This is a genomic window from Flavobacterium sp. KS-LB2 (genome assembly GCF_036895565.1).
In the GTDB taxonomy this organism is placed as follows: domain Bacteria; phylum Bacteroidota; class Bacteroidia; order Flavobacteriales; family Flavobacteriaceae; genus Flavobacterium.
Genome location: NZ_CP145904.1, coordinates 2,652,885 through 2,768,227, shown reverse-complemented (window position 1 = coordinate 2,768,227; position 115,343 = coordinate 2,652,885). Strand labels below are relative to the sequence as shown.

105 protein-coding genes, 1 tRNA gene and 1 pseudogene (2 of these 107 cut by a window edge) are annotated in these 115,343 nt (G+C 34.2%); 72 read left to right on the top strand and 35 right to left on the bottom strand.

What is annotated here, in order from left to right:
* The 17 genes from V5J73_RS11840 to V5J73_RS11760 form a co-directional block, all read left to right on the top strand.
* Positions 1-231 carry the end of a lipopolysaccharide biosynthesis protein gene (locus tag V5J73_RS11840; protein ID WP_338646137.1) on the top strand. Its footprint begins 1,215 nt before the window's first position, so only the last 231 of its 1,446 coding nucleotides appear in the window; the start codon falls outside the window, past its left edge; it ends in the stop codon at positions 229-231.
* A 35-nt stretch (positions 232-266) separates the two neighbouring features.
* The gene (gene asnB / locus V5J73_RS11835) at positions 267-2,078 is read left to right on the top strand and encodes an asparagine synthase (glutamine-hydrolyzing) (protein WP_338646135.1); all 1,812 of its coding nucleotides are present in this window, start codon (positions 267-269) and stop codon (positions 2,076-2,078) included.
* Entirely contained in the window at positions 2,078-3,307 is a 1,230-nt protein-coding gene (locus V5J73_RS11830; protein WP_338646133.1) for an EpsG family protein, read from the top strand. Before asnB (V5J73_RS11835) ends, V5J73_RS11830 begins: the two co-directional genes overlap by 1 nt.
* A 125-nt stretch (positions 3,308-3,432) precedes the next feature.
* A complete protein-coding gene (locus tag V5J73_RS11825; RefSeq protein ID WP_338646132.1) occupies positions 3,433-4,521 on the top strand; it encodes a glycosyltransferase in 1,089 nt (362 codons plus the stop codon).
* A gap of 19 nt (positions 4,522-4,540) precedes the next feature.
* Positions 4,541-5,695: a glycosyltransferase gene (locus V5J73_RS11820; RefSeq protein WP_338646130.1), complete on the top strand. Its 1,155-nt coding sequence runs from the start codon at positions 4,541-4,543 to the stop codon at positions 5,693-5,695.
* Between the two features lie 65 nt (positions 5,696-5,760).
* The gene (locus tag V5J73_RS11815) at positions 5,761-6,603 is read left to right on the top strand and encodes a glycosyltransferase family 2 protein (RefSeq protein ID WP_338646128.1); all 843 of its coding nucleotides are present in this window, start codon (positions 5,761-5,763) and stop codon (positions 6,601-6,603) included.
* Positions 6,604-6,671: 68 nt separating this feature from the next.
* Complete coding sequence (locus tag V5J73_RS11810; protein ID WP_338646126.1) at positions 6,672-7,592, top strand: glycosyltransferase; 921 nt, start codon at positions 6,672-6,674, stop codon at positions 7,590-7,592.
* A gap of 2 nt (positions 7,593-7,594) precedes the next feature.
* A complete protein-coding gene (locus V5J73_RS11805; RefSeq protein ID WP_338646125.1) occupies positions 7,595-8,203 on the top strand; it encodes a sugar transferase in 609 nt (202 codons plus the stop codon).
* A gap of 4 nt (positions 8,204-8,207) precedes the next feature.
* Positions 8,208-8,855: an acetyltransferase gene (locus V5J73_RS11800; RefSeq protein WP_338646124.1), complete on the top strand. Its 648-nt coding sequence runs from the start codon at positions 8,208-8,210 to the stop codon at positions 8,853-8,855.
* A gap of 27 nt (positions 8,856-8,882) precedes the next feature.
* Positions 8,883-9,440 carry a sugar transferase gene (locus V5J73_RS11795; RefSeq protein ID WP_338646122.1) on the top strand — a complete coding sequence of 186 codons (558 nt, stop codon included), beginning with the start codon at positions 8,883-8,885 and terminating at the stop codon, positions 9,438-9,440.
* The gene (locus tag V5J73_RS11790) at positions 9,437-10,579 is read left to right on the top strand and encodes a DegT/DnrJ/EryC1/StrS family aminotransferase (RefSeq protein WP_338646120.1); all 1,143 of its coding nucleotides are present in this window, start codon (positions 9,437-9,439) and stop codon (positions 10,577-10,579) included. The genes V5J73_RS11795 and V5J73_RS11790 overlap by 4 nt, the downstream gene beginning before the upstream one ends.
* 46 nt (positions 10,580-10,625) lie before the next feature.
* Complete coding sequence (gene rfbC, locus V5J73_RS11785; protein WP_338646118.1) at positions 10,626-11,174, top strand: dTDP-4-dehydrorhamnose 3,5-epimerase; 549 nt, start codon at positions 10,626-10,628, stop codon at positions 11,172-11,174.
* Between the two features lie 75 nt (positions 11,175-11,249).
* Positions 11,250-12,104: a dTDP-4-dehydrorhamnose reductase gene (gene rfbD, locus V5J73_RS11780; RefSeq protein WP_338646115.1), complete on the top strand. Its 855-nt coding sequence runs from the start codon at positions 11,250-11,252 to the stop codon at positions 12,102-12,104.
* Between the two features lie 83 nt (positions 12,105-12,187).
* Positions 12,188-13,234, top strand: coding sequence for a dTDP-glucose 4,6-dehydratase (rfbB, locus tag V5J73_RS11775; RefSeq protein ID WP_338646112.1), 1,047 nt, complete (start codon positions 12,188-12,190; stop codon positions 13,232-13,234).
* 289 nt (positions 13,235-13,523) lie between these two features.
* A complete protein-coding gene (locus V5J73_RS11770; RefSeq protein WP_338646110.1) occupies positions 13,524-13,874 on the top strand; it encodes a four helix bundle protein in 351 nt (116 codons plus the stop codon).
* A 48-nt stretch (positions 13,875-13,922) separates the two neighbouring features.
* Entirely contained in the window at positions 13,923-14,792 is an 870-nt protein-coding gene (gene rfbA / locus V5J73_RS11765; protein WP_338646108.1) for a glucose-1-phosphate thymidylyltransferase RfbA, read from the top strand.
* 451 nt (positions 14,793-15,243) lie between these two features.
* A complete protein-coding gene (locus tag V5J73_RS11760) occupies positions 15,244-17,211 on the top strand; it encodes a polysaccharide biosynthesis protein (RefSeq protein WP_338646107.1) in 1,968 nt (655 codons plus the stop codon).
* A gap of 71 nt (positions 17,212-17,282) precedes the next feature.
* Here the strand turns inward: V5J73_RS11760 and V5J73_RS11755 are convergent, their stop codons facing one another.
* Positions 17,283-18,020 carry a tyrosine-protein phosphatase gene (locus tag V5J73_RS11755; RefSeq protein WP_338646105.1) on the bottom strand — a complete coding sequence of 246 codons (738 nt, stop codon included), beginning with the start codon at positions 18,018-18,020 and terminating at the stop codon, positions 17,283-17,285.
* A gap of 593 nt (positions 18,021-18,613) precedes the next feature.
* Between V5J73_RS11755 and V5J73_RS11750 the strand changes: the two genes are divergently transcribed.
* Positions 18,614-19,003 (top strand): hypothetical protein, encoded by a 390-nt coding sequence (locus tag V5J73_RS11750; RefSeq protein ID WP_338646103.1) that lies wholly within the window; start codon positions 18,614-18,616, stop codon positions 19,001-19,003.
* A 247-nt stretch (positions 19,004-19,250) separates the two neighbouring features.
* Here the strand turns inward: V5J73_RS11750 and V5J73_RS11745 are convergent, their stop codons facing one another.
* Entirely contained in the window at positions 19,251-19,871 is a 621-nt protein-coding gene (locus V5J73_RS11745; protein ID WP_338646101.1) for a hypothetical protein, read from the bottom strand.
* Positions 19,872-20,411: 540 nt separating this feature from the next.
* Between V5J73_RS11745 and V5J73_RS11740 the strand changes: the two genes are divergently transcribed.
* Together V5J73_RS11740 and V5J73_RS11735 are read left to right on the top strand one after the other, a co-directional pair.
* Positions 20,412-22,103 carry a tetratricopeptide repeat-containing sensor histidine kinase gene (locus V5J73_RS11740; protein ID WP_338648623.1) on the top strand — a complete coding sequence of 564 codons (1,692 nt, stop codon included), beginning with the start codon at positions 20,412-20,414 and terminating at the stop codon, positions 22,101-22,103.
* A 9-nt stretch (positions 22,104-22,112) separates the two neighbouring features.
* A complete protein-coding gene (locus V5J73_RS11735) occupies positions 22,113-22,781 on the top strand; it encodes a response regulator (protein ID WP_338646099.1) in 669 nt (222 codons plus the stop codon).
* A 378-nt stretch (positions 22,782-23,159) separates the two neighbouring features.
* Here the strand turns inward: V5J73_RS11735 and V5J73_RS11730 are convergent, their stop codons facing one another.
* From V5J73_RS11730 to V5J73_RS11715, 4 genes are all read right to left on the bottom strand, one after another.
* Entirely contained in the window at positions 23,160-23,918 is a 759-nt protein-coding gene (locus tag V5J73_RS11730) for a hypothetical protein (RefSeq protein WP_338646097.1), read from the bottom strand.
* A 452-nt stretch (positions 23,919-24,370) separates the two neighbouring features.
* Entirely contained in the window at positions 24,371-25,060 is a 690-nt protein-coding gene (locus V5J73_RS11725) for a hypothetical protein (protein WP_338646095.1), read from the bottom strand.
* A gap of 1,019 nt (positions 25,061-26,079) precedes the next feature.
* Positions 26,080-27,729: an AraC family transcriptional regulator gene (locus V5J73_RS11720; protein WP_338646093.1), complete on the bottom strand. Its 1,650-nt coding sequence runs from the start codon at positions 27,727-27,729 to the stop codon at positions 26,080-26,082.
* Positions 27,730-27,894: 165 nt separating this feature from the next.
* Complete coding sequence (locus tag V5J73_RS11715; RefSeq protein ID WP_338646091.1) at positions 27,895-28,131, bottom strand: hypothetical protein; 237 nt, start codon at positions 28,129-28,131, stop codon at positions 27,895-27,897.
* A 4-nt stretch (positions 28,132-28,135) separates the two neighbouring features.
* On the opposite strand from V5J73_RS11715, the gene V5J73_RS11710 reads away from it, so the two are divergent.
* The gene (locus tag V5J73_RS11710) at positions 28,136-28,744 is read left to right on the top strand and encodes a hypothetical protein (protein WP_338646089.1); all 609 of its coding nucleotides are present in this window, start codon (positions 28,136-28,138) and stop codon (positions 28,742-28,744) included.
* A gap of 73 nt (positions 28,745-28,817) precedes the next feature.
* Here the strand turns inward: V5J73_RS11710 and V5J73_RS11705 are convergent, their stop codons facing one another.
* From V5J73_RS11705 to V5J73_RS11695, 3 genes are all read right to left on the bottom strand, one after another.
* Complete coding sequence (locus V5J73_RS11705) at positions 28,818-29,663, bottom strand: RteC domain-containing protein (RefSeq protein ID WP_338646087.1); 846 nt, start codon at positions 29,661-29,663, stop codon at positions 28,818-28,820.
* A gap of 367 nt (positions 29,664-30,030) precedes the next feature.
* Positions 30,031-30,720 carry a nucleotidyl transferase AbiEii/AbiGii toxin family protein gene (locus tag V5J73_RS11700; protein WP_338646086.1) on the bottom strand — a complete coding sequence of 230 codons (690 nt, stop codon included), beginning with the start codon at positions 30,718-30,720 and terminating at the stop codon, positions 30,031-30,033.
* Positions 30,710-31,234, bottom strand: coding sequence for a hypothetical protein (locus tag V5J73_RS11695; protein ID WP_338646085.1), 525 nt, complete (start codon positions 31,232-31,234; stop codon positions 30,710-30,712). The genes V5J73_RS11700 and V5J73_RS11695 overlap by 11 nt, the downstream gene beginning before the upstream one ends.
* A gap of 572 nt (positions 31,235-31,806) precedes the next feature.
* On the opposite strand from V5J73_RS11695, the gene V5J73_RS11690 reads away from it, so the two are divergent.
* Entirely contained in the window at positions 31,807-31,989 is a 183-nt protein-coding gene (locus V5J73_RS11690) for a hypothetical protein (RefSeq protein ID WP_338646083.1), read from the top strand.
* Positions 31,990-33,457: 1,468 nt separating this feature from the next.
* Here V5J73_RS11690 and V5J73_RS11685 read toward each other — a convergent pair.
* The 5 genes from V5J73_RS11685 to V5J73_RS11665 all read right to left on the bottom strand — a co-directional run bounded on the left by V5J73_RS11685 (position 33,458) and on the right by V5J73_RS11665 (position 37,201).
* Positions 33,458-33,661 carry a YqaE/Pmp3 family membrane protein gene (locus V5J73_RS11685; protein WP_113635421.1) on the bottom strand — a complete coding sequence of 68 codons (204 nt, stop codon included), beginning with the start codon at positions 33,659-33,661 and terminating at the stop codon, positions 33,458-33,460.
* Positions 33,662-33,833: 172 nt separating this feature from the next.
* Positions 33,834-34,277 (bottom strand): hypothetical protein, encoded by a 444-nt coding sequence (locus V5J73_RS11680; RefSeq protein ID WP_338646080.1) that lies wholly within the window; start codon positions 34,275-34,277, stop codon positions 33,834-33,836.
* A 4-nt stretch (positions 34,278-34,281) separates the two neighbouring features.
* Positions 34,282-34,674, bottom strand: a complete 393-nt coding sequence (locus V5J73_RS11675) for a helix-turn-helix domain-containing protein (protein WP_315212234.1) — start codon at positions 34,672-34,674, stop codon at positions 34,282-34,284.
* A gap of 6 nt (positions 34,675-34,680) precedes the next feature.
* Positions 34,681-35,205: a hypothetical protein gene (locus V5J73_RS11670; protein ID WP_338646079.1), complete on the bottom strand. Its 525-nt coding sequence runs from the start codon at positions 35,203-35,205 to the stop codon at positions 34,681-34,683.
* A 1,717-nt stretch (positions 35,206-36,922) separates the two neighbouring features.
* A complete protein-coding gene (locus tag V5J73_RS11665) occupies positions 36,923-37,201 on the bottom strand; it encodes a helix-turn-helix domain-containing protein (RefSeq protein WP_338646077.1) in 279 nt (92 codons plus the stop codon).
* Positions 37,202-38,053: 852 nt separating this feature from the next.
* Here V5J73_RS11665 and V5J73_RS11660 point away from each other — a divergent pair.
* The 3 genes from V5J73_RS11660 to V5J73_RS11650 are packed head-to-tail and all read left to right on the top strand — an operon-like array spanning position 38,054 to position 45,175.
* Entirely contained in the window at positions 38,054-41,119 is a 3,066-nt protein-coding gene (locus V5J73_RS11660) for a SusC/RagA family TonB-linked outer membrane protein (protein WP_338646075.1), read from the top strand.
* Positions 41,120-41,129: 10 nt separating this feature from the next.
* Complete coding sequence (locus V5J73_RS11655; RefSeq protein ID WP_338646074.1) at positions 41,130-42,560, top strand: RagB/SusD family nutrient uptake outer membrane protein; 1,431 nt, start codon at positions 41,130-41,132, stop codon at positions 42,558-42,560.
* Positions 42,560-45,175 (top strand): S9 family peptidase, encoded by a 2,616-nt coding sequence (locus tag V5J73_RS11650; protein WP_338646073.1) that lies wholly within the window; start codon positions 42,560-42,562, stop codon positions 45,173-45,175. The genes V5J73_RS11655 and V5J73_RS11650 overlap by 1 nt, the downstream gene beginning before the upstream one ends.
* A 54-nt stretch (positions 45,176-45,229) precedes the next feature.
* Here the strand turns inward: V5J73_RS11650 and V5J73_RS11645 are convergent, their stop codons facing one another.
* The 3 genes from V5J73_RS11645 to V5J73_RS11635 all read right to left on the bottom strand — a co-directional run bounded on the left by V5J73_RS11645 (position 45,230) and on the right by V5J73_RS11635 (position 48,108).
* Positions 45,230-45,508, bottom strand: a complete 279-nt coding sequence (locus tag V5J73_RS11645; protein WP_338646071.1) for a DUF6520 family protein — start codon at positions 45,506-45,508, stop codon at positions 45,230-45,232.
* Positions 45,509-45,591: 83 nt separating this feature from the next.
* Positions 45,592-47,106: a MauE/DoxX family redox-associated membrane protein gene (locus V5J73_RS11640; protein WP_338646068.1), complete on the bottom strand. Its 1,515-nt coding sequence runs from the start codon at positions 47,104-47,106 to the stop codon at positions 45,592-45,594.
* A 105-nt stretch (positions 47,107-47,211) separates the two neighbouring features.
* Positions 47,212-48,108 (bottom strand): helix-turn-helix domain-containing protein, encoded by an 897-nt coding sequence (locus V5J73_RS11635; protein WP_338646066.1) that lies wholly within the window; start codon positions 48,106-48,108, stop codon positions 47,212-47,214.
* A gap of 2,296 nt (positions 48,109-50,404) precedes the next feature.
* Here V5J73_RS11635 and V5J73_RS11630 point away from each other — a divergent pair.
* From V5J73_RS11630 to V5J73_RS11455, 36 genes are all read left to right on the top strand, one after another.
* Complete coding sequence (locus V5J73_RS11630) at positions 50,405-51,160, top strand: hypothetical protein (RefSeq protein ID WP_338646063.1); 756 nt, start codon at positions 50,405-50,407, stop codon at positions 51,158-51,160.
* The gene (locus tag V5J73_RS11625; protein WP_338646060.1) at positions 51,161-51,577 is read left to right on the top strand and encodes a DUF5675 family protein; all 417 of its coding nucleotides are present in this window, start codon (positions 51,161-51,163) and stop codon (positions 51,575-51,577) included.
* An 11-nt stretch (positions 51,578-51,588) separates the two neighbouring features.
* The gene (locus tag V5J73_RS11620; protein WP_338646057.1) at positions 51,589-51,843 is read left to right on the top strand and encodes a hypothetical protein; all 255 of its coding nucleotides are present in this window, start codon (positions 51,589-51,591) and stop codon (positions 51,841-51,843) included.
* A gap of 5 nt (positions 51,844-51,848) precedes the next feature.
* Positions 51,849-52,025, top strand: coding sequence for a hypothetical protein (locus V5J73_RS11615; RefSeq protein WP_338646055.1), 177 nt, complete (start codon positions 51,849-51,851; stop codon positions 52,023-52,025).
* A gap of 556 nt (positions 52,026-52,581) precedes the next feature.
* Positions 52,582-53,451: an ABC transporter permease gene (locus V5J73_RS11610; protein WP_338646053.1), complete on the top strand. Its 870-nt coding sequence runs from the start codon at positions 52,582-52,584 to the stop codon at positions 53,449-53,451.
* A gap of 107 nt (positions 53,452-53,558) precedes the next feature.
* Positions 53,559-54,824, top strand: coding sequence for an ABC transporter ATP-binding protein (locus tag V5J73_RS11605; protein WP_338646052.1), 1,266 nt, complete (start codon positions 53,559-53,561; stop codon positions 54,822-54,824).
* Positions 54,825-54,827: 3 nt separating this feature from the next.
* Positions 54,828-55,589, top strand: coding sequence for a glycosyltransferase family 32 protein (locus tag V5J73_RS11600; RefSeq protein ID WP_338646050.1), 762 nt, complete (start codon positions 54,828-54,830; stop codon positions 55,587-55,589).
* Between the two features lie 43 nt (positions 55,590-55,632).
* Positions 55,633-56,454, top strand: coding sequence for a glycosyltransferase family 2 protein (locus tag V5J73_RS11595; protein ID WP_338646047.1), 822 nt, complete (start codon positions 55,633-55,635; stop codon positions 56,452-56,454).
* The gene (locus V5J73_RS11590) at positions 56,451-57,533 is read left to right on the top strand and encodes a glycosyltransferase WbsX family protein (RefSeq protein ID WP_338646045.1); all 1,083 of its coding nucleotides are present in this window, start codon (positions 56,451-56,453) and stop codon (positions 57,531-57,533) included. The genes V5J73_RS11595 and V5J73_RS11590 overlap by 4 nt, the downstream gene beginning before the upstream one ends.
* Positions 57,534-57,808: 275 nt before the next feature.
* The gene (locus tag V5J73_RS11585) at positions 57,809-58,813 is read left to right on the top strand and encodes a hypothetical protein (protein ID WP_338646043.1); all 1,005 of its coding nucleotides are present in this window, start codon (positions 57,809-57,811) and stop codon (positions 58,811-58,813) included.
* Positions 58,814-58,820: 7 nt separating this feature from the next.
* Positions 58,821-59,564 carry a glycosyltransferase family 2 protein gene (locus V5J73_RS11580; protein WP_338646042.1) on the top strand — a complete coding sequence of 248 codons (744 nt, stop codon included), beginning with the start codon at positions 58,821-58,823 and terminating at the stop codon, positions 59,562-59,564.
* 3 nt (positions 59,565-59,567) lie between these two features.
* Positions 59,568-60,647 (top strand): glycosyltransferase family 4 protein, encoded by a 1,080-nt coding sequence (locus V5J73_RS11575; RefSeq protein WP_338646041.1) that lies wholly within the window; start codon positions 59,568-59,570, stop codon positions 60,645-60,647.
* Between the two features lie 143 nt (positions 60,648-60,790).
* Positions 60,791-61,948: a non-hydrolyzing UDP-N-acetylglucosamine 2-epimerase gene (gene wecB, locus V5J73_RS11570; protein ID WP_338646040.1), complete on the top strand. Its 1,158-nt coding sequence runs from the start codon at positions 60,791-60,793 to the stop codon at positions 61,946-61,948.
* Between the two features lie 77 nt (positions 61,949-62,025).
* Positions 62,026-63,270 (top strand): UDP-glycosyltransferase, encoded by a 1,245-nt coding sequence (locus tag V5J73_RS11565; protein WP_338646038.1) that lies wholly within the window; start codon positions 62,026-62,028, stop codon positions 63,268-63,270.
* A 2-nt stretch (positions 63,271-63,272) separates the two neighbouring features.
* A complete protein-coding gene (locus V5J73_RS11560; protein WP_338646036.1) occupies positions 63,273-64,181 on the top strand; it encodes a glycosyltransferase family 2 protein in 909 nt (302 codons plus the stop codon).
* A 36-nt stretch (positions 64,182-64,217) separates the two neighbouring features.
* On the top strand, positions 64,218-65,234 hold the full coding sequence (locus tag V5J73_RS11555) for an N-acetylneuraminate synthase family protein (protein WP_338646035.1): 1,017 nt from the start codon (positions 64,218-64,220) through the stop codon (positions 65,232-65,234).
* A 969-nt stretch (positions 65,235-66,203) separates the two neighbouring features.
* Positions 66,204-66,527 (top strand): GIY-YIG nuclease family protein, encoded by a 324-nt coding sequence (locus V5J73_RS11550; RefSeq protein WP_338646034.1) that lies wholly within the window; start codon positions 66,204-66,206, stop codon positions 66,525-66,527.
* Positions 66,528-66,981: 454 nt separating this feature from the next.
* Positions 66,982-68,139: a UDP-N-acetylglucosamine 2-epimerase gene (gene neuC / locus V5J73_RS11545; RefSeq protein ID WP_338646033.1), complete on the top strand. Its 1,158-nt coding sequence runs from the start codon at positions 66,982-66,984 to the stop codon at positions 68,137-68,139.
* A gap of 1 nt (position 68,140) precedes the next feature.
* Positions 68,141-68,842 (top strand): acylneuraminate cytidylyltransferase family protein, encoded by a 702-nt coding sequence (locus V5J73_RS11540; protein WP_338646032.1) that lies wholly within the window; start codon positions 68,141-68,143, stop codon positions 68,840-68,842.
* A 62-nt stretch (positions 68,843-68,904) separates the two neighbouring features.
* A complete protein-coding gene (gene asnB / locus V5J73_RS11535) occupies positions 68,905-70,617 on the top strand; it encodes an asparagine synthase (glutamine-hydrolyzing) (RefSeq protein WP_338646031.1) in 1,713 nt (570 codons plus the stop codon).
* Positions 70,618-70,650: 33 nt separating this feature from the next.
* On the top strand, positions 70,651-72,042 hold the full coding sequence (locus V5J73_RS11530; protein WP_338646029.1) for a hypothetical protein: 1,392 nt from the start codon (positions 70,651-70,653) through the stop codon (positions 72,040-72,042).
* A complete protein-coding gene (locus tag V5J73_RS11525) occupies positions 72,039-73,130 on the top strand; it encodes a glycosyltransferase family 4 protein (RefSeq protein WP_338646027.1) in 1,092 nt (363 codons plus the stop codon). Before V5J73_RS11530 ends, V5J73_RS11525 begins: the two co-directional genes overlap by 4 nt.
* 26 nt (positions 73,131-73,156) lie before the next feature.
* A complete protein-coding gene (locus V5J73_RS11520) occupies positions 73,157-74,590 on the top strand; it encodes an MBOAT family O-acyltransferase (RefSeq protein ID WP_338646025.1) in 1,434 nt (477 codons plus the stop codon).
* 842 nt (positions 74,591-75,432) lie between these two features.
* Positions 75,433-75,741, top strand: coding sequence for a hypothetical protein (locus V5J73_RS11515; RefSeq protein WP_338646023.1), 309 nt, complete (start codon positions 75,433-75,435; stop codon positions 75,739-75,741).
* 411 nt (positions 75,742-76,152) lie between these two features.
* Positions 76,153-77,043, top strand: coding sequence for a hypothetical protein (locus V5J73_RS11510; protein WP_338646021.1), 891 nt, complete (start codon positions 76,153-76,155; stop codon positions 77,041-77,043).
* Positions 77,044-77,097: 54 nt separating this feature from the next.
* The gene (locus V5J73_RS11505; protein WP_338646019.1) at positions 77,098-78,342 is read left to right on the top strand and encodes a glycosyltransferase family 4 protein; all 1,245 of its coding nucleotides are present in this window, start codon (positions 77,098-77,100) and stop codon (positions 78,340-78,342) included.
* Complete coding sequence (locus tag V5J73_RS11500) at positions 78,339-79,148, top strand: FkbM family methyltransferase (RefSeq protein WP_338646017.1); 810 nt, start codon at positions 78,339-78,341, stop codon at positions 79,146-79,148. The genes V5J73_RS11505 and V5J73_RS11500 overlap by 4 nt, the downstream gene beginning before the upstream one ends.
* Before the next feature lie 4 nt (positions 79,149-79,152).
* Positions 79,153-80,694 (top strand): glycosyltransferase family 2 protein, encoded by a 1,542-nt coding sequence (locus V5J73_RS11495; protein WP_338646016.1) that lies wholly within the window; start codon positions 79,153-79,155, stop codon positions 80,692-80,694.
* Between the two features lies 1 nt (position 80,695).
* Positions 80,696-81,688: a glycosyltransferase family 2 protein gene (locus V5J73_RS11490; protein ID WP_338646013.1), complete on the top strand. Its 993-nt coding sequence runs from the start codon at positions 80,696-80,698 to the stop codon at positions 81,686-81,688.
* Positions 81,689-81,757: 69 nt separating this feature from the next.
* Positions 81,758-83,119 (top strand): hypothetical protein, encoded by a 1,362-nt coding sequence (locus V5J73_RS11485; protein ID WP_338646012.1) that lies wholly within the window; start codon positions 81,758-81,760, stop codon positions 83,117-83,119.
* The gene (locus tag V5J73_RS11480) at positions 83,116-84,075 is read left to right on the top strand and encodes a glycosyltransferase family 2 protein (protein WP_338646011.1); all 960 of its coding nucleotides are present in this window, start codon (positions 83,116-83,118) and stop codon (positions 84,073-84,075) included. The genes V5J73_RS11485 and V5J73_RS11480 overlap by 4 nt, the downstream gene beginning before the upstream one ends.
* A 27-nt stretch (positions 84,076-84,102) precedes the next feature.
* Entirely contained in the window at positions 84,103-84,834 is a 732-nt protein-coding gene (locus V5J73_RS11475) for a class I SAM-dependent methyltransferase (protein ID WP_338646009.1), read from the top strand.
* A gap of 62 nt (positions 84,835-84,896) precedes the next feature.
* Positions 84,897-86,024 (top strand): glycosyltransferase family 4 protein, encoded by a 1,128-nt coding sequence (locus V5J73_RS11470; protein ID WP_338646007.1) that lies wholly within the window; start codon positions 84,897-84,899, stop codon positions 86,022-86,024.
* 62 nt (positions 86,025-86,086) lie between these two features.
* Positions 86,087-87,166 carry a glycosyltransferase family 4 protein gene (locus tag V5J73_RS11465; RefSeq protein ID WP_338646005.1) on the top strand — a complete coding sequence of 360 codons (1,080 nt, stop codon included), beginning with the start codon at positions 86,087-86,089 and terminating at the stop codon, positions 87,164-87,166.
* Positions 87,163-88,512, top strand: coding sequence for an O-antigen ligase family protein (locus tag V5J73_RS11460; RefSeq protein WP_338646003.1), 1,350 nt, complete (start codon positions 87,163-87,165; stop codon positions 88,510-88,512). Before V5J73_RS11465 ends, V5J73_RS11460 begins: the two co-directional genes overlap by 4 nt.
* Before the next feature lie 301 nt (positions 88,513-88,813).
* The gene (locus V5J73_RS11455) at positions 88,814-90,208 is read left to right on the top strand and encodes an exopolysaccharide biosynthesis polyprenyl glycosylphosphotransferase (RefSeq protein WP_338646001.1); all 1,395 of its coding nucleotides are present in this window, start codon (positions 88,814-88,816) and stop codon (positions 90,206-90,208) included.
* A gap of 47 nt (positions 90,209-90,255) precedes the next feature.
* Here the strand turns inward: V5J73_RS11455 and V5J73_RS11450 are convergent, their stop codons facing one another.
* Entirely contained in the window at positions 90,256-91,395 is a 1,140-nt protein-coding gene (locus tag V5J73_RS11450; protein ID WP_338646000.1) for a lipoprotein N-acyltransferase Lnb domain-containing protein, read from the bottom strand.
* Positions 91,396-91,420: 25 nt separating this feature from the next.
* Entirely contained in the window at positions 91,421-92,491 is a 1,071-nt protein-coding gene (locus tag V5J73_RS11445) for a putative type IX sorting system protein PorV2 (protein ID WP_445236400.1), read from the bottom strand.
* A 193-nt stretch (positions 92,492-92,684) separates the two neighbouring features.
* On the opposite strand from V5J73_RS11445, the gene V5J73_RS11440 reads away from it, so the two are divergent.
* Together V5J73_RS11440 and V5J73_RS11435 are read left to right on the top strand one after the other, a co-directional pair.
* Positions 92,685-93,401 carry a CDP-alcohol phosphatidyltransferase family protein gene (locus V5J73_RS11440; RefSeq protein WP_338645998.1) on the top strand — a complete coding sequence of 239 codons (717 nt, stop codon included), beginning with the start codon at positions 92,685-92,687 and terminating at the stop codon, positions 93,399-93,401.
* Between the two features lie 9 nt (positions 93,402-93,410).
* Positions 93,411-94,274 carry a glycoside hydrolase family 25 protein gene (locus V5J73_RS11435; protein ID WP_338645996.1) on the top strand — a complete coding sequence of 288 codons (864 nt, stop codon included), beginning with the start codon at positions 93,411-93,413 and terminating at the stop codon, positions 94,272-94,274.
* Between the two features lie 93 nt (positions 94,275-94,367).
* Here V5J73_RS11435 and V5J73_RS11430 read toward each other — a convergent pair.
* From V5J73_RS11430 to V5J73_RS11410, 5 genes and pseudogenes are all read right to left on the bottom strand, one after another.
* Positions 94,368-94,505 (bottom strand): annotated as a pseudogene (locus V5J73_RS11430) (four helix bundle protein); the annotation flags it as partial.
* A 282-nt stretch (positions 94,506-94,787) separates the two neighbouring features.
* The gene (gene lptB, locus V5J73_RS11425) at positions 94,788-95,528 is read right to left on the bottom strand and encodes an LPS export ABC transporter ATP-binding protein (protein WP_131993433.1); all 741 of its coding nucleotides are present in this window, start codon (positions 95,526-95,528) and stop codon (positions 94,788-94,790) included.
* Positions 95,529-95,614: 86 nt separating this feature from the next.
* A complete protein-coding gene (locus tag V5J73_RS11420; protein WP_073209737.1) occupies positions 95,615-95,968 on the bottom strand; it encodes a carboxymuconolactone decarboxylase family protein in 354 nt (117 codons plus the stop codon).
* A complete protein-coding gene (tatC, locus tag V5J73_RS11415) occupies positions 95,961-96,776 on the bottom strand; it encodes a twin-arginine translocase subunit TatC (protein ID WP_338645994.1) in 816 nt (271 codons plus the stop codon). The genes V5J73_RS11420 and tatC overlap by 8 nt, the downstream gene beginning before the upstream one ends.
* A complete protein-coding gene (locus tag V5J73_RS11410) occupies positions 96,776-97,741 on the bottom strand; it encodes a KpsF/GutQ family sugar-phosphate isomerase (RefSeq protein ID WP_338645992.1) in 966 nt (321 codons plus the stop codon). Before V5J73_RS11410 ends, tatC begins: the two co-directional genes overlap by 1 nt.
* 85 nt (positions 97,742-97,826) lie before the next feature.
* Between V5J73_RS11410 and recQ the strand changes: the two genes are divergently transcribed.
* Complete coding sequence (gene recQ / locus V5J73_RS11405) at positions 97,827-100,022, top strand: DNA helicase RecQ (protein ID WP_338645991.1); 2,196 nt, start codon at positions 97,827-97,829, stop codon at positions 100,020-100,022.
* 71 nt (positions 100,023-100,093) lie between these two features.
* Here recQ and V5J73_RS11400 read toward each other — a convergent pair whose 3' ends face one another.
* The gene (locus V5J73_RS11400) at positions 100,094-100,336 is read right to left on the bottom strand and encodes a hypothetical protein (protein WP_338645990.1); all 243 of its coding nucleotides are present in this window, start codon (positions 100,334-100,336) and stop codon (positions 100,094-100,096) included.
* A 213-nt stretch (positions 100,337-100,549) separates the two neighbouring features.
* Between V5J73_RS11400 and V5J73_RS11395 the strand changes: the two genes are divergently transcribed.
* Positions 100,550-102,112, top strand: a complete 1,563-nt coding sequence (locus V5J73_RS11395; protein WP_338645988.1) for an NAD(P)/FAD-dependent oxidoreductase — start codon at positions 100,550-100,552, stop codon at positions 102,110-102,112.
* A 227-nt stretch (positions 102,113-102,339) separates the two neighbouring features.
* Here V5J73_RS11395 and V5J73_RS11390 read toward each other — a convergent pair whose 3' ends face one another.
* The 8 genes from V5J73_RS11390 to V5J73_RS11355 all read right to left on the bottom strand — a co-directional run bounded on the left by V5J73_RS11390 (position 102,340) and on the right by V5J73_RS11355 (position 108,750).
* On the bottom strand, positions 102,340-102,825 hold the full coding sequence (locus V5J73_RS11390) for a nuclear transport factor 2 family protein (RefSeq protein ID WP_338645986.1): 486 nt from the start codon (positions 102,823-102,825) through the stop codon (positions 102,340-102,342).
* 66 nt (positions 102,826-102,891) lie between these two features.
* Positions 102,892-103,977 (bottom strand): glycoside hydrolase family 130 protein, encoded by a 1,086-nt coding sequence (locus tag V5J73_RS11385; protein WP_338645984.1) that lies wholly within the window; start codon positions 103,975-103,977, stop codon positions 102,892-102,894.
* 81 nt (positions 103,978-104,058) lie between these two features.
* The gene (locus V5J73_RS11380) at positions 104,059-104,844 is read right to left on the bottom strand and encodes a CHAD domain-containing protein (RefSeq protein ID WP_338645983.1); all 786 of its coding nucleotides are present in this window, start codon (positions 104,842-104,844) and stop codon (positions 104,059-104,061) included.
* An 89-nt stretch (positions 104,845-104,933) separates the two neighbouring features.
* Positions 104,934-105,146, bottom strand: a complete 213-nt coding sequence (locus tag V5J73_RS11375; RefSeq protein WP_338645981.1) for an SHOCT domain-containing protein — start codon at positions 105,144-105,146, stop codon at positions 104,934-104,936.
* Between the two features lie 172 nt (positions 105,147-105,318).
* The gene (locus tag V5J73_RS11370; protein ID WP_445236424.1) at positions 105,319-106,632 is read right to left on the bottom strand and encodes an amidohydrolase; all 1,314 of its coding nucleotides are present in this window, start codon (positions 106,630-106,632) and stop codon (positions 105,319-105,321) included.
* Between the two features lie 209 nt (positions 106,633-106,841).
* On the bottom strand, positions 106,842-107,468 hold the full coding sequence (msrA, locus tag V5J73_RS11365; protein ID WP_338645977.1) for a peptide-methionine (S)-S-oxide reductase MsrA: 627 nt from the start codon (positions 107,466-107,468) through the stop codon (positions 106,842-106,844).
* A 1-nt stretch (position 107,469) separates the two neighbouring features.
* Positions 107,470-108,030: a peptide-methionine (R)-S-oxide reductase MsrB gene (msrB, locus tag V5J73_RS11360; RefSeq protein WP_338645975.1), complete on the bottom strand. Its 561-nt coding sequence runs from the start codon at positions 108,028-108,030 to the stop codon at positions 107,470-107,472.
* A 258-nt stretch (positions 108,031-108,288) separates the two neighbouring features.
* On the bottom strand, positions 108,289-108,750 hold the full coding sequence (locus V5J73_RS11355; protein ID WP_338645973.1) for a GNAT family N-acetyltransferase: 462 nt from the start codon (positions 108,748-108,750) through the stop codon (positions 108,289-108,291).
* 167 nt (positions 108,751-108,917) lie between these two features.
* On the opposite strand from V5J73_RS11355, the gene idi reads away from it, so the two are divergent.
* The 7 genes from idi (at position 108,918) to V5J73_RS11320 (ending at position 112,585) form a co-directional block, all read left to right on the top strand.
* Positions 108,918-109,445, top strand: coding sequence for an isopentenyl-diphosphate Delta-isomerase (gene idi / locus V5J73_RS11350; protein ID WP_338645972.1), 528 nt, complete (start codon positions 108,918-108,920; stop codon positions 109,443-109,445).
* An 87-nt stretch (positions 109,446-109,532) separates the two neighbouring features.
* Positions 109,533-109,943 carry a 6-pyruvoyl trahydropterin synthase family protein gene (locus V5J73_RS11345; RefSeq protein ID WP_338645971.1) on the top strand — a complete coding sequence of 137 codons (411 nt, stop codon included), beginning with the start codon at positions 109,533-109,535 and terminating at the stop codon, positions 109,941-109,943.
* Positions 109,943-110,401: a peroxiredoxin gene (locus V5J73_RS11340; protein ID WP_338645969.1), complete on the top strand. Its 459-nt coding sequence runs from the start codon at positions 109,943-109,945 to the stop codon at positions 110,399-110,401. The genes V5J73_RS11345 and V5J73_RS11340 overlap by 1 nt, the downstream gene beginning before the upstream one ends.
* A 144-nt stretch (positions 110,402-110,545) precedes the next feature.
* Positions 110,546-111,508, top strand: coding sequence for a type I phosphomannose isomerase catalytic subunit (locus tag V5J73_RS11335; RefSeq protein ID WP_338645967.1), 963 nt, complete (start codon positions 110,546-110,548; stop codon positions 111,506-111,508).
* Between the two features lie 68 nt (positions 111,509-111,576).
* The gene (locus V5J73_RS11330; protein ID WP_338645966.1) at positions 111,577-111,843 is read left to right on the top strand and encodes a hypothetical protein; all 267 of its coding nucleotides are present in this window, start codon (positions 111,577-111,579) and stop codon (positions 111,841-111,843) included.
* A gap of 78 nt (positions 111,844-111,921) precedes the next feature.
* A tRNA-Thr gene (locus tag V5J73_RS11325) sits at positions 111,922-111,995 on the top strand.
* A 128-nt stretch (positions 111,996-112,123) separates the two neighbouring features.
* Positions 112,124-112,585: a DUF5362 family protein gene (locus V5J73_RS11320; protein ID WP_338645965.1), complete on the top strand. Its 462-nt coding sequence runs from the start codon at positions 112,124-112,126 to the stop codon at positions 112,583-112,585.
* Between the two features lie 144 nt (positions 112,586-112,729).
* On the opposite strand, the gene V5J73_RS11315 is transcribed toward V5J73_RS11320, so the two are convergent.
* Both V5J73_RS11315 and V5J73_RS11310 read right to left on the bottom strand, forming a co-directional pair.
* On the bottom strand, positions 112,730-113,440 hold the full coding sequence (locus V5J73_RS11315; protein ID WP_338645964.1) for a DUF4369 domain-containing protein: 711 nt from the start codon (positions 113,438-113,440) through the stop codon (positions 112,730-112,732).
* Positions 113,441-113,664: 224 nt separating this feature from the next.
* Positions 113,665-115,343, bottom strand: the 3' portion of a protein-coding gene (locus V5J73_RS11310) for a M61 family metallopeptidase (protein ID WP_338645962.1). 190 nt of this gene lie beyond the right edge of the window; only the last 1,679 of its 1,869 coding nucleotides appear in the window; the start codon falls outside the window, past its right edge; its stop codon occupies positions 113,665-113,667.

The window sequence follows — 115,343 nt, the reverse complement described above, 5'->3', positions numbered from 1 at the left end:
ACAGATCAAAATAAAAATCATATGATTTTCTTAAAGATTATTATAATTTGTACTGTATCAACATTAATTACAACTTTAACATTAAACAGTCTAAGTGTAGAAAATTATTATAGAATCCCATTTGTTATTCTGTTTTTAATTATCAATTTCTTTTTGTTATACATTTTTAAAATTGAGAATGTGATTAGTTTAATGAAGAATGTTAAAACATTCCGTAATGAATTACCTTAAGATTTAATGTAAAGTATTTTTAAAAAAAAAGAAACATGTGTGGAATATATATAACCAATATCCCTTTCGAAAAAGAGGTTGTTATTGAAAAATTAAAAAGTATTGAGTTTCGTGGGCCAAATAATTTAGGGTATGATAAAATTGATGGTATTTCATTAGGGCATTTACGACTATCCATTTTAGATCTAGACCAAAGATCCAACCAACCTTTTGATTTTGATGGTTATTGGATTGTTTTCAATGGCGAAATTTATAATTTTCAAATAATTAAAACGGAATTACTAGAGCTAGGACACCATTTTGCAACTACCAGTGATACAGAGGTTCTACTTAAAGGATATATAGAATGGGGAAAAAATATTCTGCCTAAATTAAATGGAATGTTCGCATTCTCTATTTATGACAGAAAGAAAAAAACTCTTTTTTGCGCTAGAGATAGGACAGGAGTTAAACCTTTTTTCTATTATTGGAAAGATGGGAAATTTGAAATCTGTAGTCAATTGCGGCCACTAATTTCAAAAAGTTCTAAAGTATCAAAAGATGCAGTTTCTATTTATTTAGATTGTGGCTATATACCGAGTCCGTATTCTATTATTGAAGATGTTTTTAAATTGCCTCCGGGGAATTTTATGGAAATTGACTTAGAGAATGGCACTAAAACGGTTTCAGAATACTGGAATTTAAAACCAGTTGTCATTCGGGATATTTCTTATGAAGAGGCTAAAAAAGAGTTGCATCAGTTGATGATCGATGCGGTTAGAATTAGAATGCAAGCAGACGTAACTCTGGGTTCTTTCCTCTCTGGTGGTATTGACTCTGCACTTGTTTCGGCAATAGCTCAAAAAATAGCCGCAGTACCGGTGAATACTTTTACAATTGGTTTTGAAGATCCTAATTTTGACGAAAGTAAAGTGGCTTCGCAATTTGCAAGTATTATTGGGTCAAATCATAAAGAAACAATTTGTGGCCCCAAAGATGCCTTGGCCATGCTACCTATGTTAGTTAAGGTTTATGATGAGCCATTTGCAGATAGTTCTGCCTTACCCTCGTTACTTTTGAATTCTGTGACTAAACAACATGTGACTGTTGCATTATCAGGTGATGGTGGAGATGAGAGTTTTTTAGGATACAATCATTTTGATTATTTAAAAAGATTTGAGAAAATCAGTAAAGTCCCTTATTTTGTAAGACGATTTTTATCATTATTTTACAATGAAAGAATATTTAAATATAGGCCTGAAGGTATTAATTCGTTATTAAAAACAAAGAATAGTAACGACTATTCAAAAGGAATTTTTACCGGTTTTGATAGTATTCAGTTAAAAAGAGCGAATAAATGGTTTGGCTTTTATGAAGGATATAAGAATTGGGCAACTAATTCTGTACAAAGGATGGCCGATTTGAATATAAAATTATGGCTTGAAAATGACAGTAATGTAAAAGTAGATAGGGCTAGCATGGCTTATGCAGTAGAAGTAAGAAGCCCTTTTTTAGATTATAGAATTATAGAATTTGCCCGTACATTACCAGTTTCTTTTCGATATGGTCAAGGGTTTAAAAAGAAAATCATTAGAGACATTCTTAAAGAATATATTCCCGAGGAGGTTTTTAATCAACCTAAAAAAGGTTTTGCAATTCCTATAGGAAAATGGATAAGAGAAGAGCTGAAATCAGATATTCAAGAGCACTTAAATGATGATTTTTTAAATAGTGTACCTAATCTTGATGTTAATAAATTTAAAAAGCAACTGGAAATACATTTTTCGGGAAAATCAGATTATGCTTTCAATATTTGGAAGTTGTTTTTACTTGCTAAATGGTGTAAAGAATTTAATTTGAAATTTTAATGTTTAAATTTTCGCTAAATAATAGTTTAAATTTAAAATTTAATAAGATAAGCTTATTTAATGCTGTCCTATTTTCTGTATCTCCTTTTTTAGCCATTCCCTCTATTTTAATAGGAGTTATAAATAAGTCAAAATTTTCATTGCAATTATTGGTACTTTTATTTGGGATAGTAAGTTACATTTTTGTACCTAATTTGTCTGATGATAGAGCTAGGTATTTTGAGCTTTATGAAAGTTTTCAAAACAGTTCTTATGTTGAGTTGTTTGCTTATTTAATGATTCAAGGTCAGGATTTTATACTGCAATCGATGTTTTATATTGCCTCGCAATATGCTATAAGTGCCCAGTATGTTTTTGCAATTGTGACTATAATTTCGATGCGTTTAATTTTTTCAATATATTATAAAATTACACAAACAGAAGTTTACACAACAAAAGAATATAGGTTTTACGCCATTATACTGCTTTGTTTGGCTATACCCTATATCGATTTATTTTCGGGTACTCGATTTATGTTTGCTAATTCTTTTGTTTTAATGGCCTTTTACATTGGTCTAATTGAAAAAAAGAAAATCGCCTTTTTATTATTAGTAATAGCTTCATTCATCCATTTTAGTACATTGGTTTTTATACCTATTTTTTCTGTATTGTTTTTTTTCCCAAATAGTGATAAGAAGTATATTGTACTTTTTTTAATTTCTCTTTTTTTTATAATTATTCCAGTTAGTTTTATATTATCACTATTTAATCTATTTGGATTTTCTGGTGGACTAGCTGTCAAGCAGGATGCCTATTTAGAAGGAGATGATTTTATTCAAAACGCAATAAATGAGTCGTATATTGCTAAAATTACTTTTTTATTGGAAATGTTTTTTATAACTACTTCTTATGTTTTTTTAGTTTTCTTTTCTAAAAGTAAAGGTGTTTTCAAGAATATGGTTTTATTCAGTGCCTCAGTTATAAATATTTTTTATTCCGTGCCTACTATTTTTTTTAGATATGTACTTTTTCTAAAATTATTATTTGTTTTTTTTCTCATTCATGAAATTTACTTGCATAAACAAAAAGCGTGGGGTTTTTTATTTGCGTCCATTTTAATAGGTATTTTCTTTTTTCAGATAATTTCAGGATTGCCCAATATTATTGAAACCTTTTTTAATAAGGATGTGATTTTGTTAGTCCGAATTATTTTAAAAAACAATATGAGTCCAAATGATTTTATCCAATAAGAACAGCGTTTTATAGCCATTGGAAGTAATTAATTTTAATACCATTTTGTTTCATTTCATTTCCTCAAAAAAAACTTGAACTGATGTTTTTAATAATTTTACCCAATGGGTTTTTAGATTAATTTATGACAAAAAAAATTGTTTTTGTAGTTTCAACACTTGATTCGGGTGGGGTTGAGAATTATTTGTTGCGTTTTTTGCGTTTTTTTAATAACAAAATCCAACCTATTGTAATTTGTAGAGGGGATTATTTAGGTGAATTAGAGGAAGAGTATAGAAAGATAAGCCAGATTGAAATTGTAAAAATGGATTTATCAAAATTTGATTTTAATTCAAATAGATCATTATATTTTTTTTTAAAAGACTCTAAAGCGGATTCTATTGTTGATTTTAGTGGTCATTTTTCTGGTATTATAATTTTTATTGCAAAATTAGCCGGAATAAAAAGAAGAATTGTATTCTACAGAGAATCTACCTATCAATTTGAATTAAATTTTTTTAAAACACTTTACATTAATTTTTCTAAGACACTAGTTACTAGTTTCTCAACCAAAATTTTATCAAATTCTATTGCTGCTTTAGACTTTTTTCACGCTACAAGAAATAGGAATAGCCAAAAATTTTCTGTCATTTATAATGGAATAGATTTTGAAATCGGGGATAAAAAGTTTTCAAAAGAAGATTTTAGCATCCCAGAAAATGCTTTTGTTATTGGTCATACAGGAAGGTACAACTTTGCTAAAAATCATGGAACCATTATTAAAGTAGCGGAAAATATTTGTAAAAAATACAATGATGTTTATTTTGTTTTGTGTGGTAAAAATACAGATGTTGAATTATTAGAAACCGTATCTAAAAGTAGGGTATTAAAAGATAAAGTCAAATTATTAGGATATAGAGATGATGTAAATAGTATTTTGCCGATTTTTGATTTGTTTTTCTTTCCCTCTATAACGGAGGGACAACCCAATTCTTTAATTGAAGCAATGATTGCAGGGTTACCTATTGTAGCCTCAAATATCAAAACTATTTTAGAAACTACACCTTTAGAATTACATAAGGATCTAATTGATCCATTAGATTTTTCTGCTTTTTCGGATGCTATAGAGAAATATTATTTAGGAGAATTGAAGCGCAACAGTGGTTTGTCAGATTGGGCTGAAAAAAAATTCAGTGCAAAGATATTGTTTCAAGAGTTTTTTGATGAATTATAGGTTTTGAAATAATTAAATAATGCAAAAGAAAAAAATAGTTCATATTGTAGATACTTTATGTGTTGGCGGACGAGAAAAAATTGTTATTGATATTTGTAATAATTTAAATAAAAATCAGTATGATGTTTACATTATTACATTAACTGATGATTTGAATGAAATAAGTGGTTTAATCAATGCCAAAGAAGTTACTCTTGTAAGCCTTCCTTTAAAGCATAAAGATTTGATTGGCCTAACTACTGTCTTGAATTTTTTTGGCGCAATACGTGTTTTGAGTAAAGCTATTAAATCGATTCAACCTGATATCATTCATACGCATTCTTATCTTCATAGGTTATTAATTGTATTTACCACTATAAAAACGAGTACTGCAAAGATTAAAGTATTTCATACGGTGCATACGTCTGGAATGTATTACAATCCAAAATCTTTTTTAGATAATTTTAAACTTTTGACTGAGAAATGGATTATTGGAATGCTTAAGCCTAATTTAGTTAGTATTTCTGAAATCATTCATGAAAACAATCAGCGATTATTTAAAAAGCATTCAAAAAGTATAAGATATATTCCTAATGGTGTTGATTTAAATGTTTTTGATAACAAAAAGTATGGGATTTTGCCTGAAGCTTTTGGCGTAAAAGATTCTGATATTGTCTTAACATATGTTGCTAGACTTTGTTGGGGTAAAAATCATATCACGTTGTTGAAAGCATTAAAAATTGTTTTAGAAACGCATCCAAATGTTAAATTAATATTTGCGGGAGAAGGAGAAACGAGAAAACAGATAGAGCTTTTTATTTCAGAAAACCAGATGCATGATATTGTTCTTTTATTAGGAGCTATTTCAAACATACCCGAACTTTTATCTATAACAAATATTGCAGTTTTTCCTTCAGAATTTGAAGGTTTTACCTTAACGCTTATTGAAAAAATGGCAATGGGACTTCCTGTAGTAGCTGCCAATAATGATATATTTTCAAGGCTGATCACCGATAGAAAAAATGGATTGTTGTTTTCAATGTTTGATGAGAAAGCACTGGCAGCTTGTATAGTCGAATTAATTGAAGATGAGGCGTTATATCAGCAAATAAGTAAAAACAGCACGTTTTTTTCTAGACAGTTTTCTGTGCAAAGAATGGTTTTAGAACATGAGGACTATTATCAAAATAGTTAGTTTTTTTTGTCAATTTGATACTGAAATAAATTTAGTTTTTTCAGGTGTTTTTTAAATAAAAAGTTATGAATTTGAAAGTAAGTTTAATTTTGTCTACCTACGGCAGGTATGTTGAGGTTGATGATTTTTTAAAAAGTTTATTAGAACAAGATTGCTCTAGAGAGGATTTTGAAGTTATAGTTATTGATCAAAATGATGTTATTAATTTAGAACCGTTAATTAGGAAATTCGAAAATGAATTTAGTATACTACATTATAAAACTAATGTAAAGGGTTTGTCTAAAGCGAAAAATAAAGGAATAGAGTTGGCAAAAGCAGATATCATCACTTTCCCTGATGATGATTGTACATTTTATCCCGATACTATATCAAAAGCAATTTTATTTTTTTCCTTAAATCCTAAGGCGGATTTAGTGTATGGTTGTGTGTTTGATAATAAGATCAATAGGACGTCTATTAGGAAAAATTCAAAAAATCAAAAAAAATTAAATTTATTAAATTATAGCTTAAACTATTCTGCAATTGCTTGTTTTACTAAATTAAAAATAAAATTTGATGAGAATTTTGGTGTAGGTTCGAAAATATGGCTTGGTGAAGAATTGGATTATATTATTAGATCGATTTTAGGAGGAAACAATGTTTATTATTCACCTTTGATTAATGTTTGGCATCCTCCCATAAATGTTGCGTCAATGAACGAGATTAAGGTTTATAATTATGCCTACGGATACGGTGCTATAATGCGTAAGAATTTAAGTTTTGTTTTGTTTCTAGTTTTCTTTGTTTTTTTTAGCTATTCGGTTTTTAGGTATGTTTTTAATGTCTTTTCTGTGAATAGAAAAAAATATTACTTAGCAGTAAGTGGTAGGTTAGATGGTTTCTTAAAAAAAGATTTGCTTTACCGATAATGATAATTTTAGCAATAAACTTTTATGAAATTTAATTTCAAGTTTTTTGTTCTAAATAAAAAATAATAATGAAAATTTTAGTAATTCTAGCCTCATACAATGGCGAAAAATATATAAAAGAACAAGTAGATTCTATACTCTCCCAAGTTGGGGTTGATGTAAATGTAAAAATATTTGATGATGTTAGCAGCGATAAAACTTTGCAAGTATTAGAAGTTTTTAAAAATGATATTCGTGTTGAAATAAAAAAGAATAGTATTGGATCAGGTAGTGCTGCCAATAATTTTTTGAACGCTATACAAACTATTAATGAAGAACTAATAAATGAGTATGATTTGGTCGCCTTTGCAGATCAAGATGATATTTGGCTACCTGAGAAATTAAAAACTGCGGGTACTATGTTAACTAAACAAGGTTCTAGTTTATATTGTTCTAATTTGATATTATGGGATGAAAAATCCAATGAAAAATCAATTATTAATAAATCTTTTTCCCAAAAAAAATATGATTATTTATTTGAGGGAGGCAGTGCTGGGTGTACCTATGTTTTTACAAATGAATTTTGTCTGGGTTTAAAAAAAGTTTTAGTTGCAACGAATTATACTCAATGGAAGAACTTTTCTCATGATTGGTTTGTTTATTTCTATGCTAGAGCTACGGGCTATAAAGTTTCTATTGATAGTAATGCTTTTATACTGTATCGGATTCATTCGGATAATGTTCATGGCCAGTTAAATAAGAATTCTTTATATGCTATCAAAGAAAGATTAAAATTAATTAAGCAGGGCTGGTATTTTAAGCAGATAAAAGGATTTAATAAATTTACAAGACCAGGGTCTGTTGAGAATAGAATCTATCATTTATACTCTAAAAACTATTTGTCAAGGCTATATGTCCTATTAAGGTATAATTTTGAATTAATACGCAGTTCTAAAAAATTCATTCAGTTTTTTATTATCAGCCTACTCCCCATAAGAATTAATAAATAAATATGTATAAGAAGTTCAGTAAGCGAATCATCGACTTTATTAGTTCCCTGTTGGGAATACTACTATTTAGTCCATTATTAATTTTGGTCACTATTGGTTTGTTTTTTGCAAACCAAGGTAAGCCCTTTTTCTTTCAGTCACGTCCTGGTAAAGATGGAAAAATTTTTAAGATTATCAAGTTCAAAACGATGAATGATAAGAAAGATGTCATGGGAAATCTTCTTTCTGATGCCGAAAGACTAACGAAAATAGGGTCTTTTGTACGTAAATCTTCATTAGATGAATTGCCACAACTTTTAAATGTAATTAAAGGCGATATGAGTTTGATAGGACCAAGACCTCTGCTTCCTCAATATCTGGAGTTGTATTCTGATTTCCAGAAGAGACGTCATGAGGTAAAACCAGGGATAACTGGCTGGGCACAAGTTAACGGAAGAAATGCCATTAATTGGGAGGAAAAATTTAAATTAGATGTATGGTATGTGGATCATATCTCATTGGTATTGGATTTTAAAATAATTAGACTTACCATAAAAAAAGTTTTTTTTAGAGAGGGAATATCTCAAGAAGGCCAAATGACTATGGAAGCTTTTACAGGAACTAAAAAATAAAATGATGAAAAATATTGCAATTATTGGTGCAGGTGGTTTTGGAAGAGAAGTGAAAACGATGTTGGATTTCATAAATAAGGTTGCTCCAACCTATGTCTTTCTGGGTTTTTATGATGATGGATTTGAAAAAGGAGAGATTGTAAATGGATATCCTGTTTTAGGAGGAGTAGAAGACATTAATAGCATCAATGAGAATTGTTCGATTGTTATTGCAATCGGAGACCCACAAATAAAATTTAATATTTTTAATAAAATTAAAAACACTAAAATAGATTTCCCAAGTATTATCCATCCTAATGTTTTGATCTCAGATGATTTTGTAGAGATTGGAATAGGGAATATAATCTGTGCTGGGTGTATTGTTACCTGTAATATTGTTATTAAAGATTTTGTAATATTGAATTTATTGTGTACTGTGGGACATGATACTACCATATCTTCATTTGCTTCATTTATGCCTTCAGTAAATATTTCAGGTGAAGTTTTGATCGAAGAGAGGGTGTATGTTGGAACGGGTGCGAAAATAATTAATCAACTTGAGATAGGGAAAAATACAATTGTTGGAGCTGGGGCAGTTGTTTCTAGGTCTTTACCTGAAAATTGTACTGCTGTAGGAATTCCCGCAAAACCTATTAAGTTTCATAATGTCTAGTGTTTTTATAAAAAAACAGCAACAATTTTGACCTGTAAACGTCTATTCGATTTTTTATTTTCTTTTTTAGGAATTCTTGTATTAGGTTTTCTTTTAGTCATTCTCTATGTCTTGACCAGCTTTGATACAGGTTCCAATGGTTTTTTTTTGCAAGATAGAATTGGGCAGTTTGGTAAAACTTTTAAAATTGTTAAATTTAAAACAATACATCCCATTACAGGGAAAATATCTTTTTTCGGACGTTTTTTACGAAAATCAAAACTAGATGAATTGCCACAATTTTTTAACGTTTTGATAGGACAAATGAGTTTTGTAGGGCCAAGACCTGATGTTTTAGGATATTATGATGTTTTAGAAGATGAAGCTAAGAAGATATTGGAATTGAAACCTGGTTTAACTAGCGAGGCGTCTTTAAAATATTTTAATGAAGAGCAAATTTTAGCTCAACAGGAAAAACCATTGCAGTATAACGACGAAATTATTTTTCCAGATAAGGTTTTAATCAACTTAAACTATTATAATAATCGAAGTTTTTTTGGGGACATTAAAATAATTTTTAAAACAATATTTAGATCTATACAATGAATAATTCAAAAATATGGCTTTCGTCCCCGCACATGGGGGGAAGTGAGCAAAAATTTGTAAGCGAAGCTTTTGATACGAACTGGGTTGCTCCATTAGGACCTAATGTGAACGGACTCGAAAAGGACCTTGAAAATTACCTAGGAAATGAATGCCATGTAGGGGCGCTAAGCTCCGGAACCGCTGCTATTCATTTGGGCTTGATTTTATTAGGAGTTCAGGCTGGTGACGAAGTGCTTTGTCAGAGTATGACGTTTTCGGCTTCGGCCAATCCGATATTATATCTTGGAGCAATTCCTGTATTTGTTGACAGTGAAATAGACACCTGGAATTTATGTCCACTTGCTTTAGAGGAAGCTATAGTTGATCGAATTGCTACAGGAAAAACTCCAAAAGCGATTATTGCAGTGCATTTGTACGGTGTGCCTTATAAAATTAATGAAATTAGGACTATAGCCGATAAATATGGCATTCCGATTCTGGAAGACAGTGCCGAAGCGTTGGGTAGTAGCTATAAAGGTCAACGATGTGGTACTTTTGGCGATGTAGGAGTTTTGTCTTTTAATGGGAATAAAATTATCACTACCTCAGGTGGCGGGGCAATTGTAACTTCAACGGCTGCAATTAAAGATAAAGCTGTGTTTTACGCTACACAATCCAGAGACAATGCACCCCATTACCAGCATAGTGAAATTGGGTATAATTATAGAATGAGTAATATTTGCGCCGGAATTGGCCGTGGGCAAATGGAGGTATTGGATGATCATGTGGGTTTACGTAGAAAAATGAATGCTTTTTATGTTGATTTGTTCAAGGATATTGCAGCAGTCACCGTTTTTACAGCCCCAAACGATGATTATTTTGCTAATTATTGGCTGAGCGCTATTGTTATAGAGCCTAATCAAGAAGGAATCGACCGCGAAGCCTTGAGGTTGGCTTTTGAGCAATCCAATATTGAGTCCCGCCCGTTGTGGAAACCAATGCATCTACAACCTATTTTTAAACAATATCCTTATTATGGAACCAAAGTAGCCGAAACTTTATTTGAAAAGGGGTTGTGTTTGCCGTCAGGTTCTAATCTAACTGATGAAGAAAGAGAAAGGATTAAGCAAGTTGTATTTAGTTTCTTTAAAACTAAATAAAAAACACTTAATGAATATTTCAATGTATTTTATATAATATTACAAAATGACAATAGAACAAACAACAATAAAAGATCTTGTAATCATCAATCCGGCGGTTTTTAATGACGAGCGTGGTTATTTCTTTGAAGCCTACAACCAAGCCAAGTTCCATGAAAATGGGATTATGTACCAATTCATCCAAGACAATCAATCATTCTCCAAGCGAGGTGTGATTCGCGGATTGCATTTGCAAATAAATCCTTTTGCACAAGCTAAATTAGTACGTGTATTAGAAGGAGAAATTTTGGATGTGGCAGTTGATTTGCGTAAAAACTCGGCTACTTATGGACAGCATTTTAGTGTTGTTTTGAGTGCGGCTAATAAAAAACAATTAATGGTGCCTCATGGTTTTGCTCATGGTTTCTCGGTTTTAAGCGAAACGGCTTCTGTTATGTACAAGGTAGATCAATTATACCATAAAGAAAGCGAAAGAGGGATTCGTTACGATGATCCAACTTTAGCAATTGATTGGCAATTGAATCCAGAAGAGGTAATTGTTTCTGAGAAGGATTTGGTTTTGCCTGGGTTTGATGTAATAGATTGGGAGTTTTAAAAAAAGTTTAAAAGTTTAAGGTTTAAAGTTTAAAGTTGTCGGTAAGATTGAGAGTTTGTTTGATAAAAAATAATTATGCAAAAAATAGTAGTAACAGGAGCCACCGGACAATTGGGTTCAGAACTGAAAGAGTTATCCGAGAATTATGCGCAATATGAATGGATTTTTGCGGATAGAACGGAAGTATCTTTGGATAATTTGGATGTCTTAAAAAAACAATTAGAAGTACTATCTCCAAATATAATTTTGAATTGTGGTGCTTATACTGCTGTAGACAAAGCTGAAACCGAACAAGAATTAGCAAACATGATTAATAATTTGGCAGTAGGTATTATTGCCCAATATGCTAAAGATCATTCCGTAAAATTAATCCATATTTCTACCGATTATGTTTTTGATGGTACCTCATCAGTTGCATTGACAGAGGAAGCTATAACCAAACCTATTAATGTTTATGGGGCAACAAAAAGAGCAGGGGAGCTAAGGTGTTTGAAATTAAATCCTGAAGCTATTATCATCAGAACTTCATGGGTTTACAGTAGATTTGGAAACAATTTTGTGAAAACGATGCAACGGTTGTTACAGGAGCGCGATACAATTAGTGTTGTCAACGATCAAATCGGATCTCCAACTTATGCAGCTGATTTGGCTCAGGTAATGATGGATATCGTAACGGCACAAGAGTGGATTGCAGGAATGTATAATTATTCGAATGAAGGGGAAGTCAGTTGGTTTGAGTTTGTTTTGGCTATCCAAGAAATTGGAGGTTATAGTTGTGAAGTAAAAGGTATTCCTTCATCGGCTTATCCTACGCCTGCTAAGCGTCCTGTTTTTTCTTTATTGGATAAAACTAAAATAAAAGATACTTTTGGAGTTGTCGTACCGAATTATAAGGATAGTTTAGCTGTTTGTTTAAAGTCTAAAGTTTAAAGTTGTTCCACTGTTTCGAAACTGTTTTTAAGTGAAAAAATGCTGTTTTTATAAAAGTAGTTGAAGAAAAAATATAAATACAAATGAAAAAAATAGTAATCACCGGTGGTGCCGGTTTTATAGGATCTCACGTAGTACGGCTTTTCGTTACTAAATATCCGCAATATCAAATTTTTAATTTGGATGCGCTCACGTATGCTGGGAATTTGGAGAATATAGTTGATATAGAAAAGGAACCGAACTACACATTTATTAAGGGTGATATTGTTGATGCTGCGTTTATTGATGCCTTATTCGCCGAGCATCAATTTGATGGAGTTTTGCATTTAGCTGCAGAATCTCACGTGGATCGCTCCATAACTGATCCGTTATCTTTTGTGAAAACAAATGTGATAGGAACCATGAACTTATTGAATGCCGCCAAAACGATTTGGAAAGACAATATGGAAGGCAAGCGTTTTTACCACATTAGCACTGATGAGGTTTATGGCAGTTTAGGCTCTGAAGGATTGTTTACAGAGACTACTGCTTATGATCCGAACTCTCCTTATTCTGCTTCGAAAGCGAGTTCTGATCACTTTGTACGTGCTTATGGAGAAACATACGGATTGCCATATGTGTTGACGAATTGTTCCAACAATTATGGACCGTATCATTTTCCAGAAAAATTAATCCCTTTATTCATCAATAATATCATTCAGAACAAACCTTTACCCGTTTATGGAGATGGGAAATACACGCGTGATTGGCTTTTTGTAGAAGATCATGCCGTAGCCATTGATTTGGTTTTTCACGAAGGTGTTAACCATGATACGTATAATATTGGCGGTTTTAACGAATGGCAAAACATTGATTTGGTTAAATTACTTTGCAAAATCATGGATGAGAAATTAGGCAGGGTTGCCGGTACTAGTGAGCAATTGATTGCTTATGTGAAAGACCGTCCAGGTCATGATTTGCGCTATGCCATTGATGCCTCTAAGATAAATAAAGAGTTGGGATGGAAACCTTCTGTTACTTTCGAACAAGGATTAGAAAAAACAGTAAATTGGTATTTAGAAAATCAAACGTGGCTGAATAATATTACTTCAGGGGAGTATGCTAGTTATTACGAGAAACAGTATGAGTAAATCGTGAATCGTAAATCGTGGATTGTGAATCGTAATTCGTAAATCGTGAATCGTGAATTGTGAATTGTGAATTGTGGATTGTGAATTGTGAAGCGTAAGGTGTGATTTGTGTAATGTTTAAAATGAATTGGTATTAATGTTTCATGTTGTACACATCGTAACAGCGTAAAATGTGAGTAACCATAGTTTAAAAATACTTAAACATATTTTTGGACCTATACGATATATAAATACTAAATAAGAATTGATTCGAATTACGCATTTCAAATTACTAATTGCGAAATAAAATATGAAAGATCATAAAGATTTAGATGTTTGGAAACAATCAATGGTACTAGCGGAAGATATTTATGCATTAACAAAAGAATTTCCAGCAGATGAAAAATATGGATTATCAAGCCAAATTAAAAGAGCGGTAATTTCTATTCCCAGTAATATTGCTGAAGGAGCAGCTAGAAAAGGAGATAAAGAATTCATACAATTTTTATACATTGCTATGGGCTCATTATCTGAAATAGAAACGCAATTAATACTTGCAAATCGATTACAATTTATAGATTCAATTGAAGTTTATTTAGTACAAATTGAAAAAATAAAAAAAATGCTTTTTGGACTTATACGATATATAAATACTAAATAAGAATTGATTCGAATTACGCATTTCGAATCACTAATTACGAAATAAAATATGAAAGGAATTATATTAGCCGGAGGATCTGGAACCCGTTTGCATCCATTAACTTTAGCGATGAGCAAACAAATGATGCCGGTGTATGACAAACCGATGATTTATTATCCATTGTCTACTTTGATGATGGCGGGAATTAATGAAATATTGATTATTTCTACCCCGCATGATTTACCAAATTTCAAAAAATTATTAGGTGACGGGTCGGCAATAGGATGTACATTCAGCTATGCCGAGCAAGCTATACCTAATGGACTGGCACAAGCTTTTGTGATTGGGGAAGAATTTATAGGGAATGATAGTGTTGCATTAGTTTTAGGAGATAATATTTTCTTTGGTTCTAATATGGATGAGTTGTTGCAATCCAATACTAATCCTGAAGGCGGGGTTGTATTTGCCTACCACGTTTCTGATCCAGAACGCTATGGTGTAGTTGAGTTTGACTCTAATTTTAAAGCACTTTCTATTGAAGAAAAACCGTTGGAACCTAAATCCAATTATGCAGTACCTGGTTTGTATTTTTATGATAATTCAGTAGTGGAAATTGCCAAGAATATCAAGCCAAGTGCTCGTGGTGAATATGAAATCACCGATATAAACAAAGTGTATTTGGAGAAAGGAGCTTTGAAAGTCGGTATCTTAAGCCGAGGCACAGCTTGGTTGGATACAGGAACTTTTAACAGCTTGATGCAGGCGGGACAATTTGTTCAAGTTATTGAAGAACGTCAAGGATTGAAAGTAGGTTGCATCGAAGAAATTGCCTGGAGACAAGGTTTTATTACAGAACAAGAATTGGCAGCATTGGCCGAGCCTTTGAAAAAATCAGGTTATGGGGAGTATCTTTTGGGATTATTGAAGCATAAGTTGTAAGTTTAGTAATTAGTGATCAGTGATCATTCAGTAATAAAAATTAAGGGTTCAATTATAACCTAAACATCGTTTAAAATATGATATATATTGCATTATTATTATTATTATTATTATTATTATTAGTTGGTATTGCGCTTTTTTATTTTAGAATAGCGGATAAATACAATAAGATCGATACCCCCAATAACAGATCTTTCCACACTGACATTACTTTACGAGGTGGGGGCATGCTTGTGATCTGACCGAAGGAGATCTTGATAGGATAAAATTTGTTATTTTGGGACTGTTTAAAAAACAGAAAGTAACTAATTTGTAAATAAGACTATTACGATGTAGTTCATCTTTTTTTGATTCCTAAATTTTAAAATTGAATTGAATTGTTTTCTTTTATCCATTTATTAATCGTTATTTTTGCTTTAGTAAAATAAGTAATGTTAAAAATATATCTATTTTGAGTACTGCTAAAAACACGGGTTCTTCATCCATAAACCCTAATTTTTTTTCAAGAGAGAACTTGAAATTTAGCATTCATAATTTGCGCTATCTTCCGAGATGGATCATTGTTATGATGGATTTTTCGGTTTTGGTGCTGTCGTTTTTTTTTACTATCCTGATCTTCAAAGGAACGGGATTAGATTATATCATTACGCCACATAGCCTTAGGTTTGTAATTGCTTTATTTGGTGTAAATATTTTCTTTTTCTGGTTGTTTAGAACGTATTCTGGAATCATCCGGCACTCTTCTTATATTGATGCTGTGAAGCTTTTGTTTTCACAAATGGCAGTTTTAGTATTGTTCCTTTTTTTTAATTTTGCTTACGAGGTGTTTCATGGAGAGAAGGCTTTCTTAAACACTGCTTTCTTCATAAACATAGTACTGTCCTTTTGTGGATTGTTTTTATATCGGGTGATTATCAAACAAACCTTTGAGATGTACTTTTCTGAACAAGGAACCAATAAATTAATCAGAACTATAATTTATGGTACCGATGCCAATGCCATATCCGTTGCTAACGCTTTAAAATTTGAAACACCTTCCCGCTTTAAAATAGTTGGATTTGTTGATAAAAACAACCAAAATGCGACAAAGCGTATGCTGGATTTGCCCATTTTGATTAAAAAGAAAAAATTGCCCCCATTAATGCGTTCTGTAAATGCACAAGCAGTCATTATTGCTGACAAAAGTTTGACAAAAGAAGAACAGTTAGTTATCGTTGATCAATGTTTGGAATTTAATTATAACGTGTTTACGGTGCCTTTAATTTCGGACTGGGAGAATCAAAGAGAGATTTCGCAAAAAGTAAAAAACATTCAAATTGAAGATTTACTAGAGCGAAAGCCTATAGTATTAGATAACAAATCCATATCAAAACAGTTAAAAGATAAAACCGTTTTAATTACTGGAGCCGCAGGTTCCATTGGTAGTGAAATTGTTCGCCAAGTATTGGGTTTTAGTCCTAAGGTTGTTGTTATTTTAGATCAGGCAGAAACTCCATTGCATAATATGTGTTTGGAAATGTGTGGTCTAGTGTCTAGTTCTAAAATGCACCCCGTAATCGCTGACGTACGGAATAAGGAAGCTATGAATAGTGTCTTTAAAAAATATCAACCTCAAGTGGTTTTTCATGCTGCTGCGTACAAGCATGTTCCATTGATGGAAGAAAATCCTTCTCAAGCCATTCTTACGAATATTGAAGGAACTAAAATTCTGGCTGATTTATCTTGCTTTTATAAGGTCAAAAAATTTGTCATGGTATCTACAGACAAAGCAGTGAATCCAAGCAATGTAATGGGTGCGAGTAAAAGAATTGCTGAAAAGTATGTGCAATCCCTGCAAGTACAGAATACGAATAAGGGGGCGCAAAATGCTACGAAATTTATTACCACTCGTTTTGGAAATGTTCTAGGGTCTAATGGATCTGTTGTTCCTTTGTTTACGAAACAAATTGCAAAAGGGGGGCCTATTACCATTACTCATCCTGATATTATAAGGTATTTTATGACCATACCTGAGGCATGCCAGTTGGTATTAGAGGCGGGAGCTATGGGTAATGGAGGAGAGATTTATATTTTTGATATGGGGAAACCCGTCAAGATTATCGATTTGGCTAGGAAGATGATCAAGTTAGCTGGTTTTATTCCGGATAAGGATATCAAAATACAAATTGTCGGGTTGAGACCTGGGGAAAAATTATATGAAGAATTACTAAATGATACTTCAAAAACACTTCCAACCTATCATGAGAAAATTATGATTTCAGAAGAAGTTTTAGATGAGTTTGATGTTTTGAGTGCAGATATAGAAGAACTTATCAGTATTGCGAATCATTTTGATAATGATCAAATTGTACTGAAAATGAAACAAATTGTACCAGAGTTCAAAAGTATGAATTCGACTTTTGAGTTGTTAGACAAGTAGTTTCCCCATTGTAGAATTAAAAAAGGCCCAAAGTATAGTACTTTGGGCCTTTTTAGTTATAACCGGTGTTATTACACTTTAAAAAATTGATTGTTGGCAATCACTTCTTTTAGCGGCATACTGTCTTTTAGGTTTATTTTTTGTTTGAAGGCCTCAATATGATTGTCATGATGTACATCGGAACCAACATAGGTATACATTCCTTTTTGCAATAGCTGTTCTGCAATTTTAGTGATTCCAACGCCATAATATCCCACTACTGCTAATAAATTCAATTGGAATATACAGCCAGCTCTCTTTAGCTTTTGGTATTCATTAAAATTATTGTGATAAAATAAATAGCGTTCTGGATGTGCTAGTACTGGAATGTATCCGGCCACTTGTAAGTCAAATAGGATAGAATACAATTGAATAGGAGGGTTGATGTAGGACATTTCAACTAGAACGTAGTTGTCTTTTAAAGTCAATAAGTTATGGGATTGGAACAGTTGTACAAATTGATCATCCATAAGATATTCGGCAGCGGCATGGAACGGAATTGTAATATTGTTCTTTTGCAGCTCTAAAACCGTATCGGATTTCTTATCCAGAATTTGTTCCTGTGTATTGTCCCAAACATGTTGGATAATGTGTGGGGTTGTAATAAACTCAGTAACTCCAATTTCTTGTAGCGCCTTTGTTAGTCGTAGCGTATCTGCAAAGGTTCTTGCGCCATCATCTATACCCGGTAACAAATGAGAGTGGATATCTATATGGTGATCAGGAATTAAATCTTTAAGCGTCGGTTTTGATTTGAAGAATGTAAACATACTGCAAAGTTAATGAAAAGTCTTCTGTTTTTAGTACTCCATTTTTGGTTCTGAATCTGATCCTATACGATAAATATTGGATTGTGTGTTAGGGTTATTGGTGTACTAATTCAAAAGATCAGTTCAAGGTAGTGTTTGTATATAAAATAAAACAGTATCTATGAATTTAAAACTAAATTACTCCAGTAGTTTTCCAACTGAAAGTCTCTATGTAATATAGTTACATTAGATAAAGTTTCCCCAGCAAGTTCTTTGTTCTAGTTATTATAAGAGTGAGAATTTAGTATAATTTGCTATTTATGCGTAAATTAGCACTAACTATTCATTGATTATTAACTTAACCCGTTAGGTGGAATTAGTTCTTGATACATTTTTTGTTTCGTTTTACTTTAAAAAAAACACTTTCCGAAACAAGTTCGGAATAAACGGAACTGACTTTTGAATACTTGCACCCAACGGGTTAACTCACTATTTATATTATGAAAAATCTATGTTTTTATTGTTTGCTTTTTGTTGGTATGGGGTTTTATAGCTGTAAAAAAAATCAAAACGAAAATGTCATTAAAACTAATGATACCCAGACTGAAAAACCGATGAATATCAAGTGCTATAAAGCGTACTATGAGCAAGACACCGTTGATTTAAAAATAAACACTTTAAAAAACGGAAAAGTAACTGGTGATATGGTTATGAAATTTTTTAAAATGCCAGTAAAAATTGGGAAAATTGCTGGGGAATTTCATGGAGATACCTTATTGGCAAGTTATACTTTTATACAGGGTACCGATAAGAAAATTACCTTTAAAAATCCAATGGCATTTTTAAAAAGAGGAGAACAGTTGATTCTCGGCAATGGAAAAATGCAAACGACTATGGGCGCTACTTATTTTGTTAAAGGCGAACCAATCGATTTTGAACGCGTAAAATTTAAGTTTTCTGCTGTGCCGTGTGTAGCTGAAAAAGCAGCAGCTCTATCAGAATAAAATATACTTTGGAGGATGCACTGATAGGTAAGCAAAAGATTTGTTGGTTTTGATCGTATCGATTGGGTCATAGGAAATGATTTTTTCGATAAAACATAGCTTGCTATTTCTGAAAAGATCTATTCCCTTGGTTTTATATTTGAACTGGTATTTCCTGATGTATTGTGTGCAATTCATGTTGTAATTCGGATAGGAGGAACTATGGGCGAACCTCTTAATTAGTGTCGCAAGCTACTGTAAAATAGAATTAGTGATACTTTGGGACGATTAGAATTTCTTCCTTGTTATTGGTTGTAGTTGAAATTCTACTCTCTTTTAAACAAGTTCCTTTTTCATCTTTGATTATACAGTTTACTATAATTACATCTATAGGTTTGTCATCTTTGTCTGTGATGATAATTTTAGAACGTTCTTGGTTGGCATAATAAAAATGTTGTGTGTAGAAAGGTGCAAAATTGTCTACTATTTTATCAATAGTTCCTTTTTTATTATAGTGGTACATGACTTCGTTTTGCTTGTATTGTTTTTTAGTATAGCAGCTGATGCGTTCCCGTTGTTTAGTTTTCCAACGTGTTTTGCAGTAATAAGGTTCTCTATCTGGATACGATTCGAGTACAAACCACAATTTTTTTTTGGTCTCTTGTAATAGATTTTCTAGAGAGTCAACAGTTTTTGAATATTTTATGCGACCGTTTTTAGTAAAGACCATTTTCTTTCTTTGCAATAGCTTTTTCTGATTATCAACTACCACATATATTTCTTCGGTTGCAGATTTTATACCTTCTGGTAACAATTGTTTTTTGTTATCCTTTTTTGAAGCGCATGATTGTACTGTTAAGAGAAGGATTAAAAAAGATAAAATTCTCATAATCGTAAAATTTAGTAATATTCTAAGGTACTAATTTTAAGTGGTTTGCAATGAATTCCTGTTGCGTCGTTCCCTATTAAGTTTAAGAAAGCGAATAATGCCTTGATGGCTTTTTACATTGATGTTTGTTTTATAATTCCAGTCATAGACTGAATAAGACTACCTCAAAGTTGGAACCTTTGCGGAGCCTGGTATTTATTTAAACATTTCCGTGTTTTGTATCTGAATTAGAAAATAGGATTAGCTTATTTTCTGTTACTGAAAATCTCATAATGGCATACGCTCTTATTCTATATGCTTAAATTAAATACATGCTAATATGACTCGTTGTTATTTTTAAAAAACGATGCAATGTTCATCGTGGTCACAGATGCGTATAGCCGTTGCTCAAGGAATTGTAAATCAATTACCATACAAATACTATGGTAAGTAAGATGATAAAATTGCGCAAAAAAAGCCATAATTATAAGTCTTTGTTTATAATTAAGTGGTACTTTCGGAGAAAGAAACTTTATGTTGCGTTCCCCGTTTTTTATTGTAGTGCTTTTGCTTTCGATTGTATCTTGCCAAAAGAGTGTAAAAACAAGTATTGATACTTCTAAAAAACAAGAAAGCCAAAAAGGAATTATCGCCCAGAAATATTCAGAATTAGGTGATTCCTTTATTAGGAATAATAAACTGGATAGTGCTTTCTATTATTATTTAAAATCTACAGAATTATTTAAAGAGGAGGGCAGCAGCGCATATATTGCCTATAATCTAGTTGGAATGGCACAAATCCAACAGACCTATGGAGATTATTACAGCAGTGAAGAAACTTTGACTGAAGCTTTGCCCTACATAAACAATGATTCACAGTATCTGGTTGCGGCAAATAATTTATTCGGAATCGCAGCAAAAGAATTAAAGAATTACGATGACGCCATTCGTTATTATAGTACAATTTTAAAAACTGTAAAAGATTCTGTAGCTAGAGTTACTGTTCTCAATAATATCGCTACAGTTTATATGGAACAAAAAAAGTACAGAAAAGCAATAGTACTCTTAGAACCCTATTTAAAGTCTGCTATTTTAGATACACTACAGAATAAAAAAGCTAGAATTATTGACAATTTAGGGTTTGCTTATTATAAAGACAATCAGATTCCAAAGGGACTAGCCTTAATGAATCAGGCTTTAGCCATCCGAACTAACAATAACGATTCCTATGGAAGTATTGAAAGCTATTTGCATTTAGCCGATTACTATCAAAAACGAGATTACCAAAAATCGAAAGTGAATGCACTACATGCTTATTATGAAGCAACGAAACAACAAAGTATTGACGAACGATTGGAAGCCTTGTCATTTTTGATGTCACATAATCAAGAAAAAGGAGAAAATAGTTACGCCCTATTATTTGTGAATTTAAATGATAGTATTAAGACTGTACGAAGTAATGCCAAAAATCAATTTGCTAAAATTAGATATGATTCTAGGAAAGCTAATCTTGAAAGCATCAAATATAAGGGACAAAGAGCGGAAACCCTTTTGGAACTTGAAACGCAGAAGAACCAAAAATACGTATTGTTTTTTGGAATTTTCACACTACTTGGCGGGATTGTATTTATAGTAAATTACTATAAAAGTAGGACCAAACGTGAACGCTTAGAGGCAAGTTACAGTACCGAAACCCGAATTTCTAAAGAACTCCATGATGAATTGGCTAATGATGTTTTTTATGCCATGACTTTTGCGGAAACCCAAGATTTGCAAAATCCTATAAAGAAAGAAACACTGTTAGATAATCTTGACAAAATATATATTAGAACTCGAAATTTCTCTAAAGAGAATAGTCCCATAGAAACGGGTGAGGGGTTTGAGTACAATTTAAAACAAATGTTAAGTAGTTACAAGAATCAAGGCGCTGACATCATTATTCGAAACGGAAATGCAATAGACTGGTTATCGGTGCAATCTGAAAAAAAAATAGCACTCCATAGAGTTTTGCAAGAACTTATGATTAATATGAAAAAGTATAGTCAAGCTAGTTTTGTTGTTTTAGGTTTTGATTGTGACCAAAATAATATCTACGTGGATTATACGGATAATGGAATAGGTTGCTCAAAAAAAATAATTTTAAAAAATGGTCTTCAAAATGCGGAAAACCGTATGCAGGCAGTAAATGGAAAACTTACTTTTGACTCACAAATTAATAAAGGTTTTAAAGCAAAAATTAAATTTCCAAAATAGTACAGAAATATGTTCACAAAAGTTCTTATTGCTGATGATATTGATTTCAATGATGTGGGTGCGGCTCAAATACTAAAAGAACTTGGGGTTCATGAAATTCAATATGCCAAATATTGTGATGAGGCTTTGTTAAAAATAAAAAAAGCAAAATTGGATAATCATCCTTTTCAATTGCTTATCTCTGATTTGTTCTTTAAAGAAGATTATAGAGTGAATAAACTCCATTCGGGAGAAGAATTGGTCACTGCGGTTAAAAAGCAGTGTCCTAATATTAAAATAATTGTTTTTTCGATTGAAGACAGAGCACATCGTATTAAAGTACTGTTTGATGAACTCAACATAGATGGTTATGTTGTAAAAGGAAGAAATACGATTTATGACTTAAAGACAGCCATTCAAAAAGCCTACACTAATGAACCAGAAAACATTTCATCTGAATTGTTGTACTCACTTCAAGATAAGACGACAAGTGAAATAGACAATTATGACGTCCAATTAATCAAGTATCTCTCTATAGGAATATCTCAAGAAAATATGGAAACGGTATTTAAACAAGAAGGCATTTTCCCAAATAGTAAAAGTTCTATTGAGAAGCACATCAACAAGCTCAGAATTTATTTCAAAGCAAACAATACGGTACATCTTGTAGCTATAGCCAAGGATCTAGGGATAGTTTGATATTTTCCTTGTAATACAATTTATGTTTTCGTCACCTCTTAGCTCCTTAGGCGGCTTTTTTATTAGGGGGAGTTAAGAGCTGCCTAGCTGGTTTTGTTGCAATAAGAAGTTCTTCAAATTGCCTAAATTCAAAGATATTTGAGCAGCGTTAGCGATGATGTTTAGGTTTGAATTGAAATTTGCTTTGTACACTTTGCGGAGCTGGTGTATCGAGCAGTTTTACATTATTTATTTCACAAAAAAAAATACTCCTCAAAATACCTATCGGATAAACGGAATTGAGATTTTTTAAGATTGCAACAAACTGTCTAAACATCGTATAATTGAAGAGGAAAAGAAGCTGTTATGTATTGTAAATCTTTCTGTTATGCTATAGCGTTACTGAGTGTGGTAAGCTATTAAGGCTGCCGTATTGTATTTTCTATGTAAGAAAGCTTGTTTTTTTAAGTCTTGTTTTAGAAATCCTATGAAAAGAAATGTGAGCTGTAATCCAATTTTTGTAGGTTCTACAGTAGATAGTGTTATGGTCTTCTGTACGGTATTTTTTTCTAGTACTAATTCATTTCCGTAGCAAGTTTGGAAAGTATCATTTTCAAAATCCCAATAGGTGATCGCTATCGCCAAATTTACATGGGTTGCTTCAGCAGGCCAATCTAAATGTTTGTTTGCAATAAAGTCAGTGAATGTTATTGTTTGACTTTGTTGTAACCATTGTTCTTTTATTTTTAGAACTTGGCGTAAGGGTCTTAGTTTGTTGCTTTCAAAAAACAATAAGTGAGTTTTTCCTTCCTCTGTTTTTAAACCTCCCGAAAGAGTTCTTTTACCTACTTGTTGTGTAGTATCTTCCTTAAGAATATCAAAAAGGAGTTTATTTGCCCTACCCGCAAAACTTCCGTCTTTAGCAAGGTTGTTGAACTTTGCAACTAACTGGCGAAAAACAATCGATTTTTTTGCGCAGTGACCAAACTCCTGTCCATGATTACGAATACGGTCATATACTGGATTTTTTTTGAATTCAGCGGATGTCATGCCCCCTTCTCGCTTTGATCGTGCATAATTATTTCCGTTCGCTGTTATCACAAAGTTAATATCGTCTAAGGTTCCTTTGATTAAAAAAGGAGCTGTTATTTTTGCCATTTTTGATGTTTGTTTTTGGTGTTAAATTCTAGAAATACACTGTCGTTTATAAATATTGGACAGGAAGCGCGAGTTTTTTTGAAGAGATTTTGTTATCAAACTACTTTATTTTTATATTTATTGATGATTACTGAATCTTCGATTTCTACTATTTATCCATGATTTTCGTTGAGGTTTATAATACGAAAAGTAGGTTAGGTGAATTTTTGTCTTTCTGGTATTTATGAATCTACGATTTCAGCCCTAAAAAAATAAAAATATTTTTTTGCTCAGCAATCACTTGTTGTCCTCTTTTCATTGAAAATGTTTTCAATTTAGTGGTGTGTTAAGATAGTTCTAGTATCAAATACAACTAATTTGTATTTTAGGTTGTAAATAGATCTTCATTACAAATCTTATTTTCAAAGTGTTTTTTAAAAGAAAACAAAATGACACTTCGTTTTTCAATTTTATTAATTATTTGATTTTTTAATTATATTATCCTTTATGGTGAAGTCGATTAGATATACGCTGCTTCCTTTGTATGGATTGAATGATGGTTCGTATTTTACGTACCCTTTTATATTTAGTTCTTTCATGCATTTGTGATAGGTAGCTTTGGAGTAGATTTTACTAATTTGCATTACTTCGTCTCTAGTTATAGTTATTGGACTTTTAAATTGATTTATATTCCAAAATTGGAACAATACCATGTATAAACTAATATGAGTAGGATTAATACTTTTATCTAGTATTGTACGGTCAAAGAATTCAGTTAGGTGCTTTAAGTAGTTCATTGTTTTTAATGTGAAAAGTGAGATTCTTCCTTTATTGGGATTATTATTATTATTATTATTATTATTATTATTATTATTATTATTATTATTTGAAAAGTGTGTATGTAGTTTGTTTACTTTCGATAATTTTTCGATAGTAGCATTGGAATAAAAGTTACACCTCCAAACCTTTGTATAGGAAAGTGTTCTATTGATGTGCAGTGGTTGAAGTGTTCCAGGGGAGATGTTAAGAAGCTTTCGTTCTTCTGTTGATTTTAGCCATTTTTTGGGTTGCTTGTTTGTGTCTTTTAGTATTCCTCTAATATCTTCCAAAAGAGATTTAAGGAATTCATTGAGGTCTGCTTTTGCGATGGTTTCGATTGCCATAACTTTGGTTTTAAATTGTTATGGTGTAAAATTGTGGTTTTTGATTGTTTTTATATCACAAGGGTTCACAAGTTGTGAAAGAATAAATGAGTTTTTATTTTTTTTATTGACTTTGTTAATACCATAACTACTTGGGTTTAATTAAATTTTTCTTTTGCCATGATTGAAAAGAAATAAAAATTATTCACGGGTTACTATTGTTTTTTGGTATTCATTAATCTTCGATTTCAAGCCTGAAAATCAAAAGTGCAAAAACTACCTCAAAGCGCCGTTCCACAGCCCGAGCCGTTCGCCTTTCAGGCTCAACTCGCGGACTGCTGCCACTTTGCTTTATCGTTGTTTTTTATGCTTTTTATTTAAGGGCGGTTCAGCGAGTTTCCAAGTATAGGTGTTTACTTTTCAATTGACACGATTCGCTATTCACTAAATACGATTTACTACTCACTCCCAAATTTGTCATCCTGACGCAGGAAGAATCCCCGCAAGTTGCTCACGGTTCACGAATCCCACAACATTGTCATCCTAATCAACTATTGATTTCGTCAAAACCTTATCATTAATACAGTCTAGATCGTTTTTTCATGTTCATTTTTTTCTTTTGCCTTGATGCATCCTTCGACTGAGCTCAGGAGGACGGAAACAAAAGATCAAGCCTGAAAATCAAAAGCGCAAAAACGACCTCAAAGCGGCGTTCCACAGCCCGAGCCGTTCGCCTTTCAGGCTCAACTCGCGGACTGCTGCCACTTTGCTTTATCGTTGTTTTTTATGCTTTTTATTTAAGGGCTGTGTGAAAAGGTATTATTGCTTTTCGTCCTTTGTCCTCAACTCGCGGAGTGCGGCCATTTCACTTTTTCGTTGTTTTTCTATGCTTTTTATTTAAGGGCGAGGAGAGTGGAAGTTTAGTTGGATTTTGCTGTATAACTCGACTCTGGGATTACTCCCTGCGGCTAACGCTTAATTCGTTAGCACGATTTTTTGGAATGGTAACTATAAAGGACATTTTAGATGATGTCTTGTTATTATGAATGTTGTTGACTTCTTAATTTACTGATGAAGTAGGTGGGAGAGAGGCCTGTTCTATTATTGAAGGCACGTGTAAAGATTTGGGTGGAACCGAAACCGGATTCTTCACCTAATGCTTTGTTGGTGTAATTGCGGTATTTGTTTTCATTTTTTAGTAATTCTATGATATGATCAATCTTAAGATCAGTTATATATTCTATGGTTCCTTTGTTGCGGTATTTTGCAATTATTTTTGAAGCATATTTGGTATTTGTATTTAAAAAAGAAGCCAATTTGAGCAAATTCATCTCTTTTTCGAGATACTTTTTACTGAATTCGAATTTTTCCAATTTTATTAGAATTGCAGCCACTACTTCAGGATTGATATCGAGTTCCTTACTTCCGTTTGCTACAAATAATTTGGATGTTTCCGGTTGGCGGTTCATTAACTCATTAAATAATCTTTTTGATCTAAAATGTTTGTAAACAAGGAATGAAATTATTGACATCAAGACTACTGTGGTACTAATGGCAATAACAGTTATGGAATTATTGGAGTTTTCTAAATTACGTTGTGTTTGCAGTAGTTTTTCAGTATCGTATACTTTAGTTATTTTACCTGAAAGGTATTTGTAATTGTGTTCTAATAATTGATCTATTTTTAATAGTTGCCCTATGTAAAGTAAATGTGCTTTTTTATCATTTTTAGTTAGAGAATAATCAATTAGCAGTTCATAAGCCTCCCTTAATTCAGGACTTATATAGTTTTGTTGTTGGAAAATTGCATCTACTTTTTTAAAATAGACTACCGCTTTTTCTTTTTGATTTTGAGACCAATAATTTTTACCAATATAAAAATAAGCAAGAGTTTCATTTGCAAAATCTTTATTACTCCTAAGGTCTGGTAATGCTAGCGATAATTTTTTTATAGCATCGACATAGTTGTGTTTAAAAGACTGGTTTATTCCTTCAGAAAACAGAAAGTATGATTTCATTCTAAAAATTTCAAATTGGATTGCTGCTTTTATTCCTATTTGATTTATTTGACTGCACAATTGGTATTTATTAATTCTGCTGTAGCATTGGCCCAAGGAATATAATGAATTGATATAGGCGTGATCATTTTTCTCTTTAAAATAAGTAACACACTCTTTAAATAAAGCGATTGCCTCGTGATAAAATCCAAGATAATATTTAGTCAGTGCTTTGCCATATTTTAATTTGTAAATAAGATAATAGTTATTTGTTTTGGAAATGTATTGCTCGGCGATGAGGTAATTATCTAGTGCTTTCATCATTTCTTTGCGATCATAAAACACTATTCCTTTTGTCATATAAGCCGATCCAATCATCTCTGGATTGGCTGTTTTTTTGGCAGCTGTAACCAAACTATCAGCATATAGATTTCGGAGTTTTTTATCGAATTTATAGATTAAGGATTTATAGGCGAGAGCCATTTGCGTATCGTTTTTTTCGGATTTGGCTTTAGCTAACCAAGACTGTGCATATAAGCGTTCTTTTAAACTATCACTTTCCTTATAATTTATTTTTTCATTGAAGTAGTTATAGCTTTTATTAGAGAGACTATCTGGAATTATAAATTTTTTTTGAGCGTTTACGCCAATAAAAAAGCAAAGAAATAATAGGATTAAGTAGTTTTTTTTCATGTTCTAAAAATGGGGATTATAGCGTTTTAAAAACAAAATAATACAGTTAGGTCTGTATTTGTCAGGAATAAATGTAACTAAAAAACTTTAATAAATTGGATATTAACCATTAGAGACCCGAAATGTATTTTTTGGGTATTAAGTTGTTGGTTATGTACGAATTGTTTAGAAATTGACTGTTGTCAATTCGGGAATTACACCTATTAAATTCCCGAATTGAACAGCAGTTGCGTTGTGTGTTACGGACAACACATTTAGTTTTGCCTTGAATTCAAATGGTTTTGTTATGAGCAAAATCGCCACTGTTCCCATTACCCCGGGTGAAAAGAACTGATGAAAAAAGTAGTCAGTAACATTTAAAACATTCACAAAAATGAAAAAAGTTTTTTTATTCTTAGCCATTTTAATGTGCTATTCCATTTCGCTTATTCTGCAGTCTTGTAGCACTGATTCTGAATCAACTATTGACAATGCACCCAATAGTTTTGAAAAGAGAACGCACTATATTAAATACAATTCAAAAAGTAGTCGTATCATTCCAGCTAATAGTGCTAATCCTTATGATGAGGTAGGAAGAAGACTTTATCAGCAAAAGTCTTATGTCATTCTTCAAAATCTACAAAAAGGTGGTGTAATTAGCAGCGTGAAGAGTAGTGATGCCAATTCTTTATTAACAGGCAAAGTATCGCTTATTCTTTCGGATAGTTTGTCTGGAATACTTGCTAATTGGGATGCTACGGTAGAAGCTAAAATAAGTTTTAGTCGCTTTATTAATTCCTTGCTGTTTCTTTCAAAAACGGAGGGAAGATATGAGGTTCTATATGATTTTATTGTCGCTTTTGAAGCGAGTGTTTTGACAGATGAGACGTTTGCGGAAAATGATAAAGAGGTTATTTTAACGATTTCATCTGTTGTTCGATATGAAACTTATGAGGAGTCAATAACACCTCCAAAGAATAAAGATCCTGACTGGACTATATTTTTAAGGCAGCTAGGTAAACTAAAAACGAATTAGCTGTTGTTTTATAACAGAAATTTTGTTTTAGATAAGTACGTTTAAAGGGCTGCTCGGTTTTGAGCAGCCTTTTTTAATTTTCATCTGCTTCGTCCATACGGATTATTAGTTTGTTTTTGAGTGTATTCAGAAATTTTGTTCTCTCGGATTTTCTGTTGCGGATTTCCAGAAAAACTCTATTGAACTGCCCCAAATCAATATTAAAAGATGACTCGAAAAATGTTGTGACTTCTTTTAGTCCTGAGGTTCCGTTATTAAAAACGCCTTCTGTATGGAGTGCATAAATCAACTCGATCAGTTCTACTTTTGATCCTGTCCATTTTGGACCTTTATGGAGTGGGGAAGGTGATTGTATTGCTATTGTCTTTCGGTCTAATTTTGTTATTTGCTCTTCCAGAAAATCTTTTATCTCATCGTTGGCTAGAATGCGAGCCACTTTATAATCATGTGAAGTAGTGAAGCGATGATCTGCCTGAAAATAATGACTGTCAAGCATTAGTTTAAGATCATATTTTGCCCGTATAAAATATTTATTATCTAGGCAGTTGTTGCCGGTGCGGTAGTAACGGTAAAACTCCTGGTTCTCCATGAAAAAGACTTTTAATTTAAGGAGTTCAGTTTTATAATATTTGCCTATTGTTTTTTGGGAACCCAATGGTTTGTTGGTTTCAATAGTATAGATTTCGTTGTAGTAAATCAATTTGCTAGCAAACTTTGGCTTGATGTCCCGAAAGAATTTTATTTCCTCTGTTTTATTTAGCCGTTTGTATTTTATGAAAAAGGTTTTTAGTTTCTCTAAGGCAGCAACGCTATTAGTTATTGCCTGCTCGGCCGACTGTACCGGATTTTCTGTTTCCAGATGGATTAATTTTAACTGATGTTCTAACTCAGATATCAAGGATTCAGCAAATAATTTCATTCGAGCAGTTTTAGATTTACAATTTGACTGATTCAGTAATTGAATCGGGAGGTAAATCTATTTGATGGTTGCGTGGGTTGCAAATGGTGTGGTGTTCGATTCCCGAATTGAATAGCGAAATTCCCGAATTGCATACTTTGTTTTTTGTGCTACTGCAGTGATTATATTTTATATTTACCGCAAAAATGCGGTGATAACTGTACGTTAATCACCGCATTTATAATTAAAGCGATATTGCAGGTTATAAGTTGTGAACTAGTAGCTTACTAGTAAAAAAGAATAGCATATCTTATAATACTAGTTGTACTCATTTATTCTATTTTTAAAGCGTTAAACCAGTAGTAAAAAGCTTCTGGGTTATTTTTTTTTATTTTGTAATTTTTTCAATTTTCTCCATCAACATTACAAACCTTTCTTCTCTTACCAATGGATGGATGTGCATGGCTAAAATTTCGTTTGCTTGAGGATGGTTTTTTATGACGTTTATTTCTTGTTTTATGTATGTTCTAACATCTTCATCGGCAGCGAGTATTTCTTCTACAATTGAGGTTCTGTTGTCTAATAGGTAGATGATGTCTTCGTAATCGTGGCTAGCGTAGAAATCATTTGCACCTCTATCTTTAAATGCTTCTAATTTCGTAGCAAGGAAATAGGGTGAAGGTAAAATGTTTATGCTCACTCTTTCAGGTAATTCAATTTGTTGTAGGTATTTAAAGCCTGGCTTGTACCATATATTAGAAACTCCGATGCTACTGTCTTCTGCAGGCATTATGTCTATTGCTATTTTATCATATTTGTATGAACAAATCGAATGTCCTTCAGGATCTGGATAAAATTTTAATTCTGCTAAGCGTTCTTGCATTTGCGCCCATTCGTTATAGTTAGCTAAATTTATAGTCATGTCTATGTCTGAAGTCGGTCTGATTTCTTCTGCAGCTGGGTCATCGGTGTACAAGCTAATCACTGCTCCACCAATGAATACCATTTTCTCTCTTAGTTCTTCTAGGCCTATCGCTACTTGAGCTACTAAAGCTAGGTTTATTATTTTATTGTGCATTTAGTATTCTTTTTTCCAGTTCTTTTTTCGCTATTTCTTTTTCTCTTGCTCTACCGACTCTCAATGCATCGACCATTGCCAGTAATTCGTATAGTATGTTGTCTTTTAGTACTGCTTGTACTACTGTATTGTATAACGGTTCGATGGCTTGACCTCTATCGTTTCCTCTAGCGTAAGGCCAAACATATTTTTCTGAGGCATTTATAATTTTATTTAACGGTTCTGCAGAATGTGCTGTCAAGACACCTCTTACTATTGGTCCAGGGTGTTGAGGAAACGCATAGCTTATGCCATGAATGATGAATTCATTGAATGCTATACGGTTTACTTTTTTTCTTGCGTCATCAATTAGGCCTGCATATTTTGAACGATTGAGCGATTGGCTGACTTCTGATTGGCTTATTCCTAATTCTTCTGCCAGTGTATGGTGAAACCAGTCTTTGTTTCCTAAAGCGATAATCTTTAGGAGGATTACTATGTCTTGTGGCTTTAGATTATTTTTTATTTGTCCCATTTTTCTTTATATTGAATATTGCGATATGCAATATTACTTAATTTTACATTGTAAAACAATAGATTATGATTTAATATTGCATATCGCGATATGCGATATGATTATATATCTATTAATCCTAGTTATTATACATAGAGACTTTTTTGCAAATCCTCGATCGGGGTTTGTTTTAGATTGGTGAGATACTTTGTGGTCACGCAGCATGTTCTAAAGACATTCACAGAAAAAGTTGTGAGACTTTTATCCTAATTTATGGGTTTCTAGAATTTAAAAAAAAACGCAAAGTCATAAGACATTTGCGTAGCATAGAGGCGAACACTTCGTGGAGCGGGGACTTTTATTGCGTTTAGGTCTTTTAAGAATTTAAAAAAAAGCGCAAAGTCATGAGACTTTGCGGAGCTGGAGCAACTAGTTTTTGAATTCCCGTTTTATCCTGTCCTATTTTATTTCATGCCATCTAAATACCTTGCCAACATTGGGAAGTTTCATGTCACACCATAATAATTGAAAAATTATTTAATTGCGGCTACACTTTTTCAAGAATCATTGCTATAACAATAAAACAAATAATAATGATAGCCACTACAACACAAATTTTAATTTTCATTCCAGCCATGTTTATCCTACTTTGGATAATGCCAGATCAAAAAATAAAAGTAATCTTTGGAGAAATTAGAAAAACACTCCAGATATTACCAATTTCCAAGATTGCTCAGGCAGTAACTAGTTGGTCAAAAAGGAAAAATGACCCTTAAACCAAGCAAACGGGTTCGAGATTGAAAGGGTTTGAAGAGCAAGGTTATTTTGAGAGTTTATCGTTTACGTTATTAGCACGGACGGGACATTCGCGCTAACGATATATGCCCAAACCGGCGAAGGGGTAACATTTTTAGTAAGTACTCGATGCAATCAAGCACCAGAGAACTTGCGATAGTTCGAGGTCGGGAGACCTCGAAGAGCAGGGGGCACCAGAGGGGGGATTATGTAAATAGTAGTTACAGGAATTACGAAGAAGATAACACTGTTTTTTGTAATGTAAATATCGAACCTTTATGGTAATCTCATTATAAGAACCGCGTTGCAAACGCTTTATTTAATTTGAACAAGTAAGTAGGTACTCGTTGCAAACGAGCACCAGAGGGGGGGGACAAGTAAGTAGGTGTAAATATCGAACCTTTATGGTAATCTCATTGTAAGAACCGCGTTGCAAACGCTTTATTTAATTTGAACAAGTAAGTAGGTACTCGTTGCAAACGAGCACCAGAGGAGGTTATGTAAATAGTAGTTACAGGAATTACGAAGAAGATAACACTGTTTTTTGTAGTGTAAATATCGAACCTTTATGGTAATCTCATTGTAAGAACCGCGTTGCAAACGCTTTATTTAATTTGAACAAGTAAGTAGGTACTCGTTGCAAACGAGCACCAGAGGCGGGGGGAATTACGAAGAAGATAACACTGTTTTTTGTAATGTAAATATCGAACCTTTATGGTAATCTCATTATAAGAACCGCGTTGCAAACGCTTTATTTAATTTGAACAAGTAAGTAGGTACTCGTTGCAAACGAGCACCAGAGGGGAATGTAAATATCGAACTTTTATGGTAATCTCATTATAAGAGCCGCGTTGCAAACGCTTTATTTAATTTGAACAAGTAAGTAGGTACTCGTTGCAAACGAGCACCAGAGGGGACTTTTATGGTAATCTCATTATAAGAGCCGCGTTGCAAACGCTTTGTTTAATTTGAACAAGTAAGTAGGTACTCGTTGCAAACGAGCACCAGAGGGGACTTTTATGGTAATCTCATTATAAGAGCCGCGTTGCAAACGCTTTGTTTAATTTGAACAAGTAAGTAGGTACTCGTTGCAAACGAGCACCAGAGGGGGGGGTATGTAAATAGTAGTTACAGGAATTACGAAGAAGATAACACTGTTTTTTGTAATGTAAATATCGAACCTTTATGGTAATCTCATTATAAAAACCGCGTTGCAAACGCTTTATTTAATTTGAACAAGTAAGTAGGTACTCGTTGCAAACGAGCACCAGAGGGGGGGTATGTAAATAGTAGTTACAGGAATTACGAAGAAGATAACACTGTTTTTTGTAATGTAAATATCGAACCTTTATGGTAATCTCATTATAAAAACCGCGTTGCAAACGCTTTATTTAATTTGAACAAGTAAGTAGGTACTCGTTGCAAACGAGCACCAGAGGGAGCAAAGACTTAATTCGCTTTTCTCATTTCCGTGATAATCGTAGCTGTTCTTCTATCGGCATACATTCTGTTTAAGGAACTAAAAGCCCATATACAAGCAGGAATCCAACCTATAATTGTGATTTGTAAAACTAGACAAAAGATGCCTGAAACAATTTTACCTTGTAATAGCAAGGATAGCCATGGCAGAAAAAACGCTAAAACGTATCTCATATTTTTTTATTTGTAAAAGCAGAAGGATTCGAACTTTCGATCGCCTGCTTAGAAGGCAGGTGCTCTTTATTTATAGTTTGTTTGATAAAACTCATACTATACCCGATATTAGCGGGGTATCCCGACCTCGAAGAGCATGGGGCATAAGTTATTGTCTTGTTTTCTAGTTTGATTATTTTTTGCTTTTTAATAAGTCAGGTACTGCAATAACAGGTAAAATAATTGAACTCAAGAATGTGTCTTTCCATAAAGTAAATACCATACCCCTTAAAGTAGAATAGGAAATTCCTAAAAGGGTACAGACAAAAACGCCACTAAATAATGGTTTTTCATTATTTATTTGATAATGGTCTTTCAAATCTTCTATTTTGAAAAAGAAATCAACCTCATAACTACCACCTTGATTTATTGTTTTTTCATCAATAACCGCGCTAACATCCAGAAAAAGTCTGATTTTGACAACCTCTTTTTCCAAGTTATGCATCATATTATGAGCAATATTAATATCGTAAGTAGGTTTCTTCTCTAATTTTTCAGATACCAAAAAAGTGTTTTCTTTTTCCCATCTAATATTATTTAAATGAATTTTAGATGGTACGATTTCATTATTATCCATAAAATTATGATACTTTCTTATCTAAACCGCTTTCTGTCGCAAAAACCTCTGAATTTTCAAATAGTGTATCTTCTAATTCTTCTTCTTGATTGACATGAACTTTTAAATAAACATATTCTTTTTGAGCCTCGATATGAATAATGTCTTCACCTAATACTGTTTCTATTTTAGTAATTGTTTTGGTAGTAAATGTGTGTGTTCCTGTTAGCCATTTGCTTATTTCAGATGGTTTTTTCTCAAGCATACGTGCTAAATCAGCGGGTTTTAAACCTCGATCTTTAAGTAGTTCTTGAATTTTGTCAGCAATAGCAAGATTCTTTTCTACAAGTTTTGCTATTTCAGGGCTTCCATTTTCATCAAGCCAAGTGTCAATACTATTATTTTTGGGAAATTTCATAATTTTTTAGAATTGTAGTTTAAAATCATCTTCACAATCGATTTCTGTACAATCATCGTTCCAAACGATGTCTTTATTTGCAAAAGCACTGTCAATCGCTTTTGTAAGTTTGTTTGCTAATTTGAAATGTTTTCGGACATTTAGACAATCTTGTGCATAATGGGCAGTTTTAATATCGCCATTAAATAAAAACACTACATTTTCATTGGCTCTTAAGCAATACAGACGGATATTGTTTGCTTTCTTTTTGCCGTACTCGGTGTAATGAGGTTTTCTCTCGATACCTTTGGGAGGTAATGCCGAAGCATCAGCAGTTTCTCCTTCGGATCTAAATAAATGAGACTGTGCGCCATATTTATTTCCTATTAGTTTAATCCAATCCAACACATGGTTTAATTTCTCTTTGTTAGTGCTAGTATGATGCGTTATAAACTCCTCAAAAAGAGAAATTTCATTACCTTCTATACAAACAGAATAATAAGAAACCTTATTATATTGTGCTATTGGTTTTATATGTGCAAAAGTATTCACTTATAAGTTATTTTCCAAATTATTATTCACTTTTAAGTTAATTTTTTAAGTTAGCTTGTTATATATACTGTTTAATTAGAGTAGCTATCTGTATTTTCATAGTTTTCATTTAAATTTCACCATGACTGATTAGGTTTCTGCCAATTTATCAATGTAAGGGCTAACTCTCTCAGCAGTTCAAAATCGTTAGAGATTGAAAAGCTGGTTGCTGTATTATTCTGACTTATCCTGAAAATATATCTGAAATATAACAATTCATTTTACCTACAATTCAAATATAGAAAAAAAACTACAAAATAATAGGTCGTTTACTTTGTAGTTTTTTATAATTATTTGAAAAACATTCAATTATAAAGCTATTTTCGGAAAAAGTCAGGAGACTTTTATTGCGTTTAGGTCTTTTAAGAATTTAAAAAAAAGCGCAAAGTCATGAGACTTTGCGGAGCGGGGCACCATAGGGGGAAGATAACACTGTTTTTTTGTAATGTAAATATCGAACCTTTATGGTAATCTCATTATAAAAACCGCGTTGCAAACGCTTTATTTAATTTGAACAAGTAAGTAGGTGAGCAGGGAGCACCAGAGGGGGGGGAAGATAACACTGTTTTTTTAATGTAAATATCGAACCTTTATGGTAATCTCATTATAAAAACCGCGTTGCAAACGCTTTATTTAATTCGCACAAGTAAGTAGGTGAGCAGGGGGCGGGGCACCAGAGGGGGAAGATAACACTGTTTTTTTAATGTAAATATCGAACCTTTATGGTAATCTCATTATAAAAACCGCGTTGCAAACGCTTTGTTTAATTTGAACAAGTAAGTAGGTACTCGTTGCAAACGAGCACCAGAGGGGGAAGAAGATAACACTGTTTTTTGTAATGTAAATATCGAACTTTTATGGTAATCTCATTATAAGAGCTGCGTTGCAAACGCTTTGTTTAATTTGAACAAGTAAGTAGGTACTCGTTGCAAACGAGCACCAGAGGGGTCTCGAAAAGCTGGTTGCTGTATTATTCTGACTTATCCTGAAAATATATTTGAAATATAACAATTCATTTTACCTACAATTCAAATATAGAAAAAAAACTACAAAATAATAGGTCTGTTACTTTGTGGTTTTTTATAATTATTTGAAAAACATTCAATTATAAAGCTATTTTCGGAAAAAGTCAGGAGACTTTTATTGCGTTTAGGTTTTTTAAGAATTTAAAAAAAAGCGCAAAGTCATGAGACTTTGCGGAGCGGGGCACCATAGGGGGAAGATAACACTGTTTTTTTTAATGTAAATATCGAACCTTTATAGTAATCTCATTATAAAAACCGCGTTGCAAACGCTTTATTTAATTTGAACAAGTAAGTAGGTACTCGTTGCAAACGAGCACCAGAGGGGGGAAGCCTTGATTAATATGCATAAAAAAAGATGCTCCAGCATCTTTTTTATTTCACACTTTATAAAAACTTATTTTTCATTCCGTGTCCTCCCACTATCATTATAATGCCTATTCCTCAAATACTCATAAAACTTCCGTGTCACATAAAGACCTAAAAACCATATCACAATTAGTCCTATAATTTCGTACCATTTCATATCTTGAATTTTTAATTGAATTCAAAATAGGTGTTTAATTTTTTTATATGATATGCAATTTGGAAAATTCGATATGCATTTTGGGAGAGTTTCTATAAATAATAAGAAGATGCCATTAAGCATCTTCTTATTAAAGAGGTTTATTTGGCCAAAATTCTTTGGGAGAACAACCAAATATTTTCGCAATGTCATTTAAATGTTTGACATTATATTTTGCTTTTTTTGAAGGGGCTTCAATGTCGCCAATAAAACCAACACCTTTGCCAAGTCTAAGAGATAGATCCATTTGGGTTAACCCTTGTGACTCTCTAATCTCTCTAACGCGCTGAATAATATATCTATCTATTTCACTTATCATACTTACAAATAGCCATATAATTATTATTTTTATCAATGGACTATAGTCCATATTAAATATGTTTTTACTATATTTGCTTTTGAATACATATATTTGCGATTCTTCATATAAAACATTTGAAGCATTCGCTTAGAATCTCGACTTTGAAAACTGGTAATTTTGCAACGAGAAGATAAGTATGATGCTCACGTCCCATGGCGTGGGCTCACTTATTGTTGCCGGGTATACCAGTGCCTCAAAGTCAATAAGCTGAGTTCCATGCCATTTTTTATGGCTATACCTCAGCTTGTTCTAAGCAATACTTCTTCATTTTAATAGTCTCGCATTCATTTGTTACCTAGTCTAACCACTAAAACCCATGAGCCTATGATTTAAAAACTATTCTTATTTAAGCCTTTCGTCTGAACCTCGACTTCGCTCAGTATGGACTTATCAGGGTGACAAAACTATAATGCCTAGAAAACTCCTGCACCGAAAAACCTTTTGAATAAAATGGACATAATTTAATTTGAGTTAGTTATCACAAGGTGCAGGTTGTTTTTTAGTCGCTAACAAAAAAAGCACTTAACCTTTTAAACAAGTAAATATTAATATGAAGTACTACAAACAAATAATAGCTACATTAATAATAGCATTCATAACACTTATATGTCTTTGGTTTTATGGTTGCGACTGTTTTAACTAAAATAGGTTATTTAGTATTTCATAACAACCAACTACCATAAATAAAACCGCTTGCCTATGATAAAATAAATAATAGTGCGATTAGCTAACGCTCCGTTCGCTTCGCTCGGGTGCTTCGTGCCTCGCAACGACAAAAAAAAAGGCCCTCCAACCGTCTGGACAACTGAAAAGAGGACCAATGCTAACAAAACTAACGTTTCATTTAACTAAACCAAAATTATGAATAAATTTTCATTATTTAAGGGTAAATGGTGGATTCCTTTACTTTTAGGGATTTACTGCTTCCTTTATACTACTAAGTCATTAGCCCGAGAAAAGAGTGGCATACCTGACAGCCACTGGCTGTCCTCCTCTCCATATCACATGCTCGGGATGACACAATCTATTGTAATTACCGGAACTGTAAGTGACAGTCAGGGTGTACTGCCCGGCGTTACTGTATCAGTTCAGGGAAAATCAACAGCCACCATTACCGATTTTCAAGGTAAATATGGCATAACGGCCACGCCCACTGATATTCTTGTATTTTCTTTCGTAGGTTATACCACCTTAAGTATTCCAATAGCGGGACGCACTATAGTTACTGTACACCTACAGGAAGATGCTACCCAACTGCAGGAAGTGAAAATTAATGCGGGTTATTATACTGTAAAAGAAAGTGAACGTACGGGAAGTATTGCAAAAATCACGTCAAAAGATATTGAAAACCAACCAGTAACCAATGTTCTTGCTGCGATGCAAGGGAGGATGGCGGGGGTGAATATTACCCAGACTACCGGAACTCCTGGAGGAGGATTCTCGGTACAGATTAGAGGATTAAACAGTGTTCGTGCCGCTGGTAATAATCCGCTGTATATTATAGACGGTATACCGTATTCCACGGATGCTATAGGCAGTGGGCAAAATGCTACCGGTTTTCCCAGCAGGCTTAGTCCGTTGAATAGTATCAATCCAGACCAAATAGACAGTATTGAAGTATTAAAAGATGCGGATGCTACAGCAATTTACGGCTCAAGAGGTGCGAACGGCGTTGTACTGATTACCACCAAAAAAGGCAAGCAAGGCAAAACGAAATTTACTACCAACCTATCTACAGGTGCTGGAACCGTTACCCGTTTTATAGACCTTGTCAATACCGAACAATACCTTGCCATGCGCAAGGAAGCATTCGTTAATGACGGGATTACCCAATATCCAGAAGCGGCCTATGATATCAATGGGACATGGGACCAAACCCGTTATACCAACTGGCAGAAAGCATTGCTTGGCGGAACATCGCTGATTAGTGAACTGCAATCTTCTGTTTCTGGCGGCAGTGCCCAAACACAATTTTTGATGAGTGGTAATTTTAATAAACAAACCACCATCTATCCCCGCGATTTCGTTTATAAGAAAGCCAATGTGCATTTGAATATTAACCACGAATCAGAAGATAAAAAATTCAGGACTAGTTTTAGTGGAGGTTATACTTTGCAGGACAACAACCAATCGCGAATTGACCTGAACACAACTGCCTTGCAACTTGCTCCCAATGCACCGGCACTTTATGGTGAAAACGGCGAACTGAATTGGGAAAACAGCACTTTTAATAATCCGCTTGCTAATTTCGCTGGAAGTTATAATGCCAAGACCCATGACCTTTTAGCTAGTTCATTATTGTCTTACAGGATTTGCGATTCTTTTGAAATCAGATCTAATTTTGGATATTCGACTATTTACAACGATGAGGTGAACGGTTTGCCATCCACCATGTTTGATCCTGCATCGGACACAGGGCCAGAATTTTCGACTTTGATAGTGGGACGTAATACAAGGAAAACCTTGATTGCAGAGCCACAGATGAACTGGAAAAGACAGTTCAAAAATATTGCTGTGGATGTACTGGCAGGAAGCACATTCCAGTCCCAAACCAGTACACAGCTGGTACAAGTTGGACAAGGGTTTTCAAGCAATAGTCTGCTGTATAACATTGCATCAGCAACGACTGTAACCATTCCCGCAAATGATGAAACGCAATACAAATACCAAGCATTATTTGGCAGAATCAACCTGAACTGGAAGGAAAAGTATATTGTGAACCTTACCGGCAGGCGTGACGGATCAAGCCGTTTTGGTCCTGGAAAGCAATATGCCAACTTTGGTGCTGTAGGTGCGGCATGGCTCTTTTCGAAAGAACGTTTTACGGAGTTAATTCCTGTACTCAGCTTTGGAAAAATCAGGGCTAGTTATGGTGTAACGGGAAATGACCAAATAGGGGATTATCAATTTCTTGACACTTATGGCTCTACAGGAGTTAACTATGGAGGAACGATAGGACTACAACCGACACGCCTTTACAACCCTGCCTTTGGGTGGGAGACCAATACAAAGTTTGAGGTTGCACTTGAAGTCGGTTTTTTTAAAGATCGGGTCTTTTTAACGGCAGGATGGTACAACAACCGTTCTTCGAATCAACTGACCGGAATACCATTACCCGGAACCACCGGATTTACGGTATTGCAGTCAAACCTTGATGCACTGGTAGAAAATAAAGGGACAGAGTTTACCTTGCGTACAGTTAATCTCGAGAATAACGTACTTACTTGGTCTACAAATTTGAATCTGACGTTTGAGAGAAATACTTTATTGGAATATCCAGATTTGGATACTTCTACATTCCGAAACACCTACGTAATTGGGGAACCGCTTAACATCAAGAAGGTATATCATTTTACGGGAGTTGATCCGCAAACTGGGATCTACACTTTTGAGGACAAGAATGGTGATGGTCTTTATACTACAAAGGACGACAAAACCGAAGTTCGGGACTTTAATCCTGAATTTTATGGTGGGTTACAAAATACTGTAAAGTATAAGCACTGGCAGCTTGATTTTCTATTCCAGTTTGTAAAACAGTTGAACTATAATGGTGACGCGGCGTATACCTTGCCAGGGAGCATGTTTAATCAGCCCGTCAGCGCATTAGACCACTGGAAGCAACCGGGCGACATCGCCTCGCACCAAATTTATACTGATGGAAGCAATGCCGCTGCTGTAGCAGCTTATGACCGATATCTCGCTAGTGATGCTGTGATTTCGGATGCCTCTTATATAAGATTGAAGAACATTTCGATTTCTTATGACCTGCCGGAAAAGATTCTAAAGAATATGCGATGCAGGATTTTTATGGAAGGGCAGAATGTGCTGACTTTTACAAAATACCAAGGGGCTGACCCTGAGTTTAAGTCGGTTGGTTATTTGCCACCGCTTCGAATTCTTAGTGCCGGACTACAATTTACATTTTAATACTATGACTATGAAATACAATACCAGAAGTACTATACCTATGCGGTGTACTAAAAGAACCATGTGTCTTCGTTTTTATTCGGCTATTTACATGATAGCCCTAGCACTGTTTTTTCAGGCCTGTGATGAATTTGTTGCGGTCGATGTACCCAAGAATCAGCTTATTGCCAGTGGTGTTTTTGAAGAAAAGGCAACCGCCAATGCTGCCATGACTGATATCTATTCGAAAATCAGGGATTTTGGTATGCTTACCGGAACACAGGCAGGATTGACTCATACCTTAGGCCTTTATGCCGATGAACTGGTATTTTACGGCACTGCCCAAAACGGGAATACGGCATTTTATACTAATACACTAGTCGCCTCTAGTGTTGAAATCAGGAACATCTGGAATTTGAGTTATAACCAAATTTATGCTGCTAATTCAGTTATTGCAGGCGTTGACGGAGCTGTTAAACTGCCACAATCTGACAAAGACGTATTAAAAGGAGAAGCTTTGTTTGTTCGAGCGATGCTACATTTTTATCTCATGAACATTTATGGAGGCATTCCCTATATAACCACCACAGACTACGAGCAGAACAGAAAGGTATCAAGAACCTCTGTGAGCGCCGTTTATGATATGGCGAAAGCTGATTTGAATGCAGCAATAGCTTTATTACCAGATACCTATATTGGAGCAGGTCGCACTCGTCCCAATAAATTTGCAGCTTATGCCTTGCTTGCAAGAGTTTGTCTTTACGCTGGTGCGTGGGACGAATCGTCAAATGCTGCCTCGGCGGTACTTAACAATACGATACTCTATCCCTTTGAGACCGATCTTAATAAAATTTTCCTAAAGGAAAGCACCAGTACGATTTGGCAGTTAAGCCCAAAATCAGCGACCGGCAACACTAATGAAGCCGCCACGTTTATCTTTACCAGTACACCTCCAGCATTGTCTGCTATGAAGGAAGATTTGGTTTTGGCTTTTGAGGCTGGAGATCAACGAGCTGTCAAATGGGTGAAGGCAGTAACCAGTGGGGGATCAAGATGGTACCATCCGTTCAAGTATAAAAAGAAAACCAATACGGGAACTGTTGAAAACAGTATTATTTTTAGGCTTGGCGAATTGTATCTAATTCGTGCCGAAGCTAGGGCTAGAGCAGGAGAACTCATAGGAGCAAAAGAGGATTTAAATGTTATCCGTACTACTGCAGGTCTCGGAAATACGACAGCGGTTACACAGGCAGCACTTTTAACGGCTATTTTAAAGGAGCGAAGAGTTGAACTGTTTACCGAATTCGGGCATCGATTTTTTGATCTTAAGCGATTTAACCAAATCAATGAAGTGTTGTCTGCCAGTAAAAGCGGTTGGGATGCCAACGATGTTTTGTTTCCCATTCCAGAGACGGAAATTGATCTTAACGGTACTCTTGCACCTCAAAATACTGGTTACTAATGAAAACGATACTCCAATATAATTTTTTTATTTGCTTTCGTTTATTTTGCATTATTGTAACCGTTCCGATTTTCGGACAGGTTTCAAAAGGCCGCCAATTGACTGTTGCAGATTATCCTTTGTGGCATACGCTGCGACAACATCAGCTTTCAGATAATGGAAACTGGCTGAGTTATAAACTAGACTATGACGGTTTACCCGATACTCTTTTTGTGAAGCATACAAAAAGTGCCAAGAGTTACACTTTTCCGAAAGGGTATAGCGATAGTTTTATAGGGAATAATGCATTTGGCTGTTTGGACAATAGCAAAACTTTTCATCTTTTAAATCTTACCAATGGTGTTGTCCTTAGGAAAAGCAATATCGCATCATATGAATCTTTAAATGGAACTATGCTATTGTTTAGTGATTTAGAAGGAATTAAAGGAAATTTGACTTTAACGGATTTAGATCTTAAAGTACTTCAGACTTACAAGGATGTTCACAGTTATGCTATAAGCCATGATCGAAAATCGGTGGTATTCACTACTAGTTCCAATACTAAAAATGCTGTTTATGTCATTAATTTGGATCGGGGAACGGAAAAAAAGTTAGTGGTCGAAAGTAGTACCCATTCCTTTACTAGTTTGACGTGGAGCGGGACTAAAGATTCGTTTGCCTTTATCAGTAATCCCACGGGTGTATTAAATCTGGCCGATGCCATACTTTATCATTACAATGAAAAGGAAGCGTTGCAAAGTGTTACCAGGGCAGAGGGAAACTGGACTAAAAATTTTGAAATTGCATCTACTGACCTCTCCGGGATTCATGTATCGGATGACGGTGAACGTGTTTTGTTTATCCTGAAAGAGAAGTTAGAAAGTAGTGGAAAAATGGCAGTATCAGCAGTGCAGGTGTGGAATGGTGATGATGAAACATTGTATCCTTATGCTAAAGTGAGCAGGAAGTCTCCGGGCCACTTGGGAATATGGTGGCCTGCCGAGCATCGAATGATAGTAACCGGCAGTACCGATAAAGCGATTGCCATGGTAGGCGGAGCACAAAAGTTTGTGCTTGCAAAATCATTTTCTAAATTACAGCCCTCGATAAAATACGACGCAGACAGCGATTATACGTTTACTGATTTTGAAACAGGAAAAGAACACCCCTTTTTGAATCAGCATCCAGGAGAGTCTGATTATTTCTATAATTCACCCAACAATAGGTTTATTGTTTACTTTAGGCTTGATCACTGGTGGGTGTATGATATTAAGAAAGGAACACATTTGAATCTTACCAAAAATCTAACAGTACAATTCTCCGAGGAAGACTATGACAAACCGGACGCTCCGCCACCCTATGGTATTGGTGGGTTTACCAAGGATGATAGGGCATTGCTGCTTTATGATAAACATGATATTTGGGAAATAAATAGCGATGGCTCAGGTGCAAAAAAACTTACCAATGGACGCAGCTCTCAAATAGTGTACAGACTGTCTGGAATATACGATGCTACTACTGCGATAAAATCATGGATGATGCCGCAGGTTCCTATTGTTGATAATGATAGTATGCTAGTGGAGGGCATTGCTTCTGATTTCAGTACTTCGGGCTATTATAAATTGAGTAAATTCAAAATTCAGAATATGACCACTGTCGCAAAGCGGTTGAAGCATCTTCTAAAAGCAAAGAATTGCGATTATTACACTTTTACGCAGGACGATTACAACAGCCCCCTAGAAATAGTTGGAATGGAGGGAAATGGGAAAACAAGCAGTATATTTAAGAGCAATAAGCATCACTATCAGTATAATTGGGGAAAATCTGATCTGATATCATATCAAAATAAGAAGGGCAAAGCACTTAAAGGTATCTTGTTTTATCCGTTTGACTTTGATGCTACTAAAAAGTATCCTATGGTGGTGCAGATCTATCAAAAACAAAGCCAACTGTTGCATGCTTATACTAACCCCGGACTTCATAACGGAAGTGGATTTAATAAAACAAACCTCACCAGTACTGGTTATTTTGTACTCTATCCTGATATTGTCTATGAAATAGGAAATCCCGGTTTTTCAGCGCTAGATTGCGTGGTAGCCGCAACAAAAGCTGCAATTGCATCCGGATTTATTGATAAAGAAAATATTGGGTTGACCGGGCATTCCTTTGGAGGATACGAAACCGACTTTATTATTACGCAGACTAATATGTTTAAAACAGCAATAGCAGGAGCGGGTGTCTCTGATTTTATAAGCGGTTATCTTTCTTATGGGGTAAGTTATAAAAGACATGATGCTTGGCGGTTTGAAAATGACCAATTTCGAATGAAAAAATCGCTATTTGAAGATTGGGAAGGGTATAGGAATAACTCCCCTATAACATTTGCAGAACAGGTAAAAACTCCTCTGCTTTCATGGGCAGGCGAAATAGACGCACAAGTAAACAAAGACCAGACTATGGCGTTTTACTTTGCTTTGCGAAAACTGAATAAGTCGCATGTAATGCTGTTGTATCCCGGAGAGGGACACGTACTACTGGACAGGAAGAACCAAGAGGATCTTTCCAATAAATTAGTTGAGTGGTTTGATTATTATCTGAAAGGAAAAGAAAGAAAGCCTGATTGGCTGAACCCTTAACACTCCCCTTAAATTAGAAATGCAGTTCCAAAAGGAACTGCATTTCATTTTGAATTATTCTTCAATGCGGTACAGTTCCACCGGACAATCTGCGTCCAAAGGGTTTACTTTACCCCACAGTCGCGCACCGGCATTCGTACAGATCGTTCCCGTGTCATCAGTGTCACACATTGTGCTTGACTGACATTTGTTTTGTGCGGAAATGAATTTGTACCCTGTTACATGCGAAAGGGCTTCTGTGCTGCTCATTGATGTTGTAGTGAATGCACCACCAACTCCCAGAACCATTACTGCCAAAGGCATCATCATTTTTTTTAAAAAAATTGTTCTCATAATAAAAATATTTAATGGTTATGATTTACTCTTTTACAGGTTTTCAATCTTACCCCTGAATACTGGCCAGTATATATTGTTGTTTAATTTTTAGGAATGAGGTCATCGAGAAATTCGTAGCATACCAAATGATTGTTAATTAATGCATATAAGTGATTGTCGAACACAATGAAACTTCTCATTTTTTTGTTTTTGATATGATACACGTAAAAACTAGATTGGTAGCTTTTCTTTGTCAGGTCGTATATGTCTATTATACTTGCGTTTTTCCAAACGCTTGCAGCATCATACTGACCAGGAAGAAGTGAGTTGATATACAGGTAATTGCCACTGACGGCACTGCTTTTATTTACAACAAGTGCCCGTTTTGCTAATTTAGTGACCTTGCTTTTCCCGACTTCGGCAATTTCTAATTGAGCTCTTGAAATGGTATCTATGGTATTACCACGGTATTGCAATACCAGATTTCTGTCTGTAACGTTATATTGATTCCGATATCGATAAACATATACTATTTTATCCAGATTGGTATTAAAATGGAGGCTGCCATCGGTATCAAATACACCATCAATTTGTTTCTGCAGCATATCTGGTGCATATCTAACTGCCAAACTATCTGATGTGTTAAGAATACCAATTAGGTTTTCTCCTGATTGAGGCGATTTATATCGAACCGTTAGATTTATAGAATCTGTCGGTTCTGCCTGTGAGAAACGAGCACCGGAATTAATAGTTAATGTCGCGATCCAATTAGAAATACTTCCTTTAAATACATAAGGAACCGTTCCCTCAAACACAAAGAAGTTCTGATTGAAAACACGGATTTTCGGAACCCGAAAAGGTAGGTCAGTTTGGTTTAAAATGATTTTGTGAGAGGTTGTAGTTTTGGTTTTTAAGTCCAATATTGTAATTAGAAGTGGGGCAGTACGATTTCCCAAATATATTTTTCCGTTTCCTGTTCCGGCAAAATAGTAAGAGTTGTATGAAAGATTGATTTTATATCGTTCCTGTGCGGCATGTTGCGGAAAGCGACGGGTGAAATTATTGTGATATTGAATGATGTTTTCTGATAGTAGGAATAGTATCACTACTATAGTGCTTCCTACAGCAGCAGTTATTATCAAGACCCAAATTTTTCTTTTAGTGTTTATTCTCGAATTAAGTCCTCTGTTTTTGTAATTTATAGGTTCGTAAATAACCACTACAGCCAATAGTATGACGAATATTAAATTAAAAATCAGATGTTGGTTCCATGTCATTTTTTCAAGGATGCCACCGCAAGAGCATGGAATGTAGGCGCTGAAATTTAAAATTATGTAGATATAAGCTGTAAACATCATCATTAATGCAAAAGCAGACAGCAGTCCAAAAAATCTAAATTTAGGAATGAATAGTACAATTGCAATTAGGATTTCAATTACAGGTACCAGAATTGCAACCCAAGCTGCAAATGCACTTAGCAGTGGCGATTGTCCAAGTTGGATTCGGAAGTTCTCAAAATTGATTAGTTTGCTGCTTGAAGCATACATGAAAAGAAGCGCTGTAAGGACGCTAATAATGAGAACGAAATTGCTTTTAAAGTTTTGGATCTTGCTCATTTTAGTAATTTTGATATTGTAAAGTTGCAACTGTTATTTTGGTTGACTTATGCAAATCAGGCTTTTCGTTATACTAAAAAGAACGTTCCATAAAACAGGGTTTCTTTACTCAGATGGACGGTTGAGGTCGCTAGGAGCATAGCCATACTGCTTTTTGAACGCCTTATAAAAGTTTAAGTAGGCGCTAAAACCACATATAAATGCAATTTCCTTCAAAGGGATTTCAGTCTTCTGAATGAGTAGATGGGATTTTTTAAGGCGTTCCAAATGATAAAAATTGTAGACGCTAGTATTGAAATACTTTCGGAAACCTATCTTTAGCTTGTGCTCTTCAGAGGCAAACATAGCCGCCAATTTTTTTAGTGTAGGTAGGGGCTCTTCCAGGTGATTTAATATGTAATCATAAAGATTTTGCATAATCACTGCTTCGGATTGTTTTTCTGACGCTGTTTTTATTACATATTTTTCGTCTGACAGTAATTCTTGCAAGATGGTAGTAATTGAGTTTACGATTATTTTGTTACTATAGCGCAGCCGTGATATGGTGCAAAAAGTAGGTGACAATTTATTATTACCCGTTATGAAAATTAGCTGAACTGTGCTGTGGTAATTATCATCAAGTGAGGCTTCCATCTTTTTTTTATTCCAAATATTGAAGGACTGCGGGGCAATAAATTTTCCAAAGTCAACCTGAAATAATTCTTCCGATTTGTAGTATAGTGCGTCTGGTACGTGGGCATTAAAATTGCTTATAATAAAGTTATCGTCTAAAATAAATGTTGTTTGTACTACGTTTTGATAACTGTAATGCGGATTAACATAACCTGATCGGAGTATAATATCATGCATTTGTTCAGCAAGCTTATTAAGTATTTCAGAGAGTTTATCAATTTCGTCGTTTTGGTCTGTTTTGGTAATTCTGAATGAGAGGTTGCCGGTTGCCATTTCAAAAAGCATTTGGTGAATTGCTTTGATGCGTTGTTGTGTTGTTTGATTTTCCATTAAATTATATAGTGAGGAATTGATTGCGGTAGAGCAAGACAAGTGCTTGAAAAGACAGGCAAAACTATATAATGTAATTTTTATTTGCTAAAAGTATAGTGTTCAATTCGGGAATTGAATAGGGGGATTTATGTGTTTTCGTTGTTTTTTGACGTTTTTAATTTAAGGGCGGGTTTGCGAATCGTGGTTATTGATGGCGAGTAGTTTTCATGAAGATGTTCTTTTCTTTTTTGCTTGATACATCCTTCGACTGAGCTCAGGAGGACGGAAACAAAAAAATCAAGCCTGAAAATTTAAAACTTAAAAACTACCTCAAAACTCTGTTCCACAGCCCGAGCCGTTCGCCTTATAGGCTCAACTCGCGGACTGCTGCCACTCCGTTTTTTCATTGTTTTTTTACGTTTTTAATTTAAGGGCGGGTTTGCGAATCGTGGTTATTGATGGCGAGTAGTTTTCATGAAGACAGTCTTTTCTTTTGTCTTGATACATCCTTCGACTGCGCTCAGGAGGACGGAAACAAAAGATCAAGCCTGAAAATTTAAAACTTACGAAATTGTCTTTTACAATTTACCTGACAGCCACTGGCTGTCCTCCTTTTAATTTCAAATGTTGTTTTTTGACGTTTTTAATTTAAGGGCGGGTTTTGGAATCGTAGATATTGATAGCGAGTAGTTTTCATGAAGATGTTCTTTTCTTTTTTGCTTGATACATCCTTCGACTGAGCTCAGGAGGACGGAAACAAAAGATCAAGCCTGAAAATTTAAAACTTAAAAACTACCTCAAAACTCTGTTCCACAGCCCGAGCCGTTCGCCTTATAGGCTCAACTCGCGGACTGCTGCCACTCCGTTTTTTCATTGTTTTTTTACGTTTTTAATTTAAGGGCGGGTTTGCGAATCGTGGTTATTGATGGCGAGTAGTTTTCATGAAGACAGTCTTTTCTTTTGTCTTGATACATCCTTCGACTGCGCTCAGGAGGACGGAAACAAAAGATCAAGCCTGAAAATTTAAAACTTACGAATTAATTTCAAATGTTGTTTTTTGACGTTTTTAATTTAAGGGCGGGTTTTGGAATCGTAGATATTGATAGCGAGTAGTTTTCATGAAGATGTTCTTTTCTTTTTTGCTTGATCAAAAAAGAAACAAAAAAATCAAGCCTGAAAATTTAAAACTTAAAAACTACCTCAAAACTCTGTTCCACAGCCCGAGCCGTTCGCCTTATAGGCTCAACTCGCGGACTGCTGCCACTCCGTTTTTTCATTGTTTTTTTACGTTTTTAATTTAAGGGCGGGTTTGCGAATCGTGGTTATTGATGGCGAGTAGTTTTCATGAAGATGTTCTTTTCTTTTTTGCTTGATCAAAAAAGAAACAAAAAAATCAAGCCTGAAAATTTGAAACTTAAAAACTACCTCAAAACTCTGTTCCACAGCCCGAGCCGTTCGCCTTATAGGCTCAACTCGCGGACTGCTGCCACTCCGTTTTTTCATTGTTTTTTTACGTTTTTAATTTAAGGGCGGGTTTGCGAATCGTGGTTATTGATGGCGAGTAGTTTTCATGAAGATGTTCTTTTCTTTTTGCTTACTATAATTTTATTTAGTGTGTGCTCCGCCTGTTCACTTCGCTCGGGTTTCAAAGCTACGATTAGCCTTGATGAGGAAATTAGTGCTAATTGTGTACTCAAAAGGTTTGGTAAATAGTTTGTGCTGTTCTTTAATCTTATGATTTGAATTAATTCATTTAGTAGCGAGTGCATTATTTGAACCTGTTGTTGAACCGGTATTGCTGAAGTATGAAAGTAGTGCTGACTCTTTTAATTGCCTCAAACTCTTATCCGACTATACAACGTATAACATGTTCCATTTGAAGCCCTGAATACGCACAAAATTCCTCAATAGAGATGAGTTGATGTGGTTCTTTATTCAAGTTGGTTTTAATCTTATTCAGATATAGCCTTGCTTGTCGGTACGTTTTACCTGTAATCCGTTGTACATCTTTGGGATAAATACATACCCTGATGTTACTTGCAATCACACTTCTTGTTTTAATGTATTAGCTACCCTTAATGCTTAATTAGTCTCAAAAGCAGTTTTTGATGTGTAAAGTTATGAAAATTAATGGTTTAATAAGTGACTAAAGTAGGTAATTATGTACCTTTTTGTACCGTTATTGACTTCTGTTTTTTGAAATGTGAATTAATTAATGAAAACTTTGTTTGAAATCATTCAAGATTTAGTTGCAACGAATATTTGAAATGAAAGGGAGTAATTGGATTATTTTAAACTTAAATTTTTAGAAATTATGGCAAGACAGAAAGGCATTATTAAATTAAAAGGGACTATCGGGGATATTACTTTTTACAAAACAAAGGATGGTCATCTGGCTCGGGAGAAAGGTGGAATTGATGCTAGTAGGATTGCGAACGATCCTGCATTTCAACGCACGCGAGAGAATGGTGCTGAATTTGGCAGGGCTGGTAAGGCTGGAAAAACATTGAGAACGGCCTTTAGAACATTACTTTTAAATTCTGCTGATAATAGAATGGTGAGTCGATTGACGCAGGCCATGATCAAAGTAATTCAAGCAGATTTAGTGAACGAACGTGGTTTACGTAATGTAATTGATGGTGAGGCAGAATTACTTGTTGGTTTTGAGTTCAATATCGGGGGGAAATTGGGAACTAGTTTATTTGCTCCTTTTGTTGGGACTATTGATCGAGTAACAGGTGACATTGCGGTTGATTTGGCATCATTTGTTCCTGCTAATATGATTGCAGCTCCGGGAGGAACCACCCATTTTAAAATTATTTCGGCAGGTGCCGCGATTAATTTCGAAACGGAAAATTTTGTTGTTGCGAGTTCAGAAACGGCAATTATTCCATGGGACACTACTCCAACAGCTGTTATTCAACAACTCAATACTGTTGACCCAAACAGTGTAAGTCCACTTTTTTTAGCACTTGGTATAGCGTATTATCAAGAGGTGAATGGTAGAATGTATCCTTTAAAAAATGGAGCTTATAATCCATTAGCTTTAGTTTTAGTAAACGGATTGTAGATGGTTTTAGAGCTATCCAGAACTTATTTCCCTGATGGAACAAACGGTAAACTTGAATGCGAGGGCACATTTATTTGTAATACCATTGAATTGCCTTGGAAGAAAAATGAAATTGCTATTTCTTGTATTCCGGAGGGGAAATATTTTATCAGAAAGCGGTATAGTGAGAAATTTAAGTGGCACTTGGAAGTTCTGCATGTTGAAAACAGGAAAAATATCCTGATTCATCCTGCAAACAATGCTGCTGCAGAGCTCAAAGGCTGTATCGCCCCAGTTACGAAAATTTCGGGACCGGGATTAGGTTTGATGTCACGGAGAGCCTTTTATAAATTGAAAGATATCGTTTATAAAGCTTTAGACCGTGAGGAAGAAGTGTGTTTAATTGTTCAATCTTTATTCCTAGAAGGGAATAAATAAAATAAAAAAGTATGAATATAGTACAAAGAGCAAAAGCTCCAACACCAAAATTTTTCAAAGTGCTTCGAAATATAGGCTTAGCATTGGCTACAGTCGGGGGAACCATTTTGGCCGCCCCCATTGCTTTACCAGTTGTAGTAAGTTCGATTGGAGGTTATATGGCTATTGTTGGCGGTGTACTTTCGGCAGTAAGTCAGATTACTACAAGCGATGATGATTCCTTTGGTCGTTCGACTGGAATTAGAGCCAAAAAAGCTAAAATATAAAAGCAATGCAGGTTGATATTTCTACAAAAATAAATACCGCTGGCGGTGTCTTTTTGAGTGTGGTGCCGAATTTAAATTCGGAAGATATTTTGAAAACTGTTGTATTGGCTGCAATTGGAGCAATAGTCAGTTTCATACTATCGATGCTACTCCGATTGTTAATAAAGAAGCGCAAACCCTAGTTCGACTTGAGTTTTTAGGAATTTGTGTGGAGCGAAACTAAAGCCCAAACCTTATGGTTCGGGCTTTTTTTGTTTAATTTACAAATAAAAAATAGTTTTAATTGTACGGAAAAAGCATGGATGCCTTTCCATAAAATTAACCAATTCCCATAAAAAGAGTTGGATGACTTGGTCACAAGATTCTTAATTAGGATGTACAATATTGTTATCTAATAACATATAAGTCCTATCAGTTTTTGTTTAAAATTACAGGGTTTCGTTTCATTAAAATAAGTTCACATGAAGCTTTTAATAAACAAATCCTTTTGTAGATTTTAAGTAATTAGAATGCAATATGAATTCCATATAACAAGTTACTGCTAAATACTAGCCAGGTGTTCCTTTTATTTCTTAGAGAAATAGGGTTTGTTATCAGGAAGAGCCATCAAGAATAAAAACAATACACTTAGTGTGCGACTTAGATACATTCATAGCCAAAATTGTTATATTTGTCACCTTGCTATACCACAAACGATTAAAAAAGATTAAACTCAAGAAGATCCGCTTAGCGAAAAATATGAACCACCCAAAAAATACAAATACCACGTGGCTGTTTGAAATAACACCAAAAAATAAATTCTTCTCGCTAAACCTCAAGGAAGTTTGGCAATACCGGGATTTGTTGCTACTTTTTGTAAAAAGAGATGTGGTGACGGTTTACAAGCAAACGGTTTTAGGGCCACTTTGGTACTTGATGCAGCCCTTGTTTACTTCCATTACGTTTACTATTATTTTTAATAATGTAGCTGGTATTGATACTGGTACTGTTCCTCCGTTTCTATTTAATTTAGCGGGAATAACGATTTGGAATTATTTCACGGCATGTCTCAATGATACTTCTGATACTTTCAAAAAAAATGCGGCTATATTTGGAAAGGTTTATTTTCCGAGGATAATTATGCCTTTATCGGTGGTAATTTCCAATTTATTGAAATTTGGAATTCAGTTCCTGATTTTTGTTGTTTTTTATCTGTATTATTACCTACAGGGGGCAACGGTTAGTTTGAATGAATCGGTTGTATTCTTTCCACTATTAATTGTTGTAATGGGTGTTTTAGGATTGGGATTGGGGATGATTATTTCATCTTTGGTTACAAAATATAGAGATTTTACCTATTTGATCAGTTTTGGAGTGCAGTTATTGATGTATGTATCGGCGGTAATGTATCCTTTGGCATTAATCAAAGAAAAAATACCCAATTATGCTTGGCTGGTGCAATACAATCCACTCGCGTATATTATAGAAACGACCCGGTATATGTTGTTAAATGTTGGGCAAGTTTCTGTTTTAGGGTTGGCTTACACTGCTGGAGTCACTATAGCTGTGCTATTGGCAGGAGTATTGATTTTTAATAAGACGGAGAAGAGTTTTATAGATACGGTGTAGGTGCCAGTGATTAGGTCAAAAATTTTTATTATTATTATTATTATTATTATTATCAAGTAACTTATTTTACGATTAACCAAATAAACAGTTAACCAATTAAACCTCCATTGAAAGACATTATATTAAAAGCCGAAAATATCTCAAAGCAATACCGCTTGGGTCAAGTAGGTACAGGTACTTTGGCGCATGACTTGAACCGTTGGTGGCATCAAGTGCGTGGTAAAGAAAACCCGTATTTGAAAATTGGCGATACCAATGATCGAAGCACTAAGGGTGAAAGCGATTATGTATGGGCATTGCAAGACATAAATTTTGAAGTGGAACGTGGCGAAGTTTTAGGGATTATTGGCAAAAACGGTGCAGGAAAATCTACTCTGTTAAAAATATTATCCCGCGTTACAGCGCCTACTACTGGAAATATTAAGTTTGGCGGTCGCGTGGCTTCTTTGTTGGAAGTGGGCACGGGCTTTAACGGAGAAATGACGGGTCGAGAAAATGTGTATTTGAATGGCGCCATTTTAGGGATGACTAAAAAAGAAATTACTTCTAAAATAGATGAAATTATTGATTTTTCAGGTTGTGAACGATATATTGATACACCTGTAAAACGTTACAGCTCCGGAATGACGGTGCGTTTGGCCTTTGCTGTGGCTGCTTTTTTGGAGCCTGAAATTTTGATTATCGATGAGGTTTTGGCCGTGGGTGATGCGGAGTTCCAGAAAAAAGCTATTGGTAAGATGCGGGATATTTCACAAAAAGGGGGTAGAACGGTATTGTTTGTGAGTCATAATATGGCGGCTGTGGAACAGCTGTGTACTAGAGGATTATTGTTAAATAATGGCGGTATTATATTTGACGGTGATGTTTCTAAAACTGTACAACAATATTTAAACATTGATAAAAAGTTAAATAATTTTTATTTTGAAAATATACAGTTTATATGCAACTACATTCATTTGGAAGATAATAATTACAACGTAAAGACCTCATTTAAAAATGGAGAAGATATTTTTGTAAATATTAAATTTTATGTAAAATCTGACTATCCTGATTTAGGTTTTTGTGTTGCTATATATGATGCGTATGATGAAATTATAACTGCGATAAATACATATCATATTAATAAAGAAATAAATATACTTAAGGCAGGAAATTATACAATGAAAATAAAAATACCGAAATACATATTAAATATTGGTGAGTATAAAATAAATTTACATTTCAATGACAAATTCGGAAATCTATTTGATATTTCAAAAAATTGTTGCCAATTTATAGTGAGTGATGATGGTTTTCGAAAAGGAGATTTTTTTATGGGAAGATTTCCTGGGCCAATTTCAATTGTCCCAAATATTATAATGATTAAAAGTTAATTAATGATACCAAAAATTATTCATTATTGTTGGTTTGGCCAAAACCCAAAGTCGTTATTAATTGAACAATGTATTAATTCATGGAAAGTTAATTTACCAGATTATGAGATTGTAGAATGGAATGAAAATAATTTTGATATTCAGGTTAATGTTTTTGTAAGAGAAGCTTATAATAATAAAAAATGGGCTTTTGTAACTGATTATGTAAGAGCATTTGCTTTGTATACTGTAGGAGGAATTTATCTAGATACCGATGTCGAAATAAGACATAATTTAGACATTTTTTTACATCATGAAGCTTTTACTGGATTTGAAGAATTTGGATTTCCTTTTACTGCTTTATGGGGTGCAAAAAAAAAACATAACTGGCCTAAAAAAATTCTAGATTATTATGATGGTTTAGAGTCTTTTACAGACAGAACAAATACAAGAATAGTGTCTGATTTTTTAATTAATTTTTATAAAGTTGATCCAAATAAAGATGAAATTCAAAATCTTCAAGATGGGATTTGTATATACCCTTCTAATTACTTCTGTTTAGACATTGAAAAAAATTATGCTGTTCATCATTTTGAAGGGTCTTGGCTTGAGGTAAATGATCTAAATTATGATAAATATCTTTTGAAGAATTATTATAAAAACAAGTTTTTAAATTATTTTGAAAAAAAACAAATCATTGAAAATTTATATAATGAACAATTTTTTTCATTAAAAGATTTAGTATATTTTATTTTAAAAAAAGTGAAACAAAAATATGTTAAATAGGTTAGTCTCCATCATAGTTCCTTGTTACAATCAAGCCCAATTCTTGGATGATGCATTACAATCTGTGTTGCATCAAACTTACACCAATTGGGAATGTATCATTGTCAATGATGGTAGTCCTGACCATACAGCAGAACTGTCCAAAAAGTGGGTGGAGAAAGATAGGAGGTTTATTTATTTGGAAAAAGAAAATGGGGGGTTGAGTAGTGCGAGGAATGCTGGCTTGGCTGTATCAAAAGGTGATTTTATCCAGTTTTTGGATTCGGATGATTTGCTTAATAAATATAAATTGGAGAAACAGTTGGCTTGTTTTAGTAATAATATTGATGTTGTTATATGTGATTATTTTCCTTTTGATGAGGAGACTGGTGCTTTTTTGAGCAGAAGATATATGAATCCCTTTCCTGATTTAGTAACTTATAAAAAAGATATTATTAATAAATGGGAATTAGAACTGTCCATACCATGTCATTGTGTTTTATTTAAGTCTAAATTATTGAATCAAAAGACAGTGAAATTTGATGAATCACTTCCCAATCATGAAGATTGGGTTTTTTGGGTACAATTATTTTATTCTTCTTCTGGTATTTTTAATTTGACTCAGACATTAGTTAGTTATCGAATTCATAATGAGGCAATGTGTGCGGACAATAAAAAAATGACTAAGGGATTTATACTTGCCTGTAAAATGAATAAAAACTTTTTTGAAAGTATCGGAGACAAGAAGGCTTTGGAACTTAGCTTGAAGAAATTGAAACTTTTAGAAAATAAAAAAGATCTTAATCTCACAAAGGTTTTTAAGTTATTTGTTCCGCCAATATTTTTAATATTACGCAAGAAATTATTTAAGTTATGTTTCAAATGAAAATAAAAGCCATAGCGATATATCTACCGCAATTCCACCCCATTCCTGAAAATGATCAGTGGTGGGGGAAAGGCTTTACGGAATGGACTAATGTAACGAAAGCTAAGCCACTGTTCGAGGGACATTATCAGCCTCATTTGCCTGCTGATTTGGGCTTTTATGATTTGCGTCTAGAAGAATCTAGACAGGCTCAGGAGACTCAAGCCAAAGAATATGGTATTTATGGCTTTTGTTATTATCATTATTGGTTTAATGGTAAAAAAATGTTGTATGAACCCTTAGATAGAAAACTCAAGAATCCTCAGGAGAATCTGCCTTTTATGATGTGTTGGGCAAATGAAAACTGGACTAGAACATGGGATGGCCTAGATAAGGAAGTATTGCTACATCAAGAATATGATTTTGAAGATGATGCTATCCATATTCAACATTTGATTTCTTATTTCAAGGACGATAGATATATCAAAGTAGATGGGAAACCCATGTTTATTATTTACAGACCAGGTGTTTTTCCAGACATACAAAAAACGATTGCAATTTGGCGAACCGCAGTTAAAGAGGCCGGTTTTCCTGATTTGTATATAGGGTATGCTCAAAATGGAGCGGTTCAGTATGAACCCAAAAGTGATGTCTTCGATTTTGCATTTGAGTTTCAACCTAATTTTTTGAATTTGCCCGCTTTGGTATCGCCTCCAAGAACCTTTGTGGAGAAAGCTATAAGAAGAATAAAAAAGAAAATGAAAGTTAAAGTAGCGAACTTACATTATTACATTGATTATTCTATTTTTATGTCCCGTCAGATAGAGAAAGGTTTTAGAAAAAATGTTTATCCCGGAATTACACCTATGTGGGACAATTCGGCAAGGCGTAAATTAAATCCTTTTATACTACATAATTCGACACCTGAAAAATATAAATTATGGTTAAGTCACATTAAAGAAAATTATCCTTGGGAGTCGGTTCCTGAGAATTTTTTATTTATAAATGCTTGGAATGAATGGGCGGAAGGAAATCATTTAGAATCTTGTCAAAAATGGGGAACTTCCTATTTGGAATCTACCAAAGAAATATTAAAATAGATTAAAGTATTTTATATATTGATTTAAGTAAATTATCTGATAAAAAATGGGCTATTGGTTTCGATTGAAATTAGCCCCTAAGAATCGACCTTGTAATTTTAGAAACAGTATTTATAAAGAATAATAATTGGATATTTGGAGGCATCGTCAAAATGCCAAATGCCTCAACTGGTGAAATAGCATAATTGCAACAAATGCAACAGTTACTAAAAATATCACTAAATTGTGTGATGGCAGATGTGTCATCAGTAGAATTAAAGTTTATTAATTAATTTATGAAATTAGCCTTTACTATTTGTTCCAATAATTATTTAGCACAGGCTAAAACTTTGGGAGATTCTTTGTTTGAAAAAAATCCAAATTATAAGTTTATCATTGGTTTGTGTGATGAACTATCGAATGAGATTGACTATTCTTTTTTTGGAAATATAGAGATTCTTCCTGTTTCTCAAATTAACATTTATTGTTTTGATGAAATAATAAAAAAATATGATATAATTGAACTGAATACCTCAATTAAACCCTCTTTTTTTAAGTATTTCATTAATAAGTATGAAGACTTAGAAACTATTATTTATTTTGATCCTGATATTCAGATATTTGATAATTTATTGTTATTGGAGGAACATTTGAAGGAGAATGATGTTTTGTTAACACCACATATTTTAAATCCAATAGGGGTTGATAATTTGTCTCCTTATGAAAATTTATTTTTAAATTTTGGTATCTATAATTTAGGTTTTTTGGGTTTAAATCCCAAAAGTCAAAACGCATTAAATTTACTAGATTGGTGGGAGGATAAAACATTAAAAATTGGTTTTAATAGAGTCGCTCAAGGTTTATTTGTTGACCAATTATGGCTTAATTTGGCTCCCATATTTTTCAAAAAAGTCAAGGTTCTTGAAGAATATGGTTTCAATGTTGCCCCTTGGAATTTACACGAAAGAAACACAATAGAGCTTGTTGATGATAAATGTATAATGGTAGATGGCTCTAGATTAGTGTTTTATCATTTTAGTTCTTATAATTTTACAAAGCCAGAGTTGTTTTCAAAATCATACAATAGATATAATTCAGTAATTTTATCAAAAGAAATTTATGATTTGTACACTCAATATCATAATAAATTATTACAAAACAAAATTGCTTTGTTTTCAGAAATTAAATGTATTTATATTAAAGTTGAGGAGAAGGTAGAGGCGAAGAGTTTGTTTAAAGTTATATTATATAATATTACCCCTCCACTCTTTAAAAAAATGGTAAAAAAAATTTTAAATTAATTCTTTTTTGAATAAAAAGCTCACCATAATAACAATCAATTACAACAACCTCGAAGGGTTGAAAAGAACTGTAGAGAGTGTTATGAATCAAACAATTCGAGAGTTTGAGTATGTCGTTATTGATGGTGGTTCCATCGATGGGAGTGCTGAATATTTAGAAACTCAAAGCAAGAACTTTGATTATTGGGTTAGCGAACCTGATAAAGGGATTTATAATGCAATGAACAAAGGGGTTGCAAAAGCTACTGGGGAATATTTGTTATTTTTGAATAGTGGGGATCGGTTAGTTGCGGACGATGCTGTTTTATATAAGTTAATCCCTAAATTGGTTTCTAAAGTGGTATATTATATGCCAATTTATAAAGAATATTCTAGCGAGATAATTTTAGAAAACTATCCAAATAAAATTGACAATAATTTTATCTTTAATAGGTCATTATGCCATCAAGCAATAATTTACAGTTTTAAGTGTTTTGTTGATTTTAATTTTGATGAGAAACTTAAATTTATCGCTGATTGGGAGTTTAATTATAAGGTCATAAAAAAAGGAATTAAGTTTGAAAAATTGCAAAATCCTTTGGTTATATATGATATGTTTGGGCTAACAAGCATAAAAGAAACACAAAAATTAGCTTTTGAAGAAAAGTATTTTCTGAAAATTAACCAATATTATAAAGAATATGTTTTCTATAAATATAAAAGAAAAATAGAAAGTTTATTTTTTAAAATAATTCGTAAAGTTATAAAATAAAAAATGAAAGAAAAGAAGGTCGCCATTTATTCAAACTCTTGGGATACAACTGGCGGAGGTGGTATAGTTTATGTTCTGTCAATGGCAAAAATGCTTTCCAAGAACCGATTTGATGTTACTGTTTTTTTTTACGAGACCATTCAATTAGAAGAATTGCACCGTCGTTATGAGACCAAGGGGCTGAAAGTAGCCATTCAGAAAAGAACTCCTATGCCTTTTTTCTCACAGCTCTATTTTGCCTTCAAAGAGAGAAAGGCTTTTGATATAGTAATACTACAATCTATAGTTTTTCCTAGACTAACTTTTGTAAAGAAATCCTTTGTTCTATGTGATTTTCCCACCGTAAAAATGGAGCGTTTGAGCGAAAAAATTCGTTTAAATTCCTGGAAAAATATTATTGTTAATTCAGAATATACAAAGTGTTGGTTACAAAATTACTGGAAACGTGAGGGTGCCGTTTTTTATCCACCAATTGATGTGCCAAGCACATATAATCAGGCCAGAAATTTAGATTTGGTTTGTGTTGGAAGGTTTAATAAAGGAAAGCGTTCCAAGCGCCAGGATGTTGTAATTGACGTTTTCAAGGATTTAATTGGAATGGGTTATACAGAGGTGAATTTGCATTTAATAGGGTATAACCAGGACGATGATTATGTAAGCCAATTGAAAGAATCGGCAACCGGTTTTCCTGTATTTTTTCACGAAAATTGTTCTACCGAAAAAAGGATTGTCCTTTTAAGTGAATCGGCCTTTTACATCAGTGCGTGTGGTTATGAAAACAATGAAAAGGAGGAACCTATGCTTGTGGAACATTATGGAATTTCGGTTGTGGAAGCCATGTCTCATGGATGTATTCCAGTTGTTATTGGCAAAGGGGGGCATAAAGAAACTGTGGATGATGAAATAAATGGTTATCATTGGAATACCAAGGAAGAGTTACAATTGGTTTTGATAAATTTATTGGAACACAAAGAATTGAGAATAGAAATGAGTGCAGCAGCCCATATAAAGTCTGAACAATATTCATTTAATACGTTGGAAGAAAATTTACTGCAAATATTTACTAAAAAAAATAAATACTAATTGTTTTATTAGTAGATCTAAATTATGGAAATTTAAAAAAGTAGCATATGAAAAATAAGGATTCCATCAATACAATGCCTTATTTGAAAGCATTATATAAACAAAAATTTAAATACTTTTCTTAATTTATATTCGAAAACTGAATGACATATTCCCAAAAAATATTGCTCTGTTTTGGCACGCGTCCCGAAGCCATCAAAATGGCGCCGCTATATCATGAACTACTTAACTCGACACTTCGACAAGCTCAGCGTGACGTAGTCGAAGACCAAAAAAGCAGGTTTGAGGTAAAGATATGTGTCACGGCTCAACATCGCGAAATGCTGGATCAGGTGTTGGATTTTTTTGAAATTGTTCCGGATCACGACCTTGATTTGATGCAAGCCAACCAAACCCTGAATGGATTAAGTGCCAAGATTCTCTATAAGATAGATGAAGTCTTGACGATGGAACAACCTGATTTGGTTTTGGTGCATGGTGACACGACCACTTCATCTTTGGTGGCTTTGGCAGCCTTTCATTTGGGTATAAAAGTGGGTCACGTGGAAGCGGGTTTGAGAACCTACAAAAAGCAAGCTCCATTTCCGGAAGAAATCAACCGACAAATTACCAGCCGAATTGCCGATATTCATTTCACGCCAACTCCACAAGCCACACAGCATTTGTTGAAGGAGGGAATTCCGCAAGATACTATTGTAGAAACAGGAAACACGGTTATAGATGCCTTGTTCTGGACGCTTCATAAAATAGAAAAGGAGCATTACAGTCATCCGGAAATTGAGGAGTTAAAAATGATCCTTCCAGCTGAAAAAAAAATAGTATTGGTAACGGGACATCGCCGAGAAAATATCGGAGAAGGGTTTCGGAATCTTTGTGAAGCACTGCTGAAAGTGTCAGAAAGAGAAGATGTCGTTATTGTTTATCCAGTGCATTTGAATCCCAAAGTGAAGGATGTCGTGCATGAATTGTTGTCCAATAAAAAAAACATTCAGCTCATTGCACCGGTCTCTTATCCCGCATTTGTTTGGTTGATGCAACAATCCTACTTGATCGTGACTGATTCTGGCGGTATCCAGGAAGAAGCACCTTCATTGGGAAAGCCTGTAATTGTTACTCGTACCGTTTCGGAAAGGCCAGAAGGAGTGCAGGCAGGATTCTCGACCTTGGTAGGTACTAACGCAACTAAAATAATAAATACAATTCAAGATATTTTAGACAATTTCAAAGGATTTGAAAATAGGCAAAATCCTTATGGAAATGGGGATGCCAGCAATAAAATAGTAAATTATTTGTTGAAGTAAGAAAGTCTTCGACAGGCTCAGATTGACAAATTTTGGTTTTAGAATATAATTTTGCACATTTGATTAATTAAAGTAAAATGAAAATACTCGTAGTAGTCGATTCTATTAATATTGAAGACAGTAGCGGTTCCAAAGCCAATGTAGCTCTAATCCATAATTTGGTTGAAGCTGGATTTGAGGTTCTGGTGTATCATTATACCTTGATAAACATTCAGTTAGAAGGGGTTAATTGTATTGCTATCCCTGAAATTAAATACAGTCCTTTGTATTTTTTAAGCCGCTTTCAACGGGTTTTTCAACGAAATTTTAAGATAAATCCAGCTCCGTTCTTGGAGAAGTTATTTGGATTTTCTTTTACTTTTTTCAATGATACCAACAGTATTGTAAAATCTTTGAAAAAGAGTACATTTCAACCCGATTTAGTGTTGACTTTGAGCAAAGGGGCTAGTTTTAGACCTCATTATGCCGTTTTAAAAGTACCGAAATTCCATAATGCGTGGATGGCTTATGTACATGATCCTTATCCGTTTCATTATTATCCACAACCTTATGTATGGGTAGAGTCGGGTTATGAATTTAAGGATGCTTTTTTTGTTCAAGTTTCAGAAAAAGCAAGATTTAGTGCTTTTCCAAGTCAATTATTAATGGAATGGATGGGGAGTCATTTTCCAAACTTCATCAAAACAGGCATGATTATTCCACATCAAAATGCCAAGTATGAAGTTGAAAACAATGAGTTTCCTTCCTATTTCGATAAATCGAAATTTAATCTGTTGCATGCTGGGAATCTCTTGGCGCAGCGTTCTCCTGCTGGATTGATTGAAGGATTTAAATTGTTTTTACAACAAAATTCGCAAGCTAGAATCGATGCAAAACTTTTTGTTTTAGGAAACGCTTTTGACCATACTAAAATGCTCGAAGAGTATCAAAAAAACAATCCCGAAATTTATATTCATAATGGAAATTTAGCTTTTGATCTTGTATATAATTTACAAAAAAATGTGTCTGTAAATATTATTTTAGAAGCAAAATCAGAAATTAGCCCTTTTCTTCCAGCCAAATTTCCTCATTGTGTTGAAGCCAATAAATTGATTTTGTCCTTAGCTCCATATCATAGTGAAACCAGAAGATTGTTGGGTAATGACTACCTTTATTGGTCAGAAGTGGATGATATAGAAAAAATTGCTACCTTGATTGGAAAGACGTATCAGTTGTGGAAACAGAATCCGGATAATATGCTTTTAAATAGAAGAGATTTAGAAGACTATTTGTCGACTGATTATTTGAAAAAAGTAATCGTTGGTTTAAAAATAATTAGTTAGCGATGTCAGATCCAACTTTTTCCATCCTTATCACCACCAAAAATCGCATAACCGATTTAGCTTTTACTTTGGAGAAAATCAAGTATTTGCTAAAGGAAGATGGTGTGGAATGCGTGGTTTTTGAAGATGGTTCCACCGATGGCACTTATGAGTATGTAAAAGAAAACTTTCCGGAAGTAAAACTCCTCAGCAATCCGGTTTCCAAAGGCTATATTTTTTGCAGGAACAAAATGCTGAACGAGACAAAGGCTGATTATGCCATTTCATTAGACGATGATGCTCATTTTGTTACTGAAAATACCTTAGAATTGATTCGCAGACATTTTGAAGAAAACCCTGCTTGTGGTTTACTGGCTTTGCGTATTTTTTGGGGATTGCAAGAGCCTGAAATAATATTTTCAAATGAGAGATTCCAACGAGTACAAGGTTTTGTAGGTTGTGCCCATGTCTGGCGCATGAAAGCTTGGCGTGATATTCCTCAATATCCTGAATGGTTTGTTTTTTATGGAGAAGAAAATTTTGCCTCTTATCAATTGTTTAAAAAAAAATGGGAAGTCCATTATTTCCCAGAGGTGTTGGTGCAGCATAGAGTCGATGTAAAAGGAAGACGAGTTAATGATGATTATACGATTCGTTTGCGGCGTTCTTTGCGTTCGGGTTGGTATTTATTTTTCTTGTTTTACCCATTGGAGAAAGTCCCACGAAAAATGGCCTATTCGCTTTGGATGCAGTTCAAACTGAAAGTATTCAAAGGCGATTTCAAAGCCTTGCAAGCTATCTTTTTGGCTGTGTTTGATTTGGTTTGGAATATGCCTAAAGTGTTACAAAATGCCAATCGTTTGACGATGAAAGAATATGAAGAGTATAACAAACTACCAGAAACTAAAATCTATTGGCAACCAGAAAAATAAGTGTTTTTGTTCAACATTAGATAAGAAATTTAGAATATGCTATCAAAAAAAACATCCCCTTACATCATGGCCGAAATTGGTCAGGCCCACGATGGCAGTTTAGGAATATTATATTCTTACATCGATGCCATTGCACAAACTGGCGTTGATGCTGTTAAGTTTCAAATGCACCTTGCCGAAGCCGAAAGCAGCCAGCAAGAACCTTTTAGGGTAAATTTCTCTTTAGAAGATGCCACAAGATTCGATTATTGGAAGCGAATGGGTTTTACTTTGGAGCAATGGAAAGGCGTCAAAACACATTGCGATGCTGTGGGATTGGATTTCATCTGTTCTCCTTTTAGTAATTTAGCCGTCGATTGGCTCGAAGAGATAGGAGTAGAACAATATAAAATAGGTTCTGGAGAAGTCAATAATTTCTTAATTTTAGAAAAAATTGCCCAAACTGGCAAGCCTGTAATTTTGTCTTCGGGAATGAGTTCTTATGAAGAATTAGATCAGACGGTAGCCTTTTTGAAAGAAAGAAATGTTGATTTTTCTATTTTACAATGTACCACAGCATATCCTACTCAACCTGAACAATATGGTTTGAATGTGATTCCAGAATTGCAAAAAAGATATCTTGTGCCAGTCGGTTTTTCAGATCATTCTGCAAAAATGGAAACTTGTATTGCAGCTACTGCTCTAGGGGCTGAAATACTTGAATTCCATGTGGTTTTTGATAGGCAAATGTTTGGTCCTGATTCAAAGTCGTCTTTGACTATTGCTGAAACTAAAGATTTGGTTCTTGCGGTTCGAAATATTGCTACGGCCATGTCTCATCCTATTGATAAAAAAAATACGGCTGCTTTTACAGAACTCAAGCAAATTTTTGAAAAATCATTAGCTGTCAACAAGGATTTACCTCAAAATCATCTCCTGACTTTTTATGATTTAGAATCTAAAAAGCCAAAAGGTTTTGGAATCGATGCGGCTCGTTTTCAAGAAATAATTGGAAAAACCTTAAATAAGGATTTAAAACAATGGGATTTTTTGAATGAATCTGATTTGTTATAACATGTCACGCTGAGCCTGTCGAAGCGCTTTTGTTTAGAATGATTGTTCGCTTCGTTGATAGCGTATAGCTCAAATGGTCTTCGACAGGCTCAGACTGACAGTTGTAGTTGAGGCTTAGCTCAAACGGACTTCGACAGGCTCAGTCTGACAGTTGAGGCTTAGTTCAAATGGACTTCGACAGGCTCAGTCTGACAGTTGTATGGATATTTACAATGAATAGCACTATGTCACGCAGAGCCTGTCGAAGCGCTTTTGTTTAGAATGATTTTTCGCTTCGTTGATAGGGTATAGCTCAAATGGTCTTCGACAAGCTCAGACTGACAATAGGAGTTAAGGCTTAGCTCAAACGGACTTCGACAGGCTCAGTCTGACAGTCGTAGGGATATTTACAATTAATAGCACTATGTCACGCAGAGCTTGTCGAAGCGTTTTTGTTTATAATGATTGTTCGCTTCGTTGATGGCGTATAGCTCAAATGGTCTTCGATAGGCTCAGTCTGACAATAGGAGCTAAGGTTTAGTTCAAACGGACTTCGACAGGCTCAGTCTGACAGTTGAGGCTTAGTTCAAATGGACTTCGACAGGCTCAGTCTGACAGTCGTAGGGATATTTACAATTAATAGCACTATGTCACGCAGAGCTTGTCGAAGCGCTTTTGTTTATAATGATTGTTCGCTTCGTTGATAGCATATAGTTCAAATGGTCTTCGACAGGCTCAGACTGACAGTTGTAGTTGAGGCTTAGCTCAAACGGACTTCGACAGGCTCAGACTGACAATAGGAGTTGAGGCTTAGTTCAAATGGACTTCGACAGGCTCAGACTGACAGTTGTAGTTGAGGCTTAGCTCAAACGGACTTCGACAGGCTCAGTCTGACAATGGTAGAGATATTTACAATGAATAGCACTATGTCACGCAGAGCTTGTCGAAGCGTTTTTACTGATAATCGTAAAAATAATCAAAATTGAGGATATGAAATTTTATTATGTCTATATCGTTAAGTGTTCCGATAATTCCTATTACACTGGAATGACAAACAGCATCGACAGAAGATTGTTTGAACACAATTCTGGTAAGAGTCCAGATTCCTATACTTTTATTAGAAGACCAGTTGTATTAGTATGGTTCGAATCTTTTTCTGACCCTACTCAAGCAATTTTGATAGAGAAAAAGATAAAAGGTTGGAGTAGAAGAAAAAAAGAAGCTTTAATAAATGAAGATTGGGATAAACTAGTTCAGTATTCAAAAAATTATACTGAGTATGGTGAAAATGGAGATGGGTCTTCCCTTCGATAAAAACTCAGGGCAGGCTGGCTCAGACTGACAATAGGAGTTAAGGCTTAGTTCAAATGGACTTCGACAGGCTCAGTCTGACAGTCGTAGTTGAGGCTTAGTTCAAATTGACTTCGACAAGCTCAGTCTGACAGTTGTAGTTGAGGCTTAGTTCAAATGGACTTCGACAGGCTCAGACTGACAATAGGAGTTGAGGCATAGTTCAAATGGACTTCGACAGGCTCAGACTGACAATAGGAGTTGAGGCTTAGTTCAAATGGACTTCGACAGGCTCAGACTGACAGTTGAGGCTTAGTTCAAATGGACTTCGACAAGCTCAGTCTGACAGTTGTAGGGACATTTACAATTAACAGCACTTGTCGTAACAGATTATCAAAGTACCTAGGTTAGGTAAAAATATCTTTTCCTCTTTCTTCTTTTTTATCTATATTTATCCCAAAAGTTTAATAAAATCAAAATGCCAAAAAGAAAAATAGCTGTAGTTATTACCGCACGTCCTTCTTACAGTCGCGTAAAAACAGTATTGGCTGCCATTCAAAAACACCCAGATTTGGAACTACAATTGGTTGTTGCAGCTTCGGCTTTATTGGATCGATACGGATCGGCCGTTAATTATATAGAGAAGGATGGTTTTGACATTGCAGCGAAGGTGTTTAATGTATTAGAAGGTGAAAATTTAACGGCTGCAGCCAAAACAACAGGAATTGGAATTTTGGAATTATCCACGGTTTTTGACAATTTAAAACCCGATGTAGTTGTGACCGTTGCTGATCGATTTGAAACTATGGCTACTGCTATTTCTGCATCGTATATGAATATTCCATTGGCACACATTCAAGGAGGAGAAGTTACGGGAAATATCGATGAAAAAGTACGTCATGCTATCACTAAATTGGCTGATTATCATTTTGTAGCTTCTGAGAATGCGAAAGAAAGAGTTATTAAATTAGGTGAAAATCCTGATTTTGTTTTTAATACAGGATGTCCATCCATAGATATTGCATCTGAAATTAGTAAAGTAGAGGGTTTAAGTTTTAATCCGTATCAAAAATATGGAGGGGTTGGGGCTGAACCTGATTTATCTGATGGTTATTTAGTAGTGATGCAACATCCAGTGACGAACGAATATCAAAATTCCAGAAAGCATATTGAAGAGACACTTGAAGCGGTAAAGGAATTAAATATGCCAACCTTATGGTTTTGGCCTAATGTGGATGCTGGTGCCGATGGGACTTCTACAGGAATTAGAAGTTTTAGAGAGAAAAACAAACTAGAAAAGGTTCATTTTTTTAAAAATATGGAAGGGGATGATTTTCTTGTTTTGTTACATAATGCTAAAGTATTAATAGGGAACTCAAGTGTTGGGATTCGAGAATGTGCGTATCTAGGTGTCCCAGTTATTAATATTGGTTCCCGACAAAATAAACGGGATCGTGGACATAACGTTGTGGATGTAGATTATAATAAATCCGAAATTAGTGAAGCGATTCAAACTAGTATAAAAAATGGAAAATCGAAAACTTCGGCTGTGTATGGAGGAGGGAATGCGGGTGCTATTATAGCTGATTTATTAGTGGAATTGCCCTTGCAATTTCATAAAACGATAATGTATTAAGATGAAAATTCTAGCTATAATACCAGCGCGTGGTGGTTCTAAGGGGGTTCCGGGTAAAAACACTAAGCTGTTAGGCGAGAAACCTTTAATAGCCTATTCTATTGAACAAGCTATTGCTAGTCAATCTTTTACAAAAATTATAGTCTCAACAGATGATGAAGTGATTGCTCAAATAGGTCTCGATTATGGTGCCGAAGTTCCCTTTATTAGACCCTCAGAATTAGCCAATGATGGTGCTTCCAGTATTGCCGTAGTGCAACATGCTGTAGCTTTTTTAGAGTCTGAAAATGAGTTTTATGATGCCATTTGTTTGCTGCAGCCCACATCTCCCTTTCGGGAAAAGGGTTTTATCAGCAAGGCCATTGCAAAATTTTCAACTGCTAATTCAGATGCTTTAGTTTCTGTTTTGCCAGTGCCACACGAATACAATCCGCATTGGGTTTTTGAAGCGGATGATAACGGAAGCTTGCAGATTGCCACAGGAGAAAAAGAAATCATTAAGAGAAGACAAGAATTGCCTCAAGCCTTTTTTAGAGATGGCGCTATTTATTTAACCAAAATTGAATCGATTAAAAACGGAACTTTCTATGGCGAAAAATTAAGTTATATAGAAAACAATCCTAGTTTGTATGTGAATATTGATACTATGGAGGATTGGGTACAAGCAGAACAAATAGTACCAACTATTTTATCTTTAATTTAATTTTTTTAAGCCTGTCAGAGTTCAAAACTCTGACAGGCTTAAAATACACAACACTCATATCTATGTGCGGAATAGCAGGTATTTTAGGAACGAATCTTAAAAACGGTTCAACAATCCAATTGATGCTTGAAGCTCAAAAGCATCGGGGACCAGATGCTATGCATTTTTGGAACGGTGGCAAAGTAGTTTTGGGGCATAATCGATTGAGTATATTGGATTTGTCTGAAGCCGCTAACCAGCCTATGACTAGCCATTGTGGTAATTATGTCATTGTTTTTAATGGTGAAATCTATAATTACGTTGAACTCAAAAAAGAATTAGCATCCTATTCCTTTTCCACTACTTCGGACACAGAGGTTTTGCTGGCGGCTTATATGCATTGGGATGCCAAAATGTTAGACAAACTCAATGGCATGTTTAGTTTTGCTATTTGGAATAAAAAAGAGCATACTTTTTTTGCTGCTCGCGACCGATTTGGCGTTAAGCCTTTTTATTATACTTTTTTTGAAAATCAGTTCTATTTTTCAAGTGAAATTAAAGCACTTTTTGCTGCTGGAATTCCTAAAAGTAAAAATCAAAAAGTTTGGGCCAACTATTTTACTTTTGGAACGTATGGCTTGCCAAATGAAACTTTTTTTGAAGGTGTCCAGCAATTAAAAGCAGGACATTTTGTGAAAATTAATTTTTCGGATCATGGAGATTTTAATAGGGTTCAACCTCAAATGTGGTATGATTTTCCTGAGCGAATTTTAAAAATGAAGCAACTTCCAAAAGAAGTATTAAAACAACAGTATGAAGAATTGTTGGAAGATGCTATTCAACTTCGCTTTAGAGCAGATGTCCCTTTAGGAATGAATGTTAGCGGTGGCTTGGATTCCTCTACTTTAATCAATGTAGTGCAGCGAAAGCTGCCCTCTCAAAAAAATATGGAAGCCTTTACGTTTTACTGTAATAATGCAACGTATGATGAATTGCCTTGGGTTAACGAATTGATGCGAACAACATCTTATTCTCTTCATAAAGTACTTTTAGAGTACAAAGAAATTCCAGCATTAATAGAGAAAGTAAGTTATTATCAAGAGGAGCCTTTTGGCGGTTTTCCCACCTTAGCTTATAGCTTATTATTTCAAGCGGCTAGTCAAAAAGGGATTAAAGTTATTCTTGACGGACAAGGCATGGACGAGGCTTGGGCAGGATATGATTACTACCACAATAAGAGTAATAGTGTTATTCAAGGTGTTGCATCAAGTCCTGTACGACCAGAAGTGTTGGTGTCTGAGTTTCGGGATTTGGCTATGGAAGAAGTGTATGAACGTCCTTTCGATAATGACTTACAAAACCTACAATACCGTGATTTGTTTTATACTAAAATACCGAGAGCCTTACGCTTTAATGACAGAATTAGTATGATGCACAGTACAGAATTGCGCGAACCGTTTTTAGATTATCGATTGGTAGAGCTGGCTTTTGCACAAAAAGAAGAAATGAAATTTAAAAACGGACAAACCAAATGGCTGTTGCGAGATTTGGTAAAAGACTATTTGGGTGATACGGTTGCGTTAGCTCCTAAAAGAGCTTTGCAAACACCCCAAAGAGAATGGATTGCACAAGAGTTGAAGCCGTATTTCTCTGAAAAAATAGCGCAATTCTCAAAAATGGATTTTGTAGATAAAAAGCAAGTTGACGCAATTTGGAATGATTATTTGAACGGAAACCAGGATAATAGTTTTTATCTTTGGCAATGGGTGAATTTTTCAACCCTGTCAGAGTTTTGAACTCTGACAGGGTTAAATAAAAAAGTATAATCAATGAAAAAATTAGGAATAGTTATAACTGACGGTGTAGGGTATCGCAACTTTATATTAAGTGACTTTATGACCGAAGCTAAACAGCAGTTTGATTCGGTTGTTCTTTTTTCTTGTTTGCCTAAAAGTGTTTATGACACTTTAGATTTGAATTGTACTATAGTAGAGTTAGACGTTTTTAATGAACATTTTTTTACTTGGTTTTTTCGAAAAGCCAAAGAAGTTTCTCATTTGCAATTGCATACCAAAGGAAATTTTGGGATCAACGATAATTTAAAAGCCTCAAAAACCAAAGCAAGAAATCCACGAGGATTTGCAACACGTTTTATCCATGTTTGGTCAAGAATTATTCATTCCGAAAAATGGATACAACGGTATAACCACTATCAGCAAAAGACCTTTAGCTCTCATCAAATAACAAAAAAATATAGCGCCCTTCTTCAAGAACAGGGCGTTTCAAATTTGTTTTTTACGCATCAACGACCTCCTTTTATTGCTCCTCTGATTTATGCAGCTGAACAATTGCAAATTAAGACCGGTTCTTTTATTTTTAGTTGGGATAATTTGGCCTCCAAAGGAAGAATGGCTGGTGATTTTGATTATTACTTAGTTTGGAGTGAATTAATGAAAAAAGAACTGTTGCAGTTTTATACGGCGGTACATCCTGAAAATGTAGTAGTGGTAGGTACTCCACAATTTGAACCCTACGTTCTAGATCGGTATGCTTCTGACAAAGAGGTCTTTTATGCTGCCTTTAATTTAGATAATACTAAGAAAACAGTTTGCTTTAGTTGTGGTGATATTGCTACCAGCAGAAATGATGAATTGTATATTGAGACAATAGGTAAGGCTCTACTAGAAAAAAAGATTCCAGATGTTAACCTGATCGTTCGTACTTCTCCTGCAGAAGACCCTATTCGTTTTAAAAGCATAGTCGAGCAATATCCCTTTATAAAATGGAATTATCCTAAGTGGGTTCAAAGTAGGGAAAATCATCAGGAAGCTTGGTCTCAGCGTATTCCCACAATCGCAGATGTTTGTGATTTGAGAAGTTTATTGGAATTTGCGGATATTAATATCAATATGTTGTCTACGATGAGTTTAGATTTTATGCAGTTTGATAAACCCGTTATTAATCCAGTTTTTGGGAACGGGGTAAATGGCTTGTATGATGACCAGCGTTTTTTGAATTATGCACATATTGTAAATGTCGTTAAAAGTGGTGCTACCAGAATTGCAAAAAATGATCAAGAACTTATTGATGCTATTAATTTGTATTATTTGTATCCAGAAACGGATCAATCAAACAGAAAAAAATTGATGGGACTTCAAGTTAGTAAACCCCTAGAAGGTACCAGTAAAAGAATTGTAGCCGCCTTATTCAAATGGACATGAATTCAAAAAAAATAGCGGTCCTCTGTAACTATGAACTTTTAACGGAACGGGTTGGCGGTATGGATCATTTTTTCTGGATGTTTGATGCAACATGCAAAGAAAATGGCATTCAGGTTGATTGGTTTTTCCCGAATCAATCTCTACATGGGGACTATTCTAAGCTTACTGTTTTTAGTAGTAACCATCAAAACGTAGAAAACTATTTTCTGGGATTTTGTACCCAAAACCCAAGCGATTATTCTTATGTTATTACCCATTTTATTGAATTGTGTACTCCTTTTTTTAAAAAAATAAAAAAAATTAGTACAGCTAAAATCATTGCTGTTGATCATAATCCGCGTCCCATACATGGGTATCCTTTTAAGAAAAAAATAGAAAAAAAAATCAAAGGGTTTTTGTTTTCCAAGTATATCAATCAGTTTATTGGCGTTTCTGATTATACGGTAAAAGAGTTAATCAAAGATTTTGGATTTCAAATTAAAACTAAGACTCATATTATTCATAACGGTATTGCTTTAGAGGATATTCAAGTTAGACAAAAACGAAACGCAACAAAACCTAGTTTTTTAACCGCTTCGCATTTGCGTGAATCAAAAGGAATACAAGATTTAATTCAGGCAGTTTTTATATTACCTGAGGAGATTAAAAAAGAAATAGTCATTGCTGTTTACGGTGATGGTCCTTATAAAAAAGAATTAGAGAATAAGATAGCTGGTTTGTCATTGCAAAGATGTTTTAATTTTATGGGGAGTCATTCAGATCTCAAATCTATTTATTGCGAATATGATTACTTAATTCACCCATCGTATGAAGAAACTTTTTGTTATGCTGTAGTGGAATCTTTGGCAGCAAATACGACTGTAATAACAACAAAAGAGGGTGGGAATGTTCTGGGTATAATTACCCATTTAGATAATGGTTTCTTGTATGAGGCAAAAAAAATAAAGGAATTATCGGATTTAATTATTCAAATTTGGATAGGTGAATTTAAAATTGAAAAAAATACCAGAAGCGATATCGAAAATCATTTTTCACTGGATCGAATGGTCGAAAATCATTTGGCTTTGTTGTTTACTAATAAATTTTAATTTTGCATCCTTAATTACACCAGTCTATGTTTTTTAATTCGTTTTCTTTTGCTCTTTTTCTGCCTATCGTATTCGTTTTGTATTGGTTTGTTTTTAATAAGACCAAAAGCAGTCAAAATGCGTTGCTTATTATAGCGAGTTATTATTTTTATTCCTGTTGGGATTGGCGATTTTTGTTCTTATTGGTTTTCTCTACTTTTTTAGATTATTATACCGGTATTCGAATAGAAAAGGCAAAGACAGAAGCCAGTCGAAAATTTTGGTTTTGGTTGAGTATTAGTGTCAATCTGGGGTTTTTAGGGATTTTTAAATATTATAATTTTTTTGCTGATTCCTTCTCTCAATTGTTGAACGGTATTGGTTTACAAACGAGTCCACTTTTACTGAATGTAGTACTTCCCGTTGGGATTTCTTTTTATACTTTTCACGGATTATCGTATGTAATTGATATTTACCACAAACGAATCAAAGCGGAGTATAACTTCGTCGATTATTCTTTATTTGTCAGTTATTTTCCTTTATTGGTAGCGGGGCCTATTGAAAGAGCGACACACCTATTGCCACAGGTCAAAGTAAAACGCAGTTTTGATTTTGATAAAGCCAAAGAAGGGGTACATCAATTCATTTGGGGATTGGTCAAAAAAGTGGTTGTTGCAGATACCTGTGCTACATATGCCAATGCTATTTTTGATAATTATGAATCAATGAATTCTCTGTCACTACTATTGGGTGCTGTTTATTTTGCCTTTCAGATTTATGGGGATTTTTCAGGCTATTCAGATATGGCTTTAGGAATGTCTAAATTGTTTGGGATTGATTTGTTGCGTAATTTTAATTATCCCTATTTTTCTCGAGACATAGCCGAGTTCTGGCGCAGATGGCATATTTCGTTATCCTCTTGGTTTCGGGATTATTTATACATTCCATTGGGAGGCAGTAGTGGAGGAATGGCGATGAAAATTCGGAATACGTTTATTATATTTTTGGTCAGTGGTTTTTGGCATGGTGCCAATTGGACTTTTATAGCTTGGGGATTTATTAATGCGTTGTATTTTTTACCTTTATTGCTGTTAAAAAGAAATCGGTCTAACATGGAAATGGTTTCATTGCGCTGGGATTTCAATTCAGTTAGTGTGTTTTTTAGTATGTTGAGCACTTTTGCTATAACGTGTTTGGCTTGGGTATTTTTTAGGGCTAAATCGATAGGTGATGCGTTTGACTATATCAGTAGAATTTTTACGAATGGAATCTTTCAAGGTCAATATTTGGAGCACGAACGGTACAATTATGAGAACCTTTTATTAGTTTTTGTTTTTATTGTAGTAGAATGGAACAGTCGCAGACAAGTAGAGCCTATTTCAGGTAAGTACAGCATGCTGAAATTAGCTTTATGTATGTTGGCTATCATTGCTTTGGGAACGTATTCGGATTATAAAGAATTTATTTATTTTCAGTTTTAGTAGATGTTTCAGTTTTACCACAACCCCAAAGAGAGTCAGGAATTTAGGAACTTCTTGAATATTAGGTCGTAATCGTTCTTTTTCACACCCTTTAGTCCCGAGATTTCGGGAGGGGAAGAAAAAAGGAAGTTGAGGAGATGAATTTTCGTTTTACCCCGGCCCTAAAGGGAGCCGAAAATCAGATAAGAGTAGTTCGTTTTTTTCTTTTCACCCTTTAGGGCAGGGGCAAAAAAAGAAAAAATTATATGATTTATTTTTAGGGCTGGATAAAAAAGTTATAAGGTATAAATTTTCGTTTTACCCCGACCCTAAAGGGAGCCGAAAATCAGATAAGAATAGTTCGTTTTTTTCTTTTCACCCTTTAGGGCAGGGGCAAAAAAAGAAAAAATGGTATGGTTTATTTTTAGGGCTGGATAAAAAAGTTATAAGGTATAAATTTTCGTTTTACCCCGACCCTGAAGGGAGCCAAAAATCAGAAAAAATTATAAAAGCGTTATGTGTTTTCTTTTCACTCTTTAGGGCAGGGGCAAAAAAAGAAAAAATGGTATGATTTATTTTTAGGGCTGGATAAAAAGTTATAAGGTATAAATTTTCGTTTTACCCCGACCCTAAAGGGAGCCGAAAATCAGAAAAAATTATAAAAGAGTTATGTGTTTTCTTTTCACTCTTTAGAGCAGGGGTAAAAAAAGAAAAAATGGTATGATTTATTTTTAGGGCTAGATAAAAAAGTTATAAGGTATAAATTTTCGTTTTACCCCGACCCTAAAGGGAGCCGAAAATTAGATAAGAGTAGTTCGTTTTTTTCTTTTCACCCTTTAGGGCAGGGGCAAAAAAAGGAAAAATTGTATGATTTATTTTTAGGGCCGGATAAAAAAGTTATAAGGTATAAATTTTCGTTTTACCCCGACCCTGAAGGGAGCCGAAAATTAGATAAGAGTAGTTCGTTTTTTTCTTTTCACCCTTTAGGGCAGGGGCAAAAAAAGGAAAAATTGTATGATTTATTTTTAGGGCCGGATAAAAAAGTTATAAGGTATAAATTTTCGTTTTACCCCGACCCTGAAGGGAGCCGAAAATCAGAAAAAATTATAAAAGCGTTATGTGTTTTCTTTTCACTCTTTAGGGCAGGGGCAAAAAAAGAAAAAATGGTATGATTTATTTTTAGGGCTGGATAAAAAGTTATAAGGTATAAATTTTCGTTTTACCCCGACCCTAAAGGGAGCCGAAAATCAGAAAAAATTATAAAAGAGTTATGTGTTTTCTTTTCACTCTTTAGAGCAGGGGTAAAAAAAGAAAAAATGGTATGATTTATTTTTAGGGCTAGATAAAAAGTTATAAGGTATAAATTTTCGTTTTACCCCGACCCTGAAGGGAGCCGAAAATCAGAAAAAATTATAAAAGCGTTATGTGTTTTCTTTTCACTCTTTAGTCCCGAGATTTCGGGAGGGGTTAAAAAACGAAGAATAGGAACATCTTTAGAACTAAAAAAAAATTAAAAGAACAATACAAAAAGAGAATAAATAATAATGAAAAAGTTTCTACTGTTTGCTTTAAAAACGTTACTGATGGTACTTATACTTGCAGTTGTTTTAGACTATTGCTATACTGCTATTTATTTGCATTCTTCAAAAAGAAGTAAAGTAGAGCAGATTTATAATTCCAAGAATGAGAATTATGATGTTATTATTTTAGGTTCTTCCCGTGCTAATAATCATTTTGTAGCGCCATTGTTTGAGCAAAAAGGCTTGAAAACCTTTAATTACGGGTTGAGTGGCGGGCATTTATTTGAAGCTTCTTTGTTACTTAAGTTGATGGTAGAGCGCCATTATAAAATAAAAAATGTGCTACTGGAGGCGGATTTGAATTTGTCTAATGAGCAAAGGGCTGAAGGCGTTTCTGCGCGATTCTTACCGTATTTGCATCAATCCAAAACCATTCGGGATCATTTTTCGAAAGAGAAAGATTTTCGACAACTGTATTATATTCCTTTTTACCGATACATCGCATTTGATACCCGCATTGGTTTTCGGGAGACATATAAGACAGTATTACAAGAACCTACCAATAGTTTAGATCATTTTGGCTATTATCCCTTAGGAAACAAAAAAGGCAATATGAAAAATAATATTACCAATTTAAAGCCTTTGCATAACCTCTATTACGAAGAAATTAAGCAAATTTGTAAAAGGAATCAGATTAATTTGATTGTGGTTACAACCCCAATGTGCAGTGCGGTAACTGGGATGGATTATTTTGAAAAAGTAATCAAGATCCATCCTGAAATTCATAATTATGAAAATGCAGTTGAAGGGGACCAGTATTTTTCATCTTGCGGACACCTGAATGATACAGGAGCAAGATTGTTTACAAAAAGAATCATAAGAGATCTTTTTCCTCTTCCCTCCAGCCGTATTGGGACTGTCCAAAGAGGAAAGCCCTCGATGGAATATAAATAGAATCACAAAATAAATAGGAATAAGAACAGTGCTCCATTTCCATGATCAAATACAATGAAAGAAGATAAAAATGTTTCGGTCTTGGCTCCCCTTTCCTTAAGGGAGGGGTCTGGGGGGATGAAAATAGCTTTCCTGACTCCCGAATATCCACATTTGAAAACGGGAAGCTCTGGAGGTATTGGCACTAGTATCAAAAACTTGGCAATGGGACTTTTGGCAGAAGGATGCGCTGTTCGGGTTTTGGTTTATGGACAAAAAGAAGAGGGGGTATTTGATGATAATGGGATTTGTATTCAACAGATAAAGAATGTGAAATTCAAAGGATTATCTTGGTACCTCACTAGGAAAAAACTGGAGAAAATAATTGATGGTTTGTTTGAGAGTAAAGAAATTGATTTGGTTGAAGCACCCGATTGGACTGGAATTACTTCTTTTATATCTCCAAAAAAATGCCCTATTATCATTCGATTGAACGGTTCTGATACTTATTTCTGCCAATTGGATCAACGCCCCGTAAAATGGAACAATAAATTCCACGAGAAAAGAGCCCTAAAAAAAGCGGATGGATTACTCTCGGTGAGTCAGTTTACAGCCGATTTGACTAATGAAGTATTTGGATTGGATAAAAAATTCACCATTATCCCGAATTCGATTGACACTAGTTTGTTCAATAACAACCCGAATAATAATGCTTCTACTCTTATACCCCCTTTAGGAGTTGGGGAGGCAAGTGGGCTCCTGTATTTTGGCACCTTGATTCGAAAAAAAGGATTGTTAGAGTTGCCTTTGATTTTTAATGAGGTGATTAAAAAAAATCCAAATGCAACATTAGTATTGGTAGGAAGAGATGCCTCCGATATTGTTTCTGGAGCCGCATCAACCTGGGGACTTATGCAAGAACTCTTTTCGCTTGAAGCAATTGCTAATGTAACCTATTTAGGAAGTGTTCCTTATAGTGAAATAAAAAAGAAAATAGAACAAGCAAATGTATGTGTGTTTCCTACATTTGCAGAAGCGCTTCCTGTTTCATGGATCGAAGCTATGGCTTTAGAAAAACCTATTGTAGCCTCTAATATAGGGTGGGCAAAAGAGGTTCTTGATGATGGAGTAAGTGGATTTCTAGAACATCCAACAGCGCATAAGGCGTATGCAAATAAAATCATCACCTTGCTTGGGGATCTAAATTTACAAAGGGAATTTGGTATTCAAGCCCGTAAAAAAGTAGAAGAAACCTTTAGTATATCAGTAGTGGCTAAGCAAAGTTTATTGTTTTATAAAAGTAGTATTGTATCAAAATGAAGAAAAAGATAAAAAAAATCATTAGTGCCATTTTTCCTAATGGAGGTATAAAAGAGAAAATTAAGCTAGCCTATTATAGCATTAATAAACCGAAAGATACTTTTTATTCCGTAGTACAAGGAAGCGGGAATTTTATTGCTTATAAAACTGTTTTTCAGGATTTAACAATGATAACGAATGAAGCATTATATTTTATAGCACCGGATTTTAATTATTACCAGCATTTTTATAAAGTAAAAGAAAGCGATGTTGTTCTTGATGCTGGAGCCAATTGTGGGCATTTGTCGATTTTGTTTTCTAAATTGACCGGTTCAGGAGGGGTTGTTTATGCTTTTGAACCAGACGGTTATAATGTAAAGCGGATAGACCATAATATCAGTTTAAACAAAGACCTTCCAGGAAATATAAAAATTGAAAATTTGTTGCTTTGGGATGAAAACAAATGGATTGATTTTTATGAAGCAGGTACGGTAGGCTCCTCTGCAGTTTGGATTCCAGATAGTGATAAATGTGTTAAAAAAGAAGCCGTGCGTATTGATGATTGGGTTACAAACAATACCATTAAAAAATTAGATTTTATAAAAATGGATATCGAAGGTGCTGAAATAGAAGCTTTGGCTGGTTGTGAGGAAACGATACGAAATCTAAGCCCTAATTTTGCTATTGCCTCCTATCATATAGTAGATGGAGAAGCTACATTTATCAAAGTAGAGGAATTTTTTAAAAAAATGAATTATCCCTATCAAACGATTCGATTTAGGAAAAATGAAATCATAACGTTTGCAGGTCCCTGCTTAAAAAATTAGCGGTATGATAATTCTGTATCATGCTGATGCTAAGGTAGTCGAACTAATAAATGCGGATGCAATTGAAATCGGAAAGCACGCGCATTTGTCTATCGCTTCGTTTATCGCTTTATTGTCTCAAGAATTTCCAGATGAGATTTTGGTTTGGTGTCATTTGAGTCTAAAAGAACAATTGAATCTTTCTGGAATGGAACAATTATTCCACCATAAAAAACTCTTGTTTTCCTATAATCCTTTTGGAAGTTTCTATATTGATAGGACTATTGGTTATATTGATGAATCTCCTTTTACAAATGTAAATAGTAATGTAACTTTTCCGACTTGGCAAATGAGTAGCTGGGTTGGAGGTGTTTATTTGTCCGTTTTTTTAGCTTTAAAAGATGAAATTTCCAGTGAGAAAAATTTTGATTATTTTTTATGTTCTGTAGCAAAATTAGCTATGCCAAAAGGCTTGTTGTGTTATTCAGAACCCCTACTTTTAAAACAACAAGCGCACACTATTTATCCTATCAAGAGAAATACGTTTGTTCTTTTTCGATTTGTGAAACAGCATTACAAAACACGATGGGTATTTTTATTGCTTCTGAACTTCTTGCTTTACGAAAGAAAATTTCCAGTATTTCCGATGTTAGTATCTCTTTTTTACAAGAATAGAAATGCCAATACCATGAATCTTGATGGTATTGTAGTGCAATCCTCCAGAGTATTTAGTACTGCGGAAACGATTGATGTTATTATTCCAACTATTGGAAGGAGCACCTATTTATATGATGTATTGAAAGATTTTGCTAAGCAAGTCAAGTTGCCTAATCAGATTATTATTGTGGAACAAAATCCATTAGCAGGGAGTACGACTGAATTAGATTATATTACTTCAGAAAAATGGCCTTTTCCTATTCAGCATTTTTTTACGCATCAGGCGGGTGCTTGTAACGCCAGAAATGTAGCTTTGAGTCACATCCAAAGTGAATGGATATTTCTAGCAGATGATGATAATCGCTTTTCACCTAATTTATTGGTTGATGTTTTTAAATTAATACAACAATTTGGAAGTCCGGTTGTGACGGTTTCTTACCCTCAAAAGAATGAAATAAAAAAATACTTTAATGTAATTCAATGGCCTACTTTTGGTGCTGGTAACAGTATTATTAAAAGAGATTTTCTGGAAAAAGTAAAATTTAATAAGGCATTGGAATTTGGTTATGGTGAGGATGGTGATTTTGGAATGCAGTTGCGAAATACTGGTGCTGATATTTTGTATTTGCCTGAACCCGAAATACTCCATTTAAAAGCGCCTGTTGGTGGTTTTAGAACAAAGCCTATTTTGCAATGGCAAAATGATAAAATTCAGCCAAAGCCTTCACCTACAATAATGTTGTATAAAATTTTGCATACTACAATTGAGCAACAGTTGGGTTATAAAACCATTTTGTTCTTCAAGTATTATAAATTACAAAAGATCAAAAATCCGTTGCAGTATTATAGTAATTTTCAAAAGCAATGGAAAAGAAGTGTATTTTGGGCTACTGAATTAAATAAAAAATAACATGAAGTTTTCGTTAATCATCTGTACTTACATGCGCCCTGAGTCGTTGTTGCAATTGTTACAATCGGTTCGCGAACAAACGTTATATCCAGACGAAATTCTGATTATTGATGGTTCAGTAAATCAGGATACAGAGTGGGTTCTAAATAAGAATCAATTTAAGAATTTAAACTATTTCTGCGTGCCAATTAAGGATCGTGGATTAACGAGACAACGTAATTTTGGAATTGAGAGAGTAGAAAAGGATATTGATGTAATTTGTTTTCTAGATGATGATACGGTTTTAGAAGTGGATTATTTTAAACAATTATTAAAAACCTATGAGCTCTATCCAGAAGCTCTTGGAGCAGGAGGTTATATTCTTGACGAAACTAAATGTGAATTCGTAGGCTATGATTACCTGCCTACAAAAGATGAGTTTTATTTTGACGGATGGAAAAGAAAAGATGGAAGTCGCTTTGTATTGAGAAAGAAATTAGGACTGGATAGCAATTGCCCGCCGGGATATTCTTCTTTATATTCGCACGGAAGAAGCGTTGGTTTTTTGCCTCCTAGTGGTAAAACCTATGAAGTCGAAATGCTTATGGGAGGTGTTTCTTCTTTTAGAAAAGAAGTCTTCAATACATTGCAATTCTCGACTTATTTTGAAGGGTATGGCTTGTATGAAGATGCTGATTTTACCTTGAGAGTTGCTAAAATTGGAAAATTGTATCTGAATACTGCTGCTCAATTATATCACTATCACGATGCCTCGGGCAGACCCAATCAATATTTATACGGAAAAATGGTGGTGCGAAATGGTTGGTATGTTTGGCGTACTAAAAATCCTAAACCGTTTTTAGAAGCAAAACTAAAATGGCATTCTATCACAATACTTTTGACATTGATACGATTTAGCAATACATTTACAACAAACAAAAAGAAAGAGGCCTTTACGGAGGCTTTAGGTAGAACTGTGGGATGGTGGAGTTTGTTATTTAATAAGCCTCAATAATATTTTTAACTCAATTGGATTAACTTTTCTTAAATGTTTTTTTTAACCTGATTTTAAATTCTACTACGTATGCATAAAATGGATTTTTCGATTCAAAGGATTAATGTTATTATCGTATTGTTATCATCTGTGATGATGATGGTGGTTTTAAATCTTCCTTTTAAAGCGAAGCCATTTGGCGATATTACCTTTCATGAAGAATCTAAAAACCTAGCTTTGTTTATTAAGGGAGCCGTTCCCTATGATAAGGTTGTAATAACAAGAGCTCCCGGCCCCATACTTTTTTATGCACCCGTTTATACATTAGCGCCTGTTGATGCTACAGATGACAAGCTTTGGGTATATGCTGTAGTTTTTACTTCAATTATTATTACGATAAGTTTGTTACTGATATTTAGAATTGGAAGCGCTTTTTTTTCTAAAGAAGTTGGTTTCTTAAGTGTGTTACTTTTTTTCCTTTTTCCTATACATTGTTATTATTCCTTGGGGATATTAGCTGAAGTTCCTGCTTTTTTCTCATTGACGTTAGCTATTTATGGTTGGTCAATTGCCTTTCATCAACCGGAAAAAAAATCAGGTTGGATTTTTCTTATATTGGGTATCTGGTTTTTAATTTTGAACAGACCTAATGCAGTATTGCTTTTAGGATTGGGTTTCTTAGTGGTATTGTATTCCTTTTTTAAGAATAAATCCTTCTTTCGGGGTTATGGAAGAAAAATGATAGTCTCTTTTTTTTGTGTTGGATTATTAGGTTTTGGTGTTTTACAACTTTCAAAAATAATTACAGGAAATAAATCGGGAGGGAGCCAAGAAGGGTTACTTTATTATGTTGCACACCAAGGAAGATTTCAATTTCGGGAAGAACCTACTGATTTTCGTTTTTGGGAAAGTGATATTCGACCAGACAGCAAAGATTATCAGAACTGGCATAAAAGTGGTGTTGCCCTTTCTGTAGTTATGGAGCAAACACATCAATCGTATGCTGAGGTTTACAAAAAATTCCTAATTGATGATGCATTGGAACACCCCGGTTTATTTATCAGACAGTTTTTTGTAAAATGTTTTTACGGTCACGTTTATTTTATTAATAGTGTTCAACCGGATAAATTTGCTTTGGGGCCGTTGAAAGGACCTATTGGTTACTGGACTTTTATTTTTCTTATTAATGCTGTTAATTTAATTATTGTAGTGGGTGCTCTATTATTTTTATTCCGAGAGAAAAATTTAATTCAATATTGGCTTTTTTGGGGTATAATTGTTTCTTTACTTATCTTTCACGGATTAACTTATATGGAACCAAGATATATTTTCCCTTCGAGAGTAGCCTTGTACCTTATGAGTGCAGCTGGATTGTACAGGGTTTCTTGGATTCAAAAAATAATTCAAAAAATGACGGTTCATATTTTTCCAATTTCTAACATCAAATCATGAAGCCAGTTATTCTTAAGCCTATTATTGGAATCGTTTCTCCCTGTTATAATGAAGAACAGGTATTAGAAGAGACTGAAAAACAACTCCGCAATTTAATTCTTGATTTAGTTGAGCGTGAATTGGTTTCAGATAAAAGTTTTGTTGTTTTTATTGATGATGGAAGCAGTGATGCAACTTGGACCATTATTGAGCAAAAAGCAAGTGAAAGTAGTATTGTAAAAGGATTGAAATTAGCGGGAAATGTTGGGCATCAGAATGCATTGTTAGCAGGTTTGCTAACCTATAATCCCGATGCGGACGCATTAATTTCTATTGATGCCGATTTACAAGATGATGTTCGAATTATAGAAACAATGATTCAGAAATATAAATTGGGGATAGATGTGGTGTATGGTGTTAGGAAAGAACGCACAACAGATACTTTTTTTAAAAAAAATTCAGCCTTGCTGTTTTATTTTTTGATAAAGAAAATGAAATCGAATATGATTCCCAATCATGCAGATTATAGATTGTGCAGCAACCGAGTTATTAAGGCTCTTTCTGATTTTAATGAGGTCAATCTATTTCTTAGAGGGATCATCCCATTAATTGGATTTAAAAAAGAAGTCATTTACTATGACCGATTAGAGCGCTTTGCTGGAAAATCTAAATTTCCTTTACGCAAAATGCTATCTTTTGCTTGGAATGGTATTACTTCTTTTAGTAATTTTCCTTTGAAATTAGTAACGGCATTAGGCTTTATTATTTTTATCGTTTGTTTGATTATGAGTGGCTATGCATTTATGGCTGTTTTTACTGGAGATACTGTACCTGGTTGGTTGTCAACTGTTCTACCGATGTACTTTTTAGGAGGCATTCAATTGTTTTCCATTGGTATTATAGGAGAATATATAGGTAAAATATATGCAGAGGTCAAACAAAGACCGCGTTACATTGTAGAGGAAAGGATAGATTAGAGACCTAAACAATTTATAGTATTTGGTATGGAAGTAGATTTCGAAAAAAAGTATCATGAAGTTGAAATAGAAAATTGGTGGTTTAAATCTAGAAGGAAGTATTTACTGGACTTATTGGGCGACGTATCAAAAGACAGTAAGATATTGGATATTGGGTGTTCATCAGGTGTTTTTTTAAAAGATTTGGAAGTTTTGGGGTTTAAAACAGAATATCTTTTTGGGGTTGATATTAGTGAAAATGCGATAGCGAATTGTAAAGCCAATGGAATTCAAAATGCATTTGTAATGGACGCCCAGGATATTTCACTAGATGAAGAGTTTGATATCATTATAGCGTCTGATTGTCTTGAACATTTGGAAGATGACAAAAAGGCTATTAGCAATTGGTCCAGGATATTGAAAACTGGAGGGACGATGTATGTTTTTGTTCCGGCTTTTCAATCTTTATGGAGCCATCATGATGTGGTTAATATGCATTTTAGAAGGTATACTAATCAAGAATTAAAAACCAAATTAGTCCATGAAAACTTGACTGTTGTTAAATCAAGTTATTGGAATTTTTCTTTATTTGTACCTGTTTATATTTTTAGAAAATTAAGTGTTTTTTTGTCTGAAGACAAAAAGGAAAAGGGGCAGATTATCGGTAATACAACCGTAAATTATATATTATTGAAGTTGTTGTTATTAGAGAACAGCTTGCTAAAGTATATTAGCTTTCCTTTTGGAATCAGTACTTTTTGTATTGCAAAAAAAATATGATTTAAAAAAGAGTTTGCATTATAAATTAAAGAAGTAAAAAAAAAATTAAATTTTACCTGTAAATGAAATTTGCAATCATTACTCATGTTCCTCACATAGTAACAAAAGAGAGTTACTACGCTTATGCGCCTTACGTTCGCGAAATGAATATTTGGATAAAAGAAGTAGATACGGTAATGTTGCTAGCCCCAAAATCTGGGTCAACAAAGACAGCTATTGATCTTGTATATGTGCATGAAAATATTGAGTTTGTTGCAATCGATAGTTTTGATTTACTTAGTTTAAAAGGGATTTTCAAAACGATATTTACAATTCCAAAAATTTGTTGGCAGCTCTACACGTCTATACAGAAAGCTGATCATATTCATTTGCGTTGTCCCGGAAATATTGGATTGTTGGGTTGTTTTATCCAAATTTTTTTCCCCAATACACCTAAAACCGCCAAATATGCTGGGAATTGGGATTCAAAATCGAAACAACCTTTAACCTATAAAGTGCAGCGTTGGATTTTAGGAAATTCGCTCCTAACTAGAAATATGAAGGTTTTGGTCTATGGAGAATGGGAAGGTAGCTCCAAAAATATAAAGCCTTTTTTTACGGCTACGTATTCAGAATCAGATAAATTACCCTTGCATAACAAAAATTTAAAAGGTAGGATTGATTTTGTTTTTGTAGGGACTTTGGCCAATGGAAAAAATCCCTTATATGCCATTCAGTTGGTAGAAACGGTATTGAAAAAAGGGCATAATGTAGTATTAAAGCTGTATGGGGAAGGTGTAGAGCGAAAGAATTTGGAACGCTATGTGGAACAAAATAATTTGAGCCACATCATTTCATTGGAAGGAAATCAAAATCAGCAAACGCTGGAAAAAGCCTATCAAGACAGTCATTTTGTTATTTTACCTTCCGCCAGTGAAGGTTGGCCCAAAGCCATTGCAGAGGGCATGTTTTGGGGATGCGTTCCAGTAGCTACTGCTGTTTCTTGCGTTCCATTGATGTTGGATTATGGAGAACGGGGTGTTTTACTGACAATGAATTTAGAAGCAGATTGTAGGCAAATACAGACTGTTATTAGCAGTGAAGAGGATTTCAAGGCTATTCGGACAAAAGCTTCAGACTGGTCTAGACAATACACCTTGGATGTTTTTGAGGAAGGAATAAAGGAGTTGTTATTTTTAGAAGTAAGATGAAAGAGGCAAGATGGAAGGTTATTGTATTTAAGAATTACAAATTAAGAAAATATAAGTAAAAAATGCGCATCATTCAAATCATAGATTCTCTTGAGGCTGGAGGTGCAGAGCGAATGGCTGTAAACTATGCTAATGCTTTGACAACAGAGATTTCGTTTTCAGGATTAGTTGCTACTCGAAAAGAAGGTAGTTTGAAAAGACAATTGAAAGACGAAGTTTCCTATTTGTTCTTAGATAAGCAACGTGCTTTAGATTTCAAGGCTTTGTTTCGTTTGCGAAATTATGTGATACAGCATAAAGTGACTATTATTCATGCACATAGCACTTCTTTTTTTCTAGTTTTTCTGTTGAAATTGCTATGTCCGTCTGTAAGATTAATTTGGCATGATCATTACGGAGACAGTGAGTTTTTATCCAAGAGACCGATTCGTGCTTTGCAGTTAACACTTCCTTTTTTTAGTGGTATCATTAGTGTTAATCAAAAACTAAAGCTATGGGCAGAAGAGCAATTAAAGTTTAAAAAAGTACTTTTTCTGCCTAATTTTCCGTCAGAAGATTTGGTAGTTATACAGCAGACTGTTTTACAAGGAGTCGATGGCAAACGCATTGTATGTTTAGCAAATTTGAGAGTTCAAAAAGACCATTTTTTATTGTTGGAAGTTGCCAAAAAACTACAAAAATCACATCCTGATTGGACTTTCCATTTGGTTGGAAAAGATTTTCAAGATGGGTATTCCCAACAAATTAAGGATTTGATTGTAGCGCATCATTTAGAAAAAAATGTGTTTCTTTACGGCAGTAAAGACGATGTGAAAAATATATTGCATCAATCAACTCTTGCCGTTTTAACTTCCCAATCAGAGGGTTTGCCTGTGGCATTATTAGAATATGGTTGGAATAGAAAAGCTGTTGTAGTGACGCATGTAGGAGAAATAGCTTCTTTGGTACAAAATGGTAAGAATGGTTTTGTTGTTCCCTCTAAAGAAAAACAGCTGTTCTATGACGCAATAGTGGCGTTAATAGAAAATGAACTGTTACAGAAAGAGTTTGGTCTTGCTCTTTATGCGAAGATACAAGCTACTAATTCAGAAGGAGTCATTATTAAAGAGTATTTAAATTGGTTGCAAAATAGTCACAAATGAAAAAAGAGGATCAATCCTATCTTTATATAATTCTTTTCCATGTTCTTATTGGGGTATTAGGCTATGTATTACCCTTTACCGCTAAAATTTATGGGTATTCTATTTTTATTTTGGGATTGTATTACATCATTAAAAATCAAAATAGGAATAATGAAGCGCTTGTGGTTGCCGCTTATGTGGTAGGTAGCGAAGTTTTTTTGCGAATGACCGGCGGAAATCCTTTGTATGAGATTTCGAAGTATGGTGTAATAGTCTTTATTCTTTTTGGGATGTACTACAGTGGTTTTTCTAAAGGAGCTGCGCCCTACTGGATTTTCTTGCTTTTATTGGTTCCTGGTGTTGTTATTTCGACTTTTACTTTGAATTTTGATACGGATCTTCGGACTACTATTGCTTTCAATATTTCGGGGCCCGTTTGTTTAGGAATGGCTTCTTTGTACACTTTTAGGCGTAAGATTCTATTAACAGAAATGAATAGAATCTTGTTTAGTATGGGTTTGCCGATTCTAAGTTGCATGGTTTATCTCACCTTGTACACGCCAAATGTACGGGATGTTGTTACTAGTACACAATCTAATTTTGAAACTTCAGGGGGTTATGGACCGAATCAAGTGGCTACAGTTCTAGGACTGGGAATGTTTATTTTTTTTTCCAGAGTCATATTGGATTCTAAAACAAAATTGCAAATTGTCATTAACCTTATTATCGCTTTAAATATCACTTATCGAGGCATGCTTACCTTTTCTCGAGGTGGTGTTATCACTGGTTTTTTGATGATTGTTTTATTAGTATTGTTTTTGTATTTTAAATCAAATTTTGGTGGCAGGGTAAAACTAAATTATATTATTGTACTGTTGGTATTGGCCAGTTTTGCTACTTGGACCTATACTTCGTTTCAGACGGGAGGCCTTATCAATAAACGATATGCGAATCAAGATGCTGCGGGTAGGGTTAAGGAGAGTCAATTTACAGGAAGAGAGGATATCGCTCAAGAAGAGATTAATATCTTCTTGAAAAATCCAATTTTTGGAGTGGGGGTTGGTAAAGGTGCCGAAGTCAGGGAGATTGATACCGGTATGAAAGTGTTGTCTCATGATGAGATTACTAGGACACTTGCAGAACATGGATCTTTAGGGATATTGGCTTTGTTAATTCTATTTTTTACACCTTTGGTTTTGTATTTAGAAAATAAGTTCAACATGTTTTTATTGTGCTTTGTAGTTTTTTGGTTTTTAACGATTAATCACGCTGCTATGCGGACTGCTGCTCCTGCCTTTGTGTATTCTTTGTCTTTGTTGAATGTGCAGTTGGGGAGTCCTAGGAAGGTTAAGAATGAAGAAGAATGATTAGTTTTTTTAGTGGTCAGTGTTCAGTGTTCAGAAGTTAGTGTTCGGTGGTCGTTGAGTTATTATTATTATTATTATCATTATTATCATTATTATCATTATTATTTAGATGTGTTCCATATCAGTTTTGGACACATTTTAGTACTTGAAAAGATGCTTAATTACTTTGTGAAGGAATCTTATTAGTATTCGTGTTGTATTAAATCGTTATCTATTAAAATTTTGTTAAAAAATTTAACATTTCTGTCATTTACTTCAAAGCAAAAGTGCTAAATTGCGGGCTTAAACATAAATACCACTCATGTTTTCAGTCGATAAAATACATTTTGAAATATCAGAACGAAAGATGATTCTTCGTGTTTTTGATGTGTTTTTTGTTTTTGGTTCTTTGTTTTTTATAGGGAATATATTTGATTTTGACTACTTTATAAAGTCAACCGATACTCTATCTTGGATGCTGATTTTGGGTATTTATATCAATTTTTTCGGTACTATTTTCGAAATGTATAATCTTCAGGTTGCAAGTAATCAATTTCAGGTACTAAAGAGTTCGATTCTTACGGTTTCAACCACTGTTTTAGTGTATTTATTGACACCGATTTATTCTCCAGAACTTCCTTCAAACAGAATTCAGATTGTATTGTTTTATGTGGTGGTGTTTCTGGCTTTGTTTTTATGGCGCATGTTTTATGTTTCGTTTTTAGCTTCTACTCGATTTTTACAAAATGCAGTTTTAATCTGTGATAAGGAGCAGGTGGTAGAGTTGATATCTGGATTAGAAAATATCGATCCCCATTATAAAATAATTGCATTTGTAAATGCTGATGCCGCTGAAGATGAGACAGTCGAATATCCCTACGTTAAAAATATAAAGAGAGAGGCGTTGTTTTCTTTTGTCAAACAAAACAGTATATCCGAAATTGTAATTGCTTCCCAAAAGACAGAAGGAATTACAACTGAGTTATATCAGCAACTACTTCATTTATTAGAATCTGGTACTATAATTAGGGAGTATACGCAAGTATATGAAAGCAAAACACAACGCATACCAGTGCATTATATGTCTAGGGATTTTTATCGGTTTTTCCCTTTTAGCAGAAGCAATCACAATAAGTTGTATTTAATTGGTGCCCGTATTTTTGAAATCAGTGCTTCGGTACTTGGATTGTGTATCGGTTTGGTGTTATTCCCATTGATAGTACTTGGAAACGCTATAGGAAACCGGGGAAAGCTATTTTATACGCAAGAACGTGTAGGTAAAGATGGTGTGGTATTCGAAATTTTAAAATTTAGAACCATGGTTAGTAATGCCGAATCTAATGGTGCCGTTTTTGCCACTGCAAATGATTCTCGCGTGACAGCCTTTGGTAAGTTTTTACGAAAAACCAGAATTGATGAATTTCCACAATTCATTAATGTTTTAAAAGGTGATATGGCTGTTATTGGCCCTCGCCCAGAGCGTCCTTTTTTTGTAAAGGAAATTGCTGAAGTCATGCCTTTTTATGAAACAAGACATATTATAAAGCCGGGTCTTACGGGATGGGCACAAGTAAATTACGCCTACGGAGCGACAATTAATGATAGTTTGATCAAATTGCAATACGACTTATATTATATCAAACACCGAAGTATTTTTCTGGATTTAAATATTGCTTTTAAAACAATTACCACCGTTTTATTTTATAGAGGGCAATAATATTATTTATTATTAATAATATTATTATTTATTATTATTTAAAAAAATTAAATGATAATTGGAATACGTTTTTTATTTTGGATAACCAGTCTGATTAAAAGAATTCCACTTGTGATTATTAAAGGTAGTACCAGCACAAAGTGAGCTTTGTTGATTAGTATAAAAAAATACAGTACTAAAAAGAGTAGGTTTACTATCGCCAGATTGTAAATTGCTTTTTTGTTTTTAGTCCAATAAAAATATAAAAAACCTAATAAAGTTGGATTAAAAAGTAACATATTATAGTTGTATTCCAATTCTAAATGCAAGGAATAAAACCACGAAAATGAAAAGAATATTCCAATTATACCCATTACACTAAGGTAGAATAAATGCACACTTTTTTTGTTTAGCAACACAATAAATGCGAGGAAAAGAATATAGGTATAGGGATTGTTCCACCATGAAACTGGAACTTCATTTTTAAATTCGATTAGCGTTTTGTTTTCTTTTACTAGTGGATGGTTTTGGAAAGAAACTTTTTTTAGACTTTTTAAAAGTTCAAAAGGTAAAAATATTTTTGTTCCTAATTGGTCTACTTTTCTCCCGAAAATAATACTAGTTCCCAATTTCTCATAAAAGTGATTGTCAAAATACGGATATAAGATGCTTCTATAAGTAATGTTGGTGTCTGTATTTTTCACAATAGCGGTAGTGTCTAGGGTTTTATTAATGATATCAACAACCATTGAAGTACAGTTTTTATCAATAAACTTATAGGTGTAATGACTTTCGCCTGAGGCCAAAGACGTATTCAAATTATCAAATAATTTTTGTTTTAAGTCCAGCGGAATATTTAGTTCTTGCTCATAAACGGACCGCTGTTCGTATTGATATTGATTAATAAAATCAGGATAGGAGTGTGCTACAGCAAAATATTGTAAATCCCCTTTTATAAATTTCATAACAAAATTTGGGGTATTAAAATCAAAAGCTCCATAATTGTAGACTACATCAATAGCGTTGTCTGCATCGTGTACCCGAATTGCGGTGTGTCCAAAAAGCGAATAAGATTCATTTCCTGTTCCACAAGTGATTACGCTGACTTGAGTGTTTTTTGATACTGTAATGCTTTGTCCAAAACTAGTATTCGCAGTTAAAAGCAAAACTATGAAAAGAACTATTTTTTTTAAAGAAGCGGTATTCATATGTTATGATAGTGTTGTTTTTTAATTAATTTCTAAACATTCCCAAATCTACTTTGACCGAAAAAATATTGGAGTACAAAGCGGCACTTTGGTCGCCTAAATCAGTCAACGCATAATCGATCTGTATGCCTTTGTATTTGAATCCCAAACCAATATTAGGCTGAAATCCTACTCTTTGGGTATTGTCAAGTTGTTGTACATTTTGAAAATTACCTACACCTGCCCGTACAAATACTAAATCGGTATAGCCAAATTCTAATCCTATCGCGGGGTCGATACTAACAAAATCGGTCGAGATAAGATCGTTTGTTTTGGCAAATCGCATATTCATATTGGCTGCAGCCAAAATGCTATAGTCGTATCGAATGATGAATTTTTTAGCGATTCCCAATTGTGCTTTTGGAGCTGTAATCTCTGTGCTTTCCGGTAATTCCTGATTTTCTCCAGGGATGGAATTGGCAATTTTTTGATATTCGTCTTCATCAATATTCCATACGTTGTAGGTGGTGGTTATATCCCGAAGCATTAATCCAAATTGCCAGTTGTTTTTTTCGAATTGTAAACCAACATCAAAACCAAAACCCCAAGAATTAGCAAATTCCCCAATAATTCGTCGGATTACTTTGGCGTTTACACCATATTGAAATCCAGGTACAGGTAGTTTTCGAGCATAGGAAAAAGTAAAACCATAATCGGCCGTTGAAAAAAGACTGATTCTGTTGTAATCAATATTGCCTTGGCTGTCTATCAGTTCAGTAGTGTTTAAAATGTCGTCGACGCCAAAACGAATTAATGAAATTCCCCAAGCGCTTCTATCGTCTATGGGGCTTGCATAAGCTAGGTAATCGTATTGGGCAATATTAGCAAAATAATTAGCATGCATTACAGCAACTTGATGGTCCTCCAGATGTAGTAGTCCTGCTGGATTCCAATATCCAGAATTTACATCAGCAGTAGCTGCTACGACAGCATTTGACATACCAAGTGCAGCCGCATCAACGCCGATATTCATAAACTCATTCGAGTATTTCCGAACGGCTTGGCTGTAATTTAGCGTACTAATCAAAACCGCTGCTAATAGGAAGCTTTTTTTCAATGGGGTTGTTTTTACAAACTAAAAGTTTGTTTAATTTTTATCAAAAATATAATTTTTTACTGAGCTTATTTCTTCCTTTGGGTAAATATATACAAACATGAAATCACTGTTGAAAAAACTCTAGTTAAAAACGTACTTCTCCTTGACTTATTATACTAAATTTGCCAACTGTGGTTTACTAAAATTTATAACTATGACTATTAAAAAACACATCCCTAATCTGATTACTTTATTAAATCTTTTTTGTGGTTGCATCGCATTGATTTTTGCCTTTAACCAAGATTTTGAAATGGCCTTTTATTTTGTTTGTTTAGGTATATTTTTAGACTTTTTTGATGGTTTTTTTGCCCGATTATTCCATGTTTCCAGTCCGCTTGGCTTGCAGTTGGATTCTTTAGCAGACATGGTTACGAGCGGTGTTGTGCCGGGTTTAGTGATGTCTCAAATGATGATTGACCATTCCTCAACTGCGGCGGTTGCTCATTTACAACTTTTTCCTTATTTAGGGTTTTTAATTGCTTTAGGGTCTTGTTACCGATTGGCAAATTTTAATATTGATACGCGTCAAACAGATTCTTTTATTGGTTTGCCAACGCCTGCTAATGCACTGTTTATTTTAAGTTTGCCTTTGGTATTGAAATATACTGATTCTTTGATTATAATTGAATTATTGACTAATCCTTGGTTTTTATTATTCATTACAGTATTGAGTGCCTATATGTTGAATGCTGAAATTCCATTGTTCTCTTTAAAAATTAAAAAATTTAGTTTTAAAGAAAATACACTTCAAGTTGTCTTTTTGACTTTGTCTCTGCTACTATTGATTTTCTTGCAATATTTAGGCATTCCTTTGGTCATTCTTTTCTATGTTTTGCTTTCAGTAGTGAATAATAAAGTGCTTAAAAAGTAATTTTTTTGGATGAAAAGGAAAACGGTCAGAAGGAAAACTTCGGTAGTTCGTGCTTCAAAGAAGAAAGCAACTGTTTTTTCTGGAGTTATTTTGCGTTACTCTATTATTGCTGTTTTTGTTTTGCTCATTGCGGTGACTGCTTATCATTATCGTGATGGTTTAGCGTATTATTTTAGTTTTAAATCAGACAAAATACTTAAAGCAGAAACAGAAGCTAAGCGCATTTCCGATGTTCGCAATTTTCAGGTTTTAGAAAAACACGAAGGAAAAAGTGTGGGTATTGATGTTTCTGAATATCAAGGAAAAATCCGATGGACTTATGTAGATACGTTAGAACAAAAATATCCGTTGCATTTTGTATTTATTCGAGCTACTGTTGGAAAAGATAGAAAAGACCGTCAGTTTGATAGGAATTGGCTTGGCGCCAAAGAGAATATGATGATTCGTGGAGCCTATCATTACTATCGTCCCAACGAAAATTCAATGGAGCAAGCCGAACTTTTTATTAAAACTGTAACGTTACAAAAAGGAGATTTACCACCCGTTTTAGATATTGAAAAATTACCTAAAAATCAGTCGATAGATAATTTGAAAATAGGCTTAAAAAGATGGTTGAATGCTGTAGAATCCCATTATGGCGTAAAACCAATCATTTATACCGGTGAGCGGTACTATGATGATTTTTTAAAAGAAGAATTTAGCGATTATCTTTTTTGGATTGCCAATTATAATTTTTACAGAGAAGAAATAGCTGAGGATTGGTTGTTTTGGCAATTCACTGAAAAAGCATCAGCTCCTGGAATTAAAGGTAATGTAGATGTTAATATTTACAATGGAGATTTGCAACAGTTGCGGTATATTACTGTGGAGTAGTTTAGTGTTCAGTATTCAGTGGGTCAGTGTTCAGTGTTCGGTTTTTAAGTGATCAGTAATCAGTGATTAGTGTTCAGTAATTAGTTGATACTCCTAAACGGTTACTCCGAACTTTTGAGGATTTAAAATTATGTAATTTATTAGTGTACCAACTTCATTGCTTTTATTTAATAATTCCTTGTAAACACTTTCATTTATATAGTTGCATTTAAGTGAAAACTCTATCCAAACTTGAGTTTCTGAGTTTTTAGCATCGGAATCATTTAGTTTACTATGAAAATGTTTAGGATAAACGCTTTTTCAATACGCTTATACAATATTAGCTGGAACGCTTCTAGAAGAGCCGTCTGATTAGGTCGTTTGAAGAATACATTTCTTCTTTTGGGAAAGATTTTGTTGTTTCAAAGATTTCCATGGCTAATTAGGATGATTTCTGATACGCTAATAGGTCTTGGAATTTGATATTGTATTTATTTATAAATGATTCACTGCTAGTAAATACAGACCACTTTTTTAAAACTCCAATTTCTTCTTTCTCAACTCAAAATTTTGCCCTAGATAGACGCGACGTACCATTTCATCTTCTACTAATTCTTCTGGAATCCCCGCTTTTAGGATTCCACCCTCAAACATCAAGTATGTTTTATCTGTAATTGCTAAGGTTTCCTGTACGTTATGATCGGTAATTAAAATACCGATATTTTTATTTTTTAGCTGAGCTACAATTCTTTGAATATCTTCTACGGCAACAGGGTCGACACCCGCGAAAGGTTCATCCAATAAAATGAATTTTGGATCTGTGGCTAAACAGCGTGCAATTTCGGTACGACGGCGTTCACCACCCGAAAGTAAATCCCCACGATTGGTTCGAATATGTTCTAAGCTGAATTCTTCGATTAAACTTTCCATTTTAGCCTCTTGTTCCGCTTTGGTAAGTTTTGTCAATTGAAGTACGCTTAATATGTTGTCTTCAATGCTTAATTTTCTAAAAACAGAAGCTTCCTGCGCTAAATAACCAATTCCCTGTTGTGCTCTTTTGTACATAGGGTAATCAGTAATATTCAAATCATCTAGAAATATATTGCCTGAATTTGGTTTAACCAATCCCACAATCATATAAAAAGAAGTTGTTTTTCCAGCACCGTTAGGGCCAAGTAGCCCAACGATTTCTCCTTGATTCACTTCTACTGAAATGCCTTTTACAACACTTCTTCCCTTGTAGGTTTTGATTAAATTTTCGGCTCTTAATTTCATATTCTTGGGTTTAATCGATTATCCGTTTAATTGTGTAAACGTCAAATAAACGAATAAACAATTAAACGGTTTCAGTTCTTAACAATTTATTTGGTTGCAGTTTCTTCTAATGCTTCCCAGAATTCATACGCACGTCTTAAATGTGGTACTACGATAGTTCCGCCAACTAGGGTTGCAATTCCCATAGCTTCCATCATTTCTTCTTTGGTAACGCCTTCTTTATGGCTGGTTTCCAAGTGGTATTTTACGCAGTCATCGCAACGTAAAACCGCTGAAGCTACTAATCCTAAAAGCTCTTTGGTTTTCACGTCTAAAGCTCCTGCTGCATATGCATTAGTGTCTAGATTGAAAATTCTTTTTACAATTTTATTATTGTCTGCCAATAATTTTTCGTTCATTTTAGAACGGTACTCGTTGAATTCTTCTATAATATCAGCCATTTACTTTTTTTTGATTTTTTACTACTATTTTTGAAATTAAGATGCTTGCTTCATAGATTAACAGCATAGGGATAGTCACAATTATTTGACTCACTACGTCTGGTGGAGTAACAATTGCTGCCACTATAAGAATGATGATTACGGCATATTTCCAGTATTTTCTCAAGAAAACCGGGGTTACTAAACCTAATTTGGTCAGGAAATAAATGATTATGGGTAATTCAAAAAACAATCCACAAGCGATAACACTTGTTTTTACCATCCCAATGTACGAATCAATACTAAATTGGTTTTTTACTACAGGACTGATGGTAAAAGTGGCAAAGAAGTTGACAGACATAGGTACAATTACAAAATAACCAAACAATACGCCCAAAAAGAAAAGTAATGAGGATGAAAAAATGAAAAGTTTCGCGTGTTTTTTCTCCGTATCATATAATGCAGGACTGATAAATTTCCAAACTTCCCATAGGATAAATGGAAAACCAAGAATAAATCCGGCAGTTATACACGTCCAAATCAAGACATTAATTTGTCCCTCCATATTCGTATTTTGGATAATGAAAGGCATTTCGGTCACGCATATAGTTTCAGCAAAACCCAATTGATTGGAGAGGTCACAAAAAAAGCGATAGGTTATAAAATTAGCATTTGTGGGGCCAAAAATGATCTCATCAAAAATATAATCACTGATAAAAAAAGTGACAGTAGCCAAAATTAATATTGCAATTGTGCTTCGAACCAATAGCCATCTTAATTCTTCAAGATGATCTAAAAACGACATTTCGTTTAAGTTTTTTTTAGCCATTATAGTATTCCTTCTTTTAAAATATCGTGTAAATGTAATACTCCTTTGTATGCTCCATTATCAACCACTACTAATTGCGTGATGGAGAAATCTTCTAAAATGTTTAATGCATCTACAACCATAGCGGTAGATGGTATTAATTTTGGGTTTTTTGTCATGATGTCTTTGGCGGTCAAATCAGCAAAAGAATCTCTCTCATTTAGCATGCGTCGAATATCACCATCAGTAATAATACCAATAACTTTATCTTGATCGATAACCGCAGTTACACCGAGACGTTTTTCAGAAATTTCGAAAATTACTTTTTTTATTGGTGCATCTGGAGATACCATAGGTTTTAAGGTGTGTTCTAAAATATCTTGTACACGCAATAATAATTTCTTGCCTAATGCACCACCTGGATGGTAAACGGCAAAATCTTCTGGTTTGAAATCACGCATTTCCATGAGGCAAACGGCAATTGCATCACCCATAACTAATTGCGCAGTGGTACTGTTAGTAGGGGCAAGATTATTAGGGCAAGCTTCGTTATCTACAGTGGTGTTCAAAACAAAATCGGCGCCTTTAGCCAGAAAAGAAGCCGTATTTCCTGTTATTGCTATCAATGTGTTTCCAAAACGTTTTAATAGCGGTACTAAAACCTTTATTTCAGGACTATTGCCACTTTTTGAAATACAAATGATAGTATCTTCATTTTGGATCATTCCTAAATCACCGTGAATCGCCTCTGAGGCATGAAGAAATAGGGATGGAGTTCCAGTAGAATTAAAAGTAGCAACCATTTTTTGGGCGATAATAGCACTTTTTCCTATTCCTGTAACAACTACTCTTCCTTTAGAATTATAGATGTTTTGTGTCGCTTCAATGAAGTTTTCATCAAGAAAATCAGTTAGTTTGGCAATAGATTCGCTTTCCGATAAAATAGTTTTTTTGGCGCTAGCCAATATATTTTCTTTAGATATCAAAACAGAATGATTAAAATTTGTATGTGTAAAAGAAATTTGTACCTTTAGGTGTTGCAAATTTATACAAAATACCACATAATAAAGAATGAATTCAAACGAAATTGACATACACAAAGAATTAAAGAAATATTTTGGCTTCAGCCAATTTAAGGGGTTGCAGGAACAAGTCATAAAAAGTATCCTAAATCAACAGAATACATTTGTGATAATGCCCACAGGAGGAGGAAAATCACTTTGTTATCAATTACCCGCTTTGATTCAAGAGGGAACTGCTATAGTAGTTTCGCCTCTTATTGCTTTAATGAAAAATCAAGTTGATGCCATCAGGAGTTTGTCTTCTGAAAATGGTGTGGCCCATGTTTTAAATTCTTCACTTACCAAAACCGAAATTGCCCAGGTAAAAAAAGATATTACGTCAGGATTAACAAAGTTGTTGTATGTAGCACCGGAGTCCTTGACTAAGGAAGAGTACGTCAGCTTTCTTAAAAATGTCACTATCTCATTTGTGGCTATCGATGAAGCACATTGTATTTCGGAATGGGGACATGATTTTAGACCGGAATATCGGAATTTGAAACATATTATTAAGCAATTAGGTAATGTTCCTATTATTGGACTCACAGCAACAGCTACACCAAAAGTACAGGAAGATATTCTGAAAAACCTAGATATGTCTGATGCGATCACATTTAAAGCATCATTTAACAGACCCAATCTGTATTACGAAGTACGTACTAAAACGAAAAATATAGAATCGGATATTATTCGTTTTATCAAACAGCACAAAGGGAAATCAGGAATTATTTATTGCTTGAGCCGTAAAAAAGTGGAGGCTATTGCCGAAGTTTTACAGGTAAACGGAATCAGTGCGGTGCCTTATCACGCTGGATTAGATGCTAAAACCCGTGCCAAACATCAGGATATGTTCCTGATGGAAGATGTAGATGTAGTGGTGGCGACCATCGCTTTTGGGATGGGAATTGACAAACCAGATGTGCGTTTTGTAATTCATCATGACATTCCTAAATCACTGGAAAGTTACTATCAGGAAACGGGTCGTGCCGGTCGTGATGGAGGTGAAGGACATTGTTTAGCGTACTACTCTTATAAAGATGTAGAGAAATTAGAAAAATTCATGTCGGGTAAACCCGTAGCGGAACAGGAAATTGGATTTGCTTTGTTGCAGGAAGTTGTGGCTTACGCCGAAACATCTATGTCAAGAAGGAGATTCTTACTTCATTATTTCGGAGAAGAATTTGATGATGTTAATGGAGATGGAGCTGACATGGATGATAACATTAGAAATCCAAAAACAAAGGTAGAAGCCATTGATCAAGTTGTGAAATTACTCGAAGTAGTTCGCGATACCAAACATTTATACAAATCAAAAGAAGTTGTTTTTACCTTGATTGGTCGTGTCAATGCAGTTATAAAAGCCCATAGAACAGATACCCAATCCTTTTTTGGATGTGGTGCTGATCATGATGAAAAATACTGGATGGCCTTGTTGCGACAAGTTCTCGTTGCAGGATTTTTATCGAAAGATATTGAAACCTATGGTATTGTAAAAATCACTGAGAAAGGATTAAATTTTATAAAAAACCGAGAATCCTTTATGATGTCCGAAGATCATGAATACAATGAATCTGAGGATGAAGCTATAGTTACCGCTTCTAAATCTACTGGAACTGCCGACGAATTATTGATGGGTATGTTGCGTGATTTGCGTAAAAAAGTGGCTAAGAAATTAAGCGTTCCTCCATTTGTGGTTTTTCAAGACCCATCACTAGAAGATATGGCTTTGAAATATCCTATTTCTCAAGAAGAATTGATTAATATTCATGGTGTTGGAGAAGGAAAAGCTAAAAAATACGGAAAAGAATTCTTAGAATTAATCAGCCGATATGTTGCCGATAATGACATCATCCGTCCTGAGGACTTAGTGGTGAAGTCGACTGGAGTAAACTCTGTCAATAAATTGTATATTATTCAAAATATCGATAGAAAATTATCACTTGATGATATCGCTTCAGCAAAAGGATTGAAGATGGATGATTTGATCAAAGAAATGGAGCAAATAGTCTATTCTGGAACTAAGTTAAATATTAAATATTGGATTGACGATATGCTTGATGATGATCAGCAAGAAGAAATCCATGAGTATTTTATGGAATCCGAATCAGATAATATAGAAAATGCACTCAAAGAATTTGATGGCGATTATGATATTGATGAATTGCGCTTGATGCGAATTAAATTCATCAGCGAAGTAGCGAACTAAAGAAGTGTTCAGTGTTCAGTTTTTTAGTATTCAGTTATTTCGAGACAATAGCATTGATCACTAAAAGCTGACTACTGACCACTAAAAATTTCCCCTCGATGCGGTTTCAAAGCATCTCTTACCTGAATCATGTTTTCATCCGTGACTACCATAAAAGCAATTGCCTGCATTTCGCCTTGAATTTCAAAACCGGTTATATTCAACGGTAATTTCTCAATAGCGATGTATTCTTTCAAATGAATTTCGTGATGTTCTGCTGTTTTTGCGGAAGCAGGTCCACGAAAATCCCATATTAGTTTTATTTGTCTAGACATTTTTCTTCAAGATTAATAGCTTAACCGTTTAAAGGATTAACTGTTTTGAAGGGACAAAGTTACAAAGTCTTATTCGAAATAAGCCAATTTGAAAAGTTGAAAAGGGAATCTTCTTTCAATAACAAGAAGTCAGTTCAAAATACTACTTTTGTACCTTGATTATTTTAAGCTTTTATTAAAGCCGAATAATCTAAAATCGAATAATCTAAAAAAATGCCTCAAGAACTCTTATTACAAGTATCTCCAGAAATTGCAGCAAATGATTTGTTGTTGAAAAATCATTTGTCAAAACAAATTACCGTTTCTGTATCTGAAATTCAGCACGTTTCTGTTCTGAAAAGATCTATTGATGCCCGTCAAAAAGCAATAAAAATCAATCTTAAGGTTTTGATTTTCATGAAAGGAGAACCTTTTCAAGAACAAAAAATACAACTCCCAGATTATGGTAATGTGGCTGGAGCTCAGGAAGTAATTGTGGTTGGTGCTGGACCTGCAGGTCTTTTTGCGGCTTTGCAATTGATAGAATTGGGGTTGAAACCAATAGTTGTTGAACGTGGAAAAGACGTTCGTGGTAGAAGAAGAGATTTGAAAGCCATCAACGTAGATCATCTTGTCAATGAAGATTCCAATTATTGTTTTGGCGAAGGTGGCGCAGGAACCTACTCAGATGGGAAGTTATACACGCGTTCTAAAAAAAGAGGCGATGTAACCCGCGTGTTAGAATTGTTTGTCGCTTTTGGAGCTTCAGCTGATATTCTAATTGAGGCACATCCACATATTGGAACGAATAAATTACCTCAAATCATTCAGGATATTAGGGAAAAAATCATCGAATGTGGTGGACAGGTTTTGTTTGAAACCCGTGTGACTGATATTTTAGTGAAAAATAATGAAGTACAAGGGATTGTTACTCAAAAAGGAGAAACGATTCTTGCCAATAAACTTATTTTGGCCACAGGGCATTCGGCTCGTGATATTTTCGAATTATTAGATAGAAAGAAAATTTTTATCGAGGCTAAGCCTTTTGCCTTAGGCGTACGAGCAGAACATCCACAATCTTTGATAGACAGTATTCAATACAGTTGTGATTACCGTGGCGATTATTTGCCTCCGGCTCCTTATTCGATCGTGAAACAAGTTGGTGGTCGTGGGATGTATTCCTTTTGTATGTGCCCAGGTGGCGTAATTGCTCCTTGCGCAACAAGTCCTGGTGAAGTGGTTACAAATGGTTGGTCGCCATCCAAAAGGGATCAGGCTACTGCCAATTCTGGAATTGTAATTGAATTACAACTAGCCGATTTTAAGCCTTTTGCTAAATTTGGTGCTTTGGCTGGAATGGAATTCCAAAAAAGTATTGAGCAACGCGCTTGGCATTTAGCAGGGGAAAGTCAAAAGGTTCCTGCACAACGCATGATTGATTTTACACAAAACAAAGTTTCATCGGATATCCCTAAAACATCTTATGTTCCTGGAACGACATCAGTAGAAATGGGACAGGTTTTTCCTGGATTCTTAACACAAATACTGCGAGAAGGATTTACCGAATTTGGGAAATCTATGCGAGGATATTTGACCAATGAAGCCATTCTTCATGCACCAGAATCGAGAACATCTTCGCCAGTTCGAATTCCTAGAGATCCTTTGACCTACGAACATGTTCAAATAAAAGGATTGTATCCTTGTGGAGAAGGTGCAGGTTATGCTGGCGGAATTATATCTGCCGCTATTGATGGAGAAAAATGTGCGTTGATGATTGGTGCAATTTTGAATAAATAGAAAGGATCAGTTGACTTTTTTTGTGATCCAATAAACATCAAGAAAATCCATTTTTATAGCAGTTCGTTTTACCTTCAAAAAAATTATACGCAGATTTGCAGATTTTCATAATATTTATAAATAGAGTAATTTGTGAATCTGCAGATAATAAAGCTATACAACTTTGCTGACTTTCAGTCGATTGGGTTGGATCTTTTTTTTAAAGTAATAACAAGCTGCGCTTTGAGTTAATGATCATAACTGATAACTCTTGCTATTTTCCATTGATTGTCTTTTTTCTGCCAAATCATAAGAAATTTAAAGGTTCCAATTTCTTCTTTTCCGTTTTCTATATGTCGGAATTCATGTACGCCAATTTCAATCGCGCCATAGTCTTTGATGGGATGTACTTCCAGCGTTCCGTTGACCAGTTTTCGGGTTAGTTTATTTTCGTTTTTAAACATATTCGAAAAATTGGTAAAAACGGTCTCATAGGACAGCAATCCGCCATTGTCTTGAAACCATTCTAAATCGTCAGTAAATAAGGATTTAAATTTTTGAAAATCTTTTTTGTTGAACGCTTCGAACATAATCTCGTCCATTTGTTCGATTTCCTTATATAGTGCTGCTGATGTTGGTGCTACTTTTTTTTCTTGCGCATTTGCAGTATTGAAAAAAGCTAAAGCAAGAATTAGAATTAAATTAAAATGAAATTTGAAGCTATTTTGTGTCATAAAAATTATATTAAAATGGTCATTTTTTCCTTGGTTTTGGTCGAATAGCGAATGCTTATTGTATCATTATTTTTTAACTGCTACAGCAATTTTTGAATCGGCAGTACCATAATATAAAAACCATTGTTTTTTAAAATAAACCAATCCTTCTACAAAGCAAACTTCATTTACCTCGCCTGTTTTTTCATAAGGTTTGTTCGGATGAATAAAATAATCCTCCATTCGGTCTATTAATTTATAGGGTTGTTCTTTGTCAAATAACGCTTGACTTGCTGCATAGGTGAATTTAGGCAAACTCGAATCATTATAATTGGCGGCATTACTTCCGTTATAAATTAGTACAATACCTTCTTTTTGGACTAAAGCAAAAGGGCCGGGTTCAACTAAACGACTATCAAAATAACCCATTCGAGGATGTAAAACGGTAATCATTTTTTTGCTTTCTTCGTTTTCGGCCACTTTCCAATGGATGAGATCTTCAGAAGTTGCGATGTACAAATTAGTATCTCCAAAATACATCCAATATTTACCTTTGATTTTTGTAGCTGTAATTTTATCGCCGTCTAATTTACAAACGATAGCTCCAGATTTTGACCACAAATCTTTGTACTTTTCTTCCTTTAAAACTAAACCGTGTTTTGTCCACGTTTTTAAATCTTTTGAGCTGGCTAAACAAAGGCGTGCTGTTTTGCCATCATAGGAAGTATAGGTCATGATGTAAGTTCCATTCTCACTTTCTATAATTCTTGGGTCCTCAACGCCGCCTTTCCATTCGTATTGTTTCATACTATCGTTGTCCGGATAAAATATTGGCGTGGGTTGTTTTTTAAAGTGCAATCCGTCTTCGCTGATGGCCAGTCCTAATCTTGACGTCATGTCTTTGTCCTGTGCTCTGTAGATGAAATATACTTTTCCGTCTTTGACAATCGCTGATGGATTAAGGACATTTCGTTCTTCCCAGTGTACTTCTTTGTTGCTTATTGGAGATTGAAAAACTTGATTTAATTGCGGTTCTAAAATCGGGTTAAGGCTGTCTACTTTTACAAAGTTGAGCATCGCCCAATCTTTGCTTTTCGTTTCGGATTTATAAGTAGAATTACTGCCACAACTGATTAGTGTAAATAAGAATAATAGCGTAATGGTTTGTTTCATAATGTTCATAATGTTTTATAAGGAATACCCTATTCCTATAGTTATTTAGTATGATTTTTGATTTTTATTTGTCTCAAATATTTATAAAAGAGTCTGATAGGGTAAAGTTGCATTTATTTTATCGAATAACAATTCTCTTTTTGAAGTTAATAATGCTTTAGTTACTTGGAGTTGTTTTGTTTGGCTTGGAATTGTATCATTTGACTTGATGGCTTTTTTTAAATGATTGATGACAACCTCGTAATCATGCCACTCTCCAAGCAAGTCAGATACACTATTTTTGTTTTGCAATGATTGGTTTTGTGATTCGCAGCTTAGGATTTTTTCATTGTATTGGTATGTTTTTAATCGTTTGCGAAAAGTGTGCATTTGCGTTTTTTTAAACTTGGTTTTGCACATTAATTTTTTAATTTCCCTTCTCATTTTATCCATATAGCGGTTAACCTTTTTTTTATTTGCTTGAGTAAGTAAGGGAATTATTTTGAGGTACTTTTTTTTAAATTTAACAACGAAGCTCTTATTCGCAATTGCGAAAAAACGTTTCAGTTCTTTGGTTTCGAGTTTTTTTAAATGACTGTAGTAAGCTTGCAGCAAATGAGAATTAGGCTGTTCAGCAAGTAAGGATTGTTCTATTTGCAGTTCTCTGATTTTTCCAGCCTGTTTAAAAATAAGTTTAAAAGGGGAGTAGTTTTTTTTGCGTTTAAATTTTTTTGAGCAATAGTTTAATAAATCAAATAAAGCATTCATTTTCTTAATTTCTACTCGAAGGCTATGAAAGGTCCCCGGAATATAGGATTTTGGAGATTTTTCTAAAATAAGGTTTATGGCACTTTTTCGTTTACTAAAATATGTTTTAAGTGCTTTCATTTTTTATAAAATATTATTTTAGAATAAAAAGGGATGATACTTGTAACAATGGATGTGTTTAAAAAGGCATAAAGAAGTTTGTTTTTGTTTTAATTATCGTCCAGAAATTTCTTTTTTTCTTCAAACTCTTCTTTTGTAATTTCTCCTTTGGCAAATCTTTTTTTCAGAATATCCAATGAAGTTTCCTTTTTTGTTCGCTGACCAAGAAAGTTATAAGGCGATGCAAATACCCAAATGAGGATGATGATCCAAAAAATCCACCAGAAAAAATGCATTCCACCGAAATGATGTCCGTTATACATGGTGTTGTTTTTAAGTTCTTGAAAATCAATATAAATATATGAATTTCAGCACGGTAATTCAAGTAATTCCATTAAAAAAACGCCTCATTGTAGTGAGGCGTTTTTTGTATTTTTCTTGTTTTGTTATTGCTTATCAATTGGCATTACTTCGTTAATGCATTTGCGGATATAATTACTTATTTTTTTTAGTATTCATTTCCATATAATCTATAGTCAAGTCAGACATTGCTTTCATTCCTAACACAAAACCGCTTTCATCAATATAAAAATCAGGAGTATGATGTGGAGCAGTTTCTGATGTTGGCTTGCCTTTAGGAGCACCTCCCAAAAAGAAGTATAGACCTGGTATTTTTTCCTGATAAAATGAAAAATCTTCGGCACCTGTAACCGCAGGAGTCAGTAGAACATTCTCTTTGCCCGCAACAGCTTCTAATGTTGGAATCATTTTTTCAGTCAATGATGGGTCGTTGTAGGTAATAGCAGTTTTGTTGGTTATACTCACATCGGCAGTGGCACCGGCACTTTCTGCTATTGCCGTTGCAATTTGTTTTATTCTGGAATGAACCATTTGCTGTACTTTGCTGTCCAGAGAACGAATGGTGCCATTCATTGTAAGTTCCTCTGGAATGACATTGCTTCGTACCCCTGCATTTATTTGTCCAACACTTACAACTGCAGGAGATTCTGTTATATTTACATTTCGGCTAACAATGGTTTGCAATCCCATTACAATCTGAGAAGCGGTAACAATTGGGTCAATACCAAGCCATGGATAAGCACCATGCGTTTGTTTGCCCATTATTTTTATTTTAAACCAATCGGATGCTGCCATTGTACCTTTTGGACGGTACTTTATTGTGCCAACTTCTGTCTGTGCATTAATATGTAATCCAAAAATAACATCTACTGTGGGATTAGTAAGGACACCTTCTTTTATCATCAATTCCGCCCCTCCTTCTTCGCCTTCAGGCGGACCTTCTTCAGCAGGCTGAAAAATAAATTTAACAGTTCCTTTTAGGTCATTTTTTACAGATGCTAAAATTTCGGCAGTTCCCATTAAAATTGCAATATGTGTATCGTGTCCGCAAGCGTGCATGATAGGAACTACTTGACCGTTGTATTCTCCTTCTGCTTTGGAGGCAAATGGAATGTCTACTCGTTCTTTTACGGGAAGTGCATCAATATCTGCTCTTAGGGCGACAACCGGACCTGGTTTTCCTCCTTTTAGAATACCAACAACTCCAGTTTTTCCCACTCCAGTTTGTACCTCAATCCCTAAAGAACGCAGGTGTGCAGCAATTTTATCAGCCGTTTTGAATTCTCTGTTTCCTAATTCCGGGTTTTGGTGAAAATCTCTTCGCCACGTAATAACTTTGGATTCTAAAGAAGCTGCCTTTTGAGCAATGGTAGCTTTTAGTGCTGTATTTTGCGCAGAAGTAAAAAGAGAGAAAGTGAATAATCCTGCAAAAAGAATAATTTTTTTCATTGGTTGTGGTGTAAATTTTGGTTTCATAGTAGCAATTATTTCAAATGAAATTCAAGCTATTTTAGAGGTAAATATGGTCAGTCAAAACAAATATAGCAAAAATATTTTGCCTTGCAGTACTTTTAAAATAGTGTGCAAAGTATCTTACTTTAAGTTAGATGTAAAAAAAAATCGCCTTGTTTGCAGTAACAAGGCGATAGTTTGATAATTTATTTTTTATTCTTTAATCTACTTTTAAAAAGCTTTTCAAATTTTTCTATTTTGGGTTGAATTACCATTTGACAATACGGTTGGCTTTTATTGTTGGAGTAATAATTCTGATGGTAGTCTTCGGCTTTGTAAAATTTAGTCAACGGTTCCAATGTTGTAACTATCGGACTGTCATAAATTCCAGCTTTTTTAATTGCAGCGATAATTGTTTGCGCCGCTTTTTTCTGTGCTTCATTTTTATAAAAGATAGCAGAACGATATTGTGTTCCTACATCGGCACCTTGTCGGTTTAGCGTAGTGGGATCATGGACTGTAAAGAAAACTTTGAAAATCTCATCCAGATTTGTTACGTTTTTATCGTAGGTAATCTGAACCACCTCGGCATAACCGGATCTTCCAGTAGAAACATCCTCATAAGTAGGATTTGCTACTTTTCCGCCTGCATATCCTGATATGGCCGATTTTACTCCTATGAGATTCTCATAAATAGCCTCAACGCACCAGTAACAGCCACCAGCCAATGTGATGGTTTCGAAATTGGATTGTTTTTTGGTTTTGTCAACAGTGCTGTTTTGTCCAAACATACTAAAGGATGCCAATAGAACAATTAAAAATATATTTTTCATTTTATTTATTGTCAGGGATAAAGTCAAGTGCGATAGAATTCATACAATATCTTTTTCCGGTTGGTGCTGGTCCATCATCAAAAAGGTGTCCTAAATGACCATCACATCTACCGCAAAGGGCTTCAATTCTTTCCATTCCAAGAGAATTGTCGGTTTTGTAAATAACACTGTTCTTGTTGTCCTGCTCAAAAAAACTTGGCCAGCCACAATTGCTAGAAAATTTGGCTCCAGAACGGAATAGTTTGTTGCCACAAGCAGCACAATAGTAGGTTCCTTTTTCATCAGTGTCCCAATATTTTCCTGTAAATGGCCTTTCGGTGTCTGCATTACGGCTTACTTCATACACGTCTTCTGGTAAAACTTTTTTCCACTCGGCATCACTAACTTTTAATTTTGTTTGGTCGGTATTGGAATAATAAGGATTACCGGGTTTACTAATTGAATTTCCCATTGCGATTGTTTTTTTTATGGTATTTTTTTTATTTGTAGTCTGTCCGCAGGCAGTGAACATAAATAAAGGAAGCAAAAATAATAGGCTTAAAAAACGGGTTGTATTTTTCATAGTTTTCTTTTTTATAGTACAAATGTAAAGCGCTTTTCAGTGAAAAAATGTCGTCTACTTTGCAATTAATAGTTATTTAAGTAAGTTTTAACTATCGTTATTTACGGGTAAAAGACCTCTTTGGATTTAGAATTAACAAAACCTTATTAGTATGAAGTAAAAGTTTTCGTTTTTGATGCCAGCAATAATTTATCCTTATGAAAATCCTTTGAGTCGTTCGGTAAAAAGTAAATTTAGTTAGGGGATTTGATCCTCCAGTTATCCACTCATTCGCATATTGATAAGGTGTTTTTTGAAACCTACTTTCTCATACGCTTTAATTGCAGCGGAATTATCACTGTAAACATCCAATCTAATTTCGGATACGCCTTTCTGGTAACACCACTCTTTGAGCGCTTCAATAATCTTCGCGTTTACTCCTTTTCCTCTGTGGAGGGGTTTAGTGTACATAAATCCTAAATAGGCATAGTTTACATGATTCAAATAAGGCTTTGCGGTTTCAATTCGGGCATACCCTGAGGCGATGAGTTCTGAACCAATCTCGGCAACCAATACTTCTATATGTGGTGCTAAAATCATTTTTTCGATATCATAATATCGTATTTTATCAGCTTTTAAAGTTGGGTCAAAAGGACGTTCAGCAGTAATAATTCCTTGTTCAAATTCTAGAAGTTCTGCTAAATCGTTTGGAAGTGCTTTTCGGATGGTTATGGTCTGCATGATGCTATTTGTAATTTACCATAAAAATACAAAAGAATCTTAGAAAATGGGGCGTCAATTTTATTGGGTCGTATTGCAAATAATTCCGCTTCAACAAATCGAAACAGAACGTTAAAGCCCCCGTCCCTAATTATCTTTTTTGTATTTTTGACCAACAATAGAATTATATGGTAGAAGAAAATGTAATATTAGTTAACCAAAATGATGAGCAAATAGGATTGATGCCTAAGCTTGAAGCACATGAAAAAGCAGTTTTGCATCGTGCTTTTTCCGTTTTTGTTTTAAACAGCAAAAATGAAATCATGTTGCAACAGCGGGCGCATCAGAAATATCATTCTCCTTTGCTGTGGACCAATACGTGTTGCAGCCATCAACGTGAGGGAGAAACAAATATTCAAGCCGGAAGCCGCAGATTATTTGAAGAAATGGGTTTTAAAACAGAACTCAAAGAACTTTTTCATTTTATCTATAAAGCTCCTTTTGATAATGGTTTGACGGAGCACGAACTCGATCATGTAATGATTGGTTACTATGATGAAGCACCAAAAATAAATTTAGAAGAGGTAGAAGCTTGGAAATGGATGAAAATTGAGGATGTGAAAGAAGATATGGAAGTGCATCCACACTTGTACACTGTTTGGTTCAAGATTATCTTCGATGAGTTTTATCATTTTCTTGAAGAACATAAAATATAAAGCTGTAAGAACAGTACAAAAAATGTATTAACACAAAAGAATTTTGTTTCCGCAATTTTAGGGAATCTGAATTTGAAATCTGAAATTATGAAAGTTACTATTTCACGAAAAGCCCATTTTAATGCGGCTCATAGATTATACAGAAAAGATTGGACTTTTGAACAAAACGATGCTATTTTCGGGAAGTGTAACAATCCTAATTTTCATGGGCATAACTACGAATTGATAGTCAGTGTGACTGGCCAAATTGATCCAGAAACAGGTTATGTAATGGATGTGAAATTTTTGAGTGATATCATTAAAGAGGACGTTGAAGACCAATTTGATCATAAAAACCTAAATATTGACGTACCTGAATTTCAGGATTTGAATCCGACAGCCGAAAATATTGTAGTTGTAATTTGGAATAAAATTAGAAAAAGAATCAAGTCTGAATTTGAATTGGAGGTTGTTCTTTATGAAACTCCGCGGAATTTTGTAACCTATAAAGGCGAATAATGAGACTAAAAGTAGGAGATATTATACCCAGTTTTAAAGCAAAAGATGCAAACGGTAATGATTTTGACAGTCAGAGCGTTGTGGGGCGAAAACCTCTGGTAATTTATTTTTATCCAAAAGACAATACTCCAGGCTGCACCGCTGAGGCATGCAGTTTTAGAGATCAATATGAAGATTTCAAAGATTTGGGTGCTGAAGTAATTGGAATCAGTAGTGATAGCGTTAGTTCGCATCAAGAGTTCAGCAGGCAATTTAAATTGCCATTTATTCTTTTGTCAGACAATGATAAAAAAATCAAAAATCTTTTTGGAGTTCCTTCTGGATTGTTTGGGCTACTTCCTGGACGAGTTACTTATGTTACGGATAAAAATGGAGTCATTCAAATGATATTTGATAGTATGTTAGCAACCAAGCATATTCCTAAAGCACTTGAAGCAATCAAGGAATTAGTATCATAGATTCAAAGTTATAGTATATGTTTGTTCTATCTTTCTTCATATTAAGGTGCTATTTTGCTGTCATATTATTTTTAAGCTGAAGACATTAGGTAAGTGAATAAAAAAACATTTATCTTATATAGTTATAATTCGAAAAACACATTGATGAAATTTTATCCATTACAATTTAAACCCATTTTAAAAGAAAGAATTTGGGGCGGTGAAAAACTTAAAACGTTACTTAATAAATCAGTTACATCAACAATTACAGGTGAAAGTTGGGAGTTGTCTACTGTTGAAGGAGATGTGAGTGTTGTGGCAAACGGAGAATGGAAAGGGAAAACATTGACTGCCCTTATTAATAGTTCTCCTGATGAAATATTGGGGACAGCAGTTCATGCTAGATTTGGAGCACAATTTCCATTGCTTTTCAAGTATTTAGATGCACGTGAAGATTTATCTATTCAAGTGCATCCCAATGATGCGTTGGCTAAAAAGCGTCATAATTCTTTTGGTAAAACCGAAATGTGGTACATCATGCAAGCGGATGATGATGCTAGAATAATTGTGGGTTTCAAAGAAAAATCGAATGCTGATGACTTTTTAGAAAATCTAAAAAACAAAACGTTACTTTCTATTCTGGATGATGTAAAAGTACAATCGGGAGATGTTTTCTTTTTAGAAACAGGAACAGTTCACGCTATTGGTGCTGGACTTGTGGTAGCTGAGATTCAACAAACTTCGGATATAACATACCGTTTGTATGATTTTGATCGGGTAGATGCTAATGGAAATACGAGGGAATTGCATGTTGATTTGGCTTTGGATGCTATTAATTATAATAAAGTAGAAACCAAGAAAGAGTATACAAAGAACATAAATCAATCGAACGAAATTGTAAACTGCCCTTATTTTACGACTAATTTCATTCCGTTAGATGGGGAAATTTCAGTTTCTAAATCGGGTAAAACCTTTACCGTATATATGTGTACTGGAGGAACATTTGAATTGGAATACAACAATTCAAAATTCCAATATAAAAAAGGAGACACCGTTTTGATTCCTGCAGCAATGAATGCATTCATCCTCAATGGAAAAGCTTCAATTTTAGAAATTTACATTTCATAGTCGGTAATAGAAAGATTATGTGTACTTTTGCAGACGCAAATTAAAATTCAAATTTTAAAAAAATAAAAATGGCAAACGTTAAGAATTTAAAAAAAGACATCAACTACGTTTTAGGAGATATTATTGAAGCAGTTTACTTGTTCGAGATTTCTACAACAGGAAAACCAACAACTGAAACTAACAATTTAATCGATGAAGCTATTGCTGCTTTTGATGCATTAATCACTAAAGTGAATGCAAAAAATGTAGAAAATAAAAAAGCACACTTCAAACAAATCAATGTTGAATTGGAACAAACTGCTAATCAATTGATTGCTAAAATCAACGAATTGTAGTCAAAAAAAAGCAAAAAAAAGTTTGAATTTGTTTTGGAAAATAGAAATTCAGACTTATATTTGCACCCGTAATGAGTCGCCAGCGTAGCTCAGTTGGCTAGAGCAGCTGATTTGTAATCAGCAGGTCGTGGGTTCGAGTCCCTCCGCCGGCTCTTTAATAAAACCACTTAACTTTTGTTAAGTGGTTTTTTGTTTTTGGTAAATGTCAGAATTGAATCCTGTTTGATTTGAATGTCGTAATTTTTTTGTTAATTTGGTGTCTAACAAAAAAAAATAAATTATGGAAGAGCATTCAGTTATTGAGAATTTCGAAATGAAGCTAAATGAGTCTGCAAAAGACTTTTTGAAAGAAACCGCAAAATGGGCTTATTTTTTATCCATTCTTGGATATATAGGAATTGGTTTTATCATTTTTGCAGCTTTATTTGCAGGTACATTATTTTCTACTATGGGAAAAATGAATCCAGCGATGGGAGCTATGGGTTCCTCTTTTGGAATGATAATGGCTGTCGTTTATTTGCTTATTGCAGCACTTTATTTCTTTCCGGTGTATTACTTGAATAAATTTGCATCTAATGCCAAAGCAGCGTTTAAAAACAATGATGCTGAAACATTGACTACTTCATTACGATATTTAAAATCACATTATAAGTTTATAGGGATTATGACTCTTGTGATTTTCTCTCTCTATCTTTTAATGTTTGTGGGGATGATTATTAGCGGAATAGCTTTCAGTGCTTAAACAGTTTTTTCGGTCAAAGTAATAATCAGGTTTTTTAGTCATATTCTAATTACTCTGCTACTTTATAGAATAAAAAAAAAATCATCTTGTTGTGTAGCAAGATGATTTTTTATTTATACCGATGAAAATATGCTTTTTAAACTTTTATTTTTGGTTTTTAATGGTAGTAACATATTCTGTTAGTTTTTTACCATATAGCGATTGTGCTACGGTTGGAGACATTGATTTTTGAATCGTATCTAAATATTTGATGTTTATATCATAGATTTCGGATAGCGCGATATAAGGTGCTACTTCAAATTTTCTGTTGTTTAATGCAAAATTTGTAGCAAATAAGTATTTTCTTTTGATATTAGAATCTTGTTTTGCACTTAAACTATCTATTTTTTGTGTGTTTTGGCTTTTGATAGCATTGAATTTTTGCTCAATTAAGGAAAGATTTTCATCTGTGAAGCGCGTATTGATTTTTTTATACTCTTCAAATATTTCTTGATTTTTGGATCCTTTAATTTTGGCATCAGATAAATAACGATCTAAACTTGTTTCAATAGTTATGTTTCCGGGCTCAGCAAAGAATGGTATATTATTGTCTAGAGAATTAGTCACACCTCTGTCTAAGAATAAATAAAGCATTTCGGGAGATTTTAAATCCAGATTGCTTTCAAAAGAGGAGCTACCATCGATGTTAATCGTGTCAATAGCTACTAATGTAGTGTCAACAACTCGCTGGATATACAGAGTACCTTTTTTTAATCCTTTGATATTTCCAGTAATATGTAAATTAGTTTTTGATTCATTCTTGTTACAAGATACTAATAGGATAAGCGTAACGAATGCAATAATAGATTTTTTCATGTGAAGTTAAAATTTGTTTTTTTTTAGTACATGCTTCGTCATTTTTATGATTTCTCTAGTCACGATACTTCGGGATTAGGATTGAATCATGACGATTTCAATAGTGTTTATATTTTGGCGCAAAATAAAGAAAATTGTTGGAATGATTTTGCTAACGCATTCAAATTTCACAAAAAAAATCCCAATCTATTTCTAAATTGGGATTTCTGGAATTATTTTTGAAATTATGATTTCAACCACGCTTGTTTTAAAGTGTTTTTAGTTGCATCAGTAGCCTTTAGACCTTCTTTCTCTTCATAAGGAAATTTCACCTTTCCTTTGATTATTTGTTCTTTACCGTCGCGTTTTATTTTTATTGCGATGGCTTCGTCTTCTTTCCATTTTTGACTTTCAGTAATCATTTCGTAAATATTATCTAAGGAATACGGTTTGTCGTTAATAGCTACTATAATGTCACCTCCTTTTAAATCTAGGTTAGTATAGAATACATTCAATTCCATATTTGGAATCACAATGATTTCTTTGGTAGCTTGATTTACAGTGATGTAAGGCATTTGTCCTTTTAGGAATACATTTCCAGGTACTTTCTCCATGGATTTAGTAACTCCTACTTTGGCTAAATACGTATCATAAGGAATTGGTGTAGCACCTGACACATAAGTTGTCAAAAAAGCGCCTACTTCAGGATAAGTAAATGAGGTTATCTTAGCAAAAAGCTCAGTGTCATTAAATGGTTTTGAAGCACCATATTCATTAGATAATTTTTGCATCAAATCAAGAATTCCTCTTTCTCCATTGCTTTTTTCTCTAATTATGATATCTAAACACATTCCGATAAGTGCTCCTTTTTCATAAACATTAAGGTATTGTGCTTTGTATGGTTCGGTCAACACATTAGCACTCATGGTTGTGAATGGCATGGTATCATTCATTGCATTGGCATGCTCAATTTTTTCTGCCATACGTGTGTAGAACTCTTCTTCTGGGATTAAGCCTTGATTGATTTGAAAAAGATTGGCAAAATATTCTGTTACACCTTCATACATCCATAAATGTTCTGACATTTTAGGTGTGTTGTAATCAAAATAGTGAATCTCTTTAGAATGAATCGTAAGTGGCGTTACAATATGAAAAAATTCATGCGAAACCACATCTTTCATTGATTTAACCAATTCATCTTTTGGCATCATTTCAGGTAAAACAACTGTGGTAGCAGTTGGGTGTTCTAACGCTCCAAACCCTTTGGCGTCAGTAGGAGCCATGCTTGATAGGTATAGTAAAACACTATATTTTTTTGTAGCATTGATTTTTCCTAAAAAGGTTTTTTGAGCAATCATCATCGTTTTCATCTCTGGAGTGATGCTTTCTGCAGTCACTTTTCCACTAGGAGAATAAACGCCAATCAGTATTTCCATGCCATCAACCGTAAAAGTAGTATAGTCTGGCTTAGCATACATGATTGGATTTTCAACTAATTCAGCATAGCGAGGTGTGGTAAACACATCGTTCGTCGTACTAGCATCTTGATCTGTCATTGAAGTTGCACCCCAAAGCGTCTCTGGATGTGAAATACTCACACTGTACGGAAGGTCTTTTTTGTCTTGAAAGTAACCAGCAAAACCGTGCATGTTTAACATGAAGTTTTTTCCGGCGTCAATGTTTGTTCCTGCTGGAGAAAAAACATCATTTTGACCAAAGCCACTTCCTTTTTCAGTGTCAAATGTATCGTTTACCAAATAAGTTATTTTTACTAACGCTTTTGCATTTTTAATATTCCAAGTATTATCATCTGTTTTGGTAACAGTCAATGCATTTCCTTTGCTGTCAAATGCTTTAAAATCCTCAATATATTTACCATAATCATCTATAGAATAGGTTCCAGGAACAATTTTAGGAATACTAT

Excerpts from the sequence above, each read along its gene's own strand:
- asnB (WP_338646135.1), top strand. The coding sequence starts at position 267 with ATGTGTGGAATATATATAACCAATATCCCTTTCGAAAAAGAGGTTGTT.
- V5J73_RS11830 (WP_338646133.1), top strand. The coding sequence starts at position 2,078 with ATGTTTAAATTTTCGCTAAATAATAGTTTAAATTTAAAATTTAATAAG.
- V5J73_RS11825 (WP_338646132.1), top strand. The coding sequence starts at position 3,433 with ATGACAAAAAAAATTGTTTTTGTAGTTTCAACACTTGATTCGGGTGGG.
- V5J73_RS11820 (WP_338646130.1), top strand. The coding sequence starts at position 4,541 with ATGCAAAAGAAAAAAATAGTTCATATTGTAGATACTTTATGTGTTGGC.
- V5J73_RS11815 (WP_338646128.1), top strand. The coding sequence starts at position 5,761 with ATGAATTTGAAAGTAAGTTTAATTTTGTCTACCTACGGCAGGTATGTT.
- V5J73_RS11810 (WP_338646126.1), top strand. The coding sequence starts at position 6,672 with ATGAAAATTTTAGTAATTCTAGCCTCATACAATGGCGAAAAATATATA.
- V5J73_RS11805 (WP_338646125.1), top strand. The coding sequence starts at position 7,595 with ATGTATAAGAAGTTCAGTAAGCGAATCATCGACTTTATTAGTTCCCTG.
- V5J73_RS11800 (WP_338646124.1), top strand. The coding sequence starts at position 8,208 with ATGAAAAATATTGCAATTATTGGTGCAGGTGGTTTTGGAAGAGAAGTG.
- V5J73_RS11790 (WP_338646120.1), top strand. The coding sequence starts at position 9,437 with ATGAATAATTCAAAAATATGGCTTTCGTCCCCGCACATGGGGGGAAGT.
- rfbC (WP_338646118.1), top strand. The coding sequence starts at position 10,626 with ATGACAATAGAACAAACAACAATAAAAGATCTTGTAATCATCAATCCG.
- rfbD (WP_338646115.1), top strand. The coding sequence starts at position 11,250 with ATGCAAAAAATAGTAGTAACAGGAGCCACCGGACAATTGGGTTCAGAA.
- rfbB (WP_338646112.1), top strand. The coding sequence starts at position 12,188 with ATGAAAAAAATAGTAATCACCGGTGGTGCCGGTTTTATAGGATCTCAC.
- V5J73_RS11770 (WP_338646110.1), top strand. The coding sequence starts at position 13,524 with ATGAAAGATCATAAAGATTTAGATGTTTGGAAACAATCAATGGTACTA.
- rfbA (WP_338646108.1), top strand. The coding sequence starts at position 13,923 with ATGAAAGGAATTATATTAGCCGGAGGATCTGGAACCCGTTTGCATCCA.
- V5J73_RS11755 (WP_338646105.1), bottom strand. The coding sequence starts at position 18,020 with ATGTTTACATTCTTCAAATCAAAACCGACGCTTAAAGATTTAATTCCT.
- V5J73_RS11750 (WP_338646103.1), top strand. The coding sequence starts at position 18,614 with ATGAATATCAAGTGCTATAAAGCGTACTATGAGCAAGACACCGTTGAT.
- V5J73_RS11745 (WP_338646101.1), bottom strand. The coding sequence starts at position 19,871 with ATGAGAATTTTATCTTTTTTAATCCTTCTCTTAACAGTACAATCATGC.
- V5J73_RS11735 (WP_338646099.1), top strand. The coding sequence starts at position 22,113 with ATGTTCACAAAAGTTCTTATTGCTGATGATATTGATTTCAATGATGTG.
- V5J73_RS11730 (WP_338646097.1), bottom strand. The coding sequence starts at position 23,918 with ATGGCAAAAATAACAGCTCCTTTTTTAATCAAAGGAACCTTAGACGAT.
- V5J73_RS11725 (WP_338646095.1), bottom strand. The coding sequence starts at position 25,060 with ATGGCAATCGAAACCATCGCAAAAGCAGACCTCAATGAATTCCTTAAA.
- V5J73_RS11720 (WP_338646093.1), bottom strand. The coding sequence starts at position 27,729 with ATGAAAAAAAACTACTTAATCCTATTATTTCTTTGCTTTTTTATTGGC.
- V5J73_RS11715 (WP_338646091.1), bottom strand. The coding sequence starts at position 28,131 with ATGGCTAAGAATAAAAAAACTTTTTTCATTTTTGTGAATGTTTTAAAT.
- V5J73_RS11710 (WP_338646089.1), top strand. The coding sequence starts at position 28,136 with ATGTGCTATTCCATTTCGCTTATTCTGCAGTCTTGTAGCACTGATTCT.
- V5J73_RS11705 (WP_338646087.1), bottom strand. The coding sequence starts at position 29,663 with ATGAAATTATTTGCTGAATCCTTGATATCTGAGTTAGAACATCAGTTA.
- V5J73_RS11700 (WP_338646086.1), bottom strand. The coding sequence starts at position 30,720 with ATGCACAATAAAATAATAAACCTAGCTTTAGTAGCTCAAGTAGCGATA.
- V5J73_RS11695 (WP_338646085.1), bottom strand. The coding sequence starts at position 31,234 with ATGGGACAAATAAAAAATAATCTAAAGCCACAAGACATAGTAATCCTC.
- V5J73_RS11690 (WP_338646083.1), top strand. The coding sequence starts at position 31,807 with ATGATAGCCACTACAACACAAATTTTAATTTTCATTCCAGCCATGTTT.
- V5J73_RS11685 (WP_113635421.1), bottom strand. The coding sequence starts at position 33,661 with ATGAGATACGTTTTAGCGTTTTTTCTGCCATGGCTATCCTTGCTATTA.
- V5J73_RS11680 (WP_338646080.1), bottom strand. The coding sequence starts at position 34,277 with ATGGATAATAATGAAATCGTACCATCTAAAATTCATTTAAATAATATT.
- V5J73_RS11675 (WP_315212234.1), bottom strand. The coding sequence starts at position 34,674 with ATGAAATTTCCCAAAAATAATAGTATTGACACTTGGCTTGATGAAAAT.
- V5J73_RS11665 (WP_338646077.1), bottom strand. The coding sequence starts at position 37,201 with ATGGACTATAGTCCATTGATAAAAATAATAATTATATGGCTATTTGTA.
- V5J73_RS11660 (WP_338646075.1), top strand. The coding sequence starts at position 38,054 with ATGAATAAATTTTCATTATTTAAGGGTAAATGGTGGATTCCTTTACTT.
- V5J73_RS11655 (WP_338646074.1), top strand. The coding sequence starts at position 41,130 with ATGAAATACAATACCAGAAGTACTATACCTATGCGGTGTACTAAAAGA.
- V5J73_RS11650 (WP_338646073.1), top strand. The coding sequence starts at position 42,560 with ATGAAAACGATACTCCAATATAATTTTTTTATTTGCTTTCGTTTATTT.
- V5J73_RS11645 (WP_338646071.1), bottom strand. The coding sequence starts at position 45,508 with ATGAGAACAATTTTTTTAAAAAAAATGATGATGCCTTTGGCAGTAATG.
- V5J73_RS11640 (WP_338646068.1), bottom strand. The coding sequence starts at position 47,106 with ATGAGCAAGATCCAAAACTTTAAAAGCAATTTCGTTCTCATTATTAGC.
- V5J73_RS11635 (WP_338646066.1), bottom strand. The coding sequence starts at position 48,108 with ATGGAAAATCAAACAACACAACAACGCATCAAAGCAATTCACCAAATG.
- V5J73_RS11630 (WP_338646063.1), top strand. The coding sequence starts at position 50,405 with ATGGCAAGACAGAAAGGCATTATTAAATTAAAAGGGACTATCGGGGAT.
- V5J73_RS11625 (WP_338646060.1), top strand. The coding sequence starts at position 51,161 with ATGGTTTTAGAGCTATCCAGAACTTATTTCCCTGATGGAACAAACGGT.
- V5J73_RS11620 (WP_338646057.1), top strand. The coding sequence starts at position 51,589 with ATGAATATAGTACAAAGAGCAAAAGCTCCAACACCAAAATTTTTCAAA.
- V5J73_RS11615 (WP_338646055.1), top strand. The coding sequence starts at position 51,849 with ATGCAGGTTGATATTTCTACAAAAATAAATACCGCTGGCGGTGTCTTT.
- V5J73_RS11610 (WP_338646053.1), top strand. The coding sequence starts at position 52,582 with ATGAACCACCCAAAAAATACAAATACCACGTGGCTGTTTGAAATAACA.
- V5J73_RS11600 (WP_338646050.1), top strand. The coding sequence starts at position 54,828 with ATGATACCAAAAATTATTCATTATTGTTGGTTTGGCCAAAACCCAAAG.
- V5J73_RS11590 (WP_338646045.1), top strand. The coding sequence starts at position 56,451 with ATGAAAATAAAAGCCATAGCGATATATCTACCGCAATTCCACCCCATT.
- V5J73_RS11585 (WP_338646043.1), top strand. The coding sequence starts at position 57,809 with ATGAAATTAGCCTTTACTATTTGTTCCAATAATTATTTAGCACAGGCT.
- V5J73_RS11575 (WP_338646041.1), top strand. The coding sequence starts at position 59,568 with ATGAAAGAAAAGAAGGTCGCCATTTATTCAAACTCTTGGGATACAACT.
- wecB (WP_338646040.1), top strand. The coding sequence starts at position 60,791 with ATGACATATTCCCAAAAAATATTGCTCTGTTTTGGCACGCGTCCCGAA.
- V5J73_RS11565 (WP_338646038.1), top strand. The coding sequence starts at position 62,026 with ATGAAAATACTCGTAGTAGTCGATTCTATTAATATTGAAGACAGTAGC.
- V5J73_RS11560 (WP_338646036.1), top strand. The coding sequence starts at position 63,273 with ATGTCAGATCCAACTTTTTCCATCCTTATCACCACCAAAAATCGCATA.
- V5J73_RS11555 (WP_338646035.1), top strand. The coding sequence starts at position 64,218 with ATGCTATCAAAAAAAACATCCCCTTACATCATGGCCGAAATTGGTCAG.
- V5J73_RS11550 (WP_338646034.1), top strand. The coding sequence starts at position 66,204 with ATGAAATTTTATTATGTCTATATCGTTAAGTGTTCCGATAATTCCTAT.
- neuC (WP_338646033.1), top strand. The coding sequence starts at position 66,982 with ATGCCAAAAAGAAAAATAGCTGTAGTTATTACCGCACGTCCTTCTTAC.
- V5J73_RS11540 (WP_338646032.1), top strand. The coding sequence starts at position 68,141 with ATGAAAATTCTAGCTATAATACCAGCGCGTGGTGGTTCTAAGGGGGTT.
- asnB (WP_338646031.1), top strand. The coding sequence starts at position 68,905 with ATGTGCGGAATAGCAGGTATTTTAGGAACGAATCTTAAAAACGGTTCA.
- V5J73_RS11530 (WP_338646029.1), top strand. The coding sequence starts at position 70,651 with ATGAAAAAATTAGGAATAGTTATAACTGACGGTGTAGGGTATCGCAAC.
- V5J73_RS11525 (WP_338646027.1), top strand. The coding sequence starts at position 72,039 with ATGAATTCAAAAAAAATAGCGGTCCTCTGTAACTATGAACTTTTAACG.
- V5J73_RS11520 (WP_338646025.1), top strand. The coding sequence starts at position 73,157 with ATGTTTTTTAATTCGTTTTCTTTTGCTCTTTTTCTGCCTATCGTATTC.
- V5J73_RS11510 (WP_338646021.1), top strand. The coding sequence starts at position 76,153 with ATGGTACTTATACTTGCAGTTGTTTTAGACTATTGCTATACTGCTATT.
- V5J73_RS11505 (WP_338646019.1), top strand. The coding sequence starts at position 77,098 with ATGAAAGAAGATAAAAATGTTTCGGTCTTGGCTCCCCTTTCCTTAAGG.
- V5J73_RS11500 (WP_338646017.1), top strand. The coding sequence starts at position 78,339 with ATGAAGAAAAAGATAAAAAAAATCATTAGTGCCATTTTTCCTAATGGA.
- V5J73_RS11495 (WP_338646016.1), top strand. The coding sequence starts at position 79,153 with ATGATAATTCTGTATCATGCTGATGCTAAGGTAGTCGAACTAATAAAT.
- V5J73_RS11490 (WP_338646013.1), top strand. The coding sequence starts at position 80,696 with ATGAAGTTTTCGTTAATCATCTGTACTTACATGCGCCCTGAGTCGTTG.
- V5J73_RS11485 (WP_338646012.1), top strand. The coding sequence starts at position 81,758 with ATGCATAAAATGGATTTTTCGATTCAAAGGATTAATGTTATTATCGTA.
- V5J73_RS11480 (WP_338646011.1), top strand. The coding sequence starts at position 83,116 with ATGAAGCCAGTTATTCTTAAGCCTATTATTGGAATCGTTTCTCCCTGT.
- V5J73_RS11475 (WP_338646009.1), top strand. The coding sequence starts at position 84,103 with ATGGAAGTAGATTTCGAAAAAAAGTATCATGAAGTTGAAATAGAAAAT.
- V5J73_RS11470 (WP_338646007.1), top strand. The coding sequence starts at position 84,897 with ATGAAATTTGCAATCATTACTCATGTTCCTCACATAGTAACAAAAGAG.
- V5J73_RS11465 (WP_338646005.1), top strand. The coding sequence starts at position 86,087 with ATGCGCATCATTCAAATCATAGATTCTCTTGAGGCTGGAGGTGCAGAG.
- V5J73_RS11460 (WP_338646003.1), top strand. The coding sequence starts at position 87,163 with ATGAAAAAAGAGGATCAATCCTATCTTTATATAATTCTTTTCCATGTT.
- V5J73_RS11455 (WP_338646001.1), top strand. The coding sequence starts at position 88,814 with ATGTTTTCAGTCGATAAAATACATTTTGAAATATCAGAACGAAAGATG.
- V5J73_RS11450 (WP_338646000.1), bottom strand. The coding sequence starts at position 91,395 with ATGAATACCGCTTCTTTAAAAAAAATAGTTCTTTTCATAGTTTTGCTT.
- V5J73_RS11440 (WP_338645998.1), top strand. The coding sequence starts at position 92,685 with ATGACTATTAAAAAACACATCCCTAATCTGATTACTTTATTAAATCTT.
- V5J73_RS11435 (WP_338645996.1), top strand. The coding sequence starts at position 93,411 with ATGAAAAGGAAAACGGTCAGAAGGAAAACTTCGGTAGTTCGTGCTTCA.
- lptB (WP_131993433.1), bottom strand. The coding sequence starts at position 95,528 with ATGAAATTAAGAGCCGAAAATTTAATCAAAACCTACAAGGGAAGAAGT.
- V5J73_RS11420 (WP_073209737.1), bottom strand. The coding sequence starts at position 95,968 with ATGGCTGATATTATAGAAGAATTCAACGAGTACCGTTCTAAAATGAAC.
- tatC (WP_338645994.1), bottom strand. The coding sequence starts at position 96,776 with ATGGCTAAAAAAAACTTAAACGAAATGTCGTTTTTAGATCATCTTGAA.
- recQ (WP_338645991.1), top strand. The coding sequence starts at position 97,827 with ATGAATTCAAACGAAATTGACATACACAAAGAATTAAAGAAATATTTT.
- V5J73_RS11400 (WP_338645990.1), bottom strand. The coding sequence starts at position 100,336 with ATGTCTAGACAAATAAAACTAATATGGGATTTTCGTGGACCTGCTTCC.
- V5J73_RS11395 (WP_338645988.1), top strand. The coding sequence starts at position 100,550 with ATGCCTCAAGAACTCTTATTACAAGTATCTCCAGAAATTGCAGCAAAT.
- V5J73_RS11390 (WP_338645986.1), bottom strand. The coding sequence starts at position 102,825 with ATGACACAAAATAGCTTCAAATTTCATTTTAATTTAATTCTAATTCTT.
- V5J73_RS11385 (WP_338645984.1), bottom strand. The coding sequence starts at position 103,977 with ATGAAACAAACCATTACGCTATTATTCTTATTTACACTAATCAGTTGT.
- V5J73_RS11380 (WP_338645983.1), bottom strand. The coding sequence starts at position 104,844 with ATGAAAGCACTTAAAACATATTTTAGTAAACGAAAAAGTGCCATAAAC.
- V5J73_RS11375 (WP_338645981.1), bottom strand. The coding sequence starts at position 105,146 with ATGTATAACGGACATCATTTCGGTGGAATGCATTTTTTCTGGTGGATT.
- V5J73_RS11370 (WP_445236424.1), bottom strand. The coding sequence starts at position 106,632 with ATGAAAAAAATTATTCTTTTTGCAGGATTATTCACTTTCTCTCTTTTT.
- msrA (WP_338645977.1), bottom strand. The coding sequence starts at position 107,468 with ATGAAAAATATATTTTTAATTGTTCTATTGGCATCCTTTAGTATGTTT.
- msrB (WP_338645975.1), bottom strand. The coding sequence starts at position 108,030 with ATGAAAAATACAACCCGTTTTTTAAGCCTATTATTTTTGCTTCCTTTA.
- V5J73_RS11355 (WP_338645973.1), bottom strand. The coding sequence starts at position 108,750 with ATGCAGACCATAACCATCCGAAAAGCACTTCCAAACGATTTAGCAGAA.
- idi (WP_338645972.1), top strand. The coding sequence starts at position 108,918 with ATGGTAGAAGAAAATGTAATATTAGTTAACCAAAATGATGAGCAAATA.
- V5J73_RS11345 (WP_338645971.1), top strand. The coding sequence starts at position 109,533 with ATGAAAGTTACTATTTCACGAAAAGCCCATTTTAATGCGGCTCATAGA.
- V5J73_RS11340 (WP_338645969.1), top strand. The coding sequence starts at position 109,943 with ATGAGACTAAAAGTAGGAGATATTATACCCAGTTTTAAAGCAAAAGAT.
- V5J73_RS11335 (WP_338645967.1), top strand. The coding sequence starts at position 110,546 with ATGAAATTTTATCCATTACAATTTAAACCCATTTTAAAAGAAAGAATT.
- V5J73_RS11330 (WP_338645966.1), top strand. The coding sequence starts at position 111,577 with ATGGCAAACGTTAAGAATTTAAAAAAAGACATCAACTACGTTTTAGGA.
- V5J73_RS11320 (WP_338645965.1), top strand. The coding sequence starts at position 112,124 with ATGGAAGAGCATTCAGTTATTGAGAATTTCGAAATGAAGCTAAATGAG.
- V5J73_RS11315 (WP_338645964.1), bottom strand. The coding sequence starts at position 113,440 with ATGAAAAAATCTATTATTGCATTCGTTACGCTTATCCTATTAGTATCT.